The sequence below is a fragment of the Sorlinia euscelidii genome (genome assembly GCF_036452135.1).
Taxonomy (GTDB): domain Bacteria; phylum Pseudomonadota; class Alphaproteobacteria; order Acetobacterales; family Acetobacteraceae; genus Sorlinia; species Sorlinia euscelidii.
Genome location: NZ_JAWJZZ010000001.1, coordinates 230500 through 341728, shown reverse-complemented (window position 1 = coordinate 341728; position 111229 = coordinate 230500). Strand labels below are relative to the sequence as shown.

Sequence of the window (111229 nt, the reverse complement as noted above, 5' to 3'; positions counted from 1 at the left end):
TCTACGCCCTTACGAGATCCGGGATGAAAATCGCCGTCTGCTGAGCGGCATTCTCTACGAGGAGGTCCTCCCCGGCTCTGACGGCAGAAAGCCGGTCACCCATGACATTCTTCAATGGTCGCAGGCCGGTTTCGCGAATAACTCAGAGGAATATGTGGTGCCGCAAGGTTACTTCTTTGCCATGGGGGATGATCGGGATGACAGCGCCGATAGTCGCTTCCAGGATGAAGACGGGCTGGGCTATGTGCCCATGGAAAACCTGGTCGGGAAGGCGCGTTTTGTTTTCTATTCTTTCGATGCTCGCCACCCCCTTTGGGAGATCTGGCACTGGCCTGCGGAGATTCGCTGGTCCCGCCTCTTCTCTGTCGTGAAATAACGGATTTATGTCGTCTACGAGGAAGGCCGCCCTTCCATCACCGCATCTGAAGGCGTCTCTGGCACGCCTCCAGACCAGTTTGGATTATGTTTTCAAGGACGCCTCCCTTCTGGAGCGTGCCTTAACGCATCGCTCCGCCGTGGCCCTGCGCGGCGGACGACGTCCAGCGCGGCGGGCAGACCCTCGGCAAAGTCTCGCTTCAAATGAGAGGTTGGAGTTTATCGGGGATCGCGTCCTCGGCCTTATCGTGGCGGAATGGCTCCTGGAGCGCTTCCCGGATGAGACGGAGGGCGCGCTTGGCCCGCGCCACGCGGCCCTCGTCTCGCGCAACGCGCTGGCCCCGGTGGCTGAGGCGCTCGACCTGTCTGAAATGCTGAATATCGCGGAACATGAGGAGCGCTCGGGCATCCGCCATCTGGCCAACGTGCTTGCTGACGCGATGGAAGCCATTCTCGGCGCGCTTTATCTTGATGGGGGGCTCGACCCCGTCAGGCGCTTTGTGCACCGTCACTGGGCATCAATCATGGAAGCACAGATTACGCCGCCGAAAGATCCTAAAACGGCACTTCAGGAATTTGTTCTTGGAAATGACCGCACTTTACCCCTCTATGAGACGATCCGCACAGAAGGGCCGTCCCATGCGCCGCAATTCACCGTGCGCGTCTCGGCCCTCGCTTTAAGCGCGGAAGGCACCGCGCGCAGCAAGAGACTGGCGGAGAGCGCGGCCGCAGCCGCGCTGATGCGGCTGTTACGGCGAGAAACTGCTTTAAAAAAGGATATGTCATGACAACCCGATCGGGGTTTGTCGCATTGGTCGGCGCGCCAAATGCGGGAAAATCAACGCTCCTGAACCGCATGGCAGGCGCGAAATTATCCATCGTCAGCCCCAAGGCCCAGACAACGCGCTTCCGGATTATGGGGATCCTGATGCGGGGTGAGGCGCAGATCCTGCTTGTAGACACGCCGGGCATTTTCAGACCACGCCGCAAGCTGGATCGCGCCATGGTCTCAGCCGCCTGGACGGGGGCGCAGGATGCGGATGTCACTGCTCTTCTGATTGATGCACGCGCGGGCATGACGGAGGAATTGCGCGCCATCATCGACACGCTCGCGGCGCAGAAAAGACGCTGCTGGGTGGTGCTGAATAAAACTGACGCGGTGCCACGCGCCGCGTTATTGCCGTTGGCGGACGAACTGCGCGCTTCCCTGTCTTTTGAGCACCTGTTTATGGTCAGTGCCCGTAAAGGAGATGGCGTTGACGATCTCATAGAGGCCCTGGCGAAGGCGCTGCCGGAGGGGCCTTATCTCTATCCGCCGGATGACCTGACAGATCTGCCCGACCGCTTGCTTGCCGCTGAATTGGTGAGGGAGCAGATTTTCATGCAAACGCATGAGGAGATCCCTTACCAGGCAACGGTTGAAACGGAGAGCTTTCAGGAGCGTCCAGACGGCTCCATTCGCATTGACGTCACGATCTATGTGTCCCGCGCCGGCCATAAGGCCATCCTGATCGGTGATGGCGGGCAGAAAATCAAAAGCATCGGATTGCGCGCCCGTCAGGACCTGACACGCTTGCTGGAGCGCCCTTGCCATCTGTTCCTGAACGTCAAGGAACGTGCGAAGTGGGATGAGGAGGGCGCGCGCCTGCGCGCCATCGGGCTGGACGATAGCTGACGGGCCTTGTGACAAAAGGGAGGGCGCTTTAAGAGAGACGGAAATCTGATTAAAGTGATCTGACAAGCAAGAGAGGCTCGAGACATCATGACCCTTCCCTACCGTCGCGTATTGTTGAAAGTATCCGGTGAGGCCCTGATGGGTGACGGATCTTTCGGGATCGATCCGACGGTTGTCAAAACCATCGCGGCGGATGTGGCGGAGGTGGCGCAGCAGGGGCGCAGGTCTGTCTGGTGATTGGTGGCGGCAACATCTTTCGCGGTGTAGCGGCGGCGGCAAAGGGGATGGACCGCACGCAGGGCGATTATGCCGGTATGCTTGCGACGGTCATTAATGCGTTGATGATGCAGAATGCGCTGGAAGCGCTCAATGTGGATACGCGCGTCATGTCCGCCATCCAGATGTCCGCCATTGCGGAGCCTTACATTCGGCGTCGTGCCGTGCGTCATATGGACAAAGGGCGAGTCGTGATTTTCGCCGCCGGGACGGGTAATCCGTTTTTCACAACCGACACGGCCGCGGCCCTGCGCGCAAGTGAAATGGAATGCGATGCGCTCTTCAAAGGGACGCAGGTTGATGGTGTCTATTCCTCCGACCCGCGAAAAGACGCGGCTGCGCAGCGCTATGACACGCTGACCTATATGGATGTTCTCTCACGCGACCTTAATGTGATGGATGCGGCCGCGATTTCCCTCGCGCGTGAGAATAGATTGCCCATCATTGTTTTCAATATTCACGCGCCCGGCGCATTTCAGGATGTCATGCGCGGGAAGGGGCCATTTACGCGGATTGACGCGGCGGTATAAAAGCCCACACGACGTAAAAGAGGTTTCGAGGAGGAGAACCAACCATGTCCACTGGACTTGACGCGCTACAGGACGATCTGACCCGTCGTATGGAGGGCGCGATTGACAGCTTCCGACGTGACCTTTCCGGTCTGCGCTCGGGCCGCGCCAGTCCCAACCTGCTTGAGCCTGTGCGGGTCGAGGCTTACGGGAGTGAGGTGCCTTTAACCCAGGTGGGCTCCGTCGCGGTGCCGGAAGCCCGGATGCTGAATGTTTCGGTCTGGGACAAAACGCTGGTCAGCGCTGTGGAGCGGGCCATTCGTGACGCAGGGCTGGGGCTGAACCCGGCTTCCGACGGCCAGACTGTCCGCGTGCCGATTCCGCAATTGACGGAAGAGCGTCGGGTGGAGCTGGCCCGCGCGGCGGGACGCTATGCAGAAAATGCACGTATCTCTATCCGCGGCGTGCGCCGGGACGGGATGGAGCAGATCAAAAATCGTGAGAAGAAAGGCGATATCAGCCAGGATGACATGAAGACATGGTCAGACGCTGTGCAGAAACTGACCGATCGCTTCATTAAAACGGTTGATGAGACGCTTGCCGAGAAGGAAAAGGAAATCAAGCAGGTATAAGAGCGTAACGTGCCCATCGTGTCGACAAAGCCTGTCCAGACTCGCGCGACGTCCATCGCGAAGCCGAACCACATTGCTTTCATTATGGATGGCAATGGGCGTTGGGCACGCACGCGCAAAAAACCGACGGTTTTTGGACATCGCGCGGGCGCGGATGCTGTGCGGCGCTGCGTGACGGCCGCGCTGGATCACGGTGTGTCCTACCTGACCCTCTATGCGTTTTCTTCCGAGAACTGGCGTCGCGCGCCGGATGAGGTGAGTGATCTAACGGCGCTTCTGCGATACTATCTGCGCCATAAGGTGGCGGAACTTCACGCGGAAGGCGTCAGGTTGCGCGTCATTGGCGAATTATCGCGTTTTGAGACGGATCTCGCGGATGAAATCCGCCGGGCGGAACAACTGACCTCCCGAAATCAACGCCTGACACTCGTCCTTGCACTTTCCTACGGTGCGCGAAGCGATGTGCTGCAAGCGGCGCGCAAGCTGGCCCTCATGGCGTCCGAGGGGAAGATCGACCCCGGCACAATCACGGAAATGCAATTCGCCTCCTGCCTCCAGACACAGGGCCTCCCCGACCCGGACCTGATCGTCCGGACAAGTGGTGAGCAGCGTCTCTCCAATTTTTTGCTGTGGGAAAGCGCCTATTCCGAACTGGCCTTTCTGGATGTTTTCTGGCCTGATTTCACGGAAAATCACTTTGAGCAGCTCCTTTCTGATTACGCATCGCGTGAGCGGCGTTATGGTGGGCGGCTTGATGAGGAGGCATGCAAGTGAAAACGGGACAGGCTCAGTCAGGGCATTGGTCCGACCTTCGGTCACGCCTTCTTTCCGCTGCGGTCATGATTCCGATTGTCGCTTTCGTTCTCATCAAAGGGGGGGTGATTTTCGGGCTTGCGATGGCGTTGCTCGGTGCCGGGCTTGCCTATGAGGGCGCGACTATGCTGTCCCAGTCAGGGGATGACATTTCGCAATGGCGTCGTGTCCTCCTTTGTGCCTGGCCCGTCATCTGCGTCGCCATGGCGCAACGCGGCGCATGGAGCGAAATCATCTATGTCTGTAGCGTGTCATGGATTTTCGGCTGGCGCTGCCTTGGGCTGATCGTGCCGATCTGCCTCGGCGTCTCAAGCCTTGTCTATCTTCGTTTCTGGCCGGAAACCGGGCTGATCTATGCCGGCTTCGTCATCACAGTCGTGGTGGCAAGCGATAGTTTTGCCTATCTTGCCGGACGCCTCATCGGTGGCAGAAAGCTGGCCCCGCGTATATCGCCCAATAAAACATGGTCAGGCGCGCTGGGCGGGTTATCAGGCGCTGCACTTGTCGGGCTGGGCTGGGCGGTCATCTTCTCACCCGGTTGCCTCTTTGGCGGGTTTTTTACCGGGGCTTTTCTCGGAATGGTGGCGCAGGCAGGTGATCTGGCGGAAAGTGCGACCAAAAGATGGCTGGGTGTCAAGGATTCCGGGCGTCTTATCCCGGGGCATGGGGGGCTTCTTGATCGTCTGGACGGGCTCCTCGTCGCGGCGCCTTTCGCGGCCTTGCTGACAATCGGCGTGACCCATCAGCCTCTCTGGTGCTTTGCGTTTCTCTCTTCCTGGCAGGATCTGATTTCGGCTTTTCTTCCATGATCTTTTATCGTTTTACGACCGGAGTTTAATTTCGATGTCCACCCCCCCACGCAGCGTCACCATTCTGGGAAGCACGGGCAGTATCGGTTGTTCAACGATCGCGCTGATCAAGGAACAGCCCGCCCTTTACCGCGTACGGGCCCTCGTTGGCGGGCGCAATGTTGCCCTCCTGGCGGAACAGGCGCGTGAATTACGGGCAGAATATGCCGTGATCCATGATGAAGCCCTTTTAGGTGCGCTCAAATCCGCCCTGAAGGGCACGGAAACGACATGCATGGCAGGGCGTCAGGCGGTCATTGAGGCGGCGTCCATCCCGGCGGATTATACGATGGCGGCCATTACCGGTGCCGCGGGGCTTGAGCCGACTTTGGCAGCGACGGCCAATGGGCGGGATATTGCCCTCGCCAACAAGGAAGCGCTTGTCAGTGCGGGCGATGTCATGCTGCGCGTTGTCAAAAAGGCCGGTGCGACATTGCTGCCTGTCGATTCAGAGCATAATGCGATTTTCCAATGCCTGCAGGGTAATCACGCGCAGGACGTCGAGAAAATTATCCTCACCGCATCAGGCGGCCCGTTTATCCGTGCTGATCTGGAGGAAATGCGCCGCGCAACACCTGAAAAGGCACTGAAGCACCCGACATGGACCATGGGGGCAAAAATCACGATCGACTCCGCCACGATGGCCAATAAGGGGCTTGAAGTGATTGAAGCGGCGCGGCTTTTCCAACTTGAAGATGCGCAGATCGACGTGCTGGTGCACCCGCAATCCGCGGTGCATGGACTCGTGCAATATCGGGATGGCAGCCTGATCGCGCATGTCGGCGCCAATGATATGCGCGTGCCGATTGCGCACACGCTGGGCGGCCATCAGCGCCTCGCTACAAAAGCCCCGCGCCTTGACCTCGCTGAGCTGGCGACGCTGAGTTTTGAAAAGCCGGATGAAACGCGTTTCAAGGCACTCCGTCTCGCCCGGCAGGCGCTGCGTGCGGGCCATGGTGCGCCGACAATTTATTCAGCCGCGAATGAGGTGGCGGTGGAGAGCTTCCTCCAGCGTCGGATCGGCTTTCTCGATATTGCGGAAGTCATTGAACACACGCTTGAAAAACTTGGCGCGCCGGCCATTGAAAGCCTGGACGCCGTGCTCCATTGGGACGCGGAAGCCCGCAAACTCGCTCAAAGCTGCATCTCAAAGCGAGATCGGCCCGTGTCCCGACGCGCCGATGTTTCCCCTCATATTTAACTTCCTCAAGTGAGATCGACACTGTGATGCACAGTCTTATTGCCTTTGCCTTTGTTCTCGGTGTCCTGGTTTTTATTCATGAATTAGGTCATTACCTCGCCGCAAAATGGCGGGGTATCAAAGTGGATACGTTCTCAATCGGGTTTGGGCCCAAGCTATGGACGTGGCATGATCGTACCGGCACGGCCTGGTGCATCAGCGCCATCCCTTTGGGAGGCTACGTCAAACCACATGGCTTTGAGGGGCCGGAAGATGCCACACCGGCGCAACAGGCCGCGTGGGAGAAGGGCAGAACCTTCCATGAGAAGGGCGTCGGCTCCCGAGCCCTTGTCATTGTCATGGGGCCACTCTTCAATTTCCTCCTCGCTTTCATTCTTTACATCGCTTTATTCAGCTTTTTCGGTCAGCCGAAGCTGAGTGATCGCATTGCGCAGGTCATGCCGGATAGTGCCGCGTCCCGGGCAGGGGTGAAGACGGGCGATGTCATCACGGCCATTGGCGGCCTCAAAATGCTGAATGTGGGCGATGTCCGTGCTGAAGCTTCCAAGCGGGCGGGTGAGGTGACGACCCTGCAGGTCCGTCGGGAGGGACAGATCCTGTCCCTTCCCATCACGATCGGGCGGGACCCGGCGGCGAAAGATGCGGCCCATGCCGGCTTGATGGGCGTGAGTTTCAAACTTCAGCCCGGCGCGCCACTCCATTTCAAAGACGCCGTCGTCACGGGCGCGCAGCAGGTCTGGGATGTGACTGTGCAGACCTTGCAGGGCGTTGGCCAGATGCTGACAGGGCAACGAAGCTCACGGGAACTCGGGGGCGCCATCCGTATCGCTCAGCTTTCGGGTGAGGTGGCGCATCTGGGGGTCGCAAGCCTTCTGAGTTTCATGGCGGTGCTTTCGATCAATCTTGGCCTGATCAATCTGTTCCCCATCCCGATCCTCGATGGCGGGCGGCTGGTCTTTTATGCGTTTGAAGCGGTTCTGCGGCGGCCCGTTCCGCGGAAATTGCAGGAAATGGCTTATTATGTCGGGTTCGCGCTTATCGCCGCGCTCTTCCTCTTCTCGACTTTTAATGACCTCCTGAATATCGGGCTTTTTCGCTGGCTACGCGGTGCATAACGTTGCCTCGTGGCGCAGGGTCACAAGCTGCGACATAAAGGGCATAAAATAGGCCGTTTTGGCGCGGACCGCATTGCAAAACGCGCAATTATCTGGGATGACCTTGTCTCAGAGATTGTCATAATCGGAGAATGTGCATCTTGACGTGTAAGCGCCTCGTCCTAATGGCTTCGATTTGCATCTTCTCCAGCGTGTCGGAAGATGCGCTCGCCCGCCGCGACGCTTCTGACGCCGAGGCGAATCGTGCCGCGCGCGCCCATGGGCGTTCCGACATGGTTGAGGTCATCACGGTCAAGGGTAATCACCGTATCGAGACAGGCACCATCCTGTCCTACATGGTCGTGCAACCTGGGGATCGCTTCAGCGCGGATGAAATCGACCGCACCTTGAAGACGCTTTATGCGACAGGTCTCTTCAGCGATGTGACGATCAACCGCGCGGGGAATGAGCTCGTCGTCAATGTCGTTGAAAACCCGATCGTCAATCGCATCGCCTTTGAAGGAAATAGCGCGGTCAAGGATGCCGATCTCCAGAAGGAAGTCGCCCTGCGCCCACGCGCTGTTTTCTCATCGCAGGCCGCGGCCGCGGATCGTCAGAAGCTGCTAGATCTCTACGCATCGAAAGCGCGCTACGGGGCGACTGTCATCCCGCAGATCATTAAGCTTTCCCATAATCGTGTCGACGTCATCTATAAAATCAATGAGTCGCGTCAAACGCTTGTTTATAAGGTCGTTTTCGTCGGCAACAAGGCCTTCTCCCAGGCCCGTCTCGCTTCTGTCATCTCCTCAAAAGAAACGGAGTGGTATCGCTTCTTCTCCTCTTCCGACGAATATAATCCTGAGCGCATGAAGTATGATGCCGAGCTTATGCGGCGCTTCTACCTTCACAATGGCTATGTTGATTTCCGCCTGGAGAACGCGACGGGAGAGCTTTCTGCGGATCGCAAGAATTTCATCATCACTTTCACCGTGCATGAAGGGCCGCGTTACCACATCGGCAAGATGGATGTCAGCTCAAGCCTCAAACACGTTAAAAAAGAGGATGTTACGAAATATATCGAGCTCTTCCCCCATCAATGGTACGACGGCACCGCGATCACTAAAAATGCGGCAAGCATGCAGGAGAAGCTCCAGGCGAACGGCCATCCCTTCGCGATGGTGCGCACGGATATTGCCCGCAACCCGGAGAAGAAAACGGTCGACCTTCTGTTTGAAGTCATGGAAGGCCCGAAAGTCTATGTTGAGCGGATTGATATTAACGGGAATACCGTCACAAAAGATGATGTGATCCGGCGGCAGCTGCCGATGGCGGAGGGCGACCCTTACACGCCTTTCGACAAGAAATACTCAAAGGCCTCACTTCAGGATCTCGGCTTCTTCAAATCCGTCTCGGTTGATCAGTCTCAGGGTTCGGCGCCCGATAAATCGAATATCGGCGTCAACGTGGTTGAAAAGCCGACCGGTGAGTTCTCTCTTGGTGGCGGGTATGCAACGGATGTCGGGCCAATCGGGAATGGCTCCGTCAAGCAGCATAATCTTCTTGGCACGGGCATGGATGCTGGTGTGTCCGGCTCGATCGCTTATTGGCAGAAGCAGGCGAACGTCTCTTTCACGGATCCCTATTTCCTTGGTCGCAACATCGTCGCGGGCGCGGATATTTTCTGGATACAAAATACGAACCAGACCTATCAATCCTACAACCAGGATCAGATCGGCATGACATTCCGGTTCGGCTATGCATTCAATAATTATCTTTCACAATCCTGGAGTTACTCCTTGATTGACCGTCATGTCAGCGTCGGCAGTTATCTTAGTAAATATGCGACGAAGAATAATGATTACGCCTATGTGCCGTCGATCTATGTCAAGGAGTCCATCGGCTGGTCGCTGCTTTCCCAGTTGAGCACGACCCTGTCATATGACCGGCGGGATAACCGCATGACGCCACGCCGCGGCTTTGTTCTGCGCCTGACCGGGGATTTTGCGGGGCTTGGCGGCAATGTCAAATATGCCCGCGGGAAAGCGGACGGGGAATATTACGTCCCGCTCGATAGTCTGACCGGCACGCATGATTGGGGCCTGCAATTCAAGGCCGGTGCAGGTTATATGGGGGACTGGAGCAAAAGCGGCGATGTCAGCATCATCGATAACTTCTATCTTGGTGGCGCCAATCTTCGTGGCTTCCTGCAAGGTGGTGCCGGGCCGCGCTCAGCCCATGAGCTTTATTACGTCAATGGCCAGAAGCAATATCGCCCTATTGCCGGTCAGGAAGATCTCATTGGCGGTCGCTTCATTTACACGGCTTCCGCGCAGCTTAATTTCCCGCTCCCTGCAGGAGACGCAATCGGTATTTCAGGGCGTTATTTCATTGATGCAGGTAGCCTTTCCGGGCTGCGTCTGCGTCATCGACACACAAACCCGAGTGACAGTGATTATACGCCAATTTCCGGCAATAGTATGACTCCGCGCGTCTCGACAGGTTTCGGCATCACCTGGAAGAGTCCCTTTGGTATGGTTAATATCGATGCCGCCGTCCCGATCAGAAAATCCAGAAACGATCGTCTTTACCCGCTTCGTTTCGGTTTTGGTCAGCAATTTTAAGCCGGGTAAAAATCCGCGTGGTGTCGAGATACATTCTAGAGGAGTTCAGGGTCATGGCCATTTCAGGTCGATATATTGCTTTGGTCGCGATGCTTGGTGCGAGCTCGACAGCCAGCCTCGCGGCGCCATCAACGCCTGCCGCCCAGGGTGGCTGGTTTGTGCCAAAAGCCTCTCACCCGCGAACCCCGCCCCGGCACGTGCGCCCGCTCCCGCGCCTGCGCCGCAAAACCAGGCTGAAGCGCAACCGTCCGATGCGCCGCCCATCCTGCCAGCGCCGCCAATCCCTGATTCCCCGGACCTGCCGAAGGCCGCCCCGCCACCGCCGGCCGTTATCGGCGTCATCAGCATCCCGACCGTTATGCAAAATTCCGTCGCCGCGCAGGAGGCCCAGCGTGTCCTCGGTGCGCGCCGTGACAAATTGGCGGAAGCCGCGCAGAAGGAGCAGGCCAGTTGGCGGGCTGAACAGCAGAAGCTTCAGCAAAATGCCCGCACCCTGTCGTCAGAGCAGATCCAGATCCGTGAGCGTCACTTGCAGGAGCGACGGGCGCGCGCGCAACGGGATTTCGCCAATCGCGCCCGCATCATTCAGGAGGCGGCCAATGTCGCACTCAACCAGATTGAGCGTGAGCTCGTGCAGATCGTACGGCAGGTGGCCGCTTCGCACGGCATGAACCTCGTTTACCACGGTGAGCAGGTCGCGCTGCACGTTGAGGGTCAGGACATTACGCAGGAGACGGCGCAGCAGCTTAATAAGATTCTGCCACATGTCTTTATCCCTGCAGCGGATGTTGATCCCGAGGTTCTCGCGAAATCCGGCAAAATGCCGACAACTGCCGATATTGAAGAGGCGGGCATGTCGCCCCAGGCGAAAGCGCAGGCAGCCTCATCCGCACCTAAATCCGTACTCCGCAGCAAGAAATAACTCATGACGGTTCATGATGAGACGGGTCTGCCGGGTGATCGCCGTTTTTTTAACCGTGCGGGCCCCTTCAATATCACGGTTCTGGCCGAGAAGGCTGAGGCGGAAGTCAAAGCTGGGCCCGACGCGCCATCCGGGCTTGCATTGCACGGCGTGGCACCCCTGCAGGCGGCGACAGCGGCGGAAGTCAGTTTTCTCGATAATCGCCGCTACCTGCCACTTCTGACGGCGACTCGCGCGGGCGCGGTGATCGTAACTCCCGCTTTCGCGGATAAGGTCCCGCCTCATTGCACGGCTCTCGTCACTAAAAACCCTTACCTCGCATGGGCGCGCGTCGCGACACTCTTTCACCCGCGGCGCAGCGTCCGCCCCGGCATTCATCCAACGGCTTCTGTGGCGGAGACAGCCCTTATTGGCAGAGATGTGGAAATCGGCCCCTTTGCCGTCATTGAAGATGGCGCAAAGCTTGGCGATCAAGTTGTCATCTCAGCGCACAGTGTTGTCGGGGCCGGCGTGCATATCGGGCGTGACAGTCGTATTGGTGCACATGTATCTCTGGAATATAGTCTCATCGGAGAGCGTGTGATCATCTACCCTGGCGCGCGGATTGGCCAGGATGGCTTTGGCTTTGCTGTCGGACCGTCCGGTTTTGAGGCTGTTCCGCAAATCGGGCGCGTGATTATTGAGGATGACGTTGAAATCGGCGCTAATTCAACGATTGATCGTGGCTCAATGCGTGATACTGTGATCGGCGCGGGGACGCGCATTGATAATCTTGTGCAGATCGGCCACAATGCCATGCTCGGCAAATGCTGTATCGTCGTCTCCCAGGCGGGGATATCCGGTTCGACAGAACTTGGTGATTTTGTGACGATTGCGGCGCAGGCCGGTCTTATCGGCCATATCAAGATCGGCGCTAAAGCCCGGATCGGGGCGCAATGCGGGGTGATGTCGGACGTTGATGCGGGCGCTGACATGATCGGGAGCCCGGCCATGCCCTTCCGGGAATTCTTCCGCAATGTGGCATGGGTGCGCAAAGCGACGAAAAAAGACATGGAGAAAAAAGAGGCCGGATCAACCCCGCCAGTCTCCGAGAAACCTGCCATATAGCGCTGACGACCGGATTTTGTTAGATTGCCTTCAGTTCATTCCAGCCACACAACGTCACAAGTTGAGATGTCGTGACAAGTTATGGCCATTGAGTTTAGGAAAATAACGTGAGTTCGAATTCTGATGCGACGGGAAAAGGGGAGGGCGGCGCGGTGCAGGAAGCCGGACAAGGCTCTATACACATTGATTCGATCGATATTGCGCGCATCATGGCGTCGATCCCGCATCGCTACCCTTTTTTGATGATTGACCGTATGGAGAAAATCCATCTGCCGAAACATGGGCACGGCAAGATTTCTGCAATCGGGGTCAAAAACGTCACGATCAACGAACCGTTTTTTGCCGGGCATTTTCCGTCACATCCGGTCATGCCGGGTGTTCTGATCGTAGAGGCCATGGCGCAAACCGCGGCGACGCTGGTCGTGCTGTCGCAAGGGCCGGACGCTGAGGGGAAAATTGTTTATTTCATGACGATTGAAAGCGCCAAATTCCGCAAACCTGTCGGTCCTGGTGATCAACTCCGTATCCATATTGAGGAAATTCAACGGCGTCGAAAAATATGGCGGTTCGAGGGGAAGGCGTTTGTGGATGGCCAAATAAGGGCAGAGGCGATCTTCAGCGCCATGATCAAGGACTGATTTACGTCTGAAAGTGCTTTCGATGTCTGAACCATCGCGTCTCCCTTCCATCCATCCAAGCGCGGTCATCGCGCCCACGGCTCAGATCGGTGAAAATGTCGAAATTGGTCCCTGGTGCGTCGTGGGTGCGAATGCGGTCCTTGAGAGAAATGTCAGGCTGCATGCCAATGTGATCATTGACGGGCATACGGTCCTGCGTCAGGGCGTGGAGGTCTTCCCCTTCGTGACCATCGGCATGGCCCCGCAGGACCTTAAGTATGGTGGTGAACCGACAAGTTGTGAGATCGGCGCGTGCACCATCATCCGGGAAAATGTCACGATCCATCGTGGCACGATCCAAGGCATATCCATGACAAAAGTTGGCGCACATTGCCTGATCATGGCCAACTCCCATGTCGCGCATGATTGCGTTGTCGGAGATGGGGTCATCATCGTCAATAATGTCGTCATGGGCGGACATGTTGAGATTGGCGATGGCGCGCGCATTATGGGCTCGGCGGCGATGCATCAATTTGTCCGGATCGGACGCGGTGCGCTTGTTGGAGGTCTCTGCGGCGTGGAGGCTGACGTCATTCCCTATGGATGTGTGCTCGGAAACCGCGCCCGTCTGGTCGGGCTGCACTGGATCTGGCTCAAAAGGCAGGGTGTCTCACATCCTGAAATGAAGCAGATGCGGCAGGCTTATCTGGATCTCTATCCCCGCTATCTTGACGCGTCGCGGTCACCGTCCAACGCGGGGTCGGATGCTGATTCAGAGGTTTTTGCCAGCCGACTGGCTCAGGTCAAAAAAAATTATGAAAATAATGCCCGCGTGAAAGAAATCATAGATTTCATGGAGGTCAAAAGCCGTCGCGGCCTTGTCAAAGTCTCGGGACTTCGTCGACGGGAAGGCGAACCATTTCAGGATTGACCCCCCTAGAATAGGCATTCTGGCAGGCGGCGGGCCGCTTCCCGCCCTTGTGGCCGAATCCGTGACGGCACAGGGGGGAAGTGTCTTCATCGTGGGTTTCGAAGGCTTTGTGGACCCGGACCTCATCGCGCATTGGCCTCATGGCTTCTACCGCCTTGCGGCAGCAGGCCAGATCATCCGGGCGTTGCGCGATGCGGGATGCCGGGACATCGTCCTGATCGGGCCTGTCAAACGTCCTGCTTTGCGTGATCTCAAGCCGGATAAAGAGGGAGCACGCCTTCTCGCCCGGATGGGCCGCGCCGTTTTCGCGGGGGATGACGGTCTCCTCGGTGCCATTGTGCGTGTCCTGGGGGAGGAAGGATTCAATGTGCGTGGCGCGCATGAATTCTTAACGCAGGCATTGGGACCGAAAGGCGTTTTGACACGACTCTCTCCTTCCTCGGATGACGCGCAGGATATTCGGCATGCGGTTGAGGTGGTCAAGGCGCTGGGCAGGTTGGATATCGGACAGGGCTGCGTGGTGCAGTCCGGGCTTGTCCTGGCTGTGGAAGCGCTGGAGGGCACGGACGCCATGTTACAGCGTTGTGCGGCCTTGCGTCAGCCAGGCCCCGGGGGTATCTTGCTCAAAATGTTAAAGCCGGGGCAGGAGAAGCGTGCCGATATGCCAACGATCGGGCCGCGCACTATCGAGCTTGCTGCTGAAAGCGGGCTGGCCGGTATTGCCTATCAGGCTGATGCGGTGCTCTTTACAGATCTGGCGCAATGCGTGGCTGAGGCCAATGCGCGTCGTCTCTTTCTGATGGGTATTGAGCCCCTTTAAACATAAATGGATAAGTTTGAGTTAAGGAGGCGCCTATGGCGACGTTTCTACACACCATGATTCGCGTGCGCGCGCTTGATCGCAGCGTGGATTTTTACAAAGCTCTCGGTATGAAAGAGACCCGCCGACGCGATGTGCCGGATGGACGTTACACGCTGGTCTATCTAGGTTACGGCGATGGGCCGGAGGTTGAGCTCACCCATAATTGGGACCAGGCGGAGGCTTATGATCTCGGCAATGGTTTTGGACATCTGGCCGTTGGGGTCGACAATATCCATGCTGTCGTGGACAGATTGCGCAATGCGGGCATCAAAGTGACGCGTGAGCCAGGACCGGTGAAATTCGGCACAACCGTCATCGCTTTTGTTGAAGATCCGGACGGCTACAAAGTTGAACTGATCGAGACGAAGCCCGGTCAACCTTTCTGAGGGTGTGAGGCGCGGAGATGAGTCAGGGCGGCCTCGATGGCGTCAATGATCATCACGGCGCTTTTCCTGACTTGGGGGTCGGTATGGCCGGTAAGGGAGTCAGCTGCGAGGACCGCCGTCGCGAGCGCATTTTTAATGTCGTGCCGCGTGTGATCATCGCTCATTTTTGCCTCCTGTCTCCGGCCGGGCATGTGCATTTGGATTGACACGAGCCCCGGCGCACCGTAAAACCCGCTCCATCTTTACAGGGTCTCGCGCAGGCCTGATGGTTGAGTGATGGACTTAAACGGTTGCCTCTGGCAACTTTTTTGTTGAGGGATCAAGTTTATGAAGCGTACTTTCCAGCCATCTCGGCTCGTTCGTAAGCGTCGTCATGGCTTCCGGGCGCGCATGGCGACGGTCGGTGGGCGGCGTGTCATCAATAACCGCCGTGCCAAGGGCCGTAAAAAACTCTCCGCCTGAAGGTCAGGTTTTGACCGCGCGGCCTGCACATCGCCTCAAAAAGAGGTCGGCATTTCTGCGTGTCGCGCGGGAGGGGCGCAAGGCGGCCACGCGCAGCCTTGTGATGCAGTCGCTTGAGACTGACGCCAATTCCGGTCTCCGATCCGGTTTTACGGCCACAAAAAAAATCGGCAATGCGGTGGCGCGCAATCGCACAAAGCGCCGTTTAAAGGAAGCTTTGAGGTTGACAACGGCTGAAGCCACCTGCCGACCGGCCGATATCGTTGTGATCGGTCGCGCCGCAACCCGGCAATTACCTTTCAGCCAGATCCTGCGCGATATGCGCGACGCTTTGAGGAAGCTGGATGTCCTTCCCTAGCCAAGTCAGATTCCGGCCTGGGACTTTGGTCATCAAAGGGCTTGTCGCCTTCATCAAATTCTATCAATACGCCATAAGTCCTTCTCTTGGTGCAAATTGCCGATTCGAGCCAAGTTGCAGCGTCTATGCGCGCACAGCTCTGGAGCGTCATGGCTTGCAAAAAGGGATTATTCTCGCTGTAGGACGTATTTTACGGTGTAATCGCTTGTGCCGGGGTGGATATGATCCGGTTCCGGAGGTAAAGAAGGGCTCAGCCTGACCGCCGGACCTCCGCGTGGGTGGCTGCATATTCTCGTGGCGCGACGCGTTTCTGCTCTCGCCTTGTTTTGACATGGAAGACCGGCGTCGGGTTTATGGAAATTAAGCGCACCCTCATTGCTCTGGCTCTGGCCGCGGCTGTTCTGTTCGGCTTCGATTATTTCGTGCCGAAACCCGCGGATAAAACGCCGCCTGCCGCGACCAAAATGGTCGATGCAAAGGGCGGGGACAAGGCTTCCGAAGGGGCGCAGCGTGCGACGGGGGTTTCCGCGCCTGCGGTCGCGCCCTCAGGGCCAGCGCGCCGCGTCACTTTCACGTCTCCCGCTATGACAGGGTCCGTCAGCCTGCGCGGGGCGCGGATTGATGACGTGTCACTGACGCAATATCGCGAGACGCTCGATAAAAACAGCCCGCATGTGCGGCTGCTTGAATCGGCTGACGGGAAACGCCCGGGCTTCATCGAAATTGGCTGGCGCCAGGCGTCGGGCGAGGCCCTGAAACTCCCGAACGCGCAGACGGAATGGACCGGGGACTCATCACGTCTCGACCCGGATCACCCTCTGACCCTGCGCTGGGATAATGGTGCCGGACTGATTTTTTCCATCAAGATCTCGCTCAGTCGCAAATATCTCTTTTCCATCGCGCAGACGGTTGAAAATAATACGGGTCACGCCGTTTCTGTCGTGCCTTTTACCCGGACGGAGCGTGACTACAAGCCTGATGATGAGGGGAGCTTCATCGTCCATGAAGGGCCGATTGCCGTTGTGAATGACCGCCTCAATGAGGGTTCGTACAGAGATATGCGGAAAGGGGTGGAGAACCCCGATCACGTGGCATGGGCGGCTGATAGTCATGGTGGCTGGGCAGGCATTACAGATAAATACTGGCTGACCGCCGCGATCCCGGATCAGAAGGACGATGTCGCGGTGCGATATCAGTTCCAGGGCGAGGAAGAGGGCGGAGAATATGCCGTTGACGTCGCCGCCGCACGTCCTGTCATGATCGCGCCACATCAGAGTAACCTTCGCAGCAGCGCGGTTTTCGTCGGTGCGAAGGAAGTGACGCTTCTGGATGATTACACCAACCAGCTTCACATCCCTTATTTCTACAAGGCGGTGGATTTCGGTTGGTTTGCTTTCCTGACCCGGCCCATGTTCCATGTACTGCACTGGCTTTTCGGCCTGGTTGGTAATTTCGGCATTGCGCTGTTGATTATGACTCTGATCATCAAGGTCATTCTTTACCCGCTTGCGACCAAGTCTTTTGCCTCCATGGCACGGATGCGGGTTTTGGCGCCCAAAATTCAGGCCATCCGCGAAAGCTCAAAAGATGATCAGATGGCAATGAATCAGAAGATCATGACGCTTTACAAGGAAGAGGGCGTTAATCCGGCCGGGGGCTGCCTGCCGCTTCTTGTTCAGGCACCTGTGGCATTCTGTCTGTATAAAGTGCTCAACATCACGATCGAGATGCGCCATGCGCCGTTTTTTGGCTGGGTGCGTGACCTGTCAGCGCCTGACCCGACAAATATCTTCAATCTCTTCGGGCTGATTCCATTCAACCCGACAATGATTACGCCCATGCTGCAAGTCGGGATCTGGCCCCTGCTTTTCGGCATCACCATCTGGCTGATGCAGAAGCAGAGCACGGTCACGATGGACCCGACGCAGCAACGCGTGATGCAGTTCATGCCCGTGCTTTACACGTTTCTCCTTGGGCGTCTCTCCGCCGGGATCGTCATTTATTATACCTGGAACAATATTCTGAGTTACTTCCAGCAACGGATTATCCAGGCGCGCGTCGATGCGGCGGCGAAACGTGGCAAGCGCGTAAAGACCGGAAAAAAATGACTCAGAAAGACCCTGCGACGTTTTCAGACGCGGAGGTTGAGCGCGGTCGCCTCCTCTTCGCCAAACCGTGCGACTTTTATTTCGCAACTCAAAAATTAGACATGTTGCCCCCGGTGGGTGGGCCTGAAGTTGCATTCGCCGGGCGGTCCAATGTTGGTAAATCCAGTCTGATCAACGCGTTGACAGGGCGGAACCGCCTCGCACGCGCCTCGTCAGAACCAGGCCGCACGAAGCAATTGAATTTCTTTAATCTTGGTGGCGACGTCTCTCTTGTCGATATGCCCGGATATGGCTACGCGAAAGCCTCGAAGCAGGTGAAGGAAGACTGGCAGGGGCTGATGTTCGCCTATCTTCGCGGCCGCCCCAGCCTCAACCGTGTCTTTTTGCTGCTTGACGCACGGATTGAACTGAAAAAAGCCGATCAGGAGGCGATGACGCTACTGGATCACGCTGCCGTGGTTTATCAACTTGTCCTGACCAAATGCGACCAGGTTAAGCCGGCAGTTCTTGCAGCTAAGCGGCGCGAGGTGGATGAGACGATCCGCAAACATCCGGCAGCTTATCCGTTCAGCATCTGGACGAGTAGTGAGACTGGCTCTGGCATTCCCCTGCTACGGGCCGAGGTGGCGCGTCTTATCGACGCACCCGCCGCCCGTCACATTGTTTAACAAGGTTACGTTATGGACGATCACACCGATAAATCATCTGACGCCGATCTTTATCGGGATGAGCAGCGCCAAGCGACGCTTCTCACAAGCGCCCTGCCTTATTTGCGGCGTTACGTTGGGGATACAATTGTCGTTAAATATGGCGGCAGCGCCATGGGCAGCATGCAGTTATCGAGTGCTTTCGGCCGTGATATCGCTTTGCTCAAACTGGTCGGCATCAACCCGATTGTGGTCCATGGCGGGGGTCCGCAGATCAGCGCCATGCTGGATAAACTGAAACTCCCGTCACGCTTCATTGATGGTCTGCGTGTCACGGATAAAGAGAGCATCGACATCGTTGAAATGGTGCTCTGCGGCAGCGTCAATAAGCAGGTCGCGGAACTGATCAATCGCGCCGGTGCCCTGGCAGTGGGGATCTCAGGTAAAGATGGTGGCCTCATCAAGGCGCGCAAATTAACGCAGCGCAAGCATGTCTTGGGGACAGACGACGCGAAACCCGATTACGGTTTTGTGGGTGAACCGGCAGAGATCGACCCCCGCGTTCTTTTCTCCCTTCTCGGTGCGGGCCTGACGCCGGTTATCGCGCCAATTGGTTATGGTGAAAAAGGGGAGACCTTCAACATTAATGCGGACACGGTGGCCGGTGCCGTCGCCGGAAGCGTCAATGCGTCCCGCCTGCTGATGTTGACAGACGTGCCGGGCGTGATGGATGAATCCGGGCATCTCATCCCCGAACTTACCGCCAGTGAGGCGCAAGCGCGGATCAAAAACGGAACGATATCCGGCGGTATGATCCCGAAAGTCGAAACCTGTCTGGAGGCGGTGCGCGCCGGCGCTGATGCGGCGGTCATTCTGGATGGACGCGTTCCCCATGCCTGTCTTCTGGAGCTGTTCACGCGGAAAGGTTCCGGCACATTGATCAAAGTGGATGCTGATTAAGCATTTTCGTGAAAGAATGACCAGCAGGAGCGTGAGGACGCCGTTTTATAAAGCGCCAGACATGCACGCTCAAGAAACGTCTCCAAAGTGTCAACGCTGTGCGCCTCACGCGTGACCAGCCCGATTTTAAGGGCGAGGGTCGAGGCAAGCGGCGTCGCATAATCCCGGCGGGAGCAGAGATCTTCCGCCCTTTCCGCGGCGGCGAAGCGATCCGCACCATCGAGCATGATCAGAAAAGTCTGTGAATCAAGCTGGCCGATGAGGTCAGTCGGTCGAACCGTCATTTTGAGACGTTCGGAAATCTGCGTCATCACCGCTTTGAGTTGCTCAACCGGGATTGTGGAGAGATTTTCAATGCGGATCGCCATGAAGGTTGCCGGGGCATTGTCAAAATCGAGCCGCGCCATGCGGCGCTCTGCTTCCGTCTGGAATAACTCCCATTTCGGGAGATGACTCAGCAGGTCATAAGGAAGATTTTCCAGAAGTTTCCGGTAGGTTAGATCAACTTCCAACAACGCGGCGGCCGTGGTGAGGAAGGCGTCAATATCCGCAATGTGGTCTTCCCAGATATTGCGCCGCTCACTGACATGCGCGATGATGCCGATCTCTCCGAGGTAACGCACGCGCGACAGATGGCGATATTCGCTGTCCATCACCGTCGACTCATCAATCGGGATCGGCGAGGTGGAAGTCGCTTTACCGTTTGACCAATGACGCAGGCTGTACCATTGGCGCTCCGCCCCGTCATGCTCATCGACAAGAGGCCCTGAGGAAATCAGATCGGCTTCCATCGGGCCGAGACGATCACATACGACGTCGAAAGCTTCACCCAATCCGCGGGCAATCGAAGGCCCGGCCCTTAAACGCGAAACAAACTCGAAACTGCACCGGCATGTCTTGCCAACGCAGAGAGCGGTTTGATTCTCGGCACTACGGCGCTTGAACCAGGCATTACTCAGAAATGACGGTGATCGCACGTTGCTCTCATAAGGCTTTGCAGGGAGGTTGTTTTACGGACAAAAGATTGGCCGCTCGGAGCCATTTATCAAGCCCCGAAGTGATACTTTGTTTTGCAGGCTGAAGTGTCCCGGCGTCAAGGTTAATGCTGTTGCAAAGATTTTAAATGCGTTTCAATGTTCATCATCCGCAGGTAAAAAGGGCGGCGCGTCACGGTGACTTTTATGGGGTTTGGTCCGTTGGCGTACCCGATATTTATATCATCGTTGCATAAGGTCCCCGGTTGCGCTCAGACTATTGCGCGCAACGTGCAGCCCGCGAAAGAATAAGACGCGCAAAACGGGTCGAAGCCGCAAAATTCGTTTTCTTTCGCAGATTTTCTCATGGCAGGGAAAGGCACCGGAAATAATTTAAGCTTGCCTTGATGACCATCCCCCGGACATACAGGGGCGGCGGTCATGAGGCCGCTTTTCAGCCAGTGAATGAGTCTGGCATTAATAAGTTGGAACACCCTCATGCAGCTTACAAAAGTGCAATCCCACATTGACGACCTATGGAATCGCCGTGACACACTCAATGCCAGGACCGGCGGCGAGGACCGTCATGTGGTGGAAAATGTGCTCGCTGCGCTTGACCAGGGTCAGTTACGTGTCGCTGAAAAATCCGGGCAAGGCTGGACCATTCATGAGTGGCTTAAAAAAGCGGTCCTTCTCTCCTTCAGGCTCAATGACAGTCAGCCGGTCGCGCAGGCTTGTGGCGGGGTGGACGGGTTCGACAAGGTGCCTCTTAAATTTGCCGGTTGGGAGAAGAGCCATTTTGACCGCGCCGGTTTCCGGGCGGTGCCGGGTGCGATTGTGCGGCGCTCCGCTTACATCGCGCCAGGCGTGGTGCTGATGCCAAGCTTCGTGAATGTGGGTGCGTATGTTGATACGGGCACGATGGTCGATACGTGGGCCACTGTGGGCTCCTGCGCGCAAATTGGTAAAAACGTCCATATCAGCGGCGGGCCGGGATTGGCGGCGTGCTGGAGCCACTCCAGGCCGCGCCAGTGATCATTGAAGATCATTGCTTCATCGGTGCCCGATCAGAGGTGGCGGAAGGCGTCATCGTCGAGGAAGGCGCTGTCCTGTCCATGGGCGTGTTTCTAAGTGCCTCAACGAAAATCGTTGATCGGGAAACGGGAGAGGTCTTCATGGGGCGCGTCCCGGCTTACTCTGTCGTCGTGCCGGGCACGCTGCCGCCCAAAACACCGGGGGGGCCGTCTCTCGCCTGCGCGGTCATCGTCAAGCGGGTCGATGCCCGCACGCGTGCGAAAACCTCAATCAACGAGTTGTTGAGAGACTGAGCCATGGAGGTGCCGGTCCTTGAACTCGCGCAGGCTCTGTTGAAATGCCCCTCCGTCACACCGGCGGATGCGGGCGCCCTTACATATCTCGCGGATGTTCTCGCGAGGTTGGGGTTTGAGATATGGCACCTTCCCTTCGGCCCGGAGGGGGCGCAGACCCCCAATCTTTTCGCGCGACGGGGCCAGGCCGGGCCGCATCTCTGTTTCGCGGGCATACGGATGTCGTGCCGCCGGGGGAGGGCTGGCGCCACCCACCCTTCGCGGCCACGATTGAAGGGGATGTGCTTTATGGTCGCGGCGCGAGTGACATGAAAGGCGCTATCGCGGCCTTTACCAGTGCGGTCTCAACTATTCTGCACACGCGTGAGCTTCGTGGCTCAGTCAGTTTTCTGATCACGGGTGATGAAGAGGGGCGGCGCAGCACGGCACGCGGGACGTGTTGGCGTGGATGAAGGCGGAAGGTCACATCCCGGATTTCTGCCTGGTGGGCGAGCCCACCAACCCGGAAAAAATCGGCGAGACCATCAAGATTGGTCGCCGGGGAAGCCTGAATGCGACGGTCACTATCCGGGGCGTTCAGGGCCATGTCGCTTACCCCCATCGCGCGGATAATCCGATTCACCGGCTGGTCGCTCTGACCCATGCGCTCCGGTCCCGCACGCTTGACGCGGGGAATGCGTGGTTCCAACCCTCATCACTGCAGATCACCAACATTGAAGTCGGCAATGACGCGACGAACATCATCCCTGGCCAGGCAGCAGTGCGGCTGAATATTCGTTTTAATAACCTCCACCGCGGTACGGAACTGGCGCAATGGATTGAAGAAACGACGCGGGACTATGCGCCGGACGCTTCGATTGATGTCGCGATCAGTGGCGAAGCATTCCTGACAGAGCCGAACCATTATGTTGAGAGCCTCGCCCGTTCCGTTGAAGCCGTGACGGGACGGCGTCCCCGAATGGACACGTCCGGTGGCACGTCTGATGCCCGGTTTATCGCATCTTATTGCCCGACGGCGGAGTTTGGCCTGGTCGGTGCCACGATGCACAAAGTCGACGAGGCGGTGCATCTGGGTGACCTTGACGCGTTGCGGGACATATATCGTACTTTCATTCAGGATTTCGGGCTTTGATCAGGCTTCACCCATCTTCTCCAAAAGGTGACATCACGTGAAATTTGACTCAACCATGCGGCAGAACTTTGAGCAGGGCCTGAACGGGTTATTGCGCATGGATGGTGGGGCCTATGCCTATTTCGCGGGCACACGGCTTGCGGTGTTCAGTGCGTTGATCGCCGTCGTCTTCCTCTCTGAACTCGTCTTCCTCTGCCTCTCCCTTCTGGCGCCGCAATTGCGCGCGGACCCTTGGAGCTATCCGCGCGTCGCTCTCGGGGAGGTCTGCCAATATCTCGTGATCATCACCATTATTCAGGCGGCGGCGGAGCGTTGGGGGCGTGAGGCGCTCTGGCCGCGCTGCGCGACAGCGATCCTTTCCGCCACGGCACTGACTAATCTTTTCCTGATTTTCGGCGTCCTTGCTGGCAGCGCGCTGATACTGATCCTCATGGATGATGCATCCCAGGCCAGAAGAGCGTTGTCCGGCGTGCCGGTCATGCTTTCAATCTATCTGATCATCGTGATGTGCCGCGTCCTGCGCGCAGGGTTAAAAATTCAGTGGCGTCAGGTTGCGGCGATCATGGTGCTCAGTCTTGTCGCCAGTGTGTTCGTGGTGCAGGTGGGGACACGGCTCAACCATAATCTTCCTGCCCGATCGCTGTGGCTGGACCCTGCCAAACCGAAGGCGCCTTGAAACAGCGTGGCGCGTCATATTTCGCAGGTTCAAAAAAGTTTTTCCGGGTAATCCACCCGGATCAGGCACAGCCCTTCAGGCGGGGCGGTGGGGCCGGCCTGGGTTCTGTCCCGAGCGTGAAGCACATCGCGCAAATGCGCTGCGGACCATTTGCCCCGTCCCACCAAAGCCAAAGAACCCGCAAAATTCCGCACTTGATGATGGAGGAAGGAGCGCGCTTGCACCTCTATAACAATATAATCATCTGAACGGGTGATGGTCATCTCATCCAAAGTTCTCACTGGCCCGCTCGCCTGACAGGATGCCGCCCGGAATGATGAGAAATCATGTCGTCCGATCAGAAAGCGTGAGGCTTCCCGCATGACGTGGTCATCAAGGGGATGTTTGACATGCCAGACACGGTGAGCATCCAATATGGGACGCGTTGCCCGGTTGAGGATCGTGTAACGATAGCGCCGCCCGATGGCCGAAAATCGTGCATGCCAGTCCGCTGGTGCCAGACGGGCCATTCTGACGCCGATCAGATGGGGCTTCAGGTGGAAATTCAGACCGTCACGAAGTTGGTGGGCGGAGACGGCGCGCGTCTCGGGCGCGTCGAGCTGCACGACCATACCCGATGCGTGCACCCCAGCATCTGTCCGCCCTGACGTCGCCGTCATCACGGATGCGCCGCCAAAAAATGCCGCGCCAGCCTCTTCGAGACAGGTCTGAATAGAGGGCCCATTTTCCTGTCGTTGCCAGCCGACAAACCCCGTCCCGTCAAATTCGAGGAGAAGCGCCCAACGGGTGTAACCCGCCTCGGGGTGGTTATTCAACGCAGCTTCCCCGCGGCACCGACCACCCTCTCAGGAAGGCGTCCCGCGCAAGCATGGCTTTCCCCGGCCTTTGAATATGGGTCAGCCGTAAGGCGTCCCGCCCGCATTTGATCGTCAACGCGTCATCAAGGACGGTTCCGGGTCGCGCAGATGAAGCGCCCTTTATGATTTCAGCCCCGCCGATTTTGAGGACAATATCCTGATAGGTCGTGAAGGAAGCGGGCCATGGCGTCAGGGCGCGAATGTGACGTTCCAGCGTCCCGGCGGGGAGGGACCAGTCAATCCGGCCCGTCTCCCGCGTCAGACGGGCGGCATAGGTCGCGCCTTGTTCAGATTGCGGTGTGGCCCGCAAGGGCGCGCGCAACGTATCGATAAGCAGCTGCGCACCGAGATCCGACAATTTGTCGTGCAATGTCGCCCCAGTCTCATCCGAAGCGATGGGGATGCGCGCCGTCGACAGGACAGGGCCTGTGTCCAACCCCGCATCCATTTGCATGATGGAGATACCGGTCTGCGGATCGCCCGCCATGATGGCGGCCTGAATTGGCGCCGCGCCGCGCCATCGCGGCAGGAGACTGGCATGCACATTGATGCAGCCGAGGCGCGGCGCAGTAAGAAAGGCGGGGGGAAGAATGATCCCGTAAGCGACGACAATCGCGGCGTCCGCTCTCACATCGCTGAATATTTCAAGTTCTTCAGCATTGTCACGAAGCTTAGACGGCGTCCTGACCACGAGGTTCGCCGTTTCAGCGGCCTGATGCACCGGCGAAATCTGCAATTTTTTGCCGCGTCCCGACGGGCGGGGCGGCTGAGTATAAACCGCGACAATCTCATGACCGGCCGTCTGAAGCGCGTCCAGAACCGGGACGGAGAAAGCGGGCGTGCCCATGAAGATGAGGCGCATGATTACTTCCCGCGCTGCTCTTTCGCCAGTTTTCTCATCAGCATATTGCGTTTCAACTTTGAAAGATGATCTACGAAAAGAATGCCATCAAGATGATCGATCTCATGCTGGATGCAGATGGCGAGGAGTCCATCCGTTTCCAGCTCTTCATCCTCTCCATCAAGGTTCTGATATTTTACTGTAATGCGCGCCGGTCGGATAACCTCCGCATATTGATTAGGGACGGAGAGGCAGCCTTCCTCTGTCGCAGCTTCCTCATCTGAGAAGGAGGTGATTTCCGGGTTGATAAAGACACGGGGGCGCCTTACGTCATTTTCGGCAATGTCGATAATCATGAAGCGCAGCCCGATCCCCACTTGCGGCGCGGCGAGGCCGATCCCCGGTGCACGATACATGGCCGCGAACATACCGGGCAAGGCAGCACGAATTTGCGGCATGTCCGACGCCTGGACGCGCGCGGCCTTGCGTGAAAGGACAGGGTGCGGTGCAACCAGGATCGGCGTTGGCGTGACTGAGTCGAGATCGTTCAAGAATGAGAGAGCTTCCATAGCGCGCTCCTACCGAAATTTCGGCGTCGCGCCAACGATTTTCGTCGTCGCCATGACACCGAAGCGAAAGTTAAAACGGGAACGGGGTGGTTGAAGTTGTCAGTTTGAGTCGCATATGTGATAAAATGACCCTTATTCAACCGTCTGACGCCACTCGGGTCAGGACGGTTTGTCTCGCTCAATGAGGAGGCTTGCTTTGTCAGGACGCTTATTCACTTCCCCGACATTTCTCGGGTTCGATTATCTGGAGCAGATGCTGGAGCGTGCTGCGAAAACCGTTTCAGATGGTTACCCACCTTATAATATTGAGCAGCTTGACCAGAAAACGCTGCGCGTGACTCTGGCCGTTGCCGGGTTCGCCATGACGGATCTCCAGATCACACAGGAAGATAACCAACTTGTGATCAGAGGCCGACAGAATGACGACTCGCAGGGGCGCGCTTTTATCCATCGCGGTATTGCAGCGCGGCAATTTCAGAAATCTTTTGTGCTTGCCGACAATATAGAAGTTGGGGATGCGTGGCTGGATAACGGGTTGCTTCACATTGATTTGCATCGCCCTCAGCCTGAAGTTCGCGTTAAGCAGATAGAAATTTCGGACGGCAAACGCAGCGCGCGTGCTATGGCTAATACGGAGATCGAGCTGCCTCGACCCAGGCGCCCGCGCGGAACTCCCGCCCCTGGCGACAATTAAAACCTGAAGGGGTTTCGCCCCCGCTTAGTGTCTTCATACTGAAAGGACGCTTGAATATGGCCAGAACATCCTCCGCTTCGGACGCGCCTTATCCCGCCGGAGCGACATCGGACCTTCGGACCATCTCCAATCTGGAACTGCTTGAACTTGGCATGAAACAGGTTGCCTATGTCAGGGAAGTCGTCTTTGAAGGTGAGGCCGCTTTCGCGATTCATGCGGCTGACGGTACGCCCATGGCCTTGGCTGAGGACCATGATAGCGCCGTTGAAGCGATTATCGATAATGAGTTGACGCCGACCTGGCTTCACTGAGGTGATTCGTCGATACGCGGATGAGCCTCGCCTGAGTGGTGCAGTGCGCCATGGGGGCCTCGTCTATCTGGCGGGGCAGGTCGCGGATGACACCTCGCTTGATGCGGAGGGGCAGACCCGCGACATCCTGACGCAGATTGATCATCTACTTGCGGAAACCGGGTCGGACAAACGTCATCTGCTGTCCGTGCAGATCTTTCTCATGGATATCAAGGATATCGACGCCATGAACAGGGCGTGGGATGCGTGGATTGATGCGGGTTGCAAGCCGGCCCGCGCAACGGTTGAAGCGCGCCTGGCGGACCCGGCATGGCGTGTCGAGATCACGGCGATCGCGGCCTGCCGCCCGGACGCGCGCGACGCGTAAGGAACGGCTGGGGGCGGGAAACAGGACCGACGCTGCCTGGAGCGCTTCCGCGCGTTTGGCGCGAGACAGCCTGCGAGGCGCGTTTAGAGCGAGAAATTCTCGCCAAGATAAACGCGGCGCACATCCTCATTTGCGACGATGGCTTCCGGCACGCCTTCCATCAAAACCTGGCCGCTATGCATAATATAGGCGCGGTCAATGACTTCCAGCGTCTCACGCACATTATGGTCCGTGATCAGCACGCCAATCCCGCGATCTTTGAGGTGAGACACGAGATCACGTATCTCGCCCACCGCAATCGGGTCAATCCCCGCAAGCGGCTCATCCAGCAAAATATAATTCGGTTGGCTGGCGAGGGCGCGGGCGATCTCAAGCCGACGACGTTCACCTCCGGACAGGGCAAGGGAAGGCGCATGACGCAGATGCGAAATGCCGAACTCACCAAGGAGACCATCCAGCATCGCATGGCGACGGTCATAATCCGACTCCACGACTTCCAATGCTGCAAGGATATTCTGCTCGACATTCAGCCCGCGGAAGATGCTGGCCTCTTGCGGCAGATAGCCAATGCCCAGACGCGCCCGACGATACATGGGCAGGCCGGTAATATCGGCGCCATCAAGGGTGATGGTGCCGGTATCAGGCTGGACGAGGCCGACAATCATATAGAAACTTGTCGTTTTGCCTGCGCCATTCGGGCCGAGCAGACCGACAGCCTCGCCCCGCTGCACCTGAAGTGAGACATCTTTCACGACTTGGCGCTTTTTATATTTTTTACCGATGCCATGGGCAATCAGACCTGACGAAATCGCGGGATTATCCACGATTTCATGCAAAGCGATGGTCTCGTTCATTTTGTAGGCCCTGATCTGGTGCTGTTGGTCTGGTTCGGGATGACAAGGCCCTCAATACGCTGTCCCGGTGCCGGGTTCATGATCGCGACACCTGTTTTGACATTCACGATCGCTGATTGCCCGTTATTCTGGTTCTGCCCACTTGTGACGTGGACGCTCCCGATCAGCCGGGCCAGTTCCGTATCGAAAACGTAAACGCCTCGGTCCCCGGTTGCTGTTTCCGTCGGAGTGCGGATGATGACGTTGCCCCACGCATAAGCGCGGTCAAGCTTTCCGGCTTTCGCGTCGGATTGTCCTTCTGGCTGCGGTGCCGTTTTGTGGCGCGCCGCTTCCGGCGTGTCGGGCTTTCCGAATGCAACGAGGATGTCGGCCCTGATCCTTTTTCCGTCATTGGTCGTCACCGTGGCGTCGCCGCGTCCGACCGACATTTTATTTGTGGTGTGATATTCAATGACGTCACGCGCGGTCATGACGGTGGTCGGCGTCGTCATTTTCAGGTTTTTCCCGGTCATGACCAATGTTGCCTGATCGACATCGTAAAGCGCCTTGTCGCCCCAGGCTTGATCAGTCGGGGAATATATATGAACGTGCCCGATCGCCTCCATACGGTAAAGCTCCATCGAGCCGCCCATGGCATCATCCCCATTGGCGGCGCTGGTCTGGGGCGCATTTCCCGACTGGTTCTGTGCCGATTGAGGCGTTGTCTTCTTACGCAGAAATCCGATGAGCTGATCCGCATCAATTGTGGCATCGCCGCGCACAGCCCGCGCGCGATCGAGAAAAGTGATCGTCTGGGAGTCGTGATCATAAGTCTGGGGACCGGCTGAGCTGATGGTAATTTGCTCCCCGTGGGATTTATCAATCGTGTCGGCCCGGGCATCGACCACGCCATAGAGTGAGATGCATGTCATTAGGGCGAAGGATCGCGTCAGACGGCAGGTCATGGACTGGAAGTTTCATCCTTTCGACGTGTCGGGAGCGTGTCGTTCTGGTCATTATTACGAACGATGCGCTCCGGCCCGGTAAATTCAAGCAATCCGGCGTGCTGGTCCAGAAAATAGCCCTGCGCGTCAAGCTTGCCAAACGGGCCCTCCGCATGTGCCCAGTCTGAAGATGCGATGATCCCGGCATGGAGGTCAAGATCTGCGGTCGGGCTGTTCATCAACGTCCCATCATCACGATAGAGCACGACGTGGCCGCGCAGGTTCAAAGTCTGCTCGTGCTGCATGTAAACGCCGCTATCAGCACGGATCTGCGCCCATCCGCCGCTTGTCAAATGCAGGTCCGCCACCGGGTCCACAAGGTCGATGCGATCCTGATCCCGCTGGTTGGCGAATTTTGCGGTGATCATGTAAGGCCGGTTGCTGTTATCGAGCCCCCGATAAACCGCGTCCTCCAGCGTGCCATTCTGCACGCGCATCTCTTCCATTTCTTTCAGGACGGCCTGATTGACATTGACCCAGCGCGCCACTTCCGGCCAGACGGCGATAGACCCCAGCATCAGAATGGCCACGCATGGCAGCACCCACTTCGCCATATCAAGCCGCTTGCGCCTTGTATGTAGGGAGGCTTTGGTGGGCAGATTTCGCGGTCGCTCTTTCTGATGGTCGAGCAGGGCGCGGCGGTGGGCCGCCTGCGCTTCACTGTCGCGTTGGAAATCATCCCGTCGCGGTGGCGGTGTGCGTGGCGTCTCGCTCATGGAACCGTGACGCGAAGGAGGTCATGAAGATGGACGATACCGAGAGGGCACCCTGACTCATCCAGGATGAAAACGCTGGAAACAGGGCGTGCACGCTCCGTCATGAGTTGAAGCACCTCTTGCGCCAGGCGCGAGGGTTCCGTTGTCAGGGGTGAGACATTCATAATGTCACGCGCTGTGCGCGTTTTGAGGTCGCCAGATAAGGCGGGTCGCAAATCGCCATCGCTGATCAGGCCGATCAGGCGTCGCCGGTCATCAATGATGCCAATACATCCGAATGTCTTGCGCGTCATCTCCACAATAACTTCGGTGAGGGCCATATCCGGCCGGCCCAAAGGCATGGCTGCGCCCGAGTGCATCAATTGTGAAATGGGTCGCAGCGCCGTGCCCAATTTGCCGCCAGGGTGAAATGCGCCGAAATCATGGGCGGAGAATTGCCGCTTTTGTAGTAAGGAGACCGCCAGCGCATCGCCCAGAGCCAGTTGCATGAGTGTGCTCGTGGTGGGGGCCAGGCCCATCGGGCAGGCCTCCGCGGCCATGGGGAGAAGCAGAAGCACGCGGCTGGCGCGCGCCAACGTACTTTGCGCATGGCCCGTCATCGCGATGACTGTCAGGTTATTGCGGATAGCGTGCTCAATAACAGCGAGAAGCTCCCCCGTTTCACCGGAATAGGAGATGAGGAGGAGGACATCGTCCTGACGCACCATGCCAAGATCGCCATGGGCGGCTTCCGCTGGATGCAGAAAGAGCGAAGGCGTGCCCGTCGAGGCCAGTGTGGCTTGAATCTTGCGGCCGACATGCCCTGATTTTCCGATGCCGGAAACAACCAGACGGCCCCGCATCGACAGAATGAGTTGCGTGGCCTCGGTGAAGGCGTTTTGAAACGTCGCGTCGCAGGTGAGGGCCTCCCGCAGACGCGCAAGCCCGACGCTTTCCGCGTCGATTGCGTCAATCGCAGATTGGAGAACACTCATAAGCCGGTCCTTGCCGTCAAAACGCGTAAAGCCTCAAATCGAGATGAGTTGGTCATGCTGACTGATCAATGAGTCATGTCCCGACCACTCTAACGCATCAGACGACGAAACAACACCGCGTTCACGCGCGGTGGGAGAATATGTCAGGGTCCGTGTAACCTAAAATGTCCAGCTTCGCCCGTGTCGGCAGGAAATCAAAACAGGCCTGGGCAAGCGCCATGCGGTTTTCCCGCTCCAGAAGGGTCTTGAGCCTGGCCCATAATGCGTGAAGATACAGGACATCGGAGGCTGCGTAATTCAATTGATCACTATTGAGAATCTCGGCGCCCCAATCGGAGGTCTGCTGTTGCTTCAGTAACTCAATGCCCAAAAGCTCCCGGCATAAATGGGCCAGGCCGTGCCGATCGGTGAAAGTGCGTACGAGACGCGCGGCGATTTTGGTGCAGATGACAGGCGTGACCTCAATTTTGAGGGCATGTTGCAGGAGGGCGACGTCAAAACGCGCAAAATGCATGAGCTTCGTCGTTTGCGGGTTTGTCAGCAGCGCTTTGAGATTGGGGCAATCCGCGTAGCTTCCATCGGGCCGGGGCGGTCTGATCTGCACCAGATGCGCCGTGCCATCACCGGCGGAAAGCTGCACAAGGCAAAGCCGGTCCCGATGCGGGTTGAGCCCCATGGCTTCCGTGTCGATCGCGACAATATCGCCGAAATCAAGGCCGGATGGCAGGTCTCCATCATGGAGGAGAGGTTGGGCTTGCGGGCTGGAAGCCATCGGCAATCGTCCTTCATCCGGCCCGGTCCGGGCGGTGACGGCAAAATGTCGCTCACACCGTCAGGCATTTTTAAAGAAAACTGGTGCCCAGAAGAAGACTCGAACTTCCACGTCCTTGCGGACACAGGTACCTGAAACCTGCGCGTCTACCAATTCCGCCATCTGGGCACGGAACCTGTCATGCATCTCAGCGACACATGCAGTTGGTTTGCAAGCGTTTAAACGCCTCTCAGCCTGGCGTCAATATGGTGTTTTGTGTGCTTCGCGCCTTATTGCGGCAGTGGGCGGGGACGGAAGGCGCATGACACAAGATGGTGCGCGACGAAATGTCACATATGAGACCTAATTTTATATGAAAAAAACTTTCGGACCGAGGCACAGAAATTAAAAACGGCAATTAGGTCAACATGAATGACTTATATTATCGATCTGTTTCCTCTATGCCGCGATATGGGCGCATTCCCCTTCATTCAGCGCCTGTTTCTTGCATGGGTGTATAGCGGCGCGCGTGGGTCCACCCACCATTTCGGCAAGCGCTTCACCCATTGCTTCGGGAGAGAGGTTGGCGATGGTCGAGCGGATGCTTCAATTTGTTTCTGTCCCACAGGAAATGCCGCAGAAGCGTGATGCTGACGCACGCCGACACGATTTTGCAGAAATCTATAAAGGCTTTGCACTCAAGCAGGCTGAGCGTCAGGCCGGTCGGTGCTCTCAATGTGGCGTGCCCTTCTGTTCCGTGCATTGTCCCTTGGGGAACAACATCCCGGATTGGCTGAAGCTGACGGCAGAGGGGCGTTTGGAGGAAGCTTATGCGGTTGCCGCTGCGACAAACAGCTTCCCGGAAATCTGCGGCCGCGTCTGCCCGCAGGACCGCCTTTGTGAAGGTAATTGCGTCATCCAGAAGGGCTTTGAGAGCGTCACGATTGGCGCTGTCGAAAAATTCGTGACGGAAAATGCCTTTGCCGAAGGGTGGGTCAAGCCGCGTCTGCCGCGCGATGAATTGGCGCAATCTGTCGCCATTATCGGCGCCGGTCCCGCAGGGCTCGCGGCCGCGGAACGGCTTCGGGCGCGCGGCTATCAGGTCCATGTTTATGACCGGCATGACCGTGTCGGGGGGTTGCTCGTCTATGGTATCCCCAGCTTCAAGCTTGAAAAACACATTATTGCGCGGCGTCATGACCTGCTCGTCCGGCAGGGCGTGACGTTTCATCTCAATACGGAGATCGGGGAAGGTGAGGGGCGCATCAGCTTTGCGGCGCTGCGAGACCAATATGATGCTGTTTTCATCGCGACGGGTGTTTATCAATCCCGGGATATTGCGCTCCCTGGCGCAGCGCGCGCTGGCGTCATTCAGGCTTTGGCCTACCTCACGGAGTCAAATAAACGCGGTTATCATGAGGTTTCGGACGCGGAGACCGCCCTCCATGCCCGGGATCGCCGCGTCGTCTTGATTGGCGGCGGCGATACGGCCATGGATTGCGTGCGCACGGCGATTCGCCAGGGTGCCGCTTCCGTGACCTGCCTTTATCGACGGGATCGTGAAAATATGCCCGGCTCAGCGCAGGAAGTGCGGAATGCGGAGGAGGAGGGCGTCACTTTCTCCTGGCTCACCACGCCAGTTGAGTTTGTAGGTGCAAAGCAGATTGAGGCGATCAAGGTTCAAGCCATGCGCCTGGGTGGAATCGGCCCGACAGGTCGTCGGGATGTTGAGCCCGTGCTCGGCGATGTCCGGCAAATTCCGGCTGATCTCGTCATATTGGCGCTGGGTTTTGAGCCGGAAGACCTGCGCGCTGATTGGCGCGTGCCTGAATTGGGTGTGACACACTGGGGCACGGTGCAGACCCGCCCCGGGCAGTATGAGACAAACCTTGAAGGCGTGTTTGCTGGTGGGGATATTGTGCGCGGCGCTTCCCTTGTCGTCTGGGCCATACGTGACGGGCAGGAGGCCGCTGACGCTATGCATGCTTATCTCAAGGCGCGTGGCGCAGCCGAACCATGCGCAGCGACGCCCGTGATGAAAAAGCGCCGGGTGGGGGAATAGAACATGTCAGAAAATAACTTCGTCGCGGCATGGCAAAATAACGTCGCTGCCCTAAAAAATCTTTATGACCCCGCGCAGGAAAAGGATGCGTGTGGCGTCGGCCTTATCGCCGCATTGGACGGAAAGCCTCGCCGCGATGTGGTTGAGGCGGGCATTGAGGCGTTGAGGGCTCTCTGGCATCGCGGTGCTGTGGATGCGGATGGCAAGACAGGTGACGGCGCGGGCATTCATATTGAGATTCCGCAGAATTTTTTCCGGGATGTGATTCATTATAGCGGTGCGGGGACGGAAGATGCCCGGCTCGCTGTCGGTATGATCTTCCTGCCGAAAACGGATCTCACCGCGCAGGAGGCCGGGCGCGCGATCATTGAGAGTGAAGTGCTCAATTTCGGTCACGGCATTTACGGCTGGCGTCAAGTGCCCATCGACACAAAATGCATCGGGGAAAAAGCTAATGCGACCCGGCCGGAAATTGAGCAGATCATCATCCGCAACGCGCTCGGCCGTTCGGAAGATGAATTTGAGCGTGACCTTTACGTCATCCGGCGTCGTATTGAAAAAGCTGCTTCCGCCAGTCAGATCGACGTCTATGTCTGCTCCCTTTCCTGTCGGTCCGTCATTTATAAAGGCATGTTTCTGGCGGAAAATCTAACGGATTTTTATCCGGACCTCCTTCATCCGCAATTTGTCTCGCGCTTCGCCATTTACCATCAGCGTTATTCAACCAACACATTCCCGACCTGGAAGCTCGCCCAGCCTTTCCGGCGAATTGCCCATAATGGTGAAATCAACACCCTTTCCGGCAATGTTAATTGGATGCGCAGCCACGAAACCCGCCTGGCTCATCCGGATTTCGACGCGTATATGGGGGATATCAAACCGGTCATTCAGGCTGCCGGCTCCGACACGGCGATGCTTGATAATGTGTTTGAGCTTCTCGCACTCGCCGGGCGGCCGGCGCCGCTCGTCAAAACTTTGCTTGTCCCCGCATCTTTAAGCCACGCCTCCGGGCTGTCGAAAGATGAGCGCGCGCTGTTTCATTATCATAATGCGGTAATGGAGCCATGGGACGGCCCGGCCGCGCTTTGCGCCACGGATGGCCGCTGGGTGATTGCAGGGCTGGACCGTGCCGGTCTGCGACCCCTGCGTTACACAATGACGTCGGACGGATTGCTGATTATCGGGTCAGAAACCGGGATGGTGCATGTTGAAGATGCGCGCGTCACCGCAAAGGGGCGGCTAGGCCCGGGTGAGACGTTGGGTTTCAACCTTGATAAAGCGCAGCTTTATATGCCCGATGACATGCTGCGCCACCTTGCGGCACAAAAGCCGTTTGCCGCCTGGACAGCGCGGACACGCAACATCAAGGCCATCGTGCGGGGTGACGTCGCAGAACCCGTGACCCTTGATGATGACGCCCTCATGCGGCGACAACTCGCCATGAGCCTGACTTATGAAGATCTGGAGATGATCCTCCATCCGATGATCGAGAATGCGTCCGAAGCCATCGGCTCCATGGGGGATGACGCCCCGCTGCAGGTGTTGTCAAAGACCTATCGCGGCCTGGCCCATTATTTCCGTCAGGGTTTCAGCCAGGTCACAAACCCACCCATCGACTCGCTGCGTGAACTGAACGTGATGAGTCTGGCCACGCGCCTCGGCAATCTGGGCAATATTCTCGACCAGTCGCCAGACCAGTGCGACATGTTGCTTCTGCCGAGTCCCGTCCTGACAAATGGGGAGTTCGAAGCGCTGCGGCAGTTCTGCGGGCGTGAAGCGCAGATGATTGACTGCACCTTCCCGCTTGAAGAGGGGGAAGCGGGTTTGAAACAGGCGATCACCCGCATCCGGCGTGAGGCGGAGGAAAGCGTGCGCGGTGGGTGCACCCATCTCTTTTTATCTGATGAGAAACAGGATGCATCCCGCGTCGCGATCCCGATGATTCTGGCGACGGCATCGGTGCATATTCATCTGGTGCGGCAATCCTTGCGGACATTCACGTCGCTTAATGTCCGGTCATCCGATGTGCTTGATGTGCATGGCATGGCGGTGACAATTGGCGTGGGCGCGACGTCGGTCAATCCGTTCCTCGCGCAGGAGGCCATCGCCAACCGCCTCAAACGCGGCCTTTTCGGTGCCTTGAGCCTACGGGACGCGGTGGAACGTTATCGCAAGGCGCTGGATAAGGGCCTTCTGAAAATCATGTCGAAATCCGGCATTTCCATCGTGGCGAGTTACCGTGGTGGCTATAATTTTGAGGCCGTCGGTCTGTCACGTGCTTTTGTCGCGGAGTTCTTCCCCGGTATGCCTTCGCGTATCTCAGGGATCGGCCTGCCGGGACTGGCGCGCAACGTCATCACGGCCCATCGCGCAGCCTGGGGGGAGGATGTCCAGGCGCTTCCCATTGGCGGGCTTTACAAGCTGCGCCGCAAGGGTGAAGTCCATGCGTTCAACGGGCAATTGATCCATATGCTGCAAAGCGCGGTGAGTAGCGAGAATTTCGCGCTCTATCAGCGTTATGCGGACGCTGTGCGCCAGCAACCGCCCGTCGCATTACGGGATCTCCTCGATTTCCGCAAAACCCGTCAGCCCATCCCGGTTGATCAGGTAGAAAGCATCACGAAAATCCGCCGTCGCCTCGTTGCGCCGGGGATTTCCCTCGGGGCGCTGAGCCCGGAAGCGCATGAGACGCTGGCAATCGCCATGAATCGTATCGGCGCCAAATCTGATTCCGGTGAGGGCGGCGAGGATCCTGCGCGTTTTCGCCCGCGGGAAAACGGGGATAATCCGAGTTCAGCCATCAAGCAGGTGGCGTCCGGGCGCTTCGGCGTTACGGCGGAATATCTCAATAGCTGCCGGGAAATTGAAATTAAGGTCGCGCAGGGCGCCAAACCGGGTGAGGGCGGCCAGTTGCCGGGCTTCAAGGTGACGGCGCTTATCGCGCGCCTGCGTCATGCGACACAAGGCGTCACGCTGATCTCACCCCCGCCGCATCACGATATCTACTCGATTGAGGACCTCGCACAGCTTATTTACGACCTTAAGCAAATCAATCCCGACGCTACTGTCACCGTCAAACTCGTCGCACGGAGCGGGATCGGCACAATCGCGGCGGGGGTCGCGAAGGCCAAGGCGGATGCGATCATGATTTCGGGTCACAGTGGGGGGACAGGGGCCAGCCCGCAATCCTCCATCAAACATGCGGGCCTCCCGTGGGAGATGGGGTTGAGTGAGGCGCATCAGGTGCTGATGCTCAACCGGCTGCGCCATCGTATCGTCCTGCGCACGGATGGCGGGATCAAAACCGGGCGGGATGTCGTGATCGCCGCCATGCTCGGTGCGGAGGAATTCGGGATCGGCACGGCGGCATTGGTCGCCATGGGGTGCATTATGGTGCGCCAGTGTCACTCCAATACCTGTCCCGTCGGGGTGTGTGTGCAGGATGAAAAGCTGCGCGCCAAATTTGAGGGTACGCCGGAAAAAGTCATCAACCTCTTCTCCTTCATCGCGGAGGATGTCCGGAATATCCTGGCCGAGCTCGGTTATAAGAGGCTGGAAGATGTGATCGGACGGACGGACCTTTTGCGTCAGGTCTCACGCGGTGCGGATTATCTGGATGATCTCGACTTGAATTCCCTCCTTGTTCAGGCTGATCCGGGGCCCTATGCACGTTATTGCACGCGTGAGGGCCGCAACCCGGTGCCGGACGCGCTGGACATGCAGGTCATCGCGGACGCCAAGCCCTTTTTCGACCATCGTGAAAAACTGCAACTGCATTACACTGTGCAGAATACGGACCGCGCCATCGGCACGCGCATCTCATCGATGATCACCCGGCGGTACGGCATGGATGCCCTGCCGGATGATCATCTGACCCTGCGGCTGCGTGGCGCGGCGGGGCAGTCGCTCGGGGCTTTTGCTGTCAAAGGCCTCAAGCTTGATGTTGTCGGTGATGCGAATGATTATGTCGGGAAGGGTCTCTCCGGCGGCACAATCGTCGTCCGTCCGCCTCCGACAGCGCATTGGCGATCACAGGAAAACGCGATCATCGGCAATACGGTGCTGTATGGCGCGACGTCAGGTGCGCTCTTCGCAGCGGGGCAGGCGGGTGAGCGCTTCGCGGTCCGCAATTCCGGCGCGCTCAGCGTCATTGAAGGTTGTGGGGCGAATGCGTGCGAATATATGACAGGCGGGGAAGTCGTCATTCTCGGGCAGACAGGCGCGAATTTCGGCGCTGGCTTCACCGGGGGCATGGCTTTTGTGCTGGATGTCGAAGGGCGGTTTGAGGAGAAGCTGAACCGCGAAACCCTCTTATGGAGTCGCGTCATTGACCCGCAGTGGCGGGCGCGGCTGCGGCACCTTGTTGAGCGTCATGTCTCGGAAACGCGCAGTGCCTATGCGCAGGAGATCTTGCATCGATGGGAGGATCATCTCCCGCGTTTCTGGATGATTGTGCCGCAGGATTATGCGCGGACGATCGGTTTTTCGGTGGCGGAAACAGCAGAAAGCCTGCGCGCCTGATGCGGCCGGTATCGGCCGCAAGTGTGGTGGCGGGAGGTCTTACCTGCGCATCACCCCGGCGACATCGACCTGGCTTGCCGCATCTCCGTAACCATCAGGATGACGTGTGCGCCAGGCAAGAGCTGTCTCAATGATCTGATCAATCGCGGCATAACGGGGTGTCCAGCCGGTATCTCTCGTGAATGAGGTCGCATCAGCGACCAACATGGGTGGGTCCCCGGCCCGTCTTTCCGCCGCATGCCACGGGACGTCGCGACCGCTGACGCGGGCGATACTCTTTAGAACGTCGAGATTGGAGTGCCCGGTGCCCGTGCCGAGATTATAAGCGACGCTGCGCTGGTCAAGCACGTCGAGAACGCAAATATGTGCCGCGGCAATATCGGAGACATGGGTGTAATCACGGATGCAGGTCCCGTCAGGCGTCTCATAATCCGTGCCGAAAATCTGTAGCGCGGGACGGCGGTGCAGCATTGCATCAAGGGCAAGCGGGATGAGGTGCGTTTCCGGCTTGTGATCTTCCCCCGCGCGGCCGTCAGGGTCCGCCCCGGCTGCGTTGAAATAGCGCAGGCAGGCACTGCGGAGGCCGTGCACCTGGTCCGCCCAATATAAAATGCGTTCGATGAAGAACTTACTTTCCCCATAGGCTGATCCCGGAATGATCGCGGCATCCTCTGTGATGGCATCGTGCCGGTCCGGCCCCCCGAAAAGCGCGGCGGTGGAGGAAAAGACCAGCTTGCGGACGCCGTGCTGCGTGCAGGATCGGATCAGGTTCAGCGATGAGGTGAGATTATGTTCAAGGTAATGAAGGGGGTCGCGCATACTCTCCCCCACGATGGAAAGCGCGGCAAGATGAAATACGCCATCCCATCGATGCGCCCCGACAATGGGTGCGAGCGCCGCGCCATCGCGCAGGTCAACCTCATGCAGGCGGGCGGCAGACGGCACAACCTTTCGATGGCCGGTCGACAGATTATCGATGATTTCGATCTCATGCCCTGCATCCAGAAGGGCGAGAACGATATGACTCCCGATATAGCCGGCTCCGCCAGTCACCAGGTAACGCATGAAACCCCCTTTTAAGAGGCAACGCCGCCCATTTTGACAATTGAGCTGGATGGGGAGCTGCCGAACTGAAAAAGAGACCGCCTAAAGGCGCCGATATGCTTTGTCATGCCAAATATTGACCAATTGATCAATGATGGAACACGGGCACTTCATCCCTGATTAGCAGGTCGGGGAGCGCATGATTTGCGTCCTCAGGCGGGACCGTCATGCGTTTTAAAAGGGCTTCCGCTTCCTGCCTTCCCTCAAGCCTTAACAAGGGCTACCATAATGGCTTCCGCGCGACGCTGCGGGGTCATGGGCGTGGGTAAGGTGCGGGCCGGGGGGGCTTTAATGGACGAAACGCAGGGTCTGGAGGCATTATCGCGCGTCGGCACGGCGTTTGAACGCGCCGCGACGGCGGAGAGCGCCTATGAACGCCTTGTCACGCTTTATGAGGGTGAGGTCGCCCGCGTTGCGGCATCCATCAAGGGGGAGGGGAAAGGCTCGGGCTATTATCCCTATCTCGCTTTCTTCCAGCGCCATAATGCGGCGGATATTACGGCGCGCGCTCGATATGATATTCTGCTTGAACCTGGTTTTTATGGCACAACCATCACCCGCCCGAAACTTTACGACGCGTATTTGCGGGATCAGCTTTCAGATCTGATGGCAACTTACAGGGCGCCCGTTTATGTCGGGCTCTCACGGCGCCCCATCCCGCTGCCTTATGTCGTTAAATCGGGCGAGGGGCTTTCGGTTGAAATGCTGCAACGTCATGGCGCGGGGTTTGACCTGCCGGACCTGCATGCGACAGATGATGACATCGCCAATTGTGTCTATAAGCCGGAAAGTGAAGCCCCGCGTCCCCTCTCATTATTCTCGGCGGAACGGACGGATTATTCCCTCGCGAGGCTGCATCATTATACAGGGACATCGCCCGAGCATTTTCAGAAATTCATCCTCCTCACCAATTATCAACGTTACGTCGATGGCTTCAGGGATTTTGCCGCGGCGCAGTTGGGGAGGAATATACGCATTTCGTCGCGCCCGGGGATACGGTCTATGGCAAGGAGGGGCTGATCTCCGGTGAGGAGCCCGCGAGCCTGCCGCAAATGCCCGCCTATCATTTATGTCGGCCGGATGGTCATGGCATCACGCTCGTCAATATCGGGGTCGGGCCGTCAAACGCCAAAACGATTACGGATCACCTCGCCGTATTACGTCCGCATTGCTGGTTGATGGTGGGCCATTGTGCGGGGCTGCGTCGTTCCCAGAAGCTGGGTGATTATGTGCTGGCCCATGGCTATGTGCGCGATGATAATGTCCTGAACGACATGCTGCCAGCCTGGGTGCCGGTGCCCCCCATTGCGGAAGTGCAGGTGGCGTTGCAACAGGCCACGCAGGAGGTGACTCAGCTTGGCCCGTCGGAAATCAAAACCCGTATGCGCACCGGCACCGTCCTGACAACGGATGACCGTAACTGGGAATTGCGCCTGCGCGCCCTTTTCTCACAGATCAATATGAGCCGGGCCATTGCCGTGGATATGGAATCGGCGACAATCGCGGCGAATGGTTTTCGTTTCCGTGTCCCTTACGGGACGCTGCTTTGCGTCTCGGACCGCCCTTTGCATGGTGAGTTGAAACTCCCCGGCATGGCCAACACGTTTTACCGGACACGTATTTCCCAGCATTTGATGATCGGCATTGAAACAATGCGCGCTTTGCGGCGCAATGGGGTCGATCACCTCCACTCCCGCAAATTAAGAGGCTTTGACGAGCCGCCTTTCCGCTGAATGATGAGAGAATCGGATCGTAATTTGACTGACATGATGACGCCCGCCGACAAACAACAAATGCTTCCCCGCTGGGACCTCTCTGACCTTTATGCAGGTCTTGATGACCCCGCCATCGCCCGGGATATCGAAAGCTGCGCGGCGGAGGCGCGTGCCTTCGCAACGCGGTATAAAGGGCAGGTGGCGCAGCTTTCCGGGGCGGCGCTGGCTGACGCCATTGAGGCCTATCAGACATGTGATGAGCGTATGGGCCGCCTCCACGCTTATGCGCAGCTTCGTTTCGCGACGGAGGCGACGAGCCCGGAAGTCAGCCGCTTCAGCCAGATGATTCAGGAGCGGTTAAACAAGATCGCCTCCGACATGATGTTCTTCACGCTCGAAATCAACCGGATGGCGGATGACAGGTTGGAAGCCTGTCTTACGGACGTGTCTCTCAATCTTTGGGCGCCTTTCCTCCGCGCTGTGCGTCTGACGCGGCCCTATCAGCTCGCTGACGATGTGGAGAAAGTCCTGCTTGAAAAAGACGTGACGGGGCGCGCCGCCTGGGTGCGGCTTTTTGATGAAACGCAGGCTGCAATGACCGTCTCACTGGATGGGGCCGTGAAGCCCCTCGGTGAAGCATTGAATCGCCTGAGCGACCCTGACCGCGCCCGTCGTGAGGACGCTGCGGATGCGGTGCACACCACCTTGACCCGGCATCAACATGTGCTGACGATGGTGACCAACGTCCTCAGCAAGGATAAGGCAATTGAGGATCAGCTTCGCGGTTATGAGCGTCCCGACAGCAGTCGTCATCTTGCGAATTTCATCGCGCCGGAGATTGTTGACACGCTCGTTGAGACGGTCACGCGGAATTATGAAAATCTCTCACATCGTTATTACCGCCTGAAGGCCGGATGGTTGGGTTTGGACAGCCTGTCACATTGGGACCGGAATGCACCTTTGACGCAGGATGAAACAGCGCAGATTTCCTGGCCGGAAGCCCGGCAGATCGTCACGGAGGCCTATCAGGATTTTGACCCGGTGCTGGGCGACATGGCCCGCGATTTCCTCGACCGGAACTGGATTGACGCCGCGCCTTATCCCGGCAAAAGCGCTGGCGCCTTCGCCCATCCCGTCACCCCTGCCGTGCATCCCTATCTTCTGCTGAATTATCACGGCAAAGTCCGGGATGTGATGACGCTTGCGCATGAACTGGGTCACGGCCTGCATCAGATCCTCGCAGGGCGGCAAGGTTATCTTCAATCCGCCACGCCGCTTACCCTTGCTGAAACGGCATCTGTGTTCGGTGAGATGCTGGTCTTTCGCCGCCTTGTCGCCCACGAAAAAGACAAACTCAGGCGTCGCCATATGATCGCGGCTAAAATTGAGGATATGCTCAACACTGTTGTGCGCCAGGTCGCCTTTTACAAGTTTGAAAGGGAGGTGCACGCGGCGCGTCAGAATGGTGAGCTTTCCGCGGCGCAACTCGGTGAAATCTGGTTGAAAACCCAGCGCGACAGTCTTGGCCCGGCCATTACATTGGATGAGCGTTACAGCCCTTACTGGAGCTATGTGCCGCACTTCATCCATGCGCCATTTTATGTTTACGCCTATGCTTTCGGGGATTGCCTCGTCAACGCGCTTTACCAGCTTTATCAGCAGGGACATCCGGATTTCACCCGCAAATATCGCGCCTTGTTAGAGGCAGGTGGGACTCAGTCCCACAAAGAGCTGCTGGCGCCTTTCGGCATTGACCTGACGGATCCGACATTCTGGCAAAAAGGTCTTGATGTCATCTCCGGCCTGATTGATGCGTTGGAGGACGAGGCACTTGAGGAAAGACAACCCGCAGCATGACAAAGAAAGATCCTCTCGATGAGACCGGGTTATTTGGTGAATTCAAACGCCTCGCCCGCACGTCAGGCACGGTGGGGGGGATCGCGACAAGGCTGATCGGCAGCAAACTCGGCTTTTCACCCGATACATCCGCACATGCGAATGAGCTGCGCCTGGCATTGGGGGGGCTCAAGGGCCCTTTGATGAAGGGCGCGCAGATCCTCTCAACCATCCCCGGCGCGCTGCCTGATGCTTATGCGGAGCAACTGGCTGAACTCCAGGCCAACGCGCCCCCGATGGGATGGAGTTTCGTGCGCCGCCGCATGATGTCGGAGCTGGGGCCGGAATGGGAGCGGCACTTCCGCCAGTTTACGCACGAGGCGTCGGCGGCGGCCAGTCTGGGTCAGGTGCATCGCGCGACAACGCATGACGGGCAGGATGTGGCCTGCAAATTGCAATATCCCAACATGCGCGCCACCGTTGAGTCGGATTTGCGGCAATTCAAATTGGCGGTCGGGGTCCTGCAACGCGTCCTGCCCGCCATCAAGCAGGATCAGGTCGTCAAGGAGTTGGAAGCACGGCTGCGGGAGGAGCTCGATTACGAGCGGGAAGCCTCCCATATGCGGCTTTACGGCGACATGTTGTCGGACCAGAAGCGTGTCACGGTTCCGAAAGTCGTGGAAGCGCTCTCAACCGGGCGGCTTCTGACGATGGAATGGGTGTCGGGCGAAGGGATCAAGGCGTTTCTCGAAGGAAATCCGTCCCAGGCGGCACGGAACGACGTGGCGCGCGCCCTGTTTTACGCGTGGTATACGCCCGTTTACCGATATGGCATTATCCATGGTGACCCACATATGGGTAATTTCACCGTCCGGCAGGATCACGGGCTGAACCTGCTCGATTTCGGCGCGATCCGGATTTTCCCGCCGCACTTTGTCAAAGCCATCATCGACCTTTTTTCAGCTTTACAGGCGGATGATGAGGATATGGCTCTCGCCGCCTATGAAAATTGGGGCTTCACCGGCCTTTCACGGGATACGGCCCGCGTTCTGAATGAGTGGGCGCGTTTTGTCTATGGTCCCCTGATGGATGATCGTGCGCGCCTGATTCAGGAGGATGATGACCCGAATTTCGGGCGGGATATTGCGGAACGGGTCTATGAGGGGCTTAAGCGCACGGGCGGCGTCCGGCCTTCACGGGAGTTCGTGCTGGTGGATCGTTCAGCCATCGGGCTCGGAAGCGTGTTTGTGCGGCTGAAAGCAAAACTCAACTGGCATCGATTGTTTCAGGAACTCATCGGCCATTTCGACGTCGATGCCCTCGCATCCCGCCAGAAAGAGGCCCTTGCCCGGGCGGAGGTGCCGCCGCCTCTCAGTGATCTCTGACGGGCGTAGCCGCGCGGTTTGAAGGTGCGACGCTGCCTTTATGCCGCAGCGCCGCCCTCAGCTTATCTCGCGGCCGGGGTCAGGGTGCGGCGAATGGCATCCTGCCAGCCGGTTAAAAGATTCCTCCTCAAATCCTGATCAATGCGTGGTTTGAAAACCGCGTCCTGCTTCCAGCTTTTGGCAAGGTCGTTGGTGGACTGCCAGACGCCTGTTGCCAACCCCGCCAGAAAAGCGGCCCCGAGCGCCGTTGTTTCGAGATCTGTCGGGCGCTCAACCGGCGTGTCCAGGATATTGGCCAGAAACTGGGCAAACCAGTCATTTGCCGCCATGCCGCCATCGATGCGAAGGGCCCGTGTTTCCGCCGTGCCATCATCCCGCATGGCGTGCACCAGATCGTACGTTTGATACGCGACTGATTCGAGCGCGGCGCGTGCGATATGGGCCTGGGTTGAACCCAGCGTCAGCCCGCAAATCAGCCCGCGTGCATCCGGGTCCCAATGCGGTGCGCCGAGCCCAACGAAGGCGGGAACCATATAAACACCGTGACTGTCAGGGACACGTGTTGCCATATCATCCGTCTGGGAGGCATGGGTGATCAGATGCAGCCCGTCCCGCAGCCATTTGATCGCGGCACCCGCGACGAAGATGGACCCCTCCAACGCGTAGGTCGTTTCATTGCCGATCCGGTAACCAATGGTGGTAAGAAGGCGGTTGCGCGATGTGACGGGTTTGGACCCGGTATTCATCAGCAGAAAACACCCTGTGCCATAGGTGGATTTGGCCATGCCGGGTTTGAAACAGGCCTGTCCCACCAAAGCCGCATGCTGGTCACCCGCCATGCCGCCAATCACGATTTTCTCCCCGAAAAGCGAAGGGTCCGTATCACCCAGATGGCCGCTATTATCGACGATACGTGGCAGGATGGCTTCGGGCACATTGAAGAGCTTCAGCAGCGCGTCATCCCATTCCTGCGTATGGATATTGAATAAGGCCGTGCGCGACGCATTTGTGATATCGGTGGCATGCACCGCGCCACCTGTGAGACGCCATAATAAAAAGCAGTCGATGGTGCCAAAAGCAAGCTCACCTTTCTCCGCTTTCCGGCGTGCATCGGGCACGTTATCCAATATCCACGCGACCTTGCTGGCGGAGAAGTAGGGGTCCAAGAGCAGACCCGTCTTCTCACGCACGATCTTTTCATGCCCCTCATGTTTGAGCCGGGCGCAGGTCTGCGCGGTGCGGCGGTCCTGCCAGACAATGGCACGATGAATAGCGCGACCTGATGAACGCTCCCAGATCACAATTGTCTCACGCTGCGTTGTGATGCCCAGCCCGGCAATTTTATCCGCGCCACCCGCTTTGCTGATGACCTCCCGCGCTGTGGCGAGGACATCTTTCCAGATCTCCTCCGGGTCATGTTCCACCCAGCCAGGTTCCGGGTAATATTGTTGGAACTCCCGTCGTGCGAGCGCAACCGCATGAGCGTCACGATCAAAGACAATGCTGCGTGTCGATGTTGTTCCCTGATCAATCGCGAGAATATGCGTTTTTTTGGACATGATTATTTTCCTGAAATGCGACTTGAGAGCCTTTGGCGGCTTAAAGGACCTGGCTGCGCTTCAGCAGACGGGGAGGTCGGGATTATGTGGGCCGGTAACGGTGTTTGCTCCCTCCGGATAGAAGCGCGGCATAAAAGGGCGCACGAGATATTGGTAAATTCCCGCCCCGATAATGCCGCCCGTGATGGGGCCGATAATCGGCACCCACCAGTAATTTCCGGGTGCCGGGATGGCGGAGGGGCCCCAGCCGGCGCACCAGGCAAAAAGGCGCGGCCCGAAATCACGCGCCGGATTGATGGCCCACGCATCCAGATAACCGGAAGAGGCCCCGATGGCCGCCACGATGAGACCGATAATAAGCGCGCCGGAATTCGCCTGCGGGGCCATGGTGTTGTAATGGCAGGTCACCGCAAAAATCCCGAGCAACAGAAGCGCGGTCAGGACGATCTGAACGACGAGGGAGTGTAGGGGCGTCACGGCAAGCCCCGGATGGGTGAAAAACACACTTGACGCCCCGCCATCAAGTTCGCGGCTGAAATGATGCACGGCGTTATAATGGTCGATGACCGGCGCAAAATTGAGATAAACCAGGGCCGCTCCGGCGAAGCCGCCCGCGACCTGCGCCACACAATAAAAGGGGACTTTTCGCCAGCTGAAACCTCGGAACAGCGCGAGAGAAATTGAGACGGCCGGGTTGGCATGGGTGCCACTGACGGCGCCGGTCACATAGATGGCGATGGTCACGCCAAGCCCCCAGACGATGGCGACACCCCAATAGGCATTGGCGTAAGGGCTGGGGTCGTAAAGCACATACATGGCGGCGACACTGTCGCCGAACGCAATGATAATCAGGACAGCAATGAATTCCGAAATCAACTCACCAAAAAATCTTTTCAAGGGAGACATGTCAGACGTCCAGATAGATCGTGTGGCGATAATGCCAGAAAAGGTGGGTGCACCTGGATTGGCCGCTGAAGGGCAGAGATGAATCCGTCAGCCGGGCTTATCCCGCGCCTTGAAGCTGCGACGACGCCGGAAAGGTGGCGCTGTGCGATGCGGGGAAATCACTTTTGTCGGCAGTTCGAACATGGTTTTTTTCACTTCTGCTCCCTGCCTTTTTCAGCTTCAGAGAAGGCGAGAGCGCGTTGTGCGCCACGCGGAGGAGCGCGCCGGATTGCGCCGTGAAGAAGAAGCCTCAGAGGGGATTTCAAGCATTGGCGGCCAATTTCCCGTCAATATAAGCGGCGAGCTGCGACACTTCGTCCTGCTTCAGGCGCAGCCCGAATTTGCCGCGCCGCCAGATAATGTCATCCACCGATCGCGCCCATTCTTCCGAGATCAGGTAATCAACCTCCGCCTGGAAGAGATCCGCACCGAAATGCTGTCCGAGAGCCTCCTTGCGCGACGTGACAAAATTCCGGGCGCGTGTCCCGTAATTACGCACCAGTCGCCAGGCCGTCTCGGGTGTCAGGTAGGGCGCTTTTTTAATAAGTGCGGCGACCTGCCTGTCAAACTCCGCACGCGCGAAGTCACCGCCGGGCAGGACGGCGTGAGATGTCCAGGACTCAGCGCTCAGAACCGGCAAATGGGGGGCAAGCTTTTCAATCACATGTTCCGCCAGTTTGCGATAAGTCGTGATCTTGCCGCCAAAAATTGAGATGACGGGGGCTTTTTCCACGTCGAGATCCAGCTTGTAATCCCGGGTGACGGCAGAGGCACTCCCGGCATGATCATCAAAAAGGGCGCGCACCCCGGCATATTGCCAGACGACATCTTTTGGAGAGACGGATTTATTGAAGTAACGGTTGACGCTCTCACAAAGGTAAGTGACCTCGGCGTCATCTATGGCGACGTGATCAGCGGACTTGTCCCAGTTGACATCCGTGGTGCCGATCAAGGTGAAATCCCGCTCATAAGGCACGGCGAAAACAATGCGTTTATCCGGATTTTGCAGGATATAGGCCTGCGGCGTGTCGAAAAGCTTCGGAACCACGATGTGGCTCCCCTTCACAAGCCGTGTTGAATTCCGGCTTGAGACGGATAATTCCCCATGCAGGAGGTCCGTCACCCATGGCCCGGCCGCATTGACGATGGCGCGTGCTGTGACTTTTGTTACCGCACCTGTTGCACTGTCCTCAATCCGGGCTTCCCAGTAATCGTCGAACCTTTCCGCGGCGAGGAGGCGCGAGCGTGTGCGGATCGTGGCGCCATGCTCACGCGCGCTCATCGCATTCAGCACGACAAGCCGGCTATCCTGCACCCATCCATCGGAATATTCGAAGCCTTTGACATATTGACGCTGAAGAATCCCGCCCGTGGGGTCCTTTCTGAAATTGATGCGTCGCGTTTTGGGGAGGGTCATCCCCATGCAGAGATGGTCGTAGATAAACAGCCCCGCACGCAGCAGCCAGGCGGGGCGCAACATGGTGGAATGTGGGAGGATGAAACGCATGGGCCAAATGATATGGGGCGCGATCCTGAGCAGATTTTCCCGCTCCATCAGCGCCTCTCGGACAAGGCGGAACTCGTAATATTCGAGGTAGCGCAGCCCCCCATGAATTAATTTCGTGCTTGCAGATGATGTGTGGCCAGCCAGATCGTCCTTCTCAACGAGAAGCACGCGCGCCCCGCGACCCGCCGCGTCCCGGGCGATGCCGGTGCCGTTAATTCCCCCGCCAATAATGAGAAGATCATAATTGAGAGGCATGTTGCTCGGTTCTTTCATGCGCGCTTTTATCCCATGACACCGCTGGATTGCCGTCGAAACCGAATATCGAACGCGTAACTTCCGTTAAAGCGAACTTAAACGAACATTCTTAAAAAGGAAATAACAAATACGTGTATTTTAAAACATATTTTATGAGATTTTATGAAATTCCACGTGCCGTCAGGGCCGCGCTTTCTTTAGCCCTGCAACCCTTCCCGGCCACCGGTTAAGAGCGCATCCTCAGCTTTTCACGACATGCAGCGTGACGCCGGAAGCCTCAAGCAGTTTTCGGATGTTTTCAGGGGGTGGTGCGTCTGTCACGAGGTCATCAATGTCGCGTAACTGGCCCACGCGCCCCATCGGTGTGCGGGAAAATTTTGTGTGATCCGTCAATAAAATGACGCGACGCGCATTGCGGATGATGGCGCGGGCGCATTGCACCTCTTCCAGGTCATAATCCAGAAGCGCCCCATCCTCATCAATGCCGCTGATGCCAATCACCCCTATCTCCGTACGGAAATGGGTGAGGGACTGGGTCGCTTCCGCCCCGACAATGCCGCCATCCTGGCGACGGATTCGCCCGCCTGCGATGAAAACCTCGAAGCTTTCATGCCGTGACAATGCGGAGGCGACATGCAGGTTATTGGTGATCACACGCAAATCATGATGCTGCATCAAGGCGCGGGCGAAAGCCTCCGTTGTGGTGCCGATATTGATAAAAAGTGACGTATTATCCGGTATCATGTCCGCCGCATAAGCCGCGATTCCCTGTTTGGCGCGGGCATTCAGAACCTTTCGCTGGCGGTAGGCAATGTTTTCAAAGGCGGCGACGCTGCTGGCGCCCCCATGATGCCGCGCCAGAAATCCGTGCGCAGAAAGGAAGTTAAGGTCGCGGCGGATTGTCTGCACCGTGACGTCAAGTTCGCGGGCAAGCTGTTCATTCGAAATATAATTTTCCGCGCGGACCATATCGAGAATTTTGCGGTGGCGCGGTATCGTGATGATCGTGTCGGTCATGGATGCGCCTTTGCCAGCTTGTTGTCGTGGAAATCATCGCAAAAGCTCTTAGTTTGGGCAACGTATCTCTACCATGATGCGGCCGGATCTGGGAAACCGAGCAAGTTCGCACATGGTTTGCGACTTTGCCGCCATTCTTGCGCTTAGGCAGAGTGTTCCTTATCTCTGGTGAATGTCCATGCGAACGCGATCGACACTTCAGAACATCCCTGATATTCGACTGACCGGTTTCAAGCCGGAGCGCCAGCCGGCGAAGGAAAAACTGCGTCATATGGTGGTGCAGTCCGATTTTTCACCCTCAGGTGACCAGCCGACCGCCATCGAGACCCTCGTTGCCGGAGTGCGGGAAAATGCGCGGGATCAGGTTCTGCTGGGCGTCACCGGGTCCGGCAAGACCTTCACGATGGCGAAAGTGATCGAGGCGACCCAGAAGCCGACTCTCATCCTTGCGCCCAATAAAACGCTCGCCGCCCAGCTTTACGGGGAGATGAAGCAGTTCTTCCCGGAAAATGCGGTCGAGTATTTCGTGTCCTACTATGATTATTACCAGCCTGAGGCTTATGTCCCGCGCTCGGACACGTATATCGAGAAAGACAGTCAGATCAACGAGCAGATTGACCGGATGCGCCATGCGGCCACCCAGGCGCTGCTGGAGCGCAATGATGTCATCATTGTCGCTTCCGTCTCATGCATTTACGGTATCGGCTCGGTCGAAACTTACTCCCGCATGGTGGTGCGGCTCGAGACAGGTGGCTCAATTGACCGTGACCGCCTGATCAAGGCACTTGTTGAACTGCAATATCGGCGGAATGATGCGGCTTTTGAGCGTGGCACCTTCCGTGTGCGGGGGGAACAGGTGGATATCTTCCCCGTGCAGAATGAGGATCGCGCCTGGCGCGTCACGCTTTTCGGTGATGAGATTGATGAGATCATTGAGTTCGACCCTTTAACGGGTGCAAAAACGGCGGATCTATCGGAAATCAGCATTTATGCGAATTCTCATTATGTCACACCCCGCCCCACCCTTAACCAGGCCATTATCGGCATCAAGGATGAGTTGCGCGCGCGCCTGGCGCAATTGACGGCGGAGGGCAAGCTTCTCGAAGCGGAGCGCCTCGCCCAGCGCACGCAATTTGACCTTGAGATGATTGAGACGACCGGCGTGTGTAAAGGGATCGAGAATTACTCACGTTATCTCTCCGGCCGTGGCCCGGGCGATCCGCCGCCAACATTATTTGAATATCTGCCGGAGGATGCCCTCCTGATCGTCGATGAAAGCCATGTGACCGTGCCGCAGATTGGTGGCATGTCGCGCGGTGACCATGCGCGGAAGTCGGTTTTGTCGGAATATGGTTTCCGTCTGCCCTCCTGTCTCGATAACCGGCCCCTGCATTTTCATGAATGGGACAGTCTGCGCCCGCAATCGATTTTTGTCTCTGCGACGCCCGGCCCCTGGGAGCTGGACCAAACTCAGGGGATTTTTGCCGAACAGGTTATTCGACCCACCGGTTTGACGGACCCGATCACGATCATTCGCCCGGTTGAAGGCCAGGTGGATGACCTCCTCGGCGAGGCGAAGGCGACCATCAGGGAGGGGGGGCGCGTGCTTGTCACCACCCTGACAAAGCGCATGGCGGAGGATCTGACGGAATATCTCACTGAAAATAGCATGCGGGTGCGTTACCTGCACTCCGAGGTCGATACACTTGAGCGTATTGAGATCATCCGCGACTTACGTCTCGGCGCCTTTGACATTCTGGTGGGGATCAATCTTTTGCGTGAGGGGCTGGACATACCGGAATGCTCTCTCGTCGCGATCCTCGATGCGGATAAAGAAGGCTTTCTTCGCAGCCGGACCTCACTGGTGCAGACCATCGGGCGGGCCGCCCGCAATGTTGATGGGCGGGTCATACTTTATGCCGACAATATGACGGGCTCCCTGCAATACGCCATTGATGAAACAGCGCGTCGCCGCGCACGCCAAACGGCGTGGAATGAAGCGCATAACATTACCCCGCAGACAGTGCGCTCTCGCATCGGGGAGGCCATGTCTTCCGTCTTTGAGCAGGATTACGTTACGGTGGCGGCGGATGAAACGCGGAGCCACGCGGAATTTGTCGGTAAATCCCTTGCCACTTCCATTGCTGAGCTTGAAAAGCGCATGCACGCAGCGGCAGCCGACCTTAATTTTGAAGAAGCCGCGCGCTTGCGAGATGAAGTCAAACGCCTTGAAGCTATCGAATTGGGCATGGAGCCACCCCCGATTGCCCGTTCCACAGCGGGCAGGGGGCGCAAAACCGGGGATAAGGTCCGCACGCCGAAGCCATTTGGACCCGGTGGGGGCGGTTATGACCCGCATAAACAACGATCGCGACGTGGGAAGAAATAATGATAGAGCTGCAATCCGGGCAGAATATTGTCGGCATCCTGCCGGAAACAGGTGCTGCGATCGCCTTCTGGCGTGATGGGCCGACGGAAATCCTTGTCCCCGTCTCAGACCCGAACCTTGTGGCACAGCATGGTGTTGCCGTTGCGGGATATCCCCTCATCCCCTACTCAAACCGCATCGCGCAGGGCCAATTTTCCTTCAACGGTGAAAATTACCATCTGACGCCGAACATGCGCGGCGAGACGCACAGTATCCATGGCAATGCGTGGGAGCATGAGTGGAAGGTCGCGCAACATGATGTTGACCGCGCCATCCTTTATTTCGACCACAAGCCTCAAACTGAGCGCGATTTCACGGAGTGGCCCTTCCCTTACCGGGCGGTCCTGTCCTTCATCCTGACCGGTGACGCGCTGCAGATAGAAATCCTACTGGCGAATCGCAGCGATGTGCCGCAACCGGTGGGTTTCGGCTATCACCCTTTCTTCCGCCGAACGCCGGAAATGCGCGTCGCCTTCCGCGCGCGCGGGGTATGGGAAAATGATGCGGCGCATCTCCCGGCAGCGCTCCTGCGATCAACCGGTAAGTGGGATTTTGCCGCAGCGCAGCGCGTCGACACGCTGAATGTTGATCATTGTTTCGCCGGTTGGGCGCATGAAGCGCGCCTGAGTTACCCGGATGCCGGATATGATATTGTTATCAGCGCGACATCGATATTCGACCACATCGTGATGTTCACCTCCCCGGAAAAGCCATTCCTCGCACTTGAAGCCGTGACGAATATGAATGATGCGATCCATCACCCGGAGGTATTGGATGCAGGGCTTACCGTTCTGAAACCCGGTGACGCGCTTTCCGGCACGATCACCTACTATATTGACCGCGACGCGACGCGCGCGTCATAAGCGGTTTCCCACGGATATATTTGCTGAGTGCATTGACATGGTCGAAACGACGTCCAGCCGTCTGGGCACCTACCTCACGCCCGGGGCGCTGACCGTATGAGGCGGGAGCTTAATGCCCTTCTGCTGGAGGAACGGCCAAAAATCGTCGAAATTGTCTCCTGGGCCGCCGGAAATGGCGATCGCTCCGAAAATGGCGATTATATTTACGGGAAACGCCGCCTTCATGAAATCGACCGTCGCATCCGCTTCCTGCGCAAGCGTCTCGAAAACGCCGTTATTGTGGATCCATCGCGGCAGGAAAAGCGCGATGTCGTCTATTTCGGGGCAATTATCGACTATATTGATGAGGAAGACCGCACCCATCGCGTGCGGATTGTCGGCAGTGATGAGGCGCGGATTGATCAGGGGGAGATCAGTTTGATCTCGCCTCTTGCACAGACCTTACTGCGCCGCCGCGCGGGTGATGAAGTCGTTTTAAAATCCGCAAAAGGTGAAACCACGCTTGAAATCACGTCCGTTTCCTATGACGATGACTTACCGCGTGATGATACTTAAAAGACGTTGTTCGGTTGCGCTGCCCATCCCTTGTGAGGGGTCGGGAGGCGATAACCGAAATTAAAGGACAAATCATGACTCTTGACATCGCCTTTCAGATGGACCCGCTCGAAGAGGTGAATATTGACGGCGATTCGACCTTCGCGCTGATGCTGGAGGCGCAGGCGAGAGGGCACAATCTGCATGTTTATGACTTTCGGACGCTCGCCTATGGTGAAGATGTCGCGATGCCGGACCCCGACACGGGCCATGGCGCGCTTTCGGCGGTGACGCGCGCCGTGCAAGTTAAAAGACGCAAGGGCCGCCATGCTTTTTTTGGTCCGCCCCAGCGGCGTCGATTGACATCATTTGACGTTGTATGGATGCGTCAGGATCCGCCATTTGATATGGGATATATCAGCGCCACCTACATGCTTGAGCAGGTTGACGGGGCGGGTCGGGACAAGGTGCGCATCTTCAATCATCCGCGCGCTGTGCGCGACGCGCCGGAGAAATTGCTGCCCATGCAGTTCCCGGATTTGATGCCCCCGACTCTCGTCAGCTGGGACATCGCGGCGCTGACGCAATTTCGGAAGAAATACGGGGATGTGATCCTCAAGCCCCTTTACGGCAATGGCGGGGTGGGGATCTTTCGGGTGCGGGAGGATGATGAAAATTTCGCGTCCCTGCTTGAGATGCATTTTTCACGCGGGCGGGAGCCTTTAATGATCCAGCGTTATGAGGCCAAGGTGCGGGATGGTGATAAACGCATCATTCTGGTCGATGGCGTGCCGATCGGCGCCATCAACCGGGTGCCGCAATTGGGGGAGGCGCGCTCAAATATGCATGTAGGTGGGAAAGCCACGGCCATCCCTCTCTCGGAAAGGGATCAGGAAATTTGCGCAAAGATCGGCCCATATCTGCGTGAGAATAATTTGATCTTCGTCGGAATCGACGTGATCGGCCATTACCTGACCGAAATCAACGTGACCTCCCCGACCGGCCTTCAGGAGCTTGACCATTTCAACGGCGTTAACAGTGCGGGGTTGATCTGGGATGCGGTTGAGGCGCGTCTCTGAATAACGGTCACTCCGCTTTGCCATTCATGGTGTCCTCCTGCCCCTCCCGGATAATCGGGACGGGCGGGGTTTCCTCCTCCGCTTCCACAGTTTTTTTTCCGGCGTGATCATAACGCATCGGCAGGCTGAGGGGCGGGAGATCGGACTTGGTTGGTTTTTCCTGACGCCAACTGAAACGCTGACTCAGGAATGTCTTGACCTCATGATGATAGTACAAGGCGAAAATCAACGGCCAGGAGAGAATGGCCACGGTGGCGATGAGAATTTCGAGGAGCATCTTGTTACGCTCTGATATCCTGCTGAGGGTTCTCGACATGACGGGGGACGACGGTGTAAGCAAGGGAATGACGGCGCAGCGTTGCGATGATCATGAGATTGGCGCATCTGTTTGCATCACGCCCTCGCGGGCATAACGACAATAATGTCTTCAGGAGTCCAAAAGTGCAATATGGGCTCAATATGTGGTAGAAGTTGCGGAAGAGAGCAAGATCAGCGCGATGACACGGACCAAAATGCCAGACGCCGCCCATCAGCCCGTTGACATGTCGGGTCTGGCGACCGAGTCCCATCAGCCGAAATCCGCTTTGGATGCGGAGGCCGTAAGGGCGGCCTACCGGCGCTGGGCCAATATTTACGACACGGTTTTTGGCGGAATTTCGGCCTTCGGTCGACGCCGCGCTGTTGATGCCGTCAATAACCTGCGCGGGGACCGGGTTCTTGAAGTCGGGGTGGGCACGGGCCTGGCACTGCCACATTATCGTGCTGATAAAATCATCACGGGGATTGACCTCTCTGAAGCGATGCTTGCGAAAGCGCGGGAACGCGTTGCGCGGGAGGCTCTCGGCAATGTCGCGGCTCTGCATGAAATGGACGCTGAAGCCACGGATTTCGCGGATGACAGCTTTGACATTGCTGTGGCGATGTTTGTCGCATCCGTCGTGCCAAATCCGCGCCGCCTCCTTGCGGAACTGAAGCGCGTGGTGCGACCGGGTGGCCATGTGCTTTTTGTCAATCACTTCCTCGCCACGGGCGGTGTGCGCCTGCTCTGTGAGCGTGCAATGGCGCGCGCTTCCCACTCCCTCGGATGGCATCCGGATTTTGCGCTTGAAGCCTTGCTGACGGAGTCAGATATCCGCAAAGCGAAGATCACACCCGTGCCACCTCTCGGCCTCTTCACGCTTGTGACGCTGCAATGCGATGATGAAACGTGACATTGTCTTAACAGGTGCGGGCGGTGCCTTTTTTGTGCTAAACCCCTGACCATCAACCAGATTGCGTCGCAATCTGGTGCCTATTTGCAGCGCGGCGGCACGTCATCGTCCCTTTGCGCTTGGAGGGTCTTGACGATGGCGCAGGGCAAGCCGATTTATCGGGACATGATGATCTCTCAAAATCGTCAAGGCGCCTTTCTGCTTGTGATTTCCCTGGTCGCAGGCACGCTTGGCGGTTTGCTTGGCCTGCTTGAAACCGGTATTTCCGGGGGCGCGTTGCGCGCTGCACATGGCGTGCTGCTGGAATTTTACGTCATCACGCCCGCATTTCTTGGTGGGTTGGGGCGACTCCTTCTGCCCTCCGCCCTGGGCCGGCCGGAAGCGCGTTTTCACCCGATTGACTGGGTCGCCGTGGGGCTATTAACGCTCGGGATCGGATGTGCGGTGGCCTCGCTCTGCGGTTTTGCGCCCGGGATGGCCTATAGTTTGATCGCTTGGTCCCTCAGTATGGCGCTTCTCAGTGCTAATACGGTTATCTTCATTCTCGAAAATCGCCGGACAGGTTTTGCCGACATGTCGTGTCTGGCATGGACGGAACTGGCCACGTCAGCAGGGTTAATCACCATCACCCCCGTCATTGCGATGATGGCGCTGAAAATCCTTCCGGCTTCGAGTGCCAGCCTGTCCCTTTTCGTCGGGGTTTTTGCTTTGCCCCTTCAGGCTATCGCCATGTCGGCGACAATCGGCATGATGTCATCCGCGTTTTTCTCAGATGACGACGCACCTTCCGTCCCAATGATTATATTGATCAGCTTCATTGGTCTGGCTGTTCCCGTGATCTGGCTGAAATTCTTCACGATTGGCGTGCTTCAGGCGGGCAATGTCGCCCTGGCCTGGTTGAGTGTGCCGAGTATCGCCGTCATTGCGATTTTCATCCGCCAGCTTTGGCGGCCGGCGCGACATGACATCGCCGCCACCATCTGGTCCATCGGGGCAATGCTCTTACTGGTGGCGGACGGTGTGCTGCAATGGGGCAGCCCGACCAGCATGGTGGAACATGCCATGACCCTCTACGCTGCCATCTGCGCGCTTTTCGGCAGTTTCTACGCGTGGCAGCGTGCCCAATCGTTTATCGTGGTCTCGCCTCTGTTCGGCATCCTCCATTTTTCGACGTTTTTCTCCGGCGTGTTTCTCTCATTGTCACCTTGGCCTGCGGCGCAGTCCATCGGGCATTTGATGATGTCTCTCTGCCTCGCTTTCGTCGGGGTGCTGCTTCTGCGCCTCGTCCTCTACACACGCGATGGGCGGGCGACTTCGCCGCACATTGAAATGTCGCACAGGGTTTGATGAGGGGGCCTTTATGCGCGCCGAGCCTGTGACCTCAATGACTCAGTCAATGCCGTCCATGCCGGAAGAAGGCGCGACGATGGCTGATTGGCTGGCGCTCCTCAAGCCGCGTGTCATTTCACTCGTTGTCTTTACCGGGGCTGCTGGTATGGCTGTGGCGCCGCTTTGGCCGCCTGCCATTCTGGCTTTTATCGATATCTTCTGCATCTGCATCGGGGCCGGGGCGGCGGGCGCCATCAATATGTGGTATGACCGGGATATTGACGCCATCATGCGGCGGACGGCCGTCAGGCCCATACCGGACCACCGCATGGACCCTGATCGGGCCTTGACTTACGGGATCGTGCTCTCCGCCCTTTCCGTCATATTACTTTGGCTGGCGAGTAATGCGCTCGCTGCAGGCATCCTCGCTTTTTCAATCTTCTTTTACGCCGTCATCTACACGATCTGGCTTAAACGCCGCACGCCACAAAACATTGTCATTGGCGGGGCGGCCGGGGCTTTTCCACCCATGATCGGCTACGCGGCCGCCACAGGCACGCTGCATCTCCTGCCCATTATCATGTTCGCGATCGTGTTTTTATGGACGCCGCCGCATTTCTGGTCGCTTTCCCTATACGCATGTAAGGATTATACCCGCGCTGGCATACCAATGTTACCCGTCGTCAAAGGTCCACGCCACACAAGGTGGCAGATCCTGATTTACACAGTCATTCTGGTGGCGGCCTCTCTCGTGCCGGGCTTTTATCATCTCGCAGGCCCGCTTTATAACGTGGCAGCTGCGCTTCTGGGCCTGGGCTTTTTAGTTATGGCGCTGGGCGTATTGCGTGACCGTCAGGACGATGCCGGGCAGAGTCTCACGGCAGATAAGCCAGCGCGGCGGGCTTTCCGTTATTCCCTCCTTTATCTTTTTCTTCTCTTCCTCGCGCTTCTCATTGATCGGGTTTTTCTGTCATGACCACAGATGAGTCTCGACGTCCGTCACCTAAGAGGCCATCACCGTCGCAGCAGCGTTTCTGGGCGATGATGGCGGGCATGGCCTTTTTGTGGCTGTGCCTTTTCGCCATCGCGTGGATCTCACTGTAATCAATTGCGACATGCGTGAGGGTGACGCGGCGTTTTTTTGAATCAGAGCCGACGCTTTACGCGCATCCGGTTCAATAAACACGTTCCTATCACGCACTCTCAATCCGCACGTTTCGCTGATGGCGGACGTTTAGCTTCGGGTGCGCTGCATGGAGTGGCGGGCGGGTCAGCCGCCTACCTGTTGTATTGCGGAAAGCATCCAATTGCCGCGGCCATCGGCCCGGACGAAACTCCAAAGCTCCGTCACGGTCTGAGACTCCGTCTGGCTTCCATCAATCACATGGCCCATCTGGTCCGTCGTGATGTCGATCAGGCTATAACGCATTGCGACTGTCGCATAGACAAGCCGTCCCTCTCGCCAGGCTTCGGCAAGGTCACCATTGAGGAAGGTGACATTGGAGGTGACATTGCGCGCGCCACGGCTGGCATAATCCGTTAATTGCTGATTGAAATATGAGGTCATTTCCGGCGTGGCCATCGTTGCGAGGGCCTGTAGATTCTGGGCGCTCCAGGCCGCCTGGACATCAACGAGGAGGCGCTGAAATGTTTGATAATCCTCGGGGTTGATGGTGACGTTCTGACTGCCGAAGCCCGGCGTCGCATTGGATGAGAAACCATAAGGACCGGGCGCTGCCTCGTTCCGCGGCGGTGTGACACCATTATATTGACCCTGCACCGGCGCGCCATTCCGTGTGAAAAGACGCACGGCCCATCTGACAACGATGAAGAGCAGGAAAAGCTGGATGATGACGCCAAGGAGGCTGCCAAGCCCCCCTACGCCGCCAAAAAAGCCGTGGCCCGAGAGCATTCCGAATAAACCAGCCCCCAGCATTCCGCCGAGGAAACCCGTCATGAGCGGGTTGCGGCGTGCGAACCCCATACCCGGCGCCCCCATCGGCCGTTGCGCGCCCCAGGGCCGCGCCGCGCTGGGCGGCGTGCGCGGCGTATAACTGCGATCAAAAGGGCGCGCGGCAAAAGGGGCCGTCCGTGTCATGGGCGGGGCCGACCATGTGCGACCACCCCGACTGCCAAAGGACCCGCCGCCCCCCGCACGCGCCATGGCGTCCATACCGGAGGAGCTGATGATGAGCGCTGCAAGGAGCGCGTAAATGCTGAGTTTCTTCATGATCCGTATTCCAACTACTCGCCCGCGATCGTCATATCTTCAATGCGCAATGTTGGCGCATTGATACTGCGTCGAAAGGTGAGGTCGTCTGCTGCACATATATTGAGAAACATATGGCTTAACTGTCCTGCAACGGTCATCCCCGCAACAGGTTCGGCAATTTTACCATTTCTTATCATAAAACCTGACGCCCCGCGACTATAGTCCCCGGTCAGCATATTGATGGTCGATCCGATCATCTCGGTGATATAGATACCTTCAACGATATCCGCGATGAGGTCTGCCGGGCTTCCCTGCCCTCCGGAAAGGTAAAGATTGCTGCTTGTCGGGGCAGGGACACCGCCCGGGGCACGACGCGCGCAGCCATTATTGGGGAGGTTGAGGTGGGAAGCGCTTGTCTGGTCCAGAAGCCAATTTTGAAGGCGCCCTTCTTCTACCAGTGTCAGTTTTTGAGGCCGCACGCCTTCACCGTCAAATAATCGTGAGGCCAGCCCTGCCGGGCGTGTCGGGTCATCCACGACATGCAACCCGGCGGAAAGCACCTGCCGGCCCCGCGATGCGGCAAGGAATGAGGTGCCGCGCGCAACCGCCATGCCATTCAGGGCGGCAGCCAGATGGCCCAGCAAACTGCCGGAGACACGCGGGTCAAACACGGCCGCCATCCGCCCGGTGCGGGGCTTGCGCGGATTGAGACGGTTTTTCGCCCGTCTGGCTGCATCCTGCCCGAGCATTGCCGGTGGGTCGAGATCACGCCAGTGGCGCGTCACATGAGAGGCGTAGTCACGCTGCATGTGATCGCCCTGGCCCGCAATCACGCTGACGCTCGCGCCAAAGATCGTCTCCTCACTCTGCGCCATAAACCCGTCACTATCAGCTAGAGATGTGCGCGCGCGCCAGGATGAGGCGGATGCCCCATTGCTTTTTGTGATGCCGTCACCCGCCAGCGCGCTTTCCTCCGCAATTCGGGAGGCCTCCTGAAGCCGCGCGATGGTGACATCGGGGGTCGGGTCTGCCAGGCGCATTTCCCTCGCGGAAAGCTGCCCCTTCATGTCGCGGGAAGCCAGGCCCGCATGAGGGTTTTCGGGCAGGGCGCGCGCCATGGTGACAGCCTGAGACGCCAACCGCGCAAAGCTCTCCTTCTTCGTGACGGTGCTGGAGACATTCGCCACGCGCTGCCCTGAAAACACGCGCAGGCCGAGTTTGACGGTCTGCGCATGTTCCGTATCCTCCAACCGACCCTGCCGGATCGTCGTTGAAAGAGACGTGGCCTCAACCAGCATCGCATCTGCCTGGTCGGCGCCCGCTTTTTTGGCCGCATCCAGTAGCGCGCTGAGGAGATCTTCCTGCGTCTTCATGCGACGGGACAGATGGCGGCATGGTGAAGCGGGGGCAACTCCCTGATCGGCCCGACAGAGGCACGGGTGGGCGGCGTGGCGAAGATCCTACGGGCCGCGTGCAGAATGTCCTCTCCCGTGACACGATCGATTTTGGCAATTGTCTCCGACGTCGGAATGGTATGGCCGAAAATCTGCATTTGACGGGCAATCTGCTCGCAGCGACTTCCGGTATTTTCGAGCGACATCAGAAGAGAGGATTTAAGCTGCGCCTTGCCGCGCCGCAATTCGGCGTCGGAAAACCCGTTTTCAAGCTTTTGCAGTTCCTCTTCAATAACCGGGATCAACGTCGCCACATCCTCCGCCGCCGTGCCGGCATAAATGCCGAAGAGACCCGTATCCATAAAAGGCTGGACGAAAGAATAAACCGAGTAAACGAGGCCGCGTTTTTCCCGGATTTCCTGAAAGAGGCGCGATGACATGCCGCCACCGAGCAAGGTCGAAAGCAGCATGACCGCGTGATAATCATTATCAAGGTAGGAAATCGCTTTGTAACCCAGGACGATATGTGTCTGGTCCAGCTCCCGATGCGTCACGATTTCCCCTCCCGCATAAGTGGCGGGCACCCATGAAGGGGCCTTATGGGTCGGCAAATCTGCGAAAGATGTCTCGACCATCGCGACAACTTCCTTATGAGAGACGGCACCCGCTGCGGCGATGACCGTATTATGCGTCGTGTAATTTCGCTGCATGAAGGCAAGAAGCGTCTCACGCCGCATATTGCGAATCAATTTTTCCGTGCCGAGGGTCGGGCGGCCCATGGGCTGGTCCGTAAAGGCCGTTTCCTGAAACTGGTCAAAGATAATGTCGTCCGGCGTGTCATTCGCCTGGCCGATCTCCTGCAAAATCACGCCGCGTTCACGCTCAAATTCATGGTCGAGAAACGTGCTGTGCGTCAAGATATCGCCAATCATGTCGACGCCGAGGGCGAGATCATCCTTCAGTAATTTGACGTAGTAAGCGGTCTGCTCCCGTGCTGTGTAGGCGTTGATATGGCCGCCCACATCTTCAATCTGCTCAGCTATTTCAGCGGCGCTACGTCGTTTTGTGCCCTTGAAGGCCATATGTTCCAGAAAATGCGCAACGCCGTTTTCCTCGGCTTTCTCATGGCGGGTGCCGGACGCGACGTAAGCGCCGAATGATACCGTTTCGACCCGGTCCAACTTCTCGGTGATGATGGTCAGGCCGTTATCCAACCGGGTGATTTGGCAATGCTCCGTCATAAGGTCTGAGGGTCTCCTGAAATCATCTGAGTCAATTTGCGGCAGCTGCAATGTGGGCGCGGACAGCGTCCTGAACAAGCTGGAGGTCACAAGCCAGTCTGTCATATCGCTCGGGCTTTTGCATGATATCCTGCAAGGGCGGCGGCATAACCGGGCGGAACCCGAGCGCGGCCTCAATCGCATCCGGGAATTTCGCCGGATGTGCGGTGGCGGCGGCGATCATCGGGATGCCGGGCCTCTTATTTTCAGCGCCAGCAGCGATGCCGATGGCGGAATGCGGGTCCGCGATATAATGGCTACTCTTGAAGATATGTCTGATTTCCGCGCGCGTCTGCGCATCATCCAGGCGACGCGCCTTGAAGAGCGTGCCGATCGCGTGCCATGCTTCCGTCGGCACCGCCATCCGGCCCGTCTGGCGGAAGCCCTGCATGGTGGTGCGGCAAAGATCACTGTCCCGGCCCAGAACTTCAAAAAGAAGGCGTTCAAAATTACTGGAAACCTGAATATCCATGGAAGGGGACAGGCTGGGGGCAACAGGTTGCACCGACATATCATTATCGAGGATAAATCGGGTCAGGATGTCATTCTTGTTAGAGCCAATGCAGAAGTGACTGATGGGCAGGCCCATGCGTTGCGCGACCCATGCGGCGAGGACATTGCCGAAATTACCGGTTGGCACTGCAAAGGAAACGTCCCGATCCGGCGCACCGACAGCGAGGGCCGCCCGGACATAATAGGGGATCTGCGCCGCGATCCGCGCCCAGTTGATGGAATTGACGGCAGAAAGCGCGACCTCCTCCCTGAAGGGAGCGTCGGCAAACATGGCTTTGACGAGGTCCTGACAATCATCAAATGTGCCGTCAATCGCGATATTAAGTACATTGGCTTCAGTGACGCTTGTCATCTGGCGGCGCTGGACATCGGATGTCCGGCCATAAGGGTGCAGGATCACGATGGAAACGCGATCCCGCCCTTTAAAAGCTTCAATGGCGGCGGACCCTGTATCGCCGGAGGTTGCTCCAATAATGGTGACATGCTGGTCGCGCTTCCGCAGCGCGTCTTCAAAGAGATGCCCTAATAATTGCATGGCGACGTCTTTGAACGCATAGGTCGGGCCGTGGAATAACTCCATGGCATATTGCTCGGGCGCGGTTTCTATGAGAGGCGTAACAGCAGGGTGATTGAAACACCTATAGGCTTTTTCACAGAAGCCCTCTAATTCATGGAGGGTCAATACGCTCTGCGCGAATGGGGCGATGACGTGCGCGGCGAGCGCGGGGTAAGATAGGCCCCGCAGGCTGCGCCAGTCATCCCGTGAGAATTGCGGCCAGATCTCCGGCACGTAAAGCCCGCCATCCTCCGCCAAACCGCCGAGGAGAACATCGTAAAAATCCTTGCCTCGGATGGCGCCACGCGTTGATTGATAAAGCATTAAAATAACCTACCACATTCTTTTTGGTACGGGGAGGGACCGGCCATCCGGGCTCGCGTCAATCTCACGGCGGCGTGCCCTGGTGAGGCGTCACACGCAGGAGATCCGCCCCGGCAGCGACGTAAATCTCGTTTGTGATGGGATCGGCATAAGGTGTCTGCGCGTCCACGAGTCTTTGATCGGCAAGTTGCATAAAAGGGTTGCGACCTGCATCGAATGAAAGCAGGCGGCCTTCGCTCCGGTCAATCAAATAAAGCGCGTTATCCGGGCCAATTGTAAGGCCACCAATGGTCGGCGTGCGCCGCCATTCCGTCAGGCTTTCCATCAATTCAACGGGGGTGAAATCGGGGTCACGTAGAAGCTCCGTCTTCAGGCGGTAGAGCGGGCCGGTCGGTGTCTGAAGATAAAGCCATGCGCCATCCCGCTGGAGCGCGAGGTGAGAAACATTGCGCTGCAGCGGACGCCCATCCGTGGCGCGCACTTCCTGCCCACCAATATTCATGGGACGCTGCCCGAGCATCGCCGGATAGTGGGTGAAAAACCGACGCCAGGTCTTCTTCTCAAGGTCATAAGTGACGAGCGCCGCATCGCCCTCATCGGCGAGATATATCATCGGCCCATGTGCCGCGATGGCGATGAAGCGGCTTGTCCCGTCATAAACATCCGGGCTTGCATCAAAGCGGGATTGTAATGCTCCTGTCTCCGCATCCAATTTCAGTAGAAATGGTTGTGCGCTCGGGCGCGCATTAACGACCCATATCGCGCGATCATCCGCGCGTGCCAGGGCGGAGGGTGCGTCCAGCATATCTTTGACTTGCTGCGTCATCGGGAAAGGATGTGCCTGCCCCGCGCGATCCACCTTAATCAAAGAAACTGCGCCGTCTTTCGGGGCGCGTTGCAGGATAAATCCGTCCGTAACCTTGACCACGTCATGCCAGTCCGATCCTTCAGGGAGATGCGCGATGACGGTCACCTCCGCCGGATGCGGGACGGGTGCCCAGGGACGCTCCCGCGCTGCAAAACCCTGCTCAAACGGGTAGAGGAGAAGAACGAGCAGCAGGATCGCCTTGCGGAAATGGGAAGGGCTCGCTGCGTTTTTCATGCTTTCCCACCGGAAGATATGCGCCATGGGGTCTGACCTGATCTCACATTGTTGAGAGGGTGAGCTTATCGGCTTCCTTCACGTGCGTCCATCGCGCGCCTCACTCGATAGGCTTCCCAATTCCGCCATCTACGCTAGAAAGAGAGCGATGCGCCATGCTTCTCAAAAACAGAATATCGTCGATACAGGCATGGCGCTTCTGGCGTCAGGAGACCTGAAAGGGGCCGCTGCGCGCTTTCGGAAGGTTCTGGCGCAAATGCCTGACCATCACGATGCGATTCACGGCATGGCATGCGTGGCGCGTGCGGAAGCTCGGCCTGACCGTGCCATTGCCCTGATCGGGCAGGTTCTCAAAGAGGATCTCACGGATGATAATCGGGCGCTTTACCACATCACCCTCGGACATGCGTTGCATGAGGCCGGACATATTGAGCCCGCGCGGGCAGCGTTTTCCGTCGCGACGTTATTAACGCCGCAGGACTTCCGCGCCCATGCCGGTTTGGGCGAGATGTTGGTCCGGCAATATCGATTTAAGGAAGGGGCCGAAAGCTGGAAGCGCGCCGCCGAACGCGCGGCAGAGCCGATCCCGGTCTGGCAGGCCTATGCTGAGTGTCTCATGTCCCTCCGGCAATTCGCGGCGGCCATCGCGCCTTTCCGATTAATTGCGGAGACGCTTGCTGAAAACGGGTTTGCCTGGGCCAATCTGGGTGCGGCCTTGTTTGAAGCAGGTCATATGGAGGCGGCGCAGTCGGCGCTCGACAAGGCGATCGCGCAAGGCGGCGACAGCGCCTATACGCGCGTCAATCGTGCGCTCACCGCTCTGGCCCTCGGTCATTTCAATAAAGCGGAAGCCGATATGGCGCGCGCGCAGAGTCTGGCGCCGGATGATCGGCGCATCCGAAATAATGCCGCGACATTAATGCAGCAAATGGGGCAAACGCGTGAAGCGGCGGCGATCTATGCCGCGCTGATGCAGGGCAATGATGCTGAAGCGCCGCGCGCGGCTTACAACCTCGCGACATTGCGCCTGGCAGAGGGCAGAATGCGTGATGGGTGGCGTCTATATGAGGCACGTCATGCCGTCCTCGGGCGATCTTCCTCATTGCCGCCGTGGGATGGACGGTTCGGCTCAGAGAGCATTTTGATCGAGGCGGAACAAGGGGCGGGGGACTTTATTCAGTTCCTGCGGTTTTTACCGGCGGCGCTGGCGCGTGTGCCGGTTATTCTTCAGGCGGATGCGGCTTTACATCCCCTTATCCCTTTGAATCCTGCGCTCGACGCCCATTTAAAATCGGGGCGGCTGCTCTGGGCGGGGGAGGCCACTGCCTCTTGCGGCATCATGAGCCTGCCGCATTTGCTTCAGATCGCTGAACCGGATGATACGCCCTATCTTTTCGCCAACGCCATTAAGGCAGGGCGCTCATTTCGCGTGGGAATCTGTTGGCGCGGGTCATCGCAATACCGGTTCGATGCACGACGTTCCATTGACCCGGCGCTTCTCGCCCCGCTTTTCAACATTCCCGGTATTGATTTTGTCTCTCTGCAGAAAGAGCTAGATGATGGGGTGGAAGGGCGACCTGTCACGCAGGGCCAATTGCAGGATTGGCGCGCGACGGCATCAGAGATTCAGGGATGTGACCTCATCATCTCCGTCGATACCGCCCTCGCGCATCTCGCCGGCGCCTTAGGAAAGGACGTCTGGTTACTGAATCGTTTCGGCGGAGACTGGCGTTGGCTGGGGCCGCGCTGGTATCGCAACGTTACCATCTTCAACGCCGCGCGGGCCGAGCCCCCCTGCGCAGCGTGGCAGCCGGTCATTGACGCTGTGTGTCACCATTTACGGCAACGCGCCGAGCAGCATCACTGACATAAAACTGTGCAAAGGGCGGCGCGATTAACTTTCCAGTTCGATAAAGACGGAGTCGGCTTCCGTCAGGCTTTCAATAATGGCGCCGCGTATACGACTCAACTGATCGAGCGCCGTGATTTTATTACTGTCAGCATCCCGCACGTAAAAAACATCCACGGCGCGCACGCCATAAGTTGTAATGTGCGCCGAGGAAATCTGAAGTCCCAACCCGTTGAGCGTCTGCGCGATGCGATAAAGCAGGCCGGGCCGATCCCGGCCGTTGATTTCGATGACTGTGTGACGGTCAGATGCACGATTATCAATGACAACGCGAATGGGCACGTTGATCAGCCGCATGCGCTTGCGTGATCGCTCCGCCACCGCGCGGCACAAGAGGCCGGGTACGTCGAGCTGGTCATTGATGCTGCGTTCAATTTTGCTGTTGAGTTCCATCAATTGCGCCGGTGTGTCAAACGCTTTCCCCCGTGCGTCCTGAATCCAGAATGTGTCGAGCGCGAACCCGTCACGCAGCGTATGGATGCGCGCATCGACAATGGACGCCCCCGCCACAGCCAGCCCACCTGCAATCCGCGAGAAAAGGCCGATGCGGTCCTTGCTAATCACCGTGACTTCCGTCACATCGCGCGACGGGACAGGGGTGGATTCGACCGATAAAGGTGCGTTAGCGGCGTCGGCCTCCGCTAGAAGGCGCGCATGACGGACATGGGTCGCCGAGTCAAATCCGAGCCAATAACTCCCATAGCCACGGGCGAGAAAGCGCGCTGTCTCGCCGCGTTTGACGCGGTTCTCCTGGAGCATTTTCTCAGCCAGGGCTTTTGCGAAATTGATCCGTTCATCCGTTTCCGAAGCGGCGAGCCCACCTTCAAGCACTTCCGCGACGCGGATATAAAGCTCACGCAGCAAGGTCGCCTTCCATGCGTTCCAGACGGTTGTGCTGACCGCTCTGATATCTGCGACGGTCAAAATCAGCAGAAGTCGCAGGCGCTCCGGCGATTGAATGACATCGGCCAGGTCAAGGATTGTCCGAGGGTCATCAATATCCCGTCGAAAGGCGGTTTGCGACAGCAACAAATGATGCAGCACCAGCCATGAGAGTGACTCCGTCTCCTCCGCTTTCAAACCAAGCGACGGTCCCAGGCGGGCCGCGATTTCAGCGCCGATAACAGAGTGATCCCCCCCACGCCCCTTTGCGATATCGTGGATCAGCGTCGCGAAGTAAAGGACAGGGCGCGACTGAATAGCTTCGACCAGCGTGTAGACGATCGGGATCTCATCGGCCATGCGGCCATTTTCAATTTCACCCAACATTCGGACGGCGGCGATGCTGTGCTCATCAACTGTATAAATATGGTAAGTGTCGAACTGCATCTGCCCGACAACCCGCGACCATTCCGGCAGAATGGCACTCATCAGCCCCGTCTGATTGAGCAGATGAAGCCAGTCCGCTGCGGTTTTCCGGCAGGGGCCATCCTGCCCCGGTGCTTTCTTTTCCACACCGGAAGGCAGGCCTCGCGCGGTGAGAAGTCGCGCGAAAACAAGCATCGTGTCGGCATCATCCCGCAAACTTGTTGCGCGCCTTTCATTCTGAATCAGCGCGCGGATGGTGAAGGGGTGGATTGGCAATTGATGATTTTGCGCGACTTCCATCAGGCGCAGCATATCGGCGGGCCGCGCATCGAAATCCGTCTGCGTTGTCGGCGCGATCTGGCCGTCGACCAATGTCAGATGCAGCTCATTCAAGGCCGCGTAAGCCGGGTTATTTTCTGTCAGGGAGGGTTGCGGCGGGTCAAGACGCGCCATAATGACCGGCTCAATCAGACAGCCTAACCGGGTAATTTCCCGCACGGTGAGAAAATAATGGCGCATAAAGCGCTCAACACCCTGCTGGCGTCCGTGGCTGGCATAACCCATGCGCGCGCCGATAACGGGTTGGGTCTCAAATAAAAGCCGTTCATCCGCGCGGCCGGCGATGTAATGCAGGTGCAGCCGTATGGTCCAGAGAAAGTTCCAGGCGCGGCGTGCGCGCTGGCGTTCCTGCTCGGTCAGGATATCAAGGGCGCTGAAAGCGGGCTCCGTATGGGGGTGAGGCACTGTGAAGACAGAGCCATCGCTTTCCGAGGCGATGCGGGCCATCCAGCCCAAAGTCTGCAAATCGCGTAGTCCGCCGCGCCCTTCCTTGATATTGGGCTCTACGATAAACGGATTGTCACCGAATTGTTTGTGTCGGCGTTCCATTTCATTGAGGGCGGAAAGGATGAAGGCCCGCGCATCTCCTTTTTCAGAAAGAAGGCAATTCTGCAATTCCGTGAAAATCGTCAGCGCACCGGCGACAGGTCGGGCATCCATCAGATTGGCGCGGATGGTGATATCTGTTTTGACGGCCTCCAGACAGCCCGCGACGGAGCGCGTGGCATGGCCGACACGGATGCCCAGATCCCACAGAAAATAGAGGATGAATTCGATCCGCTCCGCCAATGGTGGCGTCAGGGCACTCGAGGTCAGAAATAACAGGTCGATATCACTGTGCGGGGCCAGTAACCCGCTGCCATAACCACCTGTTGCACAGATACAGAGAGGTTGCGTGCTGGCCGAAGTATGTTTACGCGCGAAATCGTCAAGACAGTCAATGACGCCATCCATCAGCGCGGCCATCATGCTGGCGGAGGCGATGCCTTTAATATGGCGGCCTTCAAATAATTGCCTGATTTCCCCGTAATGGCGGCCAAGATGCCGCCTGAAGATGGCCACGGCATCTTCCCGCGTAGGGGTGCCGCTCTCACGATAAAGGGCGTCGATCGCTGTTTCGAGCGAGGTGTGCATCGTCTGGGCATTTGTGAGAGCCTGTTCGATCATCCTCTGGCGCTCCTGATCTGCACGCATATCCTCCCGGGCCATCATGATGCGTCGCGTCGCGCGTGCCCTGATTCCCGCGCGAGGCGTTGAAGCTCATACAGCGCCGCCAACGCGTCCCGCGGGGTGAGGCTGTCAGGGTCCAGCGCTTCCAGCTTGCGAATGACCTTATGAATCGAAGTGGCATCCGCCTCCAAAGTTTCCGTCTGCCCTGCGTTATCCGCCATTGGCGTGTCGTCACTCATGGATGGTGCTGTCGGTTCAAAAAGGGGGAGAGGCGCCGCAATGCCCGGTTGCTGCGCTTCCAACGCGGCTAGCAGACGCGTCGCACGGTTGACGACATATTCCGGCACGCCGGCGAGTCGGGCCACATGAACGCCCCAGCTTTTACGCGCGGCCCCCTTGCGCACCTCATGCTGGAATATAATCGTGCCCTTCCACTCCTTGATCATCATCGTGTACGGGGTGAGGTGCGGCATCGAGTCCGTCAGGCGGCCCAGCTCATGGAAATGTGTCGCAAAAATCGTGCGTGCGCCGAGTTGTGAGTGCAGCGCTTCCAAAGTGGCCCACGCAATGGCGAGACCATCCAGGGTGGACGTGCCCCGCCCGATTTCATCCACCACAACGAAGGAACGCGGCCCTGCAAGGCGCAAAATCGCGGCCGTCTCGGACATTTCCACCATAAAGGTGGACCGCCCGCGCGCAAGGTCGTCAGAGGCCCCGACCCGTGAGAAGAGGCGATCCACGACGCCGATCCGCGCGCGTCTTGCCGGGATCGGCATCCCCGCCTGGGCGAGGATGACCGCAAGCGCGGTCTGCCGTAGAAAGGTCGATTTGCCCGCCATATTCGGGCCGGTCAGCAGCATGACGCGATGCTCGGGCGGTAAGGCGCAGTCATTGGGGATAAAATGCGTCCCGTCATCCAACGCTTCCTCCACCACCGGATGGCGGCAGGCTTCGATTTCAAAAGCGCGGTCCGCCGTGACTTCCGGGCAGCACCAGACACCCTCCTGAGAGAGCTCTGCCGCGCTGGCCAGCACATCGGCGAGGGAGAATAATTCCGCCATCCCGGCGAGGGCCGGGTGGTCAAGCGCTTCATGAGCAAGCTTCGTGAAAATCTCGACTTCCAGCGCCTGTGCACGGTCCGCAGCTTCGATAATCGCGCGCTCCAGCGATATAAGCTCATCCGTGCTGAAACGCGCCAGATTAGCCGTGCCCTGCCGGAAGATGAGGGAGTTATCCTCCCGCAGGCGATTAGCGTGGGTCGCTGTTGTTTCGACAACATAGCCGAGCTGCGCGTGATATTTTATTTTGAGGCTGCTGACATTATAGCGCGCCGCATATTGCGCCTGCAGCGCCGCAATGGCCTGGCGGCTATGATCCCGAAGGGCGCGGGCCGCATCCAGCTCGGCATTATAATCCGCGGCGATGATATTGCCATCTTCCAGCCGGGCGGGCAGGTCCGGCTTCAGGGCGGCTTCAAGCTTATTGAGCAAGGGGTCGGCACGGCGGTGAAAGCCGGTATAAAGCCTGCGTATATATTCCGGCGTGTTGTCACTATAGACGGGTCGTAAAAGCGCGATGATGCGATCCGCGGAGAGTAATGCGACTTTGACCGCACCGAGATCCCGCGGGACGAGGCGCAGGGAGGAGAGGCGCGTCAGCGCGCGTGCGAGGTCGGGCGTGTGTTTCAGCACATCCTGCAATGCATCCAAGAAGCTCGGCGTCCGGGCGAGCCATTTCCATGCTTCCTGTCGCGCGGCAATGGTGCCGGGCTCAATCAGAGGCGATGAGATCCAGCGCGCCAGCAGGCGCTTGCCACCTGCCGTATAAGTTCGGTCCACGGCGGATAATAGACTGTGGGTCGTTGTCCCGTCACGCGCGGATAGAAGCTCAAGACTTGCCCGTGTCGCCGGGTCGAGGGAAAGGGCGGAGGATTGATCAAGTCGGAGAGGACGTGAGACGCGCGGCACATTATCCGCCAATGTGCGCTTGACGTAAGCGAGGACCGTCGCGCACGCGACAATTTCTTCATCTGAAAAAGGACCGAGTGAGCCGATCTGTGTCAGGCCGAAGCGACGTGCCACGGCAAGGCGCGCAATATCGACATCGGGGATGCGCAGGTCACGCACGACATGGCTTCGATAAGGTTCCGTAACGAAATCATGCAGATCGGTCAGGATCTCGACCGGGTCGATGCGTGAGAGCAACTCATCCACCTCAACAACATCAAGGATGGTGGTCTCAAGCTCCCCGGTTGAAACGTCGATCCAGGCGGCGCCGATCGGGGCGGAGGCGGCGTGGGATTTCAGGCGAATGAGGGAGAGCAGGATATTGGCCTTGCTTGACTCCAGCAATTCATCTTCTGTTAACGTGCCGCGTGTTACCAGACGCACGATTGCCCGTTTGAGGGGGCCTTTCTGCGCCGGGTCCCCTTTATTGGGCGGCGCATCGATCTGTTCCGCGATGGCGACGCGGAAATCCCGCCGGATCAGCCGGGCGATATAGCTGGCTGCGGCCGCGACCGGTACGCCACACATCGGGATTGGTGTCTCCTGATGGCGGCCGCGTGTTGTCAGGCTGATATCAAGCGCCAGGGACGCGATTTCCGCATCCTGAAAAAACAGCTCAAAAAAATCCCCCATCCGGAAAAAAAGGAGGGCATCCGGCTCCTGCGCTTTAAGGGCAAACCATTGCGCCATGGCGGGCGTCGCGCCTTCAGGGGTCGGGCTGGGCGTTTTTCCGGTTTTTTGATTCATCAGTCGACGATAACTGCTTTTCTTGCGAGGGGGGCATGTCAGAACCCTTGGCGGTCCTGGCGCCGATCATACGCAAAAAATTCACACGAGGTAAGTATTTATCAAGCCTCTGCGCATGTCATGGTGTTGGGTTTCGCATCCTGCGTCGGGCCGCGACGAGGTCACGCACGCGCGCAACGCCTGAAATCTGAAGGCAGGCAAGATATAGCGCTGCGCCAGAGGTGATCATGACGCCCAGGGCGCCGATCCGGGCCCATCCTCGCCAGAACATAAAATCCGGAATAAAATAGAGCGCCGCGACCCGAATCAGCACCGCCATGATCACGGCGGAACCCAGCATGATAGAGAGGCGTCGCATGGTCACGGTAGCGACTCGCATGGCTCCGCGTCGATGAAGCAGCCAACAGAGCAGGCCGAAATTGACCATGGCCGCCAGGGAGCTCGCCAAAGGTGGCCCGATATGCGCGAGAGGGCGGTAAAGGGAAAGATTGAGGGCGAGATTCAGCGCAAGAATGCCGAACCCGATGCGGACCGGCGTCTTCGTATCACCCTGCGCGAAAAAAGCGGGTGACAGGACTTTGACAAGCACGAAAGCGGGCAGACCGATCGCGTAAGCGCGGAGGGATTGCGCGGCGAATGACGCATCCTGCACCGTGAAGCGACCGTAACCAAAAAGCGCGGACATGATCTCAGGCGCCAGTGCGATAATTCCGAAACTGGCGGGCAGGGTCAGCAGCATCGCGTAATCAATGGCGCGATTAAGCGTTTCCCGGCTGCCCTCCCGGTCCCCGGCTGCGTGGTGGCGGGTCAGAACCGGCAAAATGGTCGTGCCAGCCGCCGCACCCAGCACGCCGAGGGGAAGCTGGTTAATGCGGTCCGCAAAATACAGCCAGGAAATTGACCCCGCCGGCAGCAAGGTCGCAATCATCGTGTCGATCGTCAGGTTGAGTTGTGTGACACCTGAGCCGACAAGCCCCGGCGCGAGGCGGCGTAGCACGTTGCGCATGTCGCCATCCATGACAGGGCGCTGTAAATGCAGTTTCATGTCCGCCCGTCGTGCGGCAACATAGAGCAGCCCGAGCTGCACAATGCCGGAAAGCGTGATCCCCCAGGACGCTGCCTGCGCCGGCATATGAAAGACATGCGCCCCGAGGATGATCGCCATGATGCCGACAATATTGAAAGACACATAAGCCCCGGCCGCCAGAGCGAAGCGGTGCATGCCGTTCAGCACCCCGGCAAGGAGCGCCGCGATGCAGATCAGCAGGAGGTAAGGGAAGGTAATGCGGCTGAGCGTGACGGCCAGGTCGAAACGTGTCGACCCGGCGCCGAAACCGGGTGCAATAAATGAGATCACCCAGGGCATGAAGATTTCACCCAGGATGGTAATCCCGGCCAGCCAGATCGCCAGCCAGCTCATGGTGTTTGAGGCGAAACGGCGTGCGGCTGACGCGCCGTGCAACGTCATTTTCTCGGTAAAAAGCGGGACGAAAGCCGCGTTGAAGGCCCCCTCACCGAAGAGACGGCGAAACATATTGGGCAGACGGAAAGCAATTTGAAAAGCATCCTGGGCGATACCTGCGCCTAGCAGAGCGGCCAGAAGCTGGTCCCGCACAAGCCCGAGGACGCGGGAGACCAGCGTCCATCCACCGACGGTGAGAAAATTTCTGAGCATGGCGTCTCTGTTACAGGCTTTGGTCGGAAAGAGTCCTTAACGGCACTCGGTTTAGCGTGCGCGATTATGCCTGAAAGAGATCAATTGTCGAGGCAGCGGCGCACGCGTTCCCGGAAGCGACGTGAGCTGGGACGCGTGATGGATGAGAACCACGCGGCGAGATGCCCATCCCGCCCGACAATATATTTGTAGAAGTTCCAGCGCGGTTTGCTCAGGCATCCGCCCTCCCGTTGCAACCATTGAAACAGGGGCGAAATTTCCGGGCCTTTAATCGTGGTTTTCTGTGTCATCGGAAAACTGACACCGTAATTGACGGCGCATGATTCTTTGATGGTCGCCGCGTCATCCGGCTCCTGCTGGCCGAAATCATTGCATGGCACGCCCACGACAACCAGTCCGGAGGTGCGGTAAAGCGTCCAGAGATGTTGCAGGTCCTCATATTGCGTGGTGAATTTGCATTTGGAGGCCGTATTGGCAATCAAGACCACCTTGCCTTTGAAGGCGCTGAATGAAATCGGGGTCTTCTCGTCAAGGGCCTTGAGTTCAAGTCGGTAAAAATCATCAAGGGTTGTCGTCGTCATCAGGTGCTCCGCGTCAGAGACAAATTGAGATATACGGTTAATCGGCCGGACCCTCAATGAGGAAGCGAAGCTTGGCCGGATGTGATTAACGCGATGCGGCGTCAACACCTGAAACCGTGCGGCGGTGAGACGACTGACCCACGCGTCGACGTCTGCACACCGTTAATGGGAGTTGGGGACGTGATTCCTGGCCAGCACATCTTGAGTGCCGCGCAATTCAAAATACTGAAATATGCTTCAGGTTTTATTATTGGACGAAAAATATCTATAAAGTAAATTTTAAACAGGCATTTGCCACACTTATTCATGCGAGGTTTCACGATGTCGGAAGAGCTGAATACGGTCGCTATAGTGGGTGCCGGTTACATGGGGGCGGGATCGCGCAATCTCTCGCCGCGTCCGGTCTGGACGTAACGATCGCCGATATGGACCCGCCTCAACACGCCAGAATTATCAGCGCCTCCTTGAGGAAGCTGCGCGTTTTGAGGCGGAGGGTCTCAAACCGGCAGGTTACGCAAAGCTGGTCAGGGCGCATTTGCGCATGGCGGAGTCCATTGAGGCCGCGGTAAAGGATCGGGACCTGATTGAGGAGGCCGTGCCGGAGGTGCCTTCCGTTAAACAGGCGGTTTACCAGCGGATCTGCGCCGCTGCTCGCCCCGATGCGATATTGGGTACCAATACCTCGACCCTGCCCGTGCACACGCTGGCACCCTACGTCACGCATCCTGAACGATTTTTAATTATTCATTTCAGCAATCCGGCGCCTTTTATCCCGGGTGGAGATTGTGCGTGGCGAGGCGACCACCGACAAGGTCGTCTCCGCTGTGAAAACCCTGCTGAAGCGTGCGAACCGCATTGGGGCGGAAGTGGCGGACAGGCCCGCTTTTGTCTTGAACCGCCTGCAATATGCGTTGCTGAAAGAGGCTGACAAAATCGTGCAGGAGGGGGTGGCCACAACATCCGAACTCGATACGGTGGTGCGCACGACATTCGGGTTCCGCCTGCCATTTTTCGGCCCTTTCGCCATCGCGGATATGGCAGGGCTGGATGTTTACGCTGACTGTTTTAAAACAGTTGAAAAAGCCTATGGCAACCGCATGGCGATGCCCGACCTGCTGGCGGAAATGGTGAAGAAAGGTGCACATGGCGTCAAAAATGGCAGAGGGTTTTACGGAGATTACAGCCCTGAAAAAAAAGCCGCCCTCGTCGCTTATCGCAATAAAGCCTACGCAAAATTACTGGAATTACTGGAGGAACTTGGCCCTTCACCCCTTGAGGCACCCTGACATCCGGCCACGTTATGGCAGGGGCTCAAGCTGACCTTTTACGCGGTAAATAGATAAACGCTCCTGGGAGCGCATCATGTTGCATATCGTTCTGATAGGGTACGGGCAGATTGCGAAATCCCAACATATTCCGGTGCTGCGGCAATCCCGGGCGTTCAAATTGATGGGTGTGATTGATCCGCAAATGGATGATGCAGACGGTCTGCCCTGCTTCCCGGATCTGCCAGCATTTTTCAAAGCGGGTGGACGTTGTGACTGCGTGGTGATCTGCACCCCGCCAACATCCCGCCATGCCCTGGCGGAGGCGGCGATGGAGAAGCATCTTCATGTCCTGCTGGAGAAGCCACCTGTTTCCTCCCTCTCCGCGCTTTTCACGTTAAAGCAAATGGCGGTGCAACGCGGTGTGACGCTTTTTACCGGGTGGCATAGTCGCTACGCGCCGTGCCTGCCCGCCATCGCCGCACGTCTAAAAAATCGCCATATCCGAGAGATTGAGATTTGCTGGCAGGAAGATCACCGCAAATGGCATCCCGGCGCGCAATGGCTCTGGAAAGCCGGGGGGTTTGGCGCTTTCGATGCGGGTGTCAACGCGCTCTCGCTTCTCCATGCCGTCATGAAAGTGCCATTGGTCTACCAGCAAGGCGACATGGCGTTCGCGAACGGCGCGGAGACGCCGATCCGCGCCGCCCTTCACCTTTCAGCGGGCGCCGAAAAAATTCCGGTCAGGGCGTGGTTTGACATTGGCGCTGAGCCTGATGACGAAAACTGGACAATCACCTGGCGCCTTGCGGATGGCACGACGATCAAAGCGTTGGAGGGTGGCGCATCCTGGTCGGCGGATGGCGCGGTGTCGCCGCTCAATAAGGCCGATCCTCACGCGGAATATCGCGCTTTATATGCTGATTTCGCCCGCTGCATCGCGCAAGCAACATCAAGCGTCGTCGCTGTCCCTTACCTCATCGCGACCGATTGCCTTGCGCAGGGACGACGTCACGCCGGAAATATGGCCGTGCCGGATTGGGTTATTCCGTCGCGAGGGGGCGGGACATGAGGGCTGCTTTCGCCGCCGTGACAGACATATCGCCCGCGATCAATTTTGACACGGTTTCCACGAGGGGCATGTCGATGGCATGGCGGCGGGCCAGCTTGAGAAGAACCGGGGCGGTGCGACAGCCTTCGACGATGCCATGCGTCTCATCCAGGGCAAGGGCGCGCGCATCCGCATTTTGTCCGAGCGCCAGGCCGAACCGAAAATTACGGGATGAGGGGCCGGTGCAGGTCAGGATGAGATCGCCCATGCCGCTCAGGCCGGAAAGGGTTTTTGCCTGCCCGCCAAGGGCGCGATTGAGGCGGTGCATCTCGGCCAGGCCGCGCGTCATCAGGGCGGCACGGGCATTTTCCCCCAATTGCGCCCCGATGGCGATACCGGCCGCAATGGCGATGACATTTTTGGCCGCACCGGCCAATTGCACGCCCGTTAAGTCATCCGAGGCGTAGAGCCGAAAGCGCGGTGTGGCCAGTCGGGAGGCAATCTCCTCCGCCATTGATAAGTGCGACGCGGCCAGTGTGGCTGCCGCGGGCAGACCTGTCGCGATTTCTCCGGCGAAATTGGGCCCGGACAATATAGCGACATCGCGCCCCGGACAGGTCGCGCGCAGAATGTCGGCGGGGAAGGCGTAAGTGTCACGTTCGAGCCCCTTGCAGCACGCAATAACCGGGCCTCTACCCGATGTGACGCGGGCGATGTCTCGCAATGCATGGGTGGGTGTGGCGAAGAGCGTGTCATCGGCGCCTTCCGGCATCACGTTCGTGACATGCACGGCGGGTAGAAGCGCGACATGCGGCAGCCTTGGGAGCCGACGCGAGGCGGCGTCAACGGGGCTTCGGCTCCAGAGCGTGACTTTATGGCCCGCGCGGGCGAAATTCTGTGCGAGGGCAATCCCCCAGGCACCCGCCCCGAATATTGCGATGTGGCGCAGCGCACTCATGCTTCCACCAGCCAGCGGACGGAGATTTCTGGCGGGACCTCCTGTTGCAGATAAGGCGCGAGGGCCTCAAGAATGTGGCGTGCATTCTCATCAAATCGATAATGCGGATTGGCGACGAGAAGGCCGCATCCATTCAGGCGTGTCGGGTCCGTCGGCGGGTTGAGTAGAAATTCGCAGGTTAGAAGTTTTTTGAGGCCGGTCTCAATCAGCATATCCTGAAACTCCCGAACAGGGGCGCGATGTTTAATGGGATACCATGCCGCCACGACGGAAGCTGGAAAGCGCCGCCGCGCCATAAAAATCGCCGCGCGAAGCCGATCAAACTCATTTGTTTTTTCAAAGGGAGGGTCAATCAAGACCAGCCCACGCCCGATGAGGCGCGGCGGCAGAAAGGCCTTGACCGCACGATAACCGTCCAGATGGTGCACACTGACCTGTCGGTTGCTTCGGAAGAGTCGCGCCAGCGCGGCGGCGTCATCAGGGTGCAGCTCAGAGCAGATCAGCGCATCTTGCGGGCGTAAAAGCGACGCGATCAGACTGGGGGAACCGGGGTAGGATTGCGGTGCGCCAAAACGACGCATAACGTTGATGTAAGGTGTCAGGACATCCGGCAGTGCGGCACCATGCGCGATTCGCGGGGGGATGAGGCGGCCTATTCCGTCGCGCCATTCCCCCGTTTTCTGCGCTTCCTCGGCGTTGAGCTCATACAGACCTTTGCCCGCATGTGTGTCGAGCACGGCGAAACCCGCATCCTTGCTTTTGAAATGCGCCAGAAGGTCAATCAAAAGGGCATGTTTGACGACGTCGGCGAAATTTCCGGCGTGAAATGCGTGGCGGTAATTCATGCTCAGGCTTTACGGAAATTCGTCGCATCCGTCACGCTTTGTCTGCGGCGCTGGGCCGAGACGATGGAGGATCGCATCATGGCTTGGCGCGTCACTGATGGAAATTTCCCGCCAGTCAGAGGGTGTCAGGCGCGTCGCGATGGCAGCAGACAAGGTTATGGCGCGGATGCGGCTTGAATCCACATCGGTGCCGGCGGCGGCTTTCACCCAGGCAGATGCGGTTCGTGACGAGAAAAACATGATCGCGTCAACTTCGCCTGATCCTATTTGCGATATCAGCGAATCAGAAAGTGACGTGACCGGTCGGCTCCGATAAGTGAGGTGTCGCACAACGTCCCAGCCGCGCGCCTGAAGCGCATAAGTCAGTTTCAGGCCCAGTTGCGCCCCGGTCGGAAAAAGCACGCGCCCCGATGGCGGCGCCGACCCCAGATGTGCCACGATGGATGCCGCGTTTCCCGCGCAGGTGACGATGTTGAGGAAGCCGTGCGCGCGAAGGCGACTTGCCGTTGCTGCCCCCACGGCACAGACCGGTATGTCGCGCGCGACGTCCTGAAGAGCGGGGATGACCTGGGCACTGGTAACGACCAGTTGCGTAAAATCACCCTCAGGGAGCGGGCGTGGGATTGCCTCGATTTGTAAGAGAGGGTGCCAGACAGCGCGCCAGCCAAGAGCCGCAACTTGTTGGCAGGTTTTTTCAGCCCCGGGGCAGGGCGCGTCACGATGACGGAAAGATGATCAGCCGGACGGGTCATCCAGAAATATATCCTCAGGCGCTTCTGCCCTTAATGCATCGCCAAGCGCCAGGCCGAGTTGCTCCGCATCTTCCGGCGCGCCGGAGACTTCTTTCTGGAGGTAGAAACTGCCATCCTCGCGCGCGACAATACCGGTCAGCACAATTTCATAATCCTCAAGCACGGTGCGCGGTGTGTGACCAGGGCGGGGGCGCAGCCGCGCATAACCGCCGATGGGCGTACGGCAGGAGCCGTCAAGCGCGTCGAGCAGGGCGCGCTCCGCCGTGGCGACGGCGCGGGCCTCCGGGTCTTCAATCGCCAGAAGAAGCTCTTTAAGTTCCGTATCCGCGCTGCGCACGGTGACACCGACAATACCCTGACCTGCGGCGGGGATCATATCCTCCGTGCTGAGCACGACATCGGCTCGGTCTTCCATACCCAAGCGCTTCAGCCCGGCATAGGCCAGCATGGTTGCGTCGCACGTGTCGCCTGCGAGCTTGTCAAGCCGCGTCTGCACATTGCCCCTGAGGAGGCAGAAGCGGAGATCCGGGCGTTTATAGCGTAACTGCGCCTGGCGACGGACGGAGGCACAGCCAATCATGGCGTTTTGCGGCAGGACATCAAGGGGGTCGCCCCCGCCGCAGCGATGTCCCGCGCTTTTTCCCGCAGACGAGGATGCACAATCAACGCGTCACGCGCATCTTCCCGCTTGAGTGTGCAGGCAAGGGCCAGACCGTAAGGGAGTTTCGTCTCCAGGTCCTTGAGGCTGTGAACGGCGAAGTCGATCCGCCCTTCAATCAAAGCCTCATGAATTTCCTTCGCGAAGAGCCCTTTACCCCCGATTTCAGCGAGGGCGCGGGATTGGACACGGTCACCCGTTGTTGAAATCTGATGCTCTTGAAACGCACCGAGATCCCGCAAAATGGGACAGAAACGCGTCAGACGTGTCAGGAAGGTGCGCGTCTGCACGAGGGCCAGGGGTGAACCACGCGTCCCGACGCGGAGGGGGAGAGCACGCCGTGTCTCAGAAACATGGGCGCGACCCATGGCGCGGCGTTTCATCGCCTCAGCGGCGACTTTCTGGAGTGCGCTATTCACAATTTCAAGCTCAATCTAATCAATGGCCTCATCGTGCGTTTGGGGTTTAGCTACTCTTTTCGGGACTATAAAGGAAGTATTCTCTCCTCGAGGGAGGAAAAATGTTACCTATCAGTAAGCAATGACGTAACATGTCCGTATGACCGCGCTGTTTTCTTCAGACTTTCCCCCCTCCCTGGATCGGCCTGCTCCACTCCTCGCCATCGAGTCCTCATGCGACGACACGGCCTGCGCCATCATGTTGCCTGATGGTCAGATCTGCGCGGACCGGATCTATTCCCAGAATGAACACGCGGCGCTGGGTGGGGTTGTTCCGGAAATTGCGGCGCGCGCCCATCTTGCGCATTTGCCGGACCTCGTCACGCAATGTCTTGCCGATGCCGGATATCAACTTGCAGATATGGGCGCCTTCGCGGCGACAACAGGCCCTGGGTTGATTGGTGGTCTGATCGTCGGCAGTCACTATGCCAAAGGTCTCGCCCTGTCGATGAACCGGCCTTTCATCGCGATAAATCATATCGAGGCCCATGCGCTGATGGCCACGTGGCCGCTTATGCCGGGCGGGGGGGCGCCATTTCCCTTTCTGCTTCTGCTTGTCTCCGGTGGGCATTGCCAGTGCGTCGCCGTGCGCAATATCGGGGATTACACGCTTTTAGGGAGCACGATTGACGATGCCGCGGGTGAGGCCTTTGACAAGGTGGCGAAAATGCTGGGCCTTGGCTGGCCGGGTGGCCCGGCTCTGGAAAAGCTCGCGCGGGAAGGCGATGCACGAAAATGGGATTTTCCACGCCCCCTCATCGGGCGCGAGGGGTGTGATTTTTCATTTTCGGGGTTGAAGACAGCTGTATCCCGGGTTGTATCCCGCTTCGGGGCGGAAGCGCTGACGCGCCGGGACGCCGCTGACATCGCAGGCAGCTTTCAGGCCAGTGTCGCGCGCGTCATGGCGGATCGCGTCAGAAACGCGCTGTCGGCTTTTCCCGAAGCGAAGAATATTGTCGTGGCGGGAGGTGTCGCCGCCAATCAGGCAATACGCACGTCCATTGAGGCGGTCGCGCAGGAACGCGGCCTCCCGCTCTTCGTCCCGCCTGTGCGGTATTGTACGGATAATGCTGTCATGATCGCCTGGGCCGCATGGCAGAAAATTCGGGCGCACCCCGCCGCGGATATCAACGATCTCAACGTCGCGCCCCGCCCAAGATGGCCGCTGGATGACATGCGTCCCCACCCTTTTGCGCCAGGCTGACGCTGTAACGACGGAGCGGTGGGAAACGGGACTTGCGTTTGAACGCGCTTTTCGGCAAAGAGTGTCTCCGTAAGGAGAGGTGACCGAGCGGTTTAAGGTAGCGGTCTTGAAAACCGCCGTGCGTGGAAGCGTACCGTGGGTTCGAATCCCACCCTCTCCGCCATGGGTCCGATGGAAATGATGGACTTACAGGTCGCGGCTGCGGCCCGTGTAGGGAACAATCAGGTTCTTCACTATGAAGTATCCGGGATTTTACGGGATCATACGGGATATGGTGGGATGAAAAACCCTTGATGCGCTTGGTTTTTAGCGGGTCAAAAAGTTATCCACAAGCGTTAACAGTGAAAAACCTTTTTGCCCACGTTTTTGCCCGCGTTTGCCTAAAATCGAAATTTGGGCAGCCATGTTTTGCACTTTCAGCCGAGTGACGACCTCGCGTTTCAAAGTCGTATTAGAGCTATCCCTAAAATCGAATAAGAGGCGGTTTCACGCGGTTTAAGGCGTGTGCAGGCGCATGCTGATCGGAAGGCGCTATCGATCAGATATCGCCGTTTTTAAGGCATCTTAGTTTCGCTAACATACAACTAGCCAAATTTTCTGGTTAATTTGATAATGTGCTGAATTATGAAGGTAATTACGACTTATCCACAGAAAATTTTTCGTGTTATCATACAACTAATTTTCGTGTGATATTTATTTTCATTGTAACATATCCAAACCTTCAGATCGCTTGGAAGCGGTAAATCACCCGGCCGATGAGGACGGCGGGATGCTTGCTACTTATACTGCCCCATATGAGCTGGTCGCGGTTGATATCTTGAGAAGGATAAAACTTATTGTCCGCAATCAACGTCACCTGACCGCCAAGCGCCAAGGCAATACGTCTGACGATCATACGCCCATCAATCATGAGGACGGTGAGCCCGGACACGGCCTCAATCGGCTTTGTCTCGACGAGGATGAGATCACCGTCACGAAGAGTTGGCTCCATTGAGTCACCACTTATTTTCAAGAAAAACGAGGTTTCGGCTTTCGCATTTAATCTCACGAGAAAGCCTTCAGTAATCGGGACCTGCTCGGTTTCAGTATTTCCTGTTTCTAAATCCCCAGAATTTAAGAAGGATGCTGCGTCGAAAAATGGAAGTAGTTTTATAACCTTGTCTTCAGCGCTTCGTCCCTCGTTAGATAAGTGCTCACGACTCTGACTATTAGAGGTGATGGAAGGAGGGTGATCCGTGATGCCTGCCAACCATTCTAAAGAAACCGAGCAAACGCGCGCGATCTTCACCGCAGCTGAAAGCTTCATTTCCCGGCCATAGATGTATCCTGACATCGTGCTGACAGGAATATCGGCCATTGTTGCCACGCTGGTTATCCCCCCAAATTGATACACGACTTCGCGTAACCGTTTCACGGAAACGTCGTCATCCTGGCGAGCGAGGGCGCGGTCGGAGATATGGAACCTTTTACTCATTACAGGAAAGTCTTCTGCGAAATGAATGACTTACGCTTTGTTTTCCGCTTTTCGACGTATAAAAAACGCAAAACAGTTGACATTGCGACGAGAAACAGTAATTTAGCCCCATAAGCCTGCCGCAGCTTCCTCTCGCAGGAAACTGGGGAGGGCAGGTTAAAAAAAATGGCTGCCACCATTTGTCTTATAAAAGGAGTTCCCATGTTGGATTTTAAGGCCAAGGAAATTGGCCTGCGCCTCGACAGCCCACTGCATCCCGAGGATGTGAAGGCAGCGCTCAGAAAAAAGTACGGAACGCTGAGTGCGTTCTCGTGGAAGATCGGCAAGACGCCCACGGATATCTACTCCACTTTTTATCGACCTGGCTACTCCATCCCGGTTGAGCGGGCGGTTGCAAACGAGCTTGGTTTGCAACCGCAGGATATCTGGCCAGACAGATATGACCCTGATGGGACGCCTCGTCCTTACGGTCGGCGCAACTACCCTAAAGCCCGGGTCATTAACGATCTCCGTCAAAACGAGGCCTTAAAATGAACATGCTCATAACAGAGGTTGAAATTAAAAGCGTGTTTATAGGTGACAGGTTGCGCGCGGTCGATTCTGACTACGTTGCACTTCTTGCGGCGAGCATCAAGGAAAACGGCTTGCGCCAACCGATTGAGGTGCGAAAATCCGCTGATGGTGGGTATTTGCTGATTTCAGGTGGTCATCGCTTGGAGGCCGTTAAAAGCCTCGGTGTGAAGAAGATTCCGGCAATCATCGTTGAGGCGTCGGAACTTGAAGCGCAATTGCGAGAGATCGACGAAAATCTTTTCAGGCGCGATCTGTCCGCTTTGGACCGCGCGACGTTTCTGGCGCGTCGTAAAGAGGTTTACCAAGAGCTGCACCCTGAAACGCGGGCCGGTGGAGATCGTCGTTCGAAGCAAATGCTCAAGGTTGAGCATCAAGCGACTAAAGATGACGATCAGATGGACAAGGTTGACCATTTGATCCCTTCATTCTCTGACGTGACTGCCGATCGCTTGGGGTTATCCCGTCGAACGATAGACCGCGCCATCGTCCTGCATAAGGCAATTGCTCCCGAAGTGCGCGAAAAAATTGCCAGCACGTGGCTTGCGGATAGTGGCGCGCAACTTGACATGTTGGCTAAGCAGACGCCTGAAAATCAGCGCCGAATAGCGGACCTGATTGTCGAGCAGGGCATCCGTGCGACCGTTGCTGACATCATGCGACAGCTTGAAGAAAAACCGCCTGCACCGAAGCCGGGTAAAATGGAGGTCTTCCTCGGGCTATGGCGTAAATGTTCCGCGCGGGAACGACGTGGGATTGCCGAGCATATTGCGCAAAATCTCCCTGAAGTCTGCTTTAAAACAGGCTGGGATTTTGCGGATGATGAGCAGCGGGCTGCCTTCGCCAACATTATCGCGCCGAAACTTCCCGGATTTCGTGCTGGAGACGCGGCATGACGCGCATAATCTATGCGAAATCACAAATGAGTCTTTTTGCCTGGCAACCCCCGGAGACGGTTGTTGCCTTTGACCCACAGCTTATTCGAGCTAACTCATTTTCCGGGCGGATATCGCGCGCGATTTCAATATCTCTGGATGAGTGCGGACGTCCTCGTGAGGACGTCGCGCGCCTGATGTCCCGCCATCTCGGGCGGGATGTCTCGTTGAACATGCTCAATGCTTACGCAAGCGTGGCGCGAGACAACCATCAGATCTCAGTTTCTCGGTTTGAGGCGCTGCTCGCCGCGACGAAAGACAGGCGTCTGCTGGAATTTTTTGCGGCCGACCGCGGCTGGGCCGTGATTGACCGCCGACATCTGCCGCATATCGAGCTCGCAGCTCTCAACGAGCACAAGCGTGAGGTTGCCCGTCAGGAACGTGCGGTGCGTGCTCGGACATGGAGGGCGTAATGGATAGGCGGATAATTAGGAGGTTGATTGATCAGAGCAAGATAATTGATCAGATTTGCGATGAGTTAAGGAGCGTATCGCTTCGGCCTGGGCATTCAGCCGCTTTTCCAAATCACCATCGCGATTGTCCGACGTCGACGTCGCGACAATGTGGAAAAGGTCTGAAAAAGAGCGATCAAGGATGCTGTCCACGTAAGCCTCGCGCTCTACTCCTTGCGGTATCTCTAACGATTGTCTCGCGATTTCGCCAGTGTAGCTCGACTCCAGGAGACCAAGCATGATCCGGTTAGAATCATACTCTTTGACAAGCTCGATCGCGACACGCGCGAAATCGGAAAACAGGTCTGCTGAGCTGGAATCGTCCCCGCTTTCGGAAGCGGTATCATCAAGCTTCTGCAACAGACTCAAAAATCTATCTTTCATCGTGGTTTGCCTGAAGGTTTCAGTCACGTTTTTCTCCTTGTCGCGAATGGGAAAGCACAAGGTGGAACGGGCGGCGCAGTTTTGGCAAGTGCTATTCTGCGCCGCTCAGAACCTAGCGTGGAGGGCGCTATGAAGCTTTTACGTGTCTTAAGTCTATTTCAGCGTGACTTCGCTCACGCACTCTATCGCACGAACGCTTTAGGAAGGTCTCGAGTCGGTGAGCGTCTTCGTGCATGTGCCAACGTCGGATTTCCAGGAAAAGTTTTGATTGATGCTCATCCAGAAGGGCGTCGAGCTGCCCTTCAGCATGCTCTCTCGACGGTGTATCCAGCACGAATTGTCCAAGCCAATATCCCATGTCCTGCTCAAGGAACTCGAGGATGGTAAGCGCGCAGGATAGATTTTCAGCTAGCTCAAGGAAGACTGAGGTCGCGCGCTTGGCGATCGTTTCTTTCTCTTCTTCCGAAGCCGTTCCGTGCGCGAATGCGAAGATGAGAGAGTCAAAACCCGCGGCGGCGGCATCAATCGACGCGAACACTTTTTCATCCATTGCGGGGTCCTTCTTAGGTTGCATGGAGAAGGATAAGTCGAGAACGGTTTCAAGGTTTCTAATTTTGTCTGCGTCGCTTTCTTCCTTGCAAAGGAGGGCGTAATGGTGACGGTTGGACAGCGGCCCTGGCTGACGATGACCGAAATCGCCGCCTTGCGTTTGCCGGATATGCCGGAGACGCAACAAGGCGTCCTGAAGAAAATCACAGCAGAAAACTGGATCACGCCCGAATCTGAGGGTCAAGCCTGGCGGCGTCGGGAAGGCCAGGGCGGGGGGTATGAGTTCGCGCTCACCATCCTCCCGCTTCGCGCTCAGATTGAGGCGGCGCGGTCCCTTCAGGGACTGTCGCGCGACCCGGTTGCCGCTGCGGAAAGTGAGACGATTGGGAAGCGGAAGCGAACTGCATTATGGAAGCATTTCGATACCCTTCCCGATAAACTCAAAGATAAGGCGCGCAACGCTTACCGCATTCTTGACGCGGTCGAGGCGCTGGTAAATGCCGGGCAGCGTAAATATGTGGCCATGATGTTGATTGCCTCGCAGGAACGGGTTTCCATGCGCACGATTCAACTTTGGTATAAGCGTGTGCGCGGCCTTAACAAATGTGATTGGCTGGCGGCGCTTGCACCGAATTACGCTAAGCCGAGTGAACGCGTGCATTGCCCAGGCGAGGCATGGGACATTTTACGATCAGATTATCTCCGCCGAGAGTCACCTACCTTCGCCAGTTGTTACGCGCGGCTCGTGAAGGTCGCGGAGGAGCGCGGCTGGACGCTGCCTTCGCGGCGGACGTTATTGGCACGCATGAACGCGTCGCCTGTCGGGATGCGCGTTCATCAACGGGAAGGGGAAGACAAGCTCAAAGCACTTTACCCCGCGCAACGACGCGATCACAGCGTGTTTCACGCGCTTGAGGCTGTCAATGCAGACGGACATAAGTTCGACGTGTTTGTCGAATGGCCGATCGGCAATGAAACGCGCATCGTGCGGCCCGTTCTTGTCGGGTTCCAGGATATCTATTCAGGGAAAATTCTGAGTTGGCGCATCGATATTTCAGAAAATAAAGAATCGGTGCGCCTGGCCTTTGGCGACATGGTCGAGAAATACGGAATACCTAAACTCTGCTACCTTGATAATGGTCGCAACTTCGCCTCCAAATGGCTCACTGGCGGCGTTCCAAACCGTTACCGCTTCAAGGTGCTGAACGACGAACCTCTCGGCATCATGCCGCAACTAGGCGTTGAAGTGCATTGGACGAAACCTTATAGCGGCCAATCCAAGCCGATAGAGCGTGCCTGGCGCGATTTCGCCTCGGATATTGCCAAACACCCGGCCTTTGCCGGGGCTTATACAGGGGCAAATCCGACAGCCAAACCTGAGAATTACGCGAGTAAGGCTGTGCCATTGGACCGGTTTATCGCTGTGGTCTCGCAGGGCATCGCGGACCATAACGCCCGGACGGGTCGCCGCTCTGATGTTTGTAAGGGCAAATATTCTTTCGACCAGGTCTTCGAAGAGTCGTATCGACGCTCAGTGATCACGAAGGCCACTGAAGAGCAGCGTCGCTTATGGCTGCTGCCCGCCGAGCAGATCACTGTCTCCCGACGAGATGGCGTGATTGAAATTGAGGGTAATCGTTATTGGGCCGAGTTCCTTGAGGAGCATCGCGGGACCAAGGTTGTTGTCCGGCTAGACCCGCAGGATTTACAGGCCGATATTCATGTTTACCGCTCAAGTGGTGTGTATCTCGGCGCTGCCAAATGCGTGGCCAAAACCGGCTTTGCTGATAAGGACGCCGCGCGACGGCATCAGCAGGCGCGGAAAGAGTTTATACGCGCCAATAAGCTTCAGGGCGAAGCCGCTAAAAGGCTTAGCGATGAAGAATTGGCGGCGGTTTTTGCCAGCCTGCCGAAGGAGGAAGAGCCGCCACTGGAGAGCGCCGTGACGCGCATGTTCACCGCACCACAGGTCCAAGGCAATACAGCGTTGGCGACGCAGTTTATGGCTGAGGCTGACGCGCAAGAAATTGAGGAGGAGGAGGAAAATGAAAACATCCTGCGCTTTTTACAGCGCGATCGATAATTAACAGGGCCTGCCAGCCCGTGCCGCCATTGTCCCATGCTGGAGTTGAAAAAATGCGACTAAAAAATGCTACCTCAAAAGTCTTTCAGAGTGCCCTCAAAACAGCCCAACTTACGGGTTCGATTGAAATCGTCATAGCTGAAGAAACAAATCTTCAGGAAGAAATATCTGATTACATAAGTGAAAATGAAAATGCCTGGACTTTCTCGGCTAACGATTTACCGAAGTCACCAGCAGCATTTTGGCAAGGTATTGCTAATGGAATTGGGGACGTCGAGCAAACAAATCGCAATAAAATGGTCAATGTTATCCGCCACCTCAAGAAGGTAGGCGGCGAATGTCTCTTTATCATCAGTGACGCGCAAGAATTGTCGTCGATGATTATGGGGTCTCTTACAAATGTGAGTTCCTTGAAAGTGATAGGATTCGTTTTTATTGGAAATCGCAAAATTGGAACGCGTTTGCGGCAGTCAAACGTAAGTTACACTACATCATATATTGATAATATAGAGCAAGAAAATGGGCCTGCCAGCTCGGATCGAATGCTGACCACGCAAAAAGCGATTTTTCGAGATTAGATTGTGGCAGCACGGGCCTGCCAGCCCGTGCTGCCTTTGTCCCATGCTGGTTTGTCAGAGACAGGAAATTTTTATCATGCTGGAACAGAAAATCAATAGCGCCACTGTGCCCCCCATCCCGAGCGCGCCGAGTGAGATGGCACGGCGTCTTAAAACACATATGGAGGAAGCCGGGCTAAGTTATGCCCAGGCCGCCATCCAGACCGGTATCCCGAAGGGTACTCTCGGCCCTTGGCTTTCTGGCACTTATAATGGTGTCGCGGAAAATATCGCGGCAAAAGCCGAAAAATACCTCGAAAGCCTGAGTGAACGGTCCAAGGTCGCTGAGATGCCGGTTGAACCGGGTTTCATCGAGACGCCTTCTTCGACGGCCTTCCGAGCGGTATTTGAGTACGCGCAGTCGGTGCCGGACGTCGGACTGATTACGGGCAATGCGGGCGTAGGAAAGACCGTTTCCGCTGAGCAATATGTGAAAACGACTCCAGACGTCTGGATGATGACGGCGGATAGCTCCATGCGCAGCCCGACGGCCGTGCTGCGTGAGCTGACCGAGATTGTGGACGCGAGTGAAAAGCGCGGCCCGCGCATGATGGCGTCATTGATTGCGCGTGTAAAAGGGACGCAGGGCCTCATCATCGTTGACGAAGCCCAGAACCTCCAGACTGAAGCGATTGACCTCTTGCGCACGATTTACGATCGCGGGCGGATCGGCCTGGTGTTCATGGGCAATGAACCCCTTAAAGGCCGCATTGAAGGTATGGGTCGCGCAACGACGCACGCGCAGATTTTTAGCCGGGTAGGGATGCGCAAAAATCGTCCTCGACCTCAAATCAACGACATTTTTCGCGTGCTTGATGCCTGGGGCATTCAGGATGACGGCCTGCGGAAACTCTGTCGCTTTGTCGGCACGCAGGCCGGTGGCCTTCGCGGCATGACGAAAACCATACGATATGCCCACGTGCTGGCCGGAGCCGAAGGCCGGAATGTTCTTGAGCAAAAGGACATTCAGAAAGCCTGGAACAGCCTGACTGGCGGCGAACTTCAATCCTATCGCAGCCGGGAGGGCTGATCATGACCAAAACTCAAATCAAGACCCCAGCGCAAATCAAAGAGGAGGTCGTGGAGACTTATTTCCGCCTGACGGATGATGCGACGGCGCAGGTTGATGTCAGCATCGAAGTCCGCCGTGTGTTGCGGGAAATGTTCATGAGCCTGAGTGTCGACCTCACGGTCGCCGACCTTCGGGAGCACCTGGAGGAGTATTGGTCATGAGGTCCGAGCGGCTGACAACAAATCAGCATGCCGTTTTGTGGCTGCTTCAGCGCTTCGAAACGGGCACATGTGAGACGGGCTTTAGGCGTCTTGGTTGGACGCCGCCTGATGGCGCGAACCCCTTAAGGATTACTTGCCCCGTGCAGGTGCTTCAATCCTGCCTTGCTCGTGGTTTTGTCGAGATGGTCGGTCAAACGGCGCGATTGACGGAGCGCGGACAGGAACGTGCGGCGGCGTTTTACGTGAGGCCGGTGAGTGTTCAGCGCGCCACTTTACCGAATGAAGTGCAATGGCTGACGGACGCGCAACTGGCAGCGGTTGAGCCCTGGTATCCCGACACATACCGGCCGCGCCTTGACGATCGGAAGATCCTGACGGGCATCGTGCATGTAATTCATCACGGCAAAATGTGGGGGCAGGTGCCCCCCGAATGCGGGCAGGAATTACAGGTCTATCGACGCTTTCTGAAGTGGTCGAAAAGCGGCGTGCTGGATGCGGTCTTCGCCCACCTGCGGACGCGGCGAGCTGACGGAAGCATTTGCCTGGTCATCACGCCGGAAATGCTGCTGCGCCATCCCGGCACCCGGCAGGGCGTGATGGCCGGATGGTATCCGTCCATCCTCGCGCCCGAGGAGTTGGCCGCATGAGCATCTTACGCGCCGTCTCATCGGACGATCTGGATCTTGTGAAAGAGCTACGCGCCTTGGGTGACGTGCTTTTGCAGCAGGAAAAGGGGATTTATCTGACTGCCTATGAAGCCCGCTTCCTCGGCGTGTGGGCGATCTCCCAGGCACGCAGGCAGGCGCGGCGCAATAAAGCCCTTGAGAAATCAAAAGAAGAACTCAACCATGAAGGATAACAAAGATATGAAAAAAGCCCTTTTGAACGATGCGGACCACCTCATGGCGCATCTCAGCATCGGCCTGAAAACTTCAATCACGGAGCTGAGAAATCCATTCCCGCCGCTTCTCGTGACGGCGATTGAAGAGGAGTGGCCTCGACAGCCTTCGTGAAAATGAGGTGCGTCAGCTTTGGGCTGTGACGCAGAAAGCCCTGCTTTTATTGAGCCTGTCGCGGATCACTTTCGCGCTCCGTCATCCCACCATGAACATTATGCAATAGGAGACATTTATGACCGAAATCTCCCCAGTCAGAACCCTCCGCGATGCGGAGGGGCGTGACATCCCTCAAACGTCGATCCGGCCGGAGATCGTCATTCAGCACGATACCGCGATGAAGCTCGCGGCGCGTTTTCAGGCACTTCATGACCATGTGCAGTCTGAAAAAGCCGCGATCTTTGCCGAGATTGACGCTTTTCAGGCGCTCATTTTCCAGGAATATAATGTCAAACTTGGCGGGCGCGTCGGCGGATTGACGCTCGTGAGCTTCGACGACCAGGTGAGGGTCGAGACGTCGCGCTATCATTACCAGCAACTCACGCCCGCATTACCGGCGGCGCAGGCGCTGATCAATGAGATACTCGACGATTTGACGGAAGGCGCAACGGCCGACCTGCGCGCGCTGGTTTCGGCCGCATTCCAGAAGGACGAGCGGACCGGGCGCATCAACGTCCAGCGCATCCTGGACCTTAAACGTCTCAGCCTCAATCATCCGAAATGGCCTGACGCTGTGCGCGCCCTGAACGACGCTGTGGCGTCGGCCGGGTCGAAAATGGCCGTGCGCTGCAAAGTCCGGCCGGAAGAGGGTGTGCCCTACGAGCAGATCGTCGTCGATTTTTCCCGTGTGTGAATGAGAGAAGGAGATCATCTGATGAGGACTTCAACCCTGTCTTTCGGTGCGACTGTGATCTTCATTGGCGGGCTGCTGATCGGCGCCGCATCCCAAAGTCTACGTGACCCATGGCGCAATGACCGAGAGATGCTGATCCGCATGGTAGAGCATGGCGCCAAGCCGCTCGACGCGGCCAGTGCGCTGCTTCTTGTCGGGCAGAACCGAAATCCTCGGGAGGCAGGTCATGCGGCTTATCTCGGTGAGCTACCATGAGCGGCGTTGACCCGACCCGACGGGCGATTTACGCGAAATTGCAGATCGCCCGCAAGCAGCTCGGCCTCGAAGAGGAGATTTATCGGGAGATCATGACGCGGATCACGGGCAAGGAGAGTGCCCGTGACTGCTCGCTGACGCAGCTTGAGGCGCTTTTAAGGCACTACCGGTCAATCGGCTTCCGCGCGCGGCGTGCAAATAACCGTGCCGAAATCCGCAAGATTTACGCGATCTGGACCGATATGGGGCCGAGGCTGACGTCGCGCGGGTCAAGGGACGCGTTGCGTCACTTCGTCAAACGTCAAACGGGCGTGGATGCGCCTGAATTTCTCTCAGCCGGGCAGGCGCAGCGTGTCATTGAGGCGCTCAAATCCTGGCAAGATCGGATCGGGGCCTAATCTCATGGCCATGAATCCTCCACCCTCCATCGCGTGGCTCGTCCGGGAAATTGGAGAGGACGCGACGCTGCGCTTTATCGAGTCAGCCGGGGGACAGCGTCTACGCGTGCCGCGCGATGTCTCCCGGGCGCGGGCGATGCGGGAATATGGCGACGATGTCCTTGAGGCATTGGTGCGGCGTCATGGTGGGGTCAATTATCAAGTGCCGCTCGTTAAATCCTGGCGTGCGCATATGCTGGCGAAGCGCGGCCTGAGTAATAATGAGATCGCGCTGCGCATGGGGATTTCATGGCGGCAGGTGCCGAATTTACTTCGGTCCGACCCTACTATTGACCGCACCTTTAAAAACCCCGGAAATGCTGATCAATTGGGGCTTTTTGACCTCGACGACGATTACTGAGTCGAAAACACACAGCCTGAATGGGCAGACCTCGCACGCCTAATCTATTGGCATGCGAAGAAATCTCAAAGCCTCTCTCAAATTCACTCTCGCGCGCGAAGGCGGCTATCAGTGCGGGCGCGCTGATCGTGGCAATTGGACAGGCGGTAAACTCGGTGTCGGCCAGTTATCCGGCACGAAGTACGGCATTTCAGCGATGCTGCTCAGTGAGATACGGGGTGAAGCTGTTTCCGCTGCCACGATGAAGGCATTGACGCCTGATGTTTTCTTCGACGTCGCAACATCGCGTTTCTGGAATGTGCTGGATTGTGACGCACTGCCTGACGGCGTCGATTTGATGCTGTTCGATTTCGGCTTCAATAGCGGGACCGAGCGCGCGGTAAAGCAGCTTCAGCAACTCCTCGGCATGAGCATGGCAGCTCAGGATGGCGAAATGGGTCCGGCCACATTAACGGCTCTCCACGAAGCGTCCACCGCAACAATCGTGAGTTTTTTATCCAAAAAATATCTGGAGCAGTTTCAGTCCTGGCTTGACCTGCCTTCCGGGCAGGTTTCGATGACATCTCTCATTGATGCTGTGGGCGAGCAAAGCGCGCGGGACAACCTCATCATTTACGCGCTCGCCTCGCAACAGGAGGCGGCTTACCGAAGCTTTAGGACTTTTAGGACTTTCGGCCAAGGTTGGCTGACACGTCTGACGGAACGCGTGGCGGAAGCCCATCGGCTTGCCCAGGCTGCCGACGGCGCACTGGCGTAATGTATGACGTTCTCGAACATTGGTTCACCATTTTGGGTGCCGTCGGCGGCGCGGCCGGACTTTATGCGATGGGTCGGCATCGAACGATTACCGAGCGCGTCGATGCGCTCGAGGATGACATCAAAACATCATTGAGAAGGCTGGAGGATGATGGCGAGCGCACGCGGGAGCTGCTGCACGTCATCATTCGCGGTCATATGGGAGATCATAAATGAGCGTGAAAGTCAGCATCGAAGAAGACCGGCGTAAAAAAGTGATCGACGCGCTGGCCCAGATGCGCGACGGCCTTCTTTCCGAGGACGTTATCCTGCGCGCGGTGCTCCAGACCGGGCGTGATACGGACCGCGACACAATGCGCGCAGACCTCACCTTTCTCGAGCGGGCCGGGTGTGTCCTGGTGACAAAGCTGGAAATCATCAATGGCGAGATCTGGCGGGTTCAGTTGACCGATGATGGCTTGCGGGCCTCGCAAGGCCACCTTCTCGTCGCGGGCGTCGCCCGCCGCGTGGTGAGGTGATGCGCTTCCTCCGGCTGATCATCATCTTCTTTTTCGTCGAAGTTTCATGGGAGTTGCTCACCATGCCGCGACCATCTTCCGTGTCAAAACTTCCCCACGAAATCCGTGACGAAATCGGTCGGCTGCGCGGAGAAGGCTACTCCATTGACGAGATTCTCGCCGCCCTGCGAGAGCTGCACGCGACGAAGATCAGCCGTTCAGCATTGGGCCGCCATATTCAGAACATGGACAGGTTGGGCGTCAAACTGCGTCAGAGCCGTGGCGTGGCGGAAGCGCTTGTGCGGCAATTTGGGGAAGAGCCCGCATCGCGAACGGCGCAGGTCAATATTGAGCTTCTCCACAGCGCCATCCTCGACCTCTACCTCGCAGGCGAGGCGAGCGATGAAGACGGCATTGCAGCACTCAAGGGCAATCCGCAGGGGTTGATGTTGCTGGCGAAGGCGCTTGACCATCTCACAAAATCGGCCAAGGCGGACATTGAAAATCGGAAAGCCATAGAGGAACGCGTTGAAAAGGGCCTCCGTGCACGTGCCGAGAAGCACGTGGTGAATGAAGCGAAAAAGCGCGGCATCTCCGCTGAGACTGCGCGCGCCCTGATGCAGGGGGCTTTCGGGGTTGAAAATGACGGAAGGTCGTAACCCCACGCTCTCGACCAGCCTCTTCCTGCCTTATCAGTCGGGAATGATGGCGGCCGTCATGAAGTATCCAGTCGTCGTCGTTGAAAAATCCCGACGCACCGGCATGTCATGGGCCGCCTCATTTATCGCGGACCTGATTGCAGGATTATCGCCCGAAGCGGGCGGCATGGACGTGTTTTATATGGGTTATAATCTGGAGATGGCGCGGGAATTTATTGATTACTGCGCCGACCATGCGGGTCAGATGCAGGTTGTGGCCGGTCAGGTCCAGGAAAGCTTTTTCCGCGACCCGGACGCGCCGGAGAAGGACGTCAAGGTTTTCCGAATCGACTTCGCGGCCGGGCATAAAGTCCTGGCGTTGCCCTCCATGGCGCGTGCCCTGCGCGGCATGCAGGGCCTCGTTATTATCGATGAAGCGGCCTTCCATGATGATCTCGCGGGCCTGATGACCGCAGCTCTTGCTCTCCTGATGTGGGGAGGCAAGGTGCTGATTATCAGCACGCATAATGGGGACAGCAACCCGTTTAACATCCTGGTCAATGACATCCGGGCGGGCCGAAAGCCTTATCATTTGCTGCGCACCACCTTTGACGACGCTTTGGAACAGGGGCTCTACCGGAAAATCTGCGCCAAGACGGGGGTCACGTGGTCTAAAGTGGCGCAATCTGCCTGGCGTGATGAGATCGTGGCATTTTACGGCTCCGGTGCTGATGAGGAGCTGTTCTGCATCCCGTCGCCATCCACCGGGGCTTATATCCCGTTGCCGCTCATTGAAGCCCGGGCTTCCGCCGATATTCCCGTTATTCGTTGGGCGCAGACGGCAGAATTTTCCCTTTGGCCGGAGGCGCAGCGCGCTCAGGAAACAGCCTCATTCATTAGTGAAAAAATTAACACCACCTTGGAAACGTTGGATCGCGAGCGCCCCTATGTGTTCGGTGAGGATTTTGGCCGATCCGGTGATTTAACCGTCATCTGGGTTCTGGGTATCGCCCCGGACATGCGGCGCGAGACGGCGCTCGTCGTCGAATTGCGGAACGTGCCCTTTGATGAGCAACGACGCATCCTCTTCGCTATTCTTGACGGGCTGCCCCGGTGGCGTGCCGGAAAAATGGATGCACGCGGCAACGGGCAGTATCTCGCGGAAGTCACGGTGCAACGTTATGGCAGCCGCGTTGAGGCCGTGATGCTCTCTGAGGGGTGGTATCGTGAGCAGATGCCGCCCCTCAAGGCGGCGATGGAAGATGCGGCACTCACCTTACCGCAGGACCGTGAAATCATTGACGACATCCGTCTCTTACAAGTCGTACGCGGCGTTGCGCGCGTGCCGGACCAGCGTAAAGGCGGCAAGACGGCCCAGCGTCACGGCGACGCCGCCGTGGCGTTGGCCATGGCCTACGCCGCAAGCCGCGCTGATGTCATCGAATATGCCTATACAAGTCAGCCACGCGCCTGGGGAACCGAGTTGTCGGGGCCGCCGGTCGTGTGGCCGATCGAGCGGGAGCTGGCCGAAGAACGGTCAGGGACCGCGCAACATCGATGGAGGTTGAGATTATGATTTCGGGAATCGGCAATATTATCGGGATTATCAAGCACGCAATCGTCGCGCTAGGCGTGGCGATCCTCGGCTGGCTCGTCTGGCAAACGAGCCGGAAGAAGCAGGCCGATGCGACTGCGAAACAAACCGTTAAACAGGCGGAAGCGCAGGCCGCCCATGATGCGGCCGTGATCGACACGCAGGATCGTATGGCGCAGGCCGAAGCGGAAAAGCCTGTTAGCGACGATGCGCTCATGGCGCGTCTCGATGCCGGGACGATGTGATGCGGTTTAGCCGCTTCCTCCCTCTTGCCGCTGTGACGCTGCTTTCGGGCAGCGTCACGTCATGCGCGCCGCGCGTGCAGAGAATTTATATTCCGACATGCCCGCACATCACCGCCTATTCCGTGGCTGATCAGCAGCAATTAAAGCGGGAAATTCAAGCCCACACAGAGGGAAGTATGATCCGGCGCGTTGCGAGCGATTATATCGGCCTGCGCGACCAGGCGCGGGCCTGTCAGACCAAGGCGAAGCAGGTGCAGGATCATGGCACTCATTGACCCGGTTACGGGGAAGCCCTTTCCACCGTCCATGCTGACGCGCCCCGTGGCGGAGGCCACGCTGACAGGCGCGCGGCCCGCCGTTTCGACCATGGATATGAGTTGGGTTGACCCGGATTATGTTGGGGAGATGCTCCGTGCGGCTTCGAATGGAGATTCACTCGCCTGGCAGACTTTCGCCGAGCTGATTGAGCAGAAGGATCTCCATTATCTCGGCGTCATTTCAACGCGGAAGCGCACGGTCAGCCAATTGCCAGTCACGGTGGAGGCGGCTGGTAACGAAGCGGCTCAAGAAAAGCAAGCCGCTTTTATTCGTGACTGGTTGGCGAAGGGAATCCTTCAGCGCGCCATGTTTGACATGCTTGATGCCGTCGCGAAAGGCTGGTCCGTGCAAGCGATAAAATGGCACGCGGAGGCGGGGAATTACTGGCCCGAACGGCTCATCTATCGCCCGCAACGCTGGTTTGACATCTCATGGCAGGACGGCGAAACCGTCAAAATGCGGAGCGGAGCCGATGCGCGATATACGCCCAAGATTGATCTCGCGACACCCGAAATCGGTTTCGAGGAACTTGAACCTCGCAGCATTGTCGTGCACCGGCATCCGAGCTGGAGCGGCCTGACCATCACGCAGGGTTTGACGCGCGCGATCGCTTTCAATGCTCTTTTCAAGATGTTTTCATCCCGCGATTGGGGTGTGTTTGTGCAGGCTTACGGCATGCCAATCCGCATCGGCAAATACGGGCGGGACAGTACGGCCGAAGACCGCTCGACATTATGGCGGGCGCTGATCGATATTGCGGGGTCTCTGGCATGCATGGTGCCGGAAAGCATGCAATTGGAATTCGTTGAGCCGAAAAACGGCGCAGGGTCGAACGACGTCTACGAGCGCCGTGCGAAGTGGCTCGATGAGCAGACGAGTAAAGCTGTCCTGGGGCAGGTTGGCACAACAGATGCACGGCAGGGCACGCATGCGGCGGCCGTCATTCATCGCCAGGTGCAGGACGACATCGAGCGCGCCGACGCCATGCTTCTTTCCCAGACGATCAATGAACAGATCGTCCGGCCGATGATCGATTTGTCATTTGGCGTGCCGCGTAACGGGCTTTACCCAACGATACGCGTCGGCCGCCCGGATGAAGCGCCGATGAGTGACGTCATTAGCGCGCTTCAATATCTCGGGCCGCAGGGCCTTCGCGTGAAAGCTGAAGACATCCTCAGCCGCCTGAACCTATCACCGCCGGAAGATGGGGATGGGGTTGTCGGCGCGCCGCTGCCAGCGCCCAATAATAAGGTTGAGCCCACCCCGCAGCACTTCCTCCAGCGCCCGACGCAGCGAGTGAGCCGGCACAGTCTTGCGCCCGCCCAATCCGTCAATGACGGTGTCATGCCGATCGAAATCATGACCAACAAGCTTCACCGCGCGGCGCAACCGTCCTTTGACGCCATGATTGATCAGGTGCGGGACGTGATGAATCAGGCGTCAAGTCTGGAGGAGTTCCGCGATCGGCTGGATGATCTCGACCTGGATGATGACGCATTTGCGACCGTGCTGGCGCAGTTCGCATGCATGGCGGAGCTCGCCGGTGAAGCAGCCATCCAGCAGGATATGGATGATGAACGCGGCGCTTGACGCGGGCTTTGCGCTTCGGCCGTCTGAGGCGATCTCGTTTTTCCGGCAGAAGGCCAATAAAGGCACGAAGCAATGGGGCGAGCTCGCGGCGGAAGCCCATGCCAGGCAGTTTGCTGTAGCCGGGGCCACTTCAAACGCGCTCTTAAATGACTTCAAATCGGCCATCAACAAGGCGCTGACGGACGGGACAACGCTCCTCGAGTTCCGGAAGGATTTCGACCGGATCGTTGGCAAGCACGGCTGGTCTTATAAAGGCAGTCGGGCCTGGCGTTCCGAGATCATCTACCGCACCAATCTGAGCTCGGCTTATGCGGCCGGACGCTATCGCAAGATGACCTCGCCCGAGGCGCTGGAGATTTTCCCTTACTGGCGCTACGTGCACAATGTCTCTTTGCACCCCCGCATCGTGCATGAGGCCTGGGGCGGCATCATCCTGCGGGCGGATAATCCGTGGTGGAACTCGCACTTCGCACCGAATGGCTGGGGCTGTAATTGCGAGATACAACCTGTGTCGCGTCGGAAGATGGCGCGGAACGGATGGAAAGAGGACGAAGCGCCGGAGGTTGTTACCCGGCCCTGGGTCAATCCAGCCACTGGAAAGACGGAGCAGGTGCCGACAGGGATCAGCCCGGGCTTTCAGACCAATCCAGGTAAAGTCTGGATGGATGAAGAAGCACGTCGGGCGGCGGTCGCGCTTAAGCCTGTGACCGCAATTGAAGGCAAGCCACCGGCCGCTGCCCCACCCGAGGTCAGGAGGTCGGTCCAGAAGAAGGAAATCAGGAAGCTGCTCGACACGCGAGCAGGCGTCGTGGAAGCCGCGACGGCACCGGAAACGGTGATAAAGGCGCTGAATGTCGAGACGGATTCCGTGCTGCTCTCGGACGACACATTGAGCAAGAATCTGGCCAAGCATCCCGAGTTGAAGGAAGACGCTTACGTTGCCCTGCCGGAGATTTTTGAGGATTTGACTTCCATCAAATTGGGCAAGGAGGAAACGAAGGCCGTTGCTTTGGGGCGGTGGGATTCGAAGTTGTTTCGCCTGGCGATCAAACGGACGGGACGAGGAGAGATTTTCCTGACATCATTCCTAAAAGTGTCCGAGGCAGAGGCGGAGCGCATTGCCGCGGCCTCGAAAAAGATCAAGCCTGGAGATTGATTGCGACGCAGGGTGGGGCCTCCCGGGAACCCCACTTAACGATCCACCCATTATGGGGCGTCCTACGGCAGGGAGAATATTTACCGTGTACCTCTGCGTCGCGGGGAGAATTTAGCGCAGTTCTTCTGGTGAGAGCAACTGGATTAGGCTTAGAGCCTTATAGTGGCCGTATCCTCTGCCCCCAGACGGGCCAGCGCATTGCGCTCTGCATCGAGAAGCAGAAATAGCCCCAGAACACCATCTTCTCCCAGCTCAAGTTCTTTCCGGTCGCCGATCAGATCTTGTAGCAGCGCCGTAATGGCTTCGCAGGTACGAAGCCCGTCTCTGACATTTTCTACATTGAAGGTGACGTCAATCATCGGGCTGCCTCCTGCACCTTTGACCGCGCCGCCAGCCACGCTTCCACGCCCTCAGGGTGAAACAGCAAGCGCCCCGTCTCATGTGATGCACGTATGAACGCACTCATGCGGTGCTTCATCAGCCAGTTGCCGCAAGACTGCGCCGCACGCCCGGCAATGATGAAACGCCGCTTTGGGGCAATGGCAGTCAGATCGAGATAGGCTGCAATCGGCTGGAAAACCTCCGGCATCGCTGCATCCTCCGGCAGGCCGAACAGAGTGCCCTGCTGTTTCACCCTCTGCGCCAGAGCGGGGCGTGTGGCAGCTCCCGTCCGGGCGGGTTTACGGCCCTCCAGCATCTCGACGCGGGTGGTCAGGGTTGCAAGCAGATCGGTCATTTTGGTCAGGGCCGCGGCAGTGGCAGATGTCGTTTCAAAACGATGCGCCTGAACTTCCTGCTTTATTTTCCTGAAAGCCTTAATGAGGGCAATGCGGCCTTCCGCAGCCTGCGGTGTCTGCGACAACATTCCGATGTAAGACGCCTGCTCTTCGGTCAGAAAAAACTCCGTTCCATGCTGCCCGCGTGTCACTGTTTCCACCGTGGAAATAGTGGCGATCTTTGCTAGATATTTAGCATGCCGCCTTATTAGTTTGCGCACATTTAGTGGTTGCGCGAAGCCCAGCATCTCGGCAAGCAGCAGATCGTTAATCCGCAATTCCCCATCCATCATGATGGGCGTCGGAAGAGTAAAGTCGTGATTTTTTGAAGTTTTAGTCATCGGTTCTCGCTTTCTAAGGCGTTGACTCCACCCATCATAAGCAGAGCCGGGAGTTAGAAACCGCACCAATGAACGGCATCATCGCCTTTAGGCCAAGGCCCTGGACATACGCGATGACCTCCCGGCAAAACTGATTGCCATGAGGCATGCCCGTAACGGGGGCATGAAAAAGGCGTCTCCACGGATCACTCCGCTCCCTGACGCCGTCCGACTGGTATAAGGGTTTCTACGCCCTAAAAGGACAGTAGACCCAATCCAGCCCAGCAGTCAATTGTTAAGTGGCACGCATTCCTGGAAGCCTTGATGAGGGCAATGCGGCCTTCCGCAGCCTTCGGTGTCTGCGACAACATACCGATGTAAGACGCCTGCTCTTCGGTCAGAAAAAACTCTGTTCCACGCTGCCCGCGTGTCACTGTCTTCACGGTGAAGACAGTCCCGAATTTTTCAAGATACTCTAGGTGCCGCCTGATCAGATTTCGAATATTGAACGGCTTAACAAATCCCAGCATCTCGGCAAGCAGCAGATCGTTGATCCGCAATTCCCCATCCATCATAATGGGCGTCGGAAGGATAACGTCGTGATTTTTTGGATTTGTAGTCATCGGTTCTCGCTTTTGAAGGCGTTGGCTCCACTCAACACGGGCGAAGCCGGGAGTTCAAAACCGTACCAATGAACGGCATCATCGCCTTTGGGCCGAGGCCTTGGACATACGCGATGACCTCCCGGCAAAACTGATTGCCATGAGGCATGCCCGTAACGGGGGCATGAAAAAGGCGTCTCCACGGATCACTCCGCTCCCTGACGCCGTCCGACTGGTATGAGGTTTTGAAGCCCTAAACGGACGATAGACCCAATCCAACTCGTCAGTCAATTGTTAGGTGGCAATCCGCCCGGCGATCTCATCCAACCGGTCGCGATGCTCCGTAACAAGTTCAGCCAGATCTTTCGCGAGCCAGTCGGGTAGGGGGTTTTTTCCGGATATCCAACGTTGAACGGTGCGCACATTGACGCCCAGCGCGCTGGCAAGTTCAGACTGCCAGCGAGGCCCGAATAGCGCCTCGCCAGTCTCCTGAAGATGATCCCGGGTGATCATCCCGCAAACCGGATCAGAAATGACAATGCGACCAGTCCGCCAAATATGAAGGCGGAGATATAGGCTGTGCGACTACGAAGAAAAGCGTCCATGATACCCCTCCTAAACTCATCGGGCTTGCGCCCGACGCCCTCATTTGAAAAAATTGTAAATCGTTGTGATGACGGCACCACCTGCGGCGATGATCGTGACCAGAACCTTCAGCGCTTCAGTTCGGGCTTGCGCCTGTTTCAAAGCCGTGTCCGCGATGAGGTTACGAATACGCGCATTTTGTTCGATCTTGTCTTTATTTATCATATCAGTCTTTCCGATTTTCAAGGTCGGCCTATGCCGTGCCTGATGTCGTAAATTTACGACATGATCGGTTTCTTGTCAATTTATGAGGATGGGAATTATGACAGGCATCCACATTTCCGGCACCACTCAGCCCATGCAGGACGCGCTGCGTGCGATCGGCGCGCTGAAGCAGAATGCACGAGGCGTTCTCGGAGCGCTGGGTCTTGAGATTATCGAGTCAACGAAAGAGCGTATGCGGGCAGGACTGGACCCGGCGGGAAAGCGGTGGGCCAGTTACGCGCCACTTCATCCTGAATACGCCAAAACGAAACGTGGCCCGTCCATTCTGATCGGGCGCGGGAATGTGTCATCCGGGCTGATTGGCAGTCTGACATCACAGATACATCGTCATCGCCTGGTCTGGGGGTCGAATAAGATTTATGCACGCATCCATCAGCTCGGTGGCACCATCCGGCCGAAGAGCGCCAAGGCACTCACCTTTAAGATGGGTGGGAAGCTTTATAAGATGAAGAAGGTCACCATTCCGGCGCGGCCTTATCTTGGCTTCACGGATGCGGATAAAGAGGTGCTGATGGATGAGCTTCACGACTATCTCAGCCGCGCAATGCGCGGCGGTCAGTGAACACTCAATTCTAATACAGCTCTAAAACGAAATAAAACGGGTCTACATGCGTTTTTAAGGTGTCTTTGGGGGAATGTAGCCCCCGACACCTTTTTTTGCGTCTACGGGCAAATATGAGAGTCGAAAACATGCAGCCTGATTGCGGCGGGGGGAACCCGGCATAAAGGAGGCATGAAACATGATGACCTCATTTGTTGTGCCACGCAATTGCCAGATGAGCCGAGTGAACGGATCGAATGGATTCATTTGCTTCCCGGCGGCGTGTTCAGCGGCCGGGATGGTCGGGGGCCGTATCGCGTCACGGATGCGACTGCTCTGATCAAAGCTTCCCTGGCGCGTGCCCAGGGCAAACTCGTCATTGACGAGAATCATGCGACCGACCTCGCAGCCCCGCAAGGCCGTCCTGCACCAGCAATTGGATGGATTGATCAGCTTGAAGCGCGCAGTGACGGCGTCTGGGGTCATGCGAGCTGGAATGCGCGGGGCAAGGCACTGCTCGATGAGCGCGCTTATCGCGGCGTGTCGCCCGTCATTCAGACAGACAAGGCCGGTCATGTGCTGACGATTGCCCGCGCCAGCCTCACCAATATGCCCAACCTTCCCCTTAGTCACCTTCATCACTCTCAAGCACAGGAGCCGAGGATGGACCTCGACGAAATTCGAAGCCTGTTGAGCCTGGATGGCGATGCCAATGAGGACGCTGTGCGTTCCGCATTGACGTCTGCTCACGCGGCCCAGCAAAGCCTCAAAAAATTGGCCACTCTTGCGGGCGTCGCCGATGACGCTGAGGAAAATGTCGTTCTGCACGCTCTACGGGCGCGTGTTTCCGGGCAGGAAACAGCCACGCAGCAGATTGCGACACTCAAGTCGCAGATCGCTGCTTTGGAAACCGCCAATAAAAAAGCAGCCGCGCAGCAGTTCGTGGAGCGCATGGGACGCGAGAAGGTCATCCCGAAAGAGATGATTGAGGAGTTCATCTCCGTTCACATGCAGCGACCCGAGCTTGCTGAGAAACTCGTCGGTGCGCTGCCCGATGTTCCGCGTGACGTCACCGGCCTGCATGCGGCACGTCCAGCCGTGACGGGCGAGAGCAATGCGCTCTTCACTAAAATGGACGCCGCCCTTGGCCTTCAGACTGAGAAAGGGGGCCAGAGCCATGGCGCTTAAAAATGACCGCGTCATTGACGAGAAGCATGGCGCGCTTTCCCCGCAATTCGGCTTTACGGTCGCGCCCGGCCATATCGTTTACCGGCATGCGATCTGCGCTGTCTGTCAGGACGGGCACATCGTCCCGGCCGGTGCCAAGGATAGCGCATCCGTGATCGTGGCGGTCGCCGGGATCGCGCGTCATCAGCAATCCGACCGCGATCCCGGCTACGTCGATTGCATGAAGGCATGTTTTGCACTGCCTTTCGATACCAAGCCGAGTTGGACGGATGTCGGCAAGCCGGTTTACGCGATCGACGATGAGACTGTCACCCTCACTGAGACCGGCAGTGACGGGAAGCGGCTGCGCGTCGGTAGTCTGGCCGGGATCGAAATTGACGGCACGCCTTTTGTGACCGTGGGCTGAGGTAGAAAGATCATGGAAATCAATATCGGCAACATCAACGCCTTGTCGACGAAGCTCAGCATGGCGTTTGCTCAACAGCTCAAGACGGTTGAGCCGACTTATACGCAGTTTTCGCTTACTGTCCCTTCGACATCGGGCGAGAATTTCTATCCGCGCCTGGCCGAATTGCCGGGTCTGGGAATGGGTTGGCGACCGAGTCATCCATCGTTTGAAAGCGGATGCGTTTCGTATCCGTAACAAAACGTTTGAGGAAACAATCTCAATCTCCCGAGAAGATTTAGAGGATGAGCAATTTGGCTCCTCATGCCTGCCGTTCAGCAATTGGCGCAGAATGCGGCTGACCTGCCTGACAAGCTGGTTTACGAGGCGCTTGAAACCGGCACTTCCACGAAGGGGATGGATGGGCAGTATTTTTTTGATACTGATCATCAGACGAGCGCCGAGGATGGCAGCTCTGTCCCATATTCAAATATCGGCAAGCCGAAATCAGATGAGGGGGAGGGGCCAGCCTGGTATCTCTTCTGCACCACGCAGCCACTGAAGCCGCTCATTTTCCAGCCGCGTCGACCTTTCAAGGTCACACCCAAAACGCAGCTGACGGACGGCAATGTCTTTTACGGCAATCATTTCATCTGGGGCGTTGACGGCCGGTGCGCGGCCGGGCTGGGCATGTATCAGTTTGCCTATCGCTCGACGCGGCCGCTTAATGGCACGAGTTTCGAGGACGCATTGGCGGCCATGGCGTCTCAACGCCGCCGCGACGGATCGCCCTATGGCATCCGGCCTGACCTTATGGTTGTGCCCAACAACCTTGAAGGCGCTGCGCGGCGGCTGATCAACGGGGAGTTCAACCCTGAAAGAGCGCCCGACGGCACTTTCATTCCGTCCTCCAACACGTGGAAGGGGGCAGCGAAACTCCTGGTCGCACCGCGCCTCAGCCAAAAAGTAGGGGGCTGATATGGCGAAGAAAATTGGGCGTGCCGATCAAATGGACAAGCTTGACCATCTGCTCGACGCGCCGCCTGAAACTGACGACGGTGATCAAATGCTCAAGGATGCGCATTTGAATGCAGCTCCGCCGGAAACGGCAGCGGCAACGGATCTCCGTCATGTGACCCAGGTGCGCGTCACCTCGAACGGGCACGGCCTTATGCTTCAGCAGGGCGATGTGCTGGTGATCTGCCGCGATCCCGGCTTCCGTCGTGCGGGGATCGCGCATGACGCGGTGCGTGTCTATCCCGCCGGAGCCCTGGCGCCCGCGACGCTGACAGCATTACGGCACGAGCCTCAACTCGAGATCGTCGAGGTCGGTTGATGGCCTACGCCAACCTCCAGGATATGATCGACCGCTATGGTGAGCGCGAGTTGATTGATGTCACGCGAACATTGAATGATGACCGCGACGTCATGAATGTCGCGCGCATCAATCGGGCGCTTGAAGAAGCGTCGGAGCTCGTCGAGACCTATCTCCAGCGTCGCTATCAGCTGCCGCTTCATCCAATTCACCTGGCTGTGACGAGGGCGGTTTGTGCGATTGCCCGCTATGACCTTTGCCAGGGTAATGACCGGGAACCATCAGAGCAGATCAGGGCGGGACGTAAAGATGCGCTGGCCTGGCTGACCGACGTTGCGAGCGGGAAAGCCACGCTGGATGCGAGCCTCATTAATGAGCGCTCGGAAACCTGGTCCCGCATCCAAACGCGCCCACGTAGCATGCAGGGGACGGGATTATGGTGAGTCGCCAATATACTGACGACCAGTATCCCGACGCGCTGCTTGAGGGCGACGTGCTGCGGGCGGCTTTTCTCGGCGTACAGGACAAGCTGAAAGAGGCGTTCCCGGAGCAGGCATTTCGGCATTTCGTCATGCCGCCTTCGCCGACGAAGGGTGTATGGGACAAGATGCTTGGGGCCTGCCCCGCCATCGCCTTGAGTTGGGCTGGTTGGAGGCCCTCCCGAGATACCGGACCCGTTTATCGTGGGACGTTGAGTTTCCCTGTCTTTCTCCTCGTCCATCATAACTCGGTCGAGCATCTTTATCTCGGTTCCACCGATCGTTGGGGTGTGGGCATCCTTGGCATGACGGCCATGGCTGTCGCGATGCTACATGGGCGGCAAATCGACCCGATTGGCACGCTGCATGTGCGTGAAGTTGATGCCCCGGCCGGGCTCGACTGGCTGGACGACCGCACCGCTTTCGCTGGGCTCTCCATTGAATTACGCGATGTGGCGTTGGATGACGTCACTTTGTCTGAAGCGCTCCCCGCGTTTTTACGCCTGCGCGAAACATGGTTGGTCGCCGCCGAAACCGCCGAAGAAACTGTGAAAATCCGAAAGGAGTAAAACGATGCTTGTCACCGTCTCGAACGGTCGCGTCATCAAAGATGTGAGAGGCCGGACATGCGGCCCGGAGCCTTTTGAAATCGACCCCGGTAATCGCTTCTGGTCGGCTTTGCTCGCCAATGGCGATATCGCCCCTGCCGAACCTGCCGGAAAAATGCCGCGCGTGCCGGAGACGACGGCGATTGCCGTAAGAAAGGGAGCGGGCGCATGAGTGTGGATTTTACCGAAGTTCCCTCCACCTACGCCGTGCCAGGCAGTTACACGGAAGTCGTCACGCAGAATAGCGGCGCGAACGTCCAGGCCATGCCCCTGCGCGCCCTGCTGATCGGCGTGCTGAGTGCGGCTGGGCAGGGAGAGGCGTTGCGCGTCTATCCGAATATCACGGGGTCGGAAGCTTCGCGCCTTGCGGGTTCGGGCTCCGCAGCAGCCCAGATGGTCGCGACATTTACGGCGGATGCACCTTATACCGCAGCCGACATGATCCTCGTCGCAACAACGCAGGATGCAACGCCAACGGAGTGGTCGATCAAGCCGACAGGCACCGCCATGGCGCGGGGCACACTTGCAATTGAGGTGTGCGGACGGCGGTTTGCGGCTTCCATCAAAAAGGGCGCAGGCGCGGCCGATCTCAGCGCGGCACTTTTTGATGCCTGGCAGGCCGGTGATTTCACCGGGCGATGCGGTGTAACGGCGCGTCTCGATAAGTCGGCTTCATCCCTTGTCCTGACTTCAGTTGATCGCGGTGCATGGACGCGCGACATCGACGTGCGTATCGGGCAGCAATATGGCGACGGCGTCACAGGCGTGCTCATGACCATTACGCAGACGGCACAGGGCACGGGCATGCCCGACATCGCGCCTGCGCTCAATGTCGTGGCGGAGACATGGTACACGGATATGGCATGGATTGCCGCTGAGGAATCAACGCTTGCTGCCCTCACGGAGGAAGCCGCGCGCCGCTATAATGCGATGATCAAACTCGACACGCACATATATATAAGTATGCGCGCGACCTATGGCGAAGCCCTGGCTTTGGCCGGTCAATTGAACTCCGAGCATCTCACAATCCTGCCTGCACAGAAGGCCCGCTTTGCGCCATGGGAGGCCGCCGCGTCCCTTTGTGCCGTGGCGGCCACGTCGCTGAATGCGGACCCGGCACGGCAATTACACACGTTGGCTTTGACGTCATTGGCAGGGCGCGCGCCGGATGATGCGGATCGCTATTCGGATGCGATGCGTAATATCCTGCTGCAGTCGGGGATGAGCAGCTTCAATGTCGCGCAGGATGGTGCGGTGCAGCTTGAGCGGGTGGTCACGACCAAGCAGCGGGATGGGTCAGGTAATCTCACCTCGGGCTGGCGTGATATCATGGTCCCGAAGACAGCGACGCGCGTGCGCTATGCATGGAATATTTACGTGACCAGCACCTATCCGCGCGCCAAGCTTGCTGATGATGGATCACCTGTCGCCAATAGTGGCGGAAATAATGTCGTGACACCCAAAACGCTGAAGCTTTCATGGATCGGGCAAAGCGTGATTTATGAGGGTCAGATGGGTTGGCTCGATAACACGGCGACGCTGTCCGCTCAGGCGACATTCGAGCGGGATCGCACTGACCGTAATCGCGTCAATGCGCGGCTGCCCGTGCAGATCATGGGCAGCCTGATGGTGATTGCCAACTCCCTTCAGTTACAGGTGTAAAATGGCGCAGAGTATCGGAATTCTCAAAATCTGGTGGCGCGGGAAATATTATGAGTGCGTCGCGGGATCCTCAATCAAGCTGCCGGGCATGAGTAATAAGACGCAGGTGACCGGCACCAGCGTGCAGCGTTACCAGACGTTTTCGGCCGGTGAGGTCAAAGCCACCGTCATTCTTAATGAAGGCATGTCGCTCGACGCTTTCGACACGGACAGGTCGGTGAGCTCCAGGTGCAAACCTTGACCGGACAGGCATGGGTCATGCCCGACGCCTTCATTTTGGACAAACCCACCATGACAGATGAGGGCGGCAAATGCCCCGTGACGTGGAATGCAGGAACTTATCAGGAGATTTTGAAATGACCGTCGAAAATATCGAGATTGGTGGGTCGGTATCAGATGTCAGAGGTGTCGCGCCAGGCGTCGTCATCAATGGTGACGGCACGACAACTGTGACGCTGGCCTACCCTGTCCGTCTCACGGCTGATGGGGATGAAATCAAATCCATCACCATGGGACGCATCAAGGGCCGCGACATGGTCGAGATGCTGAACGCGTCAGGCGCCGGGGACCGCGTCAAAATCATGCTGACGGCGTCTGCGGGTTATACAGGTCCGAAAGCGGAGGCGTTGATGAATGCGCTCGATGCTGAGGACTTCCTCAAATTGACGGGATCGGTTGAGCGTTTTTTGGGGAATGGCCCGAAGACTGGCCCGTCATTCTAGCAGCTTTGGCGCAGCAGCTTCATTTCAGCCCGGATGCGCTGCTGGATATGGACGTGAAGCTGCTCGCGTTCTGGTCAACGGCTTTGGGTGAAGTCCTTAAACGTCAACGCGCGGCTCAGGAAGAGGCATTAAATGAGCGACACTCTTAAGGCCCAATTTGCGCTCGATTTTAATGTCGGATCATCGAGCGCGCTGGAGCGTATCCAAGCCGTTCTTGAACGTATCGAGACAGCTTTGAGCCGTCTCAACGGCAAGACGGTTGAAGCCATGACAGCGCCAGCTGAACGTGCCGCAGCGGCGACAAACCGTCTTAATGAGACACTGACCCGCACCGAGACTGAAACACGCAGCGCGGCGCGCGGTGCATCGGGGCTTGCTGCCACGCTGACAGAGACGGCAGAGGCCGCCAATGTCGCGGCAACACAGATCACGAAGATCGGGACGGCCTCGACTGAAGCGGCTGAAGTCGCGACGATGCAAATCGGGCGTGTGGAACGTCTTATGGGCGGGCTTCGCACCCGGGTGGCCGGTTACGGAGGGGGTGTGGTGGGCGCGGGACGCGGCTTTTCCGAAGCCGTGCAGGCAGGTATTGGCAGCGCCTTCGGCGCAGCGGCAGCGGGGTTCGGCGTGCTCGCCCCGGTGCACGCGGCGGCGGAATATAATAATGACCTCGCCCATATCGGGATCGGGCTCGATCTTCACGGCCAAGCCAATCAGGACTTCATCACGTCATACGGTATGCGCCTTGATGCGCTCGCCCGGCAGACCGGGCAGCGCAGCACGGACCTTGCGGGAGCTGCTGGATTCTTCAACCGGGAAGGCTATGAAGGCGCAAAGCTGGACGCGGTTTTGCCCACCGTCGCCCGTATCGCGACCGCTTATAATGCCCAGCCGGAAGCCGTTGCCAAGACGACTTTCGCGCTTCAGGAAAATCTGGGCATTAACGATAAAAATCTGAGTGGCTCGTTGGCCTCCATTGCGATCGCAGGCAAACAGGCTGACCTGCCCTTTGAAGCACTCGCGCCGCTTTTCCCGCAAGTGGCCGCATCGGCCGGACAACTCGGTGTGAAGGGTCGTAGCGGGGTTAATGATCTGGCGGCGGCCCTTGCCGTCGTGCGCAAATCGACAGGCACGGAGGGCGAGGCGGCGACGGACACGCGCGCCTTTATCCAGTCCATCACCTCGACTTTTGCGGCGAAGCGCTTTGAAAATTACGGCGTTGATCTCTTCGGGGTGGAAGAGAATGCCCGTAAAAAAGGGCTGGACCCGATTGAGGCTGTGCTTCAACAGGTCAATCGCATCACGCGTGGCGGGCAGGATCGCAAAGCGCTTGGTGACCTTTTCCATAATGAACAGGACCGCGCCTTTGTGCAGGCGATCCTCACGCATCTGGATCAATATGAAGCGATTAAAAAGAAAGTCAGTGCGGCCTCGCCCGAGATCATTTCCCAGGATTTTGACACCGGCCTGCAATCGACGCTGATCCGTGTCCAGGCTTTCGAGGATTCGTTAGGTCAATTGGAGCGGCGCATCGGCGCGGCTTTCGTGCCTGTCCTCAATGTCGCCACGCGCGTGCTACATGGTGTTACCGTCGCTTTCGATTGGCTCGACAAAACTCGTCACGGTTTTGCGTCCGCTATAACGGGCGTGGTTGGCGTGGTGCTGGGCGTGACCGCCGGGTTAGGTGCGCTTGGCGCAATCATGATCCCATTGCGGGCCGGATTAAGCCTGGTCAACGCAGTGACAGCGGGCTGGCTATTCCGGCTATTCGGGCTCCGCTCAATCCTCACGGTCGTCGGCCGCGCATTGGCCGGCCTCCTTATTGCGATCGGCCCGATTGGCTGGGCGATCCTGGGCGTGACCACGGCCGTGATCGCGGGTTACGAGGCGTGGAAGCACTGGGATAAAATCAAGCCTTATCTCCAGGCACTCGGGCATTGGATTTCAGCCTGGGCCAGCTGGCTGGGCGAGAAGCTCATGTGGCCCTTCCGGCAACTTCAAGCCTTTTTTCAGAGCAGCACGTTCAAGCAATGGTCGGATAAAGCCGGGGCCGCGTTTGCTCAGCCGGGGCTACAGGAATCGATGCTGGCTGCCAATGGCGTATCGGCGCAGCATAGCGGAAAATTCGAGCTCCACGTGACGCATGACCCGGGCGTGAAGGTCAGACAGACATCCGGCCCGCAGCGCGTCTCTATTAAGCCTGATCGTGGGCGCATGGTGGCCATCCCATGAGCGCTTTTGACGGATTGACGGGGTTGGGCGCGGGGTCGTTGGGCAGCCAGACCGATATTCTTGGCGGCATTGCCGGACCCGCGTTCAATCAACTGCTGTCGATCGCGGCCTGGCGTGGCGTGCGATTTGCCATGCCGAACGTCCAGGAAGAGACGGGCCGCCGCCTCCTTCAGCTCTACTTCCCGGGGCGCAGTGATTTTCGCATGCAGGATTTTGGCGCGCTCGACGGGCCGATCCGCGTTGAGGGACTGATCATCGGGGATGATTATGTGATCCGCGCCAAGCGCATGCGTGACGCGTTGCGCAAGGCGGGTCCTGCCACGTTGGTTCATCCCTGGCTGGGGACGATGCGCTGCCGGATTCTCCAGACCGGGACCATCGTTTTCAGTGACGGCAATATTCGCCTGGCACGGTTCAGCGCCACATTCGTGCGCGATCCGGCCCCGAAAACGAAGCGCGGGCTTTTCGGGCGAGTTGAAGACACGCTGACCTCAGTCCTGGAGACAGCGGACCGGTTGATGGATGAGGCGCTGATCGCCGCGCGGCGC

At 57.7% G+C, this 111229-nt stretch carries 113 protein-coding genes, 2 tRNA genes and 8 pseudogenes (2 of these 123 running past the window's edge); 85 read left to right on the top strand and 38 right to left on the bottom strand.

Going from position 1 to position 111229, the window contains the following annotated elements:
* The 16 genes and pseudogenes from lepB to gloA form a co-directional block, all read left to right on the top strand.
* A protein-coding gene (gene lepB / locus CGLAMM_RS01670) for a signal peptidase I (protein ID WP_418115273.1) crosses the window boundary here: on the top strand, window positions 1-376 show its 3' end. 413 nt of this gene lie to the left of the window's left edge; 376 of the gene's 789 nt are visible here — the last part of the coding sequence; its start codon lies beyond the left edge, outside the window; the stop codon is at window positions 374-376.
* Window positions 377-383: 7 nt separating this feature from the next.
* Window positions 384-1163 (top strand): ribonuclease III, encoded by a 780-nt coding sequence (rnc, locus tag CGLAMM_RS01665; RefSeq protein WP_394819616.1) that lies wholly within the window; start codon window positions 384-386, stop codon window positions 1161-1163.
* Window positions 1160-2050: a GTPase Era gene (gene era, locus CGLAMM_RS01660; RefSeq protein WP_394819617.1), complete on the top strand. Its 891-nt coding sequence runs from the start codon at window positions 1160-1162 to the stop codon at window positions 2048-2050. Before rnc ends, era begins: the two co-directional genes overlap by 4 nt.
* An 87-nt stretch (window positions 2051-2137) precedes the next feature.
* A pseudogene (gene pyrH / locus CGLAMM_RS01655) lies at window positions 2138-2856 on the top strand (UMP kinase).
* A 44-nt stretch (window positions 2857-2900) separates the two neighbouring features.
* Window positions 2901-3467: a ribosome recycling factor gene (frr, locus tag CGLAMM_RS01650; RefSeq protein ID WP_394819619.1), complete on the top strand. Its 567-nt coding sequence runs from the start codon at window positions 2901-2903 to the stop codon at window positions 3465-3467.
* Window positions 3468-3476: 9 nt separating this feature from the next.
* Window positions 3477-4241, top strand: a complete 765-nt coding sequence (gene uppS, locus CGLAMM_RS01645; protein ID WP_394819620.1) for a polyprenyl diphosphate synthase — start codon at window positions 3477-3479, stop codon at window positions 4239-4241.
* Window positions 4232-5089, top strand: a complete 858-nt coding sequence (locus CGLAMM_RS01640) for a phosphatidate cytidylyltransferase (RefSeq protein ID WP_394819621.1) — start codon at window positions 4232-4234, stop codon at window positions 5087-5089. Before uppS ends, CGLAMM_RS01640 begins: the two co-directional genes overlap by 10 nt.
* 34 nt (window positions 5090-5123) lie before the next feature.
* Complete coding sequence (gene dxr, locus CGLAMM_RS01635) at window positions 5124-6329, top strand: 1-deoxy-D-xylulose-5-phosphate reductoisomerase (protein WP_394819622.1); 1206 nt, start codon at window positions 5124-5126, stop codon at window positions 6327-6329.
* Window positions 6330-6355: 26 nt separating this feature from the next.
* Window positions 6356-7444 (top strand): RIP metalloprotease RseP, encoded by a 1089-nt coding sequence (gene rseP, locus CGLAMM_RS01630; RefSeq protein WP_394819741.1) that lies wholly within the window; start codon window positions 6356-6358, stop codon window positions 7442-7444.
* 164 nt (window positions 7445-7608) lie between these two features.
* Entirely contained in the window at window positions 7609-10044 is a 2436-nt protein-coding gene (gene bamA, locus CGLAMM_RS01625) for an outer membrane protein assembly factor BamA (protein WP_418115272.1), read from the top strand.
* A gap of 53 nt (window positions 10045-10097) precedes the next feature.
* Window positions 10098-10966: pseudogene (locus CGLAMM_RS01620) on the top strand (OmpH/Skp family outer membrane protein).
* A gap of 3 nt (window positions 10967-10969) precedes the next feature.
* A complete protein-coding gene (gene lpxD, locus CGLAMM_RS01615) occupies window positions 10970-12073 on the top strand; it encodes a UDP-3-O-(3-hydroxymyristoyl)glucosamine N-acyltransferase (RefSeq protein WP_394819624.1) in 1104 nt (367 codons plus the stop codon).
* A gap of 152 nt (window positions 12074-12225) precedes the next feature.
* Entirely contained in the window at window positions 12226-12711 is a 486-nt protein-coding gene (fabZ, locus tag CGLAMM_RS01610; RefSeq protein ID WP_394819742.1) for a 3-hydroxyacyl-ACP dehydratase FabZ, read from the top strand.
* Between the two features lie 22 nt (window positions 12712-12733).
* Window positions 12734-13621 (top strand): acyl-ACP--UDP-N-acetylglucosamine O-acyltransferase, encoded by an 888-nt coding sequence (gene lpxA / locus CGLAMM_RS01605; RefSeq protein ID WP_394819625.1) that lies wholly within the window; start codon window positions 12734-12736, stop codon window positions 13619-13621.
* On the top strand, window positions 13617-14441 hold the full coding sequence (locus tag CGLAMM_RS01600) for an LpxI family protein (RefSeq protein WP_418115354.1): 825 nt from the start codon (window positions 13617-13619) through the stop codon (window positions 14439-14441). Before lpxA ends, CGLAMM_RS01600 begins: the two co-directional genes overlap by 5 nt.
* 35 nt (window positions 14442-14476) lie before the next feature.
* Complete coding sequence (gene gloA / locus CGLAMM_RS01595; protein WP_394819626.1) at window positions 14477-14869, top strand: lactoylglutathione lyase; 393 nt, start codon at window positions 14477-14479, stop codon at window positions 14867-14869.
* Here the strand turns inward: gloA and CGLAMM_RS01590 are convergent.
* Window positions 14857-15033 (bottom strand): hypothetical protein, encoded by a 177-nt coding sequence (locus CGLAMM_RS01590; RefSeq protein WP_394819627.1) that lies wholly within the window; start codon window positions 15031-15033, stop codon window positions 14857-14859. The two genes, gloA and CGLAMM_RS01590, sit on opposite strands and share 13 nt — an antisense overlap.
* Before the next feature lie 163 nt (window positions 15034-15196).
* Between CGLAMM_RS01590 and rpmH the strand changes: the two genes are divergently transcribed.
* The 6 genes from rpmH (at window position 15197) to argB (ending at window position 19404) form a co-directional block, all read left to right on the top strand.
* Window positions 15197-15331, top strand: a complete 135-nt coding sequence (gene rpmH, locus CGLAMM_RS01585; protein WP_319806056.1) for a 50S ribosomal protein L34 — start codon at window positions 15197-15199, stop codon at window positions 15329-15331.
* A 10-nt stretch (window positions 15332-15341) separates the two neighbouring features.
* Window positions 15342-15689: a ribonuclease P protein component gene (gene rnpA / locus CGLAMM_RS01580; protein ID WP_394819628.1), complete on the top strand. Its 348-nt coding sequence runs from the start codon at window positions 15342-15344 to the stop codon at window positions 15687-15689.
* Entirely contained in the window at window positions 15676-15948 is a 273-nt protein-coding gene (yidD, locus tag CGLAMM_RS01575) for a membrane protein insertion efficiency factor YidD (RefSeq protein WP_394819629.1), read from the top strand. Before rnpA ends, yidD begins: the two co-directional genes overlap by 14 nt.
* 94 nt (window positions 15949-16042) lie before the next feature.
* Window positions 16043-17797 carry a membrane protein insertase YidC gene (gene yidC / locus CGLAMM_RS01570; RefSeq protein ID WP_418115271.1) on the top strand — a complete coding sequence of 585 codons (1755 nt, stop codon included), beginning with the start codon at window positions 16043-16045 and terminating at the stop codon, window positions 17795-17797.
* On the top strand, window positions 17794-18465 hold the full coding sequence (gene yihA / locus CGLAMM_RS01565) for a ribosome biogenesis GTP-binding protein YihA/YsxC (RefSeq protein WP_394819631.1): 672 nt from the start codon (window positions 17794-17796) through the stop codon (window positions 18463-18465). Before yidC ends, yihA begins: the two co-directional genes overlap by 4 nt.
* 12 nt (window positions 18466-18477) lie before the next feature.
* Window positions 18478-19404: an acetylglutamate kinase gene (gene argB / locus CGLAMM_RS01560; protein ID WP_394819632.1), complete on the top strand. Its 927-nt coding sequence runs from the start codon at window positions 18478-18480 to the stop codon at window positions 19402-19404.
* Here argB and CGLAMM_RS01555 read toward each other — a convergent pair.
* On the bottom strand, window positions 19401-20381 hold the full coding sequence (locus tag CGLAMM_RS01555) for a GGDEF domain-containing protein (RefSeq protein ID WP_394819633.1): 981 nt from the start codon (window positions 20379-20381) through the stop codon (window positions 19401-19403). The two genes, argB and CGLAMM_RS01555, sit on opposite strands and share 4 nt — an antisense overlap.
* A gap of 495 nt (window positions 20382-20876) precedes the next feature.
* Here CGLAMM_RS01555 and dapD point away from each other — a divergent pair.
* From dapD to CGLAMM_RS01540, 3 genes and pseudogenes are all read left to right on the top strand, one after another.
* Window positions 20877-21706 (top strand): annotated as a pseudogene (dapD, locus tag CGLAMM_RS01550) (2,3,4,5-tetrahydropyridine-2,6-dicarboxylate N-succinyltransferase).
* A 122-nt stretch (window positions 21707-21828) separates the two neighbouring features.
* A pseudogene (gene dapE / locus CGLAMM_RS01545) lies at window positions 21829-22838 on the top strand (succinyl-diaminopimelate desuccinylase).
* A gap of 37 nt (window positions 22839-22875) precedes the next feature.
* Window positions 22876-23514: a hypothetical protein gene (locus tag CGLAMM_RS01540; RefSeq protein WP_394819636.1), complete on the top strand. Its 639-nt coding sequence runs from the start codon at window positions 22876-22878 to the stop codon at window positions 23512-23514.
* A gap of 29 nt (window positions 23515-23543) precedes the next feature.
* Here CGLAMM_RS01540 and truA read toward each other — a convergent pair whose 3' ends face one another.
* From truA to def, 3 genes are read right to left on the bottom strand one after another with little or no spacing between them, the layout of a single operon-like run.
* Window positions 23544-24329 (bottom strand): tRNA pseudouridine(38-40) synthase TruA, encoded by a 786-nt coding sequence (gene truA / locus CGLAMM_RS01535; protein WP_394819637.1) that lies wholly within the window; start codon window positions 24327-24329, stop codon window positions 23544-23546.
* Window positions 24322-25233, bottom strand: a complete 912-nt coding sequence (fmt, locus tag CGLAMM_RS01530) for a methionyl-tRNA formyltransferase (protein WP_418115270.1) — start codon at window positions 25231-25233, stop codon at window positions 24322-24324. Before fmt ends, truA begins: the two co-directional genes overlap by 8 nt.
* A gap of 2 nt (window positions 25234-25235) precedes the next feature.
* Complete coding sequence (def, locus tag CGLAMM_RS01525) at window positions 25236-25781, bottom strand: peptide deformylase (RefSeq protein ID WP_394819638.1); 546 nt, start codon at window positions 25779-25781, stop codon at window positions 25236-25238.
* Window positions 25782-25977: 196 nt separating this feature from the next.
* On the opposite strand from def, the gene CGLAMM_RS01520 reads away from it, so the two are divergent.
* Genes CGLAMM_RS01520 through CGLAMM_RS01510 form a run of 3 tightly spaced genes read left to right on the top strand, consistent with a single transcriptional unit; the run spans window position 25978 to window position 27153 of the window.
* Window positions 25978-26475, top strand: a complete 498-nt coding sequence (locus CGLAMM_RS01520) for an Hsp20 family protein (RefSeq protein ID WP_394819639.1) — start codon at window positions 25978-25980, stop codon at window positions 26473-26475.
* A 56-nt stretch (window positions 26476-26531) separates the two neighbouring features.
* Entirely contained in the window at window positions 26532-26786 is a 255-nt protein-coding gene (locus tag CGLAMM_RS01515) for a DUF1150 family protein (RefSeq protein WP_319807774.1), read from the top strand.
* A 1-nt stretch (window position 26787) separates the two neighbouring features.
* Window positions 26788-27153, top strand: coding sequence for a RidA family protein (locus tag CGLAMM_RS01510; protein ID WP_394819640.1), 366 nt, complete (start codon window positions 26788-26790; stop codon window positions 27151-27153).
* Window positions 27154-27236: 83 nt separating this feature from the next.
* Here the strand turns inward: CGLAMM_RS01510 and lptB are convergent, their stop codons facing one another.
* The 6 genes from lptB to CGLAMM_RS01480 form a co-directional block, all read right to left on the bottom strand.
* Window positions 27237-28007, bottom strand: coding sequence for an LPS export ABC transporter ATP-binding protein (gene lptB / locus CGLAMM_RS01505; protein WP_394819641.1), 771 nt, complete (start codon window positions 28005-28007; stop codon window positions 27237-27239).
* Complete coding sequence (locus CGLAMM_RS01500; RefSeq protein ID WP_394819642.1) at window positions 28004-28951, bottom strand: LptA/OstA family protein; 948 nt, start codon at window positions 28949-28951, stop codon at window positions 28004-28006. The genes lptB and CGLAMM_RS01500 overlap by 4 nt, the downstream gene beginning before the upstream one ends.
* Window positions 28948-29706, bottom strand: coding sequence for an LPS export ABC transporter periplasmic protein LptC (lptC, locus tag CGLAMM_RS01495; RefSeq protein WP_394819643.1), 759 nt, complete (start codon window positions 29704-29706; stop codon window positions 28948-28950). Before lptC ends, CGLAMM_RS01500 begins: the two co-directional genes overlap by 4 nt.
* Complete coding sequence (locus CGLAMM_RS01490) at window positions 29703-30680, bottom strand: KpsF/GutQ family sugar-phosphate isomerase (RefSeq protein WP_394819644.1); 978 nt, start codon at window positions 30678-30680, stop codon at window positions 29703-29705. Before CGLAMM_RS01490 ends, lptC begins: the two co-directional genes overlap by 4 nt.
* Window positions 30681-30801: 121 nt before the next feature.
* The gene (locus tag CGLAMM_RS01485) at window positions 30802-31452 is read right to left on the bottom strand and encodes a ribonuclease D (protein WP_394819645.1); all 651 of its coding nucleotides are present in this window, start codon (window positions 31450-31452) and stop codon (window positions 30802-30804) included.
* An 81-nt stretch (window positions 31453-31533) separates the two neighbouring features.
* Window positions 31534-31620: transfer RNA gene (locus CGLAMM_RS01480), tRNA-Leu, on the bottom strand.
* A 400-nt stretch (window positions 31621-32020) separates the two neighbouring features.
* Between CGLAMM_RS01480 and CGLAMM_RS01475 the strand changes: the two genes are divergently transcribed.
* Window positions 32021-33493, top strand: a complete 1473-nt coding sequence (locus tag CGLAMM_RS01475; protein ID WP_394819743.1) for an NAD(P)-dependent oxidoreductase — start codon at window positions 32021-32023, stop codon at window positions 33491-33493.
* Between the two features lie 3 nt (window positions 33494-33496).
* Window positions 33497-38014, top strand: a complete 4518-nt coding sequence (gene gltB / locus CGLAMM_RS01470; RefSeq protein WP_394819646.1) for a glutamate synthase large subunit — start codon at window positions 33497-33499, stop codon at window positions 38012-38014.
* Window positions 38015-38053: 39 nt separating this feature from the next.
* Here the strand turns inward: gltB and galE are convergent, their stop codons facing one another.
* Complete coding sequence (gene galE / locus CGLAMM_RS01465) at window positions 38054-39079, bottom strand: UDP-glucose 4-epimerase GalE (RefSeq protein WP_394819647.1); 1026 nt, start codon at window positions 39077-39079, stop codon at window positions 38054-38056.
* Window positions 39080-39346: 267 nt separating this feature from the next.
* Here galE and CGLAMM_RS01460 point away from each other — a divergent pair, with 267 nt between their 5' ends.
* The 4 genes from CGLAMM_RS01460 to CGLAMM_RS01445 are packed head-to-tail and all read left to right on the top strand — an operon-like array spanning window position 39347 to window position 44054.
* Window positions 39347-40138 (top strand): AMP nucleosidase family protein, encoded by a 792-nt coding sequence (locus tag CGLAMM_RS01460; RefSeq protein WP_418115269.1) that lies wholly within the window; start codon window positions 39347-39349, stop codon window positions 40136-40138.
* Window positions 40135-40851, top strand: a complete 717-nt coding sequence (locus tag CGLAMM_RS01455; protein WP_418115353.1) for an AMP nucleosidase — start codon at window positions 40135-40137, stop codon at window positions 40849-40851. The genes CGLAMM_RS01460 and CGLAMM_RS01455 overlap by 4 nt, the downstream gene beginning before the upstream one ends.
* A gap of 60 nt (window positions 40852-40911) precedes the next feature.
* Window positions 40912-42690: a M3 family oligoendopeptidase gene (locus tag CGLAMM_RS01450; RefSeq protein ID WP_418115268.1), complete on the top strand. Its 1779-nt coding sequence runs from the start codon at window positions 40912-40914 to the stop codon at window positions 42688-42690.
* Window positions 42687-44054, top strand: coding sequence for an ABC1 kinase family protein (locus tag CGLAMM_RS01445; protein WP_418115267.1), 1368 nt, complete (start codon window positions 42687-42689; stop codon window positions 44052-44054). Before CGLAMM_RS01450 ends, CGLAMM_RS01445 begins: the two co-directional genes overlap by 4 nt.
* Before the next feature lie 62 nt (window positions 44055-44116).
* On the opposite strand, the gene glpK is transcribed toward CGLAMM_RS01445, so the two are convergent.
* The 4 genes from glpK to CGLAMM_RS01425 form a co-directional block, all read right to left on the bottom strand.
* On the bottom strand, window positions 44117-45613 hold the full coding sequence (gene glpK / locus CGLAMM_RS01440) for a glycerol kinase GlpK (protein WP_394819649.1): 1497 nt from the start codon (window positions 45611-45613) through the stop codon (window positions 44117-44119).
* Between the two features lie 60 nt (window positions 45614-45673).
* Window positions 45674-46519: an MIP/aquaporin family protein gene (locus CGLAMM_RS01435; RefSeq protein ID WP_394819650.1), complete on the bottom strand. Its 846-nt coding sequence runs from the start codon at window positions 46517-46519 to the stop codon at window positions 45674-45676.
* A gap of 301 nt (window positions 46520-46820) precedes the next feature.
* Window positions 46821-48338 carry a glycerol-3-phosphate dehydrogenase gene (glpD, locus tag CGLAMM_RS01430; RefSeq protein ID WP_394819651.1) on the bottom strand — a complete coding sequence of 506 codons (1518 nt, stop codon included), beginning with the start codon at window positions 48336-48338 and terminating at the stop codon, window positions 46821-46823.
* Window positions 48339-48560: 222 nt separating this feature from the next.
* A complete protein-coding gene (locus CGLAMM_RS01425; RefSeq protein WP_418115266.1) occupies window positions 48561-49337 on the bottom strand; it encodes a DeoR/GlpR family DNA-binding transcription regulator in 777 nt (258 codons plus the stop codon).
* Window positions 49338-49515: 178 nt separating this feature from the next.
* Between CGLAMM_RS01425 and uvrB the strand changes: the two genes are divergently transcribed.
* From uvrB to gshB, 4 genes are all read left to right on the top strand, one after another.
* The gene (gene uvrB, locus CGLAMM_RS01420; protein ID WP_418115265.1) at window positions 49516-51726 is read left to right on the top strand and encodes an excinuclease ABC subunit UvrB; all 2211 of its coding nucleotides are present in this window, start codon (window positions 49516-49518) and stop codon (window positions 51724-51726) included.
* A complete protein-coding gene (locus tag CGLAMM_RS01415) occupies window positions 51726-52628 on the top strand; it encodes an aldose 1-epimerase (protein ID WP_394819652.1) in 903 nt (300 codons plus the stop codon). The genes uvrB and CGLAMM_RS01415 overlap by 1 nt, the downstream gene beginning before the upstream one ends.
* A 96-nt stretch (window positions 52629-52724) precedes the next feature.
* Window positions 52725-53183: a transcription elongation factor GreB gene (greB, locus tag CGLAMM_RS01410; RefSeq protein WP_418115264.1), complete on the top strand. Its 459-nt coding sequence runs from the start codon at window positions 52725-52727 to the stop codon at window positions 53181-53183.
* Window positions 53184-53257: 74 nt separating this feature from the next.
* A complete protein-coding gene (gshB, locus tag CGLAMM_RS01405; RefSeq protein ID WP_394819654.1) occupies window positions 53258-54241 on the top strand; it encodes a glutathione synthase in 984 nt (327 codons plus the stop codon).
* 7 nt (window positions 54242-54248) lie between these two features.
* On the opposite strand, the gene CGLAMM_RS01400 is transcribed toward gshB, so the two are convergent.
* The gene (locus tag CGLAMM_RS01400; protein WP_394819655.1) at window positions 54249-54518 is read right to left on the bottom strand and encodes a hypothetical protein; all 270 of its coding nucleotides are present in this window, start codon (window positions 54516-54518) and stop codon (window positions 54249-54251) included.
* A 265-nt stretch (window positions 54519-54783) separates the two neighbouring features.
* Between CGLAMM_RS01400 and CGLAMM_RS01395 the strand changes: the two genes are divergently transcribed.
* The 3 genes from CGLAMM_RS01395 (at window position 54784) to CGLAMM_RS01385 (ending at window position 57757) form a co-directional block, all read left to right on the top strand.
* Complete coding sequence (locus CGLAMM_RS01395) at window positions 54784-55452, top strand: class I SAM-dependent methyltransferase (protein WP_394819745.1); 669 nt, start codon at window positions 54784-54786, stop codon at window positions 55450-55452.
* Between the two features lie 135 nt (window positions 55453-55587).
* Window positions 55588-56799 (top strand): hypothetical protein, encoded by a 1212-nt coding sequence (locus CGLAMM_RS01390; RefSeq protein WP_394819656.1) that lies wholly within the window; start codon window positions 55588-55590, stop codon window positions 56797-56799.
* Between the two features lie 13 nt (window positions 56800-56812).
* Complete coding sequence (locus CGLAMM_RS01385) at window positions 56813-57757, top strand: heme o synthase (RefSeq protein ID WP_394819657.1); 945 nt, start codon at window positions 56813-56815, stop codon at window positions 57755-57757.
* Between the two features lie 294 nt (window positions 57758-58051).
* Here CGLAMM_RS01385 and CGLAMM_RS01380 read toward each other — a convergent pair whose 3' ends face one another.
* From CGLAMM_RS01380 to CGLAMM_RS01360, 5 genes are all read right to left on the bottom strand, one after another.
* The gene (locus tag CGLAMM_RS01380; protein ID WP_394819658.1) at window positions 58052-59011 is read right to left on the bottom strand and encodes a TIM44-like domain-containing protein; all 960 of its coding nucleotides are present in this window, start codon (window positions 59009-59011) and stop codon (window positions 58052-58054) included.
* A gap of 14 nt (window positions 59012-59025) precedes the next feature.
* The gene (locus CGLAMM_RS01375) at window positions 59026-60366 is read right to left on the bottom strand and encodes a TldD/PmbA family protein (protein ID WP_394819659.1); all 1341 of its coding nucleotides are present in this window, start codon (window positions 60364-60366) and stop codon (window positions 59026-59028) included.
* On the bottom strand, window positions 60363-61628 hold the full coding sequence (locus tag CGLAMM_RS01370; protein WP_394819660.1) for a M16 family metallopeptidase: 1266 nt from the start codon (window positions 61626-61628) through the stop codon (window positions 60363-60365). The genes CGLAMM_RS01375 and CGLAMM_RS01370 overlap by 4 nt, the downstream gene beginning before the upstream one ends.
* A gap of 31 nt (window positions 61629-61659) precedes the next feature.
* Complete coding sequence (thrC, locus tag CGLAMM_RS01365; RefSeq protein ID WP_394819661.1) at window positions 61660-63060, bottom strand: threonine synthase; 1401 nt, start codon at window positions 63058-63060, stop codon at window positions 61660-61662.
* A 64-nt stretch (window positions 63061-63124) separates the two neighbouring features.
* Window positions 63125-64162: an L-dopachrome tautomerase-related protein gene (locus tag CGLAMM_RS01360; RefSeq protein WP_394819662.1), complete on the bottom strand. Its 1038-nt coding sequence runs from the start codon at window positions 64160-64162 to the stop codon at window positions 63125-63127.
* A 148-nt stretch (window positions 64163-64310) separates the two neighbouring features.
* On the opposite strand from CGLAMM_RS01360, the gene CGLAMM_RS01355 reads away from it, so the two are divergent.
* A complete protein-coding gene (locus tag CGLAMM_RS01355; RefSeq protein ID WP_394819663.1) occupies window positions 64311-66029 on the top strand; it encodes a tetratricopeptide repeat protein in 1719 nt (572 codons plus the stop codon).
* A 27-nt stretch (window positions 66030-66056) separates the two neighbouring features.
* Here CGLAMM_RS01355 and CGLAMM_RS01350 read toward each other — a convergent pair whose 3' ends face one another.
* The 4 genes from CGLAMM_RS01350 to CGLAMM_RS01335 form a co-directional block, all read right to left on the bottom strand.
* Window positions 66057-68885 carry a [protein-PII] uridylyltransferase gene (locus CGLAMM_RS01350; RefSeq protein WP_418115263.1) on the bottom strand — a complete coding sequence of 943 codons (2829 nt, stop codon included), beginning with the start codon at window positions 68883-68885 and terminating at the stop codon, window positions 66057-66059.
* Between the two features lie 41 nt (window positions 68886-68926).
* A complete protein-coding gene (gene mutS / locus CGLAMM_RS01345) occupies window positions 68927-71641 on the bottom strand; it encodes a DNA mismatch repair protein MutS (protein WP_394819666.1) in 2715 nt (904 codons plus the stop codon).
* Between the two features lie 118 nt (window positions 71642-71759).
* Window positions 71760-73316, bottom strand: coding sequence for a murein biosynthesis integral membrane protein MurJ (gene murJ, locus CGLAMM_RS01340; RefSeq protein ID WP_394819667.1), 1557 nt, complete (start codon window positions 73314-73316; stop codon window positions 71760-71762).
* A gap of 80 nt (window positions 73317-73396) precedes the next feature.
* Entirely contained in the window at window positions 73397-73897 is a 501-nt protein-coding gene (locus CGLAMM_RS01335) for a glutathione peroxidase (protein ID WP_394819668.1), read from the bottom strand.
* A 385-nt stretch (window positions 73898-74282) separates the two neighbouring features.
* On the opposite strand from CGLAMM_RS01335, the pseudogene CGLAMM_RS01330 reads away from it, so the two are divergent.
* From CGLAMM_RS01330 to CGLAMM_RS01320, 3 genes and pseudogenes are all read left to right on the top strand, one after another.
* Window positions 74283-74612, top strand: a pseudogene (locus tag CGLAMM_RS01330) (3-hydroxyacyl-CoA dehydrogenase NAD-binding domain-containing protein); the annotation flags it as partial.
* Between the two features lie 61 nt (window positions 74613-74673).
* A complete protein-coding gene (locus CGLAMM_RS01325; protein WP_418115262.1) occupies window positions 74674-75183 on the top strand; it encodes a 3-hydroxyacyl-CoA dehydrogenase family protein in 510 nt (169 codons plus the stop codon).
* Window positions 75184-75259: 76 nt separating this feature from the next.
* Window positions 75260-76234, top strand: a complete 975-nt coding sequence (locus tag CGLAMM_RS01320) for a Gfo/Idh/MocA family protein (protein WP_394819670.1) — start codon at window positions 75260-75262, stop codon at window positions 76232-76234.
* On the opposite strand, the gene CGLAMM_RS01315 is transcribed toward CGLAMM_RS01320, so the two are convergent.
* The 4 genes and pseudogenes from CGLAMM_RS01315 to hemC form a co-directional block, all read right to left on the bottom strand.
* Window positions 76206-77171, bottom strand: coding sequence for an NAD(P)H-dependent glycerol-3-phosphate dehydrogenase (locus tag CGLAMM_RS01315; RefSeq protein ID WP_394819671.1), 966 nt, complete (start codon window positions 77169-77171; stop codon window positions 76206-76208). The genes CGLAMM_RS01320 and CGLAMM_RS01315 overlap by 29 nt on opposite strands.
* Window positions 77168-78016: a 23S rRNA (adenine(2030)-N(6))-methyltransferase RlmJ gene (locus CGLAMM_RS01310; RefSeq protein WP_418115261.1), complete on the bottom strand. Its 849-nt coding sequence runs from the start codon at window positions 78014-78016 to the stop codon at window positions 77168-77170. The genes CGLAMM_RS01315 and CGLAMM_RS01310 overlap by 4 nt, the downstream gene beginning before the upstream one ends.
* A gap of 9 nt (window positions 78017-78025) precedes the next feature.
* Window positions 78026-78688 (bottom strand): annotated as a pseudogene (locus tag CGLAMM_RS01305) (uroporphyrinogen-III synthase); the annotation flags it as partial.
* A gap of 63 nt (window positions 78689-78751) precedes the next feature.
* Window positions 78752-79860, bottom strand: a pseudogene (gene hemC, locus CGLAMM_RS01300) (hydroxymethylbilane synthase).
* A gap of 124 nt (window positions 79861-79984) precedes the next feature.
* Here hemC and tsaD point away from each other — a divergent pair.
* From tsaD to CGLAMM_RS01285, 3 genes are all read left to right on the top strand, one after another.
* Window positions 79985-81088 (top strand): tRNA (adenosine(37)-N6)-threonylcarbamoyltransferase complex transferase subunit TsaD, encoded by a 1104-nt coding sequence (tsaD, locus tag CGLAMM_RS01295; protein ID WP_394819675.1) that lies wholly within the window; start codon window positions 79985-79987, stop codon window positions 81086-81088.
* 73 nt (window positions 81089-81161) lie between these two features.
* A tRNA-Ser gene (locus CGLAMM_RS01290) sits at window positions 81162-81251 on the top strand.
* Window positions 81224-81382 carry a hypothetical protein gene (locus CGLAMM_RS01285; protein WP_394819676.1) on the top strand — a complete coding sequence of 53 codons (159 nt, stop codon included), beginning with the start codon at window positions 81224-81226 and terminating at the stop codon, window positions 81380-81382. Before CGLAMM_RS01290 ends, CGLAMM_RS01285 begins: the two co-directional genes overlap by 28 nt.
* A 427-nt stretch (window positions 81383-81809) precedes the next feature.
* Here CGLAMM_RS01285 and CGLAMM_RS01280 read toward each other — a convergent pair whose 3' ends face one another.
* Window positions 81810-82562: a S24 family peptidase gene (locus CGLAMM_RS01280; protein ID WP_418115260.1), complete on the bottom strand. Its 753-nt coding sequence runs from the start codon at window positions 82560-82562 to the stop codon at window positions 81810-81812.
* A gap of 201 nt (window positions 82563-82763) precedes the next feature.
* Between CGLAMM_RS01280 and CGLAMM_RS01275 the strand changes: the two genes are divergently transcribed.
* Genes CGLAMM_RS01275 through CGLAMM_RS01265 form a run of 3 tightly spaced genes read left to right on the top strand, consistent with a single transcriptional unit; the run spans window position 82764 to window position 84480 of the window.
* A complete protein-coding gene (locus CGLAMM_RS01275) occupies window positions 82764-83096 on the top strand; it encodes a helix-turn-helix domain-containing protein (protein ID WP_394819677.1) in 333 nt (110 codons plus the stop codon).
* Complete coding sequence (locus CGLAMM_RS01270) at window positions 83093-84028, top strand: ParB/RepB/Spo0J family partition protein (RefSeq protein WP_394819678.1); 936 nt, start codon at window positions 83093-83095, stop codon at window positions 84026-84028. The genes CGLAMM_RS01275 and CGLAMM_RS01270 overlap by 4 nt, the downstream gene beginning before the upstream one ends.
* Window positions 84025-84480: a hypothetical protein gene (locus CGLAMM_RS01265; protein ID WP_394819679.1), complete on the top strand. Its 456-nt coding sequence runs from the start codon at window positions 84025-84027 to the stop codon at window positions 84478-84480. The genes CGLAMM_RS01270 and CGLAMM_RS01265 overlap by 4 nt, the downstream gene beginning before the upstream one ends.
* A 15-nt stretch (window positions 84481-84495) precedes the next feature.
* Here the strand turns inward: CGLAMM_RS01265 and CGLAMM_RS01260 are convergent, their stop codons facing one another.
* Complete coding sequence (locus CGLAMM_RS01260; RefSeq protein WP_394819680.1) at window positions 84496-84930, bottom strand: hypothetical protein; 435 nt, start codon at window positions 84928-84930, stop codon at window positions 84496-84498.
* Window positions 84931-85030: 100 nt separating this feature from the next.
* Window positions 85031-85453 (bottom strand): hypothetical protein, encoded by a 423-nt coding sequence (locus CGLAMM_RS01255; RefSeq protein WP_394819681.1) that lies wholly within the window; start codon window positions 85451-85453, stop codon window positions 85031-85033.
* A gap of 102 nt (window positions 85454-85555) precedes the next feature.
* On the opposite strand from CGLAMM_RS01255, the gene CGLAMM_RS01250 reads away from it, so the two are divergent.
* From CGLAMM_RS01250 to CGLAMM_RS01155, 20 genes are all read left to right on the top strand, one after another.
* Window positions 85556-87535, top strand: coding sequence for a transposase domain-containing protein (locus CGLAMM_RS01250; protein ID WP_394819682.1), 1980 nt, complete (start codon window positions 85556-85558; stop codon window positions 87533-87535).
* 20 nt (window positions 87536-87555) lie between these two features.
* Window positions 87556-88113, top strand: a complete 558-nt coding sequence (locus CGLAMM_RS01245) for a hypothetical protein (RefSeq protein ID WP_418115259.1) — start codon at window positions 87556-87558, stop codon at window positions 88111-88113.
* A 76-nt stretch (window positions 88114-88189) separates the two neighbouring features.
* Window positions 88190-89182, top strand: a complete 993-nt coding sequence (locus CGLAMM_RS01240) for an AAA family ATPase (RefSeq protein ID WP_394819684.1) — start codon at window positions 88190-88192, stop codon at window positions 89180-89182.
* Between the two features lie 2 nt (window positions 89183-89184).
* Window positions 89185-89385: a hypothetical protein gene (locus CGLAMM_RS01235; RefSeq protein WP_394819685.1), complete on the top strand. Its 201-nt coding sequence runs from the start codon at window positions 89185-89187 to the stop codon at window positions 89383-89385.
* Window positions 89382-90032, top strand: coding sequence for a transposase (locus CGLAMM_RS01230; protein ID WP_394819686.1), 651 nt, complete (start codon window positions 89382-89384; stop codon window positions 90030-90032). Before CGLAMM_RS01235 ends, CGLAMM_RS01230 begins: the two co-directional genes overlap by 4 nt.
* The gene (locus CGLAMM_RS01225; protein WP_394819687.1) at window positions 90029-90244 is read left to right on the top strand and encodes a hypothetical protein; all 216 of its coding nucleotides are present in this window, start codon (window positions 90029-90031) and stop codon (window positions 90242-90244) included. The genes CGLAMM_RS01230 and CGLAMM_RS01225 overlap by 4 nt, the downstream gene beginning before the upstream one ends.
* 7 nt (window positions 90245-90251) lie before the next feature.
* The gene (locus tag CGLAMM_RS01220; RefSeq protein WP_394819688.1) at window positions 90252-90398 is read left to right on the top strand and encodes a hypothetical protein; all 147 of its coding nucleotides are present in this window, start codon (window positions 90252-90254) and stop codon (window positions 90396-90398) included.
* A 118-nt stretch (window positions 90399-90516) separates the two neighbouring features.
* Window positions 90517-91134 (top strand): DUF3164 family protein, encoded by a 618-nt coding sequence (locus tag CGLAMM_RS01215; RefSeq protein WP_394818706.1) that lies wholly within the window; start codon window positions 90517-90519, stop codon window positions 91132-91134.
* A gap of 21 nt (window positions 91135-91155) precedes the next feature.
* Complete coding sequence (locus CGLAMM_RS01210) at window positions 91156-91389, top strand: hypothetical protein (RefSeq protein WP_394819689.1); 234 nt, start codon at window positions 91156-91158, stop codon at window positions 91387-91389.
* Window positions 91386-91787, top strand: coding sequence for a gp16 family protein (locus CGLAMM_RS01205; protein WP_394819690.1), 402 nt, complete (start codon window positions 91386-91388; stop codon window positions 91785-91787). Before CGLAMM_RS01210 ends, CGLAMM_RS01205 begins: the two co-directional genes overlap by 4 nt.
* 4 nt (window positions 91788-91791) lie before the next feature.
* A complete protein-coding gene (locus CGLAMM_RS01200; RefSeq protein ID WP_394819691.1) occupies window positions 91792-92187 on the top strand; it encodes a hypothetical protein in 396 nt (131 codons plus the stop codon).
* A gap of 52 nt (window positions 92188-92239) precedes the next feature.
* The gene (locus CGLAMM_RS01195) at window positions 92240-92944 is read left to right on the top strand and encodes a glycosyl hydrolase 108 family protein (protein ID WP_394818702.1); all 705 of its coding nucleotides are present in this window, start codon (window positions 92240-92242) and stop codon (window positions 92942-92944) included.
* Window positions 92944-93159 carry a hypothetical protein gene (locus tag CGLAMM_RS01190; protein WP_394818701.1) on the top strand — a complete coding sequence of 72 codons (216 nt, stop codon included), beginning with the start codon at window positions 92944-92946 and terminating at the stop codon, window positions 93157-93159. Before CGLAMM_RS01195 ends, CGLAMM_RS01190 begins: the two co-directional genes overlap by 1 nt.
* Entirely contained in the window at window positions 93156-93461 is a 306-nt protein-coding gene (locus CGLAMM_RS01185; RefSeq protein WP_394818700.1) for a hypothetical protein, read from the top strand. Before CGLAMM_RS01190 ends, CGLAMM_RS01185 begins: the two co-directional genes overlap by 4 nt.
* A 62-nt stretch (window positions 93462-93523) precedes the next feature.
* On the top strand, window positions 93524-94099 hold the full coding sequence (locus CGLAMM_RS01180) for a phage protein Gp27 family protein (protein WP_394818699.1): 576 nt from the start codon (window positions 93524-93526) through the stop codon (window positions 94097-94099).
* A complete protein-coding gene (locus tag CGLAMM_RS01175; protein WP_394818698.1) occupies window positions 94083-95654 on the top strand; it encodes a hypothetical protein in 1572 nt (523 codons plus the stop codon). The genes CGLAMM_RS01180 and CGLAMM_RS01175 overlap by 17 nt, the downstream gene beginning before the upstream one ends.
* Window positions 95651-95917 carry a hypothetical protein gene (locus tag CGLAMM_RS01170; RefSeq protein WP_394818697.1) on the top strand — a complete coding sequence of 89 codons (267 nt, stop codon included), beginning with the start codon at window positions 95651-95653 and terminating at the stop codon, window positions 95915-95917. The genes CGLAMM_RS01175 and CGLAMM_RS01170 overlap by 4 nt, the downstream gene beginning before the upstream one ends.
* Window positions 95917-96192, top strand: coding sequence for a hypothetical protein (locus CGLAMM_RS01165; protein ID WP_394818696.1), 276 nt, complete (start codon window positions 95917-95919; stop codon window positions 96190-96192). The genes CGLAMM_RS01170 and CGLAMM_RS01165 overlap by 1 nt, the downstream gene beginning before the upstream one ends.
* Complete coding sequence (locus CGLAMM_RS01160) at window positions 96179-97825, top strand: DUF935 domain-containing protein (protein ID WP_394818695.1); 1647 nt, start codon at window positions 96179-96181, stop codon at window positions 97823-97825. The genes CGLAMM_RS01165 and CGLAMM_RS01160 overlap by 14 nt, the downstream gene beginning before the upstream one ends.
* The gene (locus CGLAMM_RS01155; protein ID WP_418115258.1) at window positions 97779-98981 is read left to right on the top strand and encodes a phage head morphogenesis protein; all 1203 of its coding nucleotides are present in this window, start codon (window positions 97779-97781) and stop codon (window positions 98979-98981) included. The genes CGLAMM_RS01160 and CGLAMM_RS01155 overlap by 47 nt, the downstream gene beginning before the upstream one ends.
* A gap of 149 nt (window positions 98982-99130) precedes the next feature.
* On the opposite strand, the gene CGLAMM_RS01150 is transcribed toward CGLAMM_RS01155, so the two are convergent.
* From CGLAMM_RS01150 to CGLAMM_RS01130, 5 genes are all read right to left on the bottom strand, one after another.
* Entirely contained in the window at window positions 99131-99340 is a 210-nt protein-coding gene (locus tag CGLAMM_RS01150; protein WP_394818693.1) for a hypothetical protein, read from the bottom strand.
* Window positions 99337-100098, bottom strand: coding sequence for a Rha family transcriptional regulator (locus CGLAMM_RS01145; RefSeq protein WP_394818692.1), 762 nt, complete (start codon window positions 100096-100098; stop codon window positions 99337-99339). Before CGLAMM_RS01145 ends, CGLAMM_RS01150 begins: the two co-directional genes overlap by 4 nt.
* 233 nt (window positions 100099-100331) lie before the next feature.
* Window positions 100332-100700, bottom strand: coding sequence for a hypothetical protein (locus CGLAMM_RS01140; RefSeq protein ID WP_394818691.1), 369 nt, complete (start codon window positions 100698-100700; stop codon window positions 100332-100334).
* Window positions 100701-100973: 273 nt separating this feature from the next.
* Window positions 100974-101192: a helix-turn-helix domain-containing protein gene (locus CGLAMM_RS01135; protein WP_394818690.1), complete on the bottom strand. Its 219-nt coding sequence runs from the start codon at window positions 101190-101192 to the stop codon at window positions 100974-100976.
* A gap of 132 nt (window positions 101193-101324) precedes the next feature.
* A complete protein-coding gene (locus CGLAMM_RS01130) occupies window positions 101325-101489 on the bottom strand; it encodes a hypothetical protein (protein WP_394818689.1) in 165 nt (54 codons plus the stop codon).
* A gap of 97 nt (window positions 101490-101586) precedes the next feature.
* Between CGLAMM_RS01130 and CGLAMM_RS01125 the strand changes: the two genes are divergently transcribed.
* The 14 genes and pseudogenes from CGLAMM_RS01125 to CGLAMM_RS01060 form a co-directional block, all read left to right on the top strand.
* Window positions 101587-102111, top strand: coding sequence for a phage virion morphogenesis protein (locus tag CGLAMM_RS01125; protein WP_394818688.1), 525 nt, complete (start codon window positions 101587-101589; stop codon window positions 102109-102111).
* A gap of 171 nt (window positions 102112-102282) precedes the next feature.
* On the top strand, window positions 102283-103278 hold the full coding sequence (locus tag CGLAMM_RS01120) for a phage protease (RefSeq protein WP_394818687.1): 996 nt from the start codon (window positions 102283-102285) through the stop codon (window positions 103276-103278).
* Window positions 103268-103684 (top strand): hypothetical protein, encoded by a 417-nt coding sequence (locus CGLAMM_RS01115; RefSeq protein WP_394818686.1) that lies wholly within the window; start codon window positions 103268-103270, stop codon window positions 103682-103684. Before CGLAMM_RS01120 ends, CGLAMM_RS01115 begins: the two co-directional genes overlap by 11 nt.
* A gap of 12 nt (window positions 103685-103696) precedes the next feature.
* Window positions 103697-104641: pseudogene (locus CGLAMM_RS01110) on the top strand (Mu-like prophage major head subunit gpT family protein).
* A 1-nt stretch (window position 104642) separates the two neighbouring features.
* Window positions 104643-104999 (top strand): hypothetical protein, encoded by a 357-nt coding sequence (locus CGLAMM_RS01105; RefSeq protein ID WP_394818684.1) that lies wholly within the window; start codon window positions 104643-104645, stop codon window positions 104997-104999.
* Window positions 104999-105421: a gp436 family protein gene (locus tag CGLAMM_RS01100; RefSeq protein ID WP_394818683.1), complete on the top strand. Its 423-nt coding sequence runs from the start codon at window positions 104999-105001 to the stop codon at window positions 105419-105421. The genes CGLAMM_RS01105 and CGLAMM_RS01100 overlap by 1 nt, the downstream gene beginning before the upstream one ends.
* The gene (locus tag CGLAMM_RS01095) at window positions 105415-106026 is read left to right on the top strand and encodes a hypothetical protein (RefSeq protein ID WP_394818682.1); all 612 of its coding nucleotides are present in this window, start codon (window positions 105415-105417) and stop codon (window positions 106024-106026) included. Before CGLAMM_RS01100 ends, CGLAMM_RS01095 begins: the two co-directional genes overlap by 7 nt.
* Before the next feature lie 4 nt (window positions 106027-106030).
* Window positions 106031-106237 (top strand): hypothetical protein, encoded by a 207-nt coding sequence (locus CGLAMM_RS01090; RefSeq protein ID WP_394818681.1) that lies wholly within the window; start codon window positions 106031-106033, stop codon window positions 106235-106237.
* Window positions 106234-107727, top strand: coding sequence for a phage tail sheath subtilisin-like domain-containing protein (locus CGLAMM_RS01085; RefSeq protein WP_394818680.1), 1494 nt, complete (start codon window positions 106234-106236; stop codon window positions 107725-107727). The genes CGLAMM_RS01090 and CGLAMM_RS01085 overlap by 4 nt, the downstream gene beginning before the upstream one ends.
* 1 nt (window position 107728) lies before the next feature.
* Window positions 107729-107968 (top strand): phage tail tube protein, encoded by a 240-nt coding sequence (locus tag CGLAMM_RS01080; protein WP_418115257.1) that lies wholly within the window; start codon window positions 107729-107731, stop codon window positions 107966-107968.
* A 115-nt stretch (window positions 107969-108083) separates the two neighbouring features.
* Window positions 108084-108449 (top strand): phage tail assembly protein, encoded by a 366-nt coding sequence (locus tag CGLAMM_RS01075; RefSeq protein WP_394818678.1) that lies wholly within the window; start codon window positions 108084-108086, stop codon window positions 108447-108449.
* A gap of 5 nt (window positions 108450-108454) precedes the next feature.
* A complete protein-coding gene (locus CGLAMM_RS01070) occupies window positions 108455-108598 on the top strand; it encodes a hypothetical protein (protein WP_394818677.1) in 144 nt (47 codons plus the stop codon).
* Complete coding sequence (locus CGLAMM_RS01065) at window positions 108582-110681, top strand: phage tail tape measure protein (protein ID WP_394818676.1); 2100 nt, start codon at window positions 108582-108584, stop codon at window positions 110679-110681. The genes CGLAMM_RS01070 and CGLAMM_RS01065 overlap by 17 nt, the downstream gene beginning before the upstream one ends.
* On the top strand, window positions 110678-111229 hold the 5' end (the start) of the coding sequence (locus tag CGLAMM_RS01060; RefSeq protein WP_394818675.1) for a DNA circularization N-terminal domain-containing protein. Its footprint extends 864 nt past the window's final position; 552 of the gene's 1416 nt are visible here — the first part of the coding sequence; its start codon is at window positions 110678-110680; its stop codon lies off the right edge, out of view. The genes CGLAMM_RS01065 and CGLAMM_RS01060 overlap by 4 nt, the downstream gene beginning before the upstream one ends.

What these genes read in the sequence shown, in the direction of transcription:
- rnc (WP_394819616.1), top strand. Translation starts at nt 384, where the DNA reads ATGTCGTCTACGAGGAAGGCCGCCCTTCCATCACCGCATCTGAAGGCG.
- CGLAMM_RS01130 (WP_394818689.1), bottom strand. Translation starts at nt 101,489, where the DNA reads ATGATAAATAAAGACAAGATCGAACAAAATGCGCGTATTCGTAACCTC.
- CGLAMM_RS01140 (WP_394818691.1), bottom strand. Translation starts at nt 100,700, where the DNA reads ATGACTACAAATCCAAAAAATCACGACGTTATCCTTCCGACGCCCATT.
- frr (WP_394819619.1), top strand. Translation starts at nt 2,901, where the DNA reads ATGTCCACTGGACTTGACGCGCTACAGGACGATCTGACCCGTCGTATG.
- bamA (WP_418115272.1), top strand. Translation starts at nt 7,609, where the DNA reads ATGGCTTCGATTTGCATCTTCTCCAGCGTGTCGGAAGATGCGCTCGCC.
- CGLAMM_RS01385 (WP_394819657.1), top strand. Translation starts at nt 56,813, where the DNA reads ATGCGCGCCGAGCCTGTGACCTCAATGACTCAGTCAATGCCGTCCATG.
- CGLAMM_RS01170 (WP_394818697.1), top strand. Translation starts at nt 95,651, where the DNA reads ATGATTTCGGGAATCGGCAATATTATCGGGATTATCAAGCACGCAATC.
- CGLAMM_RS01165 (WP_394818696.1), top strand. Translation starts at nt 95,917, where the DNA reads ATGCGGTTTAGCCGCTTCCTCCCTCTTGCCGCTGTGACGCTGCTTTCG.
- CGLAMM_RS01355 (WP_394819663.1), top strand. Translation starts at nt 64,311, where the DNA reads ATGCGCCATGCTTCTCAAAAACAGAATATCGTCGATACAGGCATGGCG.
- CGLAMM_RS01220 (WP_394819688.1), top strand. Translation starts at nt 90,252, where the DNA reads ATGAAAAAAGCCCTTTTGAACGATGCGGACCACCTCATGGCGCATCTC.
- CGLAMM_RS01250 (WP_394819682.1), top strand. Translation starts at nt 85,556, where the DNA reads ATGGTGACGGTTGGACAGCGGCCCTGGCTGACGATGACCGAAATCGCC.
- CGLAMM_RS01255 (WP_394819681.1), bottom strand. Translation starts at nt 85,453, where the DNA reads ATGGATGAAAAAGTGTTCGCGTCGATTGATGCCGCCGCCGCGGGTTTT.
- CGLAMM_RS01395 (WP_394819745.1), top strand. Translation starts at nt 54,784, where the DNA reads ATGTCGGGTCTGGCGACCGAGTCCCATCAGCCGAAATCCGCTTTGGAT.
- CGLAMM_RS01145 (WP_394818692.1), bottom strand. Translation starts at nt 100,098, where the DNA reads ATGACTAAAACTTCAAAAAATCACGACTTTACTCTTCCGACGCCCATC.
- CGLAMM_RS01205 (WP_394819690.1), top strand. Translation starts at nt 91,386, where the DNA reads ATGAGCGGCGTTGACCCGACCCGACGGGCGATTTACGCGAAATTGCAG.
- CGLAMM_RS01315 (WP_394819671.1), bottom strand. Translation starts at nt 77,171, where the DNA reads ATGAGTGCGCTGCGCCACATCGCAATATTCGGGGCGGGTGCCTGGGGG.
- rpmH (WP_319806056.1), top strand. Translation starts at nt 15,197, where the DNA reads ATGAAGCGTACTTTCCAGCCATCTCGGCTCGTTCGTAAGCGTCGTCAT.
- CGLAMM_RS01515 (WP_319807774.1), top strand. Translation starts at nt 26,532, where the DNA reads ATGGCCAGAACATCCTCCGCTTCGGACGCGCCTTATCCCGCCGGAGCG.
- CGLAMM_RS01460 (WP_418115269.1), top strand. Translation starts at nt 39,347, where the DNA reads ATGGCTTCCGCGCGACGCTGCGGGGTCATGGGCGTGGGTAAGGTGCGG.
- CGLAMM_RS01175 (WP_394818698.1), top strand. Translation starts at nt 94,083, where the DNA reads ATGACGGAAGGTCGTAACCCCACGCTCTCGACCAGCCTCTTCCTGCCT.
- galE (WP_394819647.1), bottom strand. Translation starts at nt 39,079, where the DNA reads ATGCGTTACCTGGTGACTGGCGGAGCCGGCTATATCGGGAGTCATATC.
- uvrB (WP_418115265.1), top strand. Translation starts at nt 49,516, where the DNA reads ATGCGAACGCGATCGACACTTCAGAACATCCCTGATATTCGACTGACC.
- lptC (WP_394819643.1), bottom strand. Translation starts at nt 29,706, where the DNA reads ATGAGCGAGACGCCACGCACACCGCCACCGCGACGGGATGATTTCCAA.
- CGLAMM_RS01100 (WP_394818683.1), top strand. Translation starts at nt 104,999, where the DNA reads ATGGCCTACGCCAACCTCCAGGATATGATCGACCGCTATGGTGAGCGC.
- CGLAMM_RS01445 (WP_418115267.1), top strand. Translation starts at nt 42,687, where the DNA reads ATGACAAAGAAAGATCCTCTCGATGAGACCGGGTTATTTGGTGAATTC.
- CGLAMM_RS01195 (WP_394818702.1), top strand. Translation starts at nt 92,240, where the DNA reads ATGCGAAGAAATCTCAAAGCCTCTCTCAAATTCACTCTCGCGCGCGAA.
- CGLAMM_RS01075 (WP_394818678.1), top strand. Translation starts at nt 108,084, where the DNA reads ATGACCGTCGAAAATATCGAGATTGGTGGGTCGGTATCAGATGTCAGA.
- thrC (WP_394819661.1), bottom strand. Translation starts at nt 63,060, where the DNA reads ATGCTTTATCAATCAACGCGTGGCGCCATCCGAGGCAAGGATTTTTAC.
- CGLAMM_RS01370 (WP_394819660.1), bottom strand. Translation starts at nt 61,628, where the DNA reads ATGACGGAGCATTGCCAAATCACCCGGTTGGATAACGGCCTGACCATC.
- CGLAMM_RS01280 (WP_418115260.1), bottom strand. Translation starts at nt 82,562, where the DNA reads ATGAGTAAAAGGTTCCATATCTCCGACCGCGCCCTCGCTCGCCAGGAT.
- era (WP_394819617.1), top strand. Translation starts at nt 1,160, where the DNA reads ATGACAACCCGATCGGGGTTTGTCGCATTGGTCGGCGCGCCAAATGCG.
- CGLAMM_RS01235 (WP_394819685.1), top strand. Translation starts at nt 89,185, where the DNA reads ATGACCAAAACTCAAATCAAGACCCCAGCGCAAATCAAAGAGGAGGTC.
- glpK (WP_394819649.1), bottom strand. Translation starts at nt 45,613, where the DNA reads ATGTCCAAAAAAACGCATATTCTCGCGATTGATCAGGGAACAACATCG.
- CGLAMM_RS01090 (WP_394818681.1), top strand. Translation starts at nt 106,031, where the DNA reads ATGCTTGTCACCGTCTCGAACGGTCGCGTCATCAAAGATGTGAGAGGC.
- fmt (WP_418115270.1), bottom strand. Translation starts at nt 25,233, where the DNA reads ATGCGCCTCATCTTCATGGGCACGCCCGCTTTCTCCGTCCCGGTTCTG.
- CGLAMM_RS01270 (WP_394819678.1), top strand. Translation starts at nt 83,093, where the DNA reads ATGAACATGCTCATAACAGAGGTTGAAATTAAAAGCGTGTTTATAGGT.
- CGLAMM_RS01240 (WP_394819684.1), top strand. Translation starts at nt 88,190, where the DNA reads ATGCTGGAACAGAAAATCAATAGCGCCACTGTGCCCCCCATCCCGAGC.
- CGLAMM_RS01490 (WP_394819644.1), bottom strand. Translation starts at nt 30,680, where the DNA reads ATGAGTGTTCTCCAATCTGCGATTGACGCAATCGACGCGGAAAGCGTC.
- CGLAMM_RS01500 (WP_394819642.1), bottom strand. Translation starts at nt 28,951, where the DNA reads ATGACCTGCCGTCTGACGCGATCCTTCGCCCTAATGACATGCATCTCA.
- CGLAMM_RS01475 (WP_394819743.1), top strand. Translation starts at nt 32,021, where the DNA reads ATGGTCGAGCGGATGCTTCAATTTGTTTCTGTCCCACAGGAAATGCCG.
- CGLAMM_RS01435 (WP_394819650.1), bottom strand. Translation starts at nt 46,519, where the DNA reads ATGTCTCCCTTGAAAAGATTTTTTGGTGAGTTGATTTCGGAATTCATT.
- CGLAMM_RS01065 (WP_394818676.1), top strand. Translation starts at nt 108,582, where the DNA reads ATGAGCGACACTCTTAAGGCCCAATTTGCGCTCGATTTTAATGTCGGA.
- CGLAMM_RS01390 (WP_394819656.1), top strand. Translation starts at nt 55,588, where the DNA reads ATGGCGCAGGGCAAGCCGATTTATCGGGACATGATGATCTCTCAAAAT.
- CGLAMM_RS01275 (WP_394819677.1), top strand. Translation starts at nt 82,764, where the DNA reads ATGTTGGATTTTAAGGCCAAGGAAATTGGCCTGCGCCTCGACAGCCCA.
- CGLAMM_RS01160 (WP_394818695.1), top strand. Translation starts at nt 96,179, where the DNA reads ATGGCACTCATTGACCCGGTTACGGGGAAGCCCTTTCCACCGTCCATG.
- CGLAMM_RS01400 (WP_394819655.1), bottom strand. Translation starts at nt 54,518, where the DNA reads ATGCTCCTCGAAATTCTCATCGCCACCGTGGCCATTCTCTCCTGGCCG.
- CGLAMM_RS01320 (WP_394819670.1), top strand. Translation starts at nt 75,260, where the DNA reads ATGTTGCATATCGTTCTGATAGGGTACGGGCAGATTGCGAAATCCCAA.
- tsaD (WP_394819675.1), top strand. Translation starts at nt 79,985, where the DNA reads ATGACCGCGCTGTTTTCTTCAGACTTTCCCCCCTCCCTGGATCGGCCT.
- yidC (WP_418115271.1), top strand. Translation starts at nt 16,043, where the DNA reads ATGGAAATTAAGCGCACCCTCATTGCTCTGGCTCTGGCCGCGGCTGTT.
- CGLAMM_RS01450 (WP_418115268.1), top strand. Translation starts at nt 40,912, where the DNA reads ATGCTTCCCCGCTGGGACCTCTCTGACCTTTATGCAGGTCTTGATGAC.
- murJ (WP_394819667.1), bottom strand. Translation starts at nt 73,316, where the DNA reads ATGCTCAGAAATTTTCTCACCGTCGGTGGATGGACGCTGGTCTCCCGC.
- lptB (WP_394819641.1), bottom strand. Translation starts at nt 28,007, where the DNA reads ATGAACGAGACCATCGCTTTGCATGAAATCGTGGATAATCCCGCGATT.
- CGLAMM_RS01335 (WP_394819668.1), bottom strand. Translation starts at nt 73,897, where the DNA reads ATGACGACGACAACCCTTGATGATTTTTACCGACTTGAACTCAAGGCC.
- CGLAMM_RS01230 (WP_394819686.1), top strand. Translation starts at nt 89,382, where the DNA reads ATGAGGTCCGAGCGGCTGACAACAAATCAGCATGCCGTTTTGTGGCTG.
- CGLAMM_RS01215 (WP_394818706.1), top strand. Translation starts at nt 90,517, where the DNA reads ATGACCGAAATCTCCCCAGTCAGAACCCTCCGCGATGCGGAGGGGCGT.
- CGLAMM_RS01640 (WP_394819621.1), top strand. Translation starts at nt 4,232, where the DNA reads ATGCAAGTGAAAACGGGACAGGCTCAGTCAGGGCATTGGTCCGACCTT.
- CGLAMM_RS01200 (WP_394819691.1), top strand. Translation starts at nt 91,792, where the DNA reads ATGGCCATGAATCCTCCACCCTCCATCGCGTGGCTCGTCCGGGAAATT.
- CGLAMM_RS01310 (WP_418115261.1), bottom strand. Translation starts at nt 78,016, where the DNA reads ATGAATTACCGCCACGCATTTCACGCCGGAAATTTCGCCGACGTCGTC.
- CGLAMM_RS01360 (WP_394819662.1), bottom strand. Translation starts at nt 64,162, where the DNA reads ATGAAAAACGCAGCGAGCCCTTCCCATTTCCGCAAGGCGATCCTGCTG.
- argB (WP_394819632.1), top strand. Translation starts at nt 18,478, where the DNA reads ATGGACGATCACACCGATAAATCATCTGACGCCGATCTTTATCGGGAT.
- greB (WP_418115264.1), top strand. Translation starts at nt 52,725, where the DNA reads ATGAGGCGGGAGCTTAATGCCCTTCTGCTGGAGGAACGGCCAAAAATC.
- lpxD (WP_394819624.1), top strand. Translation starts at nt 10,970, where the DNA reads ATGACGGTTCATGATGAGACGGGTCTGCCGGGTGATCGCCGTTTTTTT.
- CGLAMM_RS01590 (WP_394819627.1), bottom strand. Translation starts at nt 15,033, where the DNA reads ATGAGCGATGATCACACGCGGCACGACATTAAAAATGCGCTCGCGACG.
- CGLAMM_RS01265 (WP_394819679.1), top strand. Translation starts at nt 84,025, where the DNA reads ATGACGCGCATAATCTATGCGAAATCACAAATGAGTCTTTTTGCCTGG.
- CGLAMM_RS01190 (WP_394818701.1), top strand. Translation starts at nt 92,944, where the DNA reads ATGTATGACGTTCTCGAACATTGGTTCACCATTTTGGGTGCCGTCGGC.
- yihA (WP_394819631.1), top strand. Translation starts at nt 17,794, where the DNA reads ATGACTCAGAAAGACCCTGCGACGTTTTCAGACGCGGAGGTTGAGCGC.
- mutS (WP_394819666.1), bottom strand. Translation starts at nt 71,641, where the DNA reads ATGAATCAAAAAACCGGAAAAACGCCCAGCCCGACCCCTGAAGGCGCG.
- CGLAMM_RS01105 (WP_394818684.1), top strand. Translation starts at nt 104,643, where the DNA reads ATGGCGAAGAAAATTGGGCGTGCCGATCAAATGGACAAGCTTGACCAT.
- def (WP_394819638.1), bottom strand. Translation starts at nt 25,781, where the DNA reads ATGGAAGCTCTCTCATTCTTGAACGATCTCGACTCAGTCACGCCAACG.
- gloA (WP_394819626.1), top strand. Translation starts at nt 14,477, where the DNA reads ATGGCGACGTTTCTACACACCATGATTCGCGTGCGCGCGCTTGATCGC.
- CGLAMM_RS01120 (WP_394818687.1), top strand. Translation starts at nt 102,283, where the DNA reads ATGAAACATGATGACCTCATTTGTTGTGCCACGCAATTGCCAGATGAG.
- gshB (WP_394819654.1), top strand. Translation starts at nt 53,258, where the DNA reads ATGACTCTTGACATCGCCTTTCAGATGGACCCGCTCGAAGAGGTGAAT.
- dxr (WP_394819622.1), top strand. Translation starts at nt 5,124, where the DNA reads ATGTCCACCCCCCCACGCAGCGTCACCATTCTGGGAAGCACGGGCAGT.
- glpD (WP_394819651.1), bottom strand. Translation starts at nt 48,338, where the DNA reads ATGAAAGAACCGAGCAACATGCCTCTCAATTATGATCTTCTCATTATT.
- CGLAMM_RS01135 (WP_394818690.1), bottom strand. Translation starts at nt 101,192, where the DNA reads ATGATCACCCGGGATCATCTTCAGGAGACTGGCGAGGCGCTATTCGGG.
- CGLAMM_RS01115 (WP_394818686.1), top strand. Translation starts at nt 103,268, where the DNA reads ATGGCGCTTAAAAATGACCGCGTCATTGACGAGAAGCATGGCGCGCTT.
- CGLAMM_RS01425 (WP_418115266.1), bottom strand. Translation starts at nt 49,337, where the DNA reads ATGACCGACACGATCATCACGATACCGCGCCACCGCAAAATTCTCGAT.
- CGLAMM_RS01125 (WP_394818688.1), top strand. Translation starts at nt 101,587, where the DNA reads ATGACAGGCATCCACATTTCCGGCACCACTCAGCCCATGCAGGACGCG.
- CGLAMM_RS01210 (WP_394819689.1), top strand. Translation starts at nt 91,156, where the DNA reads ATGAGGACTTCAACCCTGTCTTTCGGTGCGACTGTGATCTTCATTGGC.
- gltB (WP_394819646.1), top strand. Translation starts at nt 33,497, where the DNA reads ATGTCAGAAAATAACTTCGTCGCGGCATGGCAAAATAACGTCGCTGCC.
- CGLAMM_RS01080 (WP_418115257.1), top strand. Translation starts at nt 107,729, where the DNA reads ATGGCGCAGAGTATCGGAATTCTCAAAATCTGGTGGCGCGGGAAATAT.
- CGLAMM_RS01375 (WP_394819659.1), bottom strand. Translation starts at nt 60,366, where the DNA reads ATGAAGACGCAGGAAGATCTCCTCAGCGCGCTACTGGATGCGGCCAAA.
- CGLAMM_RS01380 (WP_394819658.1), bottom strand. Translation starts at nt 59,011, where the DNA reads ATGAAGAAACTCAGCATTTACGCGCTCCTTGCAGCGCTCATCATCAGC.
- lpxA (WP_394819625.1), top strand. Translation starts at nt 12,734, where the DNA reads ATGTCTGAACCATCGCGTCTCCCTTCCATCCATCCAAGCGCGGTCATC.
- rseP (WP_394819741.1), top strand. Translation starts at nt 6,356, where the DNA reads ATGCACAGTCTTATTGCCTTTGCCTTTGTTCTCGGTGTCCTGGTTTTT.
- CGLAMM_RS01095 (WP_394818682.1), top strand. Translation starts at nt 105,415, where the DNA reads ATGGTGAGTCGCCAATATACTGACGACCAGTATCCCGACGCGCTGCTT.
- CGLAMM_RS01350 (WP_418115263.1), bottom strand. Translation starts at nt 68,885, where the DNA reads ATGATCGAACAGGCTCTCACAAATGCCCAGACGATGCACACCTCGCTC.
- CGLAMM_RS01085 (WP_394818680.1), top strand. Translation starts at nt 106,234, where the DNA reads ATGAGTGTGGATTTTACCGAAGTTCCCTCCACCTACGCCGTGCCAGGC.
- yidD (WP_394819629.1), top strand. Translation starts at nt 15,676, where the DNA reads ATGTCCTTCCCTAGCCAAGTCAGATTCCGGCCTGGGACTTTGGTCATC.
- CGLAMM_RS01185 (WP_394818700.1), top strand. Translation starts at nt 93,156, where the DNA reads ATGAGCGTGAAAGTCAGCATCGAAGAAGACCGGCGTAAAAAAGTGATC.
- CGLAMM_RS01180 (WP_394818699.1), top strand. Translation starts at nt 93,524, where the DNA reads ATGCCGCGACCATCTTCCGTGTCAAAACTTCCCCACGAAATCCGTGAC.
- CGLAMM_RS01225 (WP_394819687.1), top strand. Translation starts at nt 90,029, where the DNA reads ATGAGCATCTTACGCGCCGTCTCATCGGACGATCTGGATCTTGTGAAA.
- CGLAMM_RS01150 (WP_394818693.1), bottom strand. Translation starts at nt 99,340, where the DNA reads ATGATTGACGTCACCTTCAATGTAGAAAATGTCAGAGACGGGCTTCGT.
- CGLAMM_RS01485 (WP_394819645.1), bottom strand. Translation starts at nt 31,452, where the DNA reads ATGGCTTCCAGCCCGCAAGCCCAACCTCTCCTCCATGATGGAGACCTG.
- CGLAMM_RS01415 (WP_394819652.1), top strand. Translation starts at nt 51,726, where the DNA reads ATGATAGAGCTGCAATCCGGGCAGAATATTGTCGGCATCCTGCCGGAA.